This is a genomic window from Aurantiacibacter odishensis (assembly GCF_003605195.1).
In the GTDB taxonomy this organism is placed as follows: domain Bacteria; phylum Pseudomonadota; class Alphaproteobacteria; order Sphingomonadales; family Sphingomonadaceae; genus Alteraurantiacibacter; species Alteraurantiacibacter odishensis.
Genome location: NZ_QYOS01000025.1, coordinates 333,828 through 445,985, shown reverse-complemented (window position 1 = coordinate 445,985; position 112,158 = coordinate 333,828). Strand labels below are relative to the sequence as shown.

106 protein-coding genes and 3 tRNA genes (2 of these 109 running past the window's edge) are annotated in these 112,158 nt (G+C 63.5%); 47 read left to right on the top strand and 62 right to left on the bottom strand.

Annotated features, from left to right (window positions below; all coding sequences use genetic code 11):
• A protein-coding gene (locus D4Q51_RS14070) for an acyltransferase family protein (protein ID WP_162925343.1) crosses the window boundary here: on the top strand, positions 1-441 show its end. It extends 459 nt beyond the left edge of the window; only the last 441 of its 900 coding nucleotides appear in the window; its start codon lies beyond the left edge, outside the window; the stop codon is at positions 439-441.
• 50 nt (positions 442-491) lie between these two features.
• On the opposite strand, the gene D4Q51_RS14065 is transcribed toward D4Q51_RS14070, so the two are convergent.
• Positions 492-2,054, bottom strand: coding sequence for a DUF6504 family protein (locus tag D4Q51_RS14065; RefSeq protein ID WP_120078451.1), 1,563 nt, complete (start codon positions 2,052-2,054; stop codon positions 492-494).
• Complete coding sequence (locus D4Q51_RS15885; protein WP_205689507.1) at positions 2,005-2,742, bottom strand: recA-like protein; 738 nt, start codon at positions 2,740-2,742, stop codon at positions 2,005-2,007. The genes D4Q51_RS14065 and D4Q51_RS15885 overlap by 50 nt, the downstream gene beginning before the upstream one ends.
• A gap of 103 nt (positions 2,743-2,845) precedes the next feature.
• On the opposite strand from D4Q51_RS15885, the gene D4Q51_RS14055 reads away from it, so the two are divergent.
• Positions 2,846-3,316: a pyridoxamine 5'-phosphate oxidase family protein gene (locus D4Q51_RS14055; RefSeq protein WP_120078450.1), complete on the top strand. Its 471-nt coding sequence runs from the start codon at positions 2,846-2,848 to the stop codon at positions 3,314-3,316.
• 75 nt (positions 3,317-3,391) lie between these two features.
• On the opposite strand, the gene D4Q51_RS14050 is transcribed toward D4Q51_RS14055, so the two are convergent.
• Entirely contained in the window at positions 3,392-4,810 is a 1,419-nt protein-coding gene (locus tag D4Q51_RS14050) for a sodium-dependent transporter (protein WP_120078449.1), read from the bottom strand.
• Between the two features lie 166 nt (positions 4,811-4,976).
• Here D4Q51_RS14050 and panB point away from each other — a divergent pair, with 166 nt between their 5' ends.
• Positions 4,977-5,846 carry a 3-methyl-2-oxobutanoate hydroxymethyltransferase gene (gene panB / locus D4Q51_RS14045; RefSeq protein ID WP_120078448.1) on the top strand — a complete coding sequence of 290 codons (870 nt, stop codon included), beginning with the start codon at positions 4,977-4,979 and terminating at the stop codon, positions 5,844-5,846.
• A 67-nt stretch (positions 5,847-5,913) separates the two neighbouring features.
• Entirely contained in the window at positions 5,914-6,990 is a 1,077-nt protein-coding gene (locus D4Q51_RS14040) for a DUF475 domain-containing protein (RefSeq protein ID WP_205689506.1), read from the top strand.
• Here the strand turns inward: D4Q51_RS14040 and D4Q51_RS14035 are convergent.
• The 5 genes from D4Q51_RS14035 to D4Q51_RS14015 form a co-directional block, all read right to left on the bottom strand.
• The gene (locus D4Q51_RS14035; RefSeq protein WP_120078447.1) at positions 6,977-7,933 is read right to left on the bottom strand and encodes a bile acid:sodium symporter family protein; all 957 of its coding nucleotides are present in this window, start codon (positions 7,931-7,933) and stop codon (positions 6,977-6,979) included. The two genes, D4Q51_RS14040 and D4Q51_RS14035, sit on opposite strands and share 14 nt — an antisense overlap.
• 25 nt (positions 7,934-7,958) lie before the next feature.
• The gene (prsR, locus tag D4Q51_RS14030) at positions 7,959-9,323 is read right to left on the bottom strand and encodes a PEP-CTERM-box response regulator transcription factor (RefSeq protein WP_120078774.1); all 1,365 of its coding nucleotides are present in this window, start codon (positions 9,321-9,323) and stop codon (positions 7,959-7,961) included.
• Positions 9,323-11,458: an XrtA/PEP-CTERM system histidine kinase PrsK gene (prsK, locus tag D4Q51_RS14025; protein ID WP_120078446.1), complete on the bottom strand. Its 2,136-nt coding sequence runs from the start codon at positions 11,456-11,458 to the stop codon at positions 9,323-9,325. Before prsK ends, prsR begins: the two co-directional genes overlap by 1 nt.
• The gene (locus D4Q51_RS14020) at positions 11,437-12,822 is read right to left on the bottom strand and encodes a TIGR03013 family XrtA/PEP-CTERM system glycosyltransferase (protein WP_120078445.1); all 1,386 of its coding nucleotides are present in this window, start codon (positions 12,820-12,822) and stop codon (positions 11,437-11,439) included. The genes prsK and D4Q51_RS14020 overlap by 22 nt, the downstream gene beginning before the upstream one ends.
• Positions 12,823-12,930: 108 nt before the next feature.
• On the bottom strand, positions 12,931-13,233 hold the full coding sequence (locus tag D4Q51_RS14015) for a hypothetical protein (protein ID WP_120078444.1): 303 nt from the start codon (positions 13,231-13,233) through the stop codon (positions 12,931-12,933).
• Between the two features lie 135 nt (positions 13,234-13,368).
• On the opposite strand from D4Q51_RS14015, the gene D4Q51_RS14010 reads away from it, so the two are divergent.
• Entirely contained in the window at positions 13,369-13,875 is a 507-nt protein-coding gene (locus D4Q51_RS14010) for a hypothetical protein (protein ID WP_162925342.1), read from the top strand.
• A gap of 13 nt (positions 13,876-13,888) precedes the next feature.
• On the opposite strand, the gene D4Q51_RS14005 is transcribed toward D4Q51_RS14010, so the two are convergent.
• From D4Q51_RS14005 to efp, 4 genes are all read right to left on the bottom strand, one after another.
• A complete protein-coding gene (locus D4Q51_RS14005; protein ID WP_205689505.1) occupies positions 13,889-15,718 on the bottom strand; it encodes an SLC13 family permease in 1,830 nt (609 codons plus the stop codon).
• An 83-nt stretch (positions 15,719-15,801) separates the two neighbouring features.
• Positions 15,802-15,886: transfer RNA gene (locus D4Q51_RS14000), tRNA-Leu, on the bottom strand.
• A gap of 71 nt (positions 15,887-15,957) precedes the next feature.
• Positions 15,958-16,776: an inositol monophosphatase family protein gene (locus D4Q51_RS13995; RefSeq protein ID WP_120078442.1), complete on the bottom strand. Its 819-nt coding sequence runs from the start codon at positions 16,774-16,776 to the stop codon at positions 15,958-15,960.
• A 6-nt stretch (positions 16,777-16,782) separates the two neighbouring features.
• The gene (efp, locus tag D4Q51_RS13990; protein ID WP_120078441.1) at positions 16,783-17,346 is read right to left on the bottom strand and encodes an elongation factor P; all 564 of its coding nucleotides are present in this window, start codon (positions 17,344-17,346) and stop codon (positions 16,783-16,785) included.
• Between the two features lie 144 nt (positions 17,347-17,490).
• Here efp and D4Q51_RS13985 point away from each other — a divergent pair, with 144 nt between their 5' ends.
• On the top strand, positions 17,491-17,841 hold the full coding sequence (locus D4Q51_RS13985; RefSeq protein ID WP_120078440.1) for an elongation factor P: 351 nt from the start codon (positions 17,491-17,493) through the stop codon (positions 17,839-17,841).
• A 9-nt stretch (positions 17,842-17,850) separates the two neighbouring features.
• Here D4Q51_RS13985 and D4Q51_RS13980 read toward each other — a convergent pair whose 3' ends face one another.
• The 3 genes from D4Q51_RS13980 to thiE are packed head-to-tail and all read right to left on the bottom strand — an operon-like array spanning position 17,851 to position 19,791.
• Positions 17,851-18,528, bottom strand: a complete 678-nt coding sequence (locus D4Q51_RS13980) for a M23 family metallopeptidase (protein WP_120078439.1) — start codon at positions 18,526-18,528, stop codon at positions 17,851-17,853.
• 55 nt (positions 18,529-18,583) lie between these two features.
• Positions 18,584-19,156, bottom strand: a complete 573-nt coding sequence (locus D4Q51_RS13975) for a YdcF family protein (RefSeq protein ID WP_205689504.1) — start codon at positions 19,154-19,156, stop codon at positions 18,584-18,586.
• Between the two features lie 8 nt (positions 19,157-19,164).
• Positions 19,165-19,791: a thiamine phosphate synthase gene (thiE, locus tag D4Q51_RS13970; protein WP_120078437.1), complete on the bottom strand. Its 627-nt coding sequence runs from the start codon at positions 19,789-19,791 to the stop codon at positions 19,165-19,167.
• Positions 19,792-19,869: 78 nt separating this feature from the next.
• Here thiE and D4Q51_RS13965 point away from each other — a divergent pair, with 78 nt between their 5' ends.
• Complete coding sequence (locus tag D4Q51_RS13965; protein ID WP_120078436.1) at positions 19,870-20,283, top strand: hypothetical protein; 414 nt, start codon at positions 19,870-19,872, stop codon at positions 20,281-20,283.
• A 1-nt stretch (position 20,284) separates the two neighbouring features.
• Here the strand turns inward: D4Q51_RS13965 and D4Q51_RS13960 are convergent, their stop codons facing one another.
• Positions 20,285-21,172, bottom strand: a complete 888-nt coding sequence (locus tag D4Q51_RS13960; protein WP_120078435.1) for a fructose bisphosphate aldolase — start codon at positions 21,170-21,172, stop codon at positions 20,285-20,287.
• Between the two features lie 203 nt (positions 21,173-21,375).
• Between D4Q51_RS13960 and D4Q51_RS13955 the strand changes: the two genes are divergently transcribed.
• The gene (locus D4Q51_RS13955; RefSeq protein WP_120078434.1) at positions 21,376-22,134 is read left to right on the top strand and encodes a flavodoxin family protein; all 759 of its coding nucleotides are present in this window, start codon (positions 21,376-21,378) and stop codon (positions 22,132-22,134) included.
• A gap of 3 nt (positions 22,135-22,137) precedes the next feature.
• Here D4Q51_RS13955 and D4Q51_RS13950 read toward each other — a convergent pair whose 3' ends face one another.
• Genes D4Q51_RS13950 through tkt form a run of 3 tightly spaced genes read right to left on the bottom strand, consistent with a single transcriptional unit; the run spans position 22,138 to position 26,370 of the window.
• On the bottom strand, positions 22,138-23,340 hold the full coding sequence (locus tag D4Q51_RS13950) for a phosphoglycerate kinase (protein WP_120078433.1): 1,203 nt from the start codon (positions 23,338-23,340) through the stop codon (positions 22,138-22,140).
• A gap of 11 nt (positions 23,341-23,351) precedes the next feature.
• On the bottom strand, positions 23,352-24,359 hold the full coding sequence (gap, locus tag D4Q51_RS13945) for a type I glyceraldehyde-3-phosphate dehydrogenase (protein ID WP_120078432.1): 1,008 nt from the start codon (positions 24,357-24,359) through the stop codon (positions 23,352-23,354).
• 16 nt (positions 24,360-24,375) lie between these two features.
• Positions 24,376-26,370: a transketolase gene (gene tkt / locus D4Q51_RS13940; RefSeq protein WP_120078431.1), complete on the bottom strand. Its 1,995-nt coding sequence runs from the start codon at positions 26,368-26,370 to the stop codon at positions 24,376-24,378.
• Positions 26,371-26,566: 196 nt separating this feature from the next.
• Here tkt and D4Q51_RS13935 point away from each other — a divergent pair, with 196 nt between their 5' ends.
• From D4Q51_RS13935 to D4Q51_RS13915, 5 genes are all read left to right on the top strand, one after another.
• On the top strand, positions 26,567-26,752 hold the full coding sequence (locus D4Q51_RS13935; protein ID WP_120078430.1) for a hypothetical protein: 186 nt from the start codon (positions 26,567-26,569) through the stop codon (positions 26,750-26,752).
• Positions 26,749-27,066 carry a cell division protein ZapA gene (locus tag D4Q51_RS13930; RefSeq protein ID WP_120078429.1) on the top strand — a complete coding sequence of 106 codons (318 nt, stop codon included), beginning with the start codon at positions 26,749-26,751 and terminating at the stop codon, positions 27,064-27,066. Before D4Q51_RS13935 ends, D4Q51_RS13930 begins: the two co-directional genes overlap by 4 nt.
• 246 nt (positions 27,067-27,312) lie before the next feature.
• Positions 27,313-27,897, top strand: coding sequence for a 5-formyltetrahydrofolate cyclo-ligase (locus D4Q51_RS13925; protein WP_120078428.1), 585 nt, complete (start codon positions 27,313-27,315; stop codon positions 27,895-27,897).
• Entirely contained in the window at positions 27,897-28,157 is a 261-nt protein-coding gene (locus D4Q51_RS13920) for a DUF2842 domain-containing protein (RefSeq protein ID WP_120078427.1), read from the top strand. The genes D4Q51_RS13925 and D4Q51_RS13920 overlap by 1 nt, the downstream gene beginning before the upstream one ends.
• Positions 28,158-28,178: 21 nt before the next feature.
• The gene (locus D4Q51_RS13915) at positions 28,179-28,967 is read left to right on the top strand and encodes a DNA-formamidopyrimidine glycosylase family protein (RefSeq protein WP_120078426.1); all 789 of its coding nucleotides are present in this window, start codon (positions 28,179-28,181) and stop codon (positions 28,965-28,967) included.
• Positions 28,968-28,985: 18 nt separating this feature from the next.
• Here the strand turns inward: D4Q51_RS13915 and D4Q51_RS13910 are convergent.
• The 5 genes from D4Q51_RS13910 to thyA all read right to left on the bottom strand — a co-directional run bounded on the left by D4Q51_RS13910 (position 28,986) and on the right by thyA (position 33,888).
• Positions 28,986-29,062, bottom strand: a tRNA-Asp gene (locus D4Q51_RS13910).
• Positions 29,063-29,168: 106 nt separating this feature from the next.
• Positions 29,169-30,485: a dihydrolipoamide acetyltransferase family protein gene (locus tag D4Q51_RS13905; RefSeq protein WP_120078425.1), complete on the bottom strand. Its 1,317-nt coding sequence runs from the start codon at positions 30,483-30,485 to the stop codon at positions 29,169-29,171.
• 4 nt (positions 30,486-30,489) lie between these two features.
• A complete protein-coding gene (locus D4Q51_RS13900; protein WP_120078424.1) occupies positions 30,490-31,557 on the bottom strand; it encodes an alpha-ketoacid dehydrogenase subunit beta in 1,068 nt (355 codons plus the stop codon).
• Entirely contained in the window at positions 31,554-32,846 is a 1,293-nt protein-coding gene (locus D4Q51_RS13895) for a 3-methyl-2-oxobutanoate dehydrogenase (2-methylpropanoyl-transferring) subunit alpha (RefSeq protein ID WP_120078423.1), read from the bottom strand. Before D4Q51_RS13895 ends, D4Q51_RS13900 begins: the two co-directional genes overlap by 4 nt.
• A gap of 94 nt (positions 32,847-32,940) precedes the next feature.
• Positions 32,941-33,888, bottom strand: coding sequence for a thymidylate synthase (thyA, locus tag D4Q51_RS13890; RefSeq protein WP_120078422.1), 948 nt, complete (start codon positions 33,886-33,888; stop codon positions 32,941-32,943).
• A gap of 161 nt (positions 33,889-34,049) precedes the next feature.
• On the opposite strand from thyA, the gene D4Q51_RS13885 reads away from it, so the two are divergent.
• From D4Q51_RS13885 to D4Q51_RS13835, 10 genes are all read left to right on the top strand, one after another.
• Positions 34,050-34,126, top strand: a tRNA-Pro gene (locus D4Q51_RS13885).
• A gap of 112 nt (positions 34,127-34,238) precedes the next feature.
• Entirely contained in the window at positions 34,239-35,312 is a 1,074-nt protein-coding gene (locus tag D4Q51_RS13880; RefSeq protein WP_120078421.1) for a site-specific integrase, read from the top strand.
• 32 nt (positions 35,313-35,344) lie between these two features.
• A complete protein-coding gene (locus tag D4Q51_RS13875; RefSeq protein WP_162925341.1) occupies positions 35,345-35,719 on the top strand; it encodes a hypothetical protein in 375 nt (124 codons plus the stop codon).
• Positions 35,720-35,814: 95 nt separating this feature from the next.
• On the top strand, positions 35,815-37,527 hold the full coding sequence (locus D4Q51_RS13870; RefSeq protein ID WP_120078419.1) for a site-specific DNA-methyltransferase: 1,713 nt from the start codon (positions 35,815-35,817) through the stop codon (positions 37,525-37,527).
• Positions 37,527-40,172, top strand: coding sequence for a DEAD/DEAH box helicase (locus D4Q51_RS13865; RefSeq protein WP_120078418.1), 2,646 nt, complete (start codon positions 37,527-37,529; stop codon positions 40,170-40,172). Before D4Q51_RS13870 ends, D4Q51_RS13865 begins: the two co-directional genes overlap by 1 nt.
• A 667-nt stretch (positions 40,173-40,839) precedes the next feature.
• Complete coding sequence (locus D4Q51_RS13860) at positions 40,840-42,015, top strand: hypothetical protein (protein ID WP_205689503.1); 1,176 nt, start codon at positions 40,840-40,842, stop codon at positions 42,013-42,015.
• A gap of 452 nt (positions 42,016-42,467) precedes the next feature.
• Positions 42,468-43,943: an amidophosphoribosyltransferase gene (gene purF / locus D4Q51_RS13850; protein ID WP_120078416.1), complete on the top strand. Its 1,476-nt coding sequence runs from the start codon at positions 42,468-42,470 to the stop codon at positions 43,941-43,943.
• A 1-nt stretch (position 43,944) separates the two neighbouring features.
• Entirely contained in the window at positions 43,945-44,676 is a 732-nt protein-coding gene (locus D4Q51_RS13845; RefSeq protein WP_120078415.1) for an SDR family NAD(P)-dependent oxidoreductase, read from the top strand.
• A 105-nt stretch (positions 44,677-44,781) separates the two neighbouring features.
• Positions 44,782-45,129, top strand: a complete 348-nt coding sequence (locus tag D4Q51_RS13840) for a PilZ domain-containing protein (RefSeq protein ID WP_120078414.1) — start codon at positions 44,782-44,784, stop codon at positions 45,127-45,129.
• A 184-nt stretch (positions 45,130-45,313) separates the two neighbouring features.
• Positions 45,314-45,883 (top strand): J domain-containing protein, encoded by a 570-nt coding sequence (locus D4Q51_RS13835; protein WP_120078413.1) that lies wholly within the window; start codon positions 45,314-45,316, stop codon positions 45,881-45,883.
• A 43-nt stretch (positions 45,884-45,926) separates the two neighbouring features.
• Here D4Q51_RS13835 and D4Q51_RS13830 read toward each other — a convergent pair whose 3' ends face one another.
• The 5 genes from D4Q51_RS13830 to D4Q51_RS13810 form a co-directional block, all read right to left on the bottom strand.
• Entirely contained in the window at positions 45,927-46,685 is a 759-nt protein-coding gene (locus tag D4Q51_RS13830; protein ID WP_240624754.1) for a hypothetical protein, read from the bottom strand.
• 107 nt (positions 46,686-46,792) lie between these two features.
• Positions 46,793-48,037 carry a serine hydrolase domain-containing protein gene (locus D4Q51_RS13825; RefSeq protein ID WP_240624752.1) on the bottom strand — a complete coding sequence of 415 codons (1,245 nt, stop codon included), beginning with the start codon at positions 48,035-48,037 and terminating at the stop codon, positions 46,793-46,795.
• Complete coding sequence (locus D4Q51_RS13820; RefSeq protein WP_120078411.1) at positions 48,034-49,272, bottom strand: SAM-dependent methyltransferase; 1,239 nt, start codon at positions 49,270-49,272, stop codon at positions 48,034-48,036. Before D4Q51_RS13820 ends, D4Q51_RS13825 begins: the two co-directional genes overlap by 4 nt.
• A 56-nt stretch (positions 49,273-49,328) precedes the next feature.
• Positions 49,329-50,717 (bottom strand): cryptochrome/photolyase family protein, encoded by a 1,389-nt coding sequence (locus D4Q51_RS13815; RefSeq protein ID WP_120078771.1) that lies wholly within the window; start codon positions 50,715-50,717, stop codon positions 49,329-49,331.
• 31 nt (positions 50,718-50,748) lie between these two features.
• Positions 50,749-51,657, bottom strand: coding sequence for a metal-dependent hydrolase (locus tag D4Q51_RS13810; RefSeq protein ID WP_120078410.1), 909 nt, complete (start codon positions 51,655-51,657; stop codon positions 50,749-50,751).
• Positions 51,658-51,742: 85 nt separating this feature from the next.
• Between D4Q51_RS13810 and D4Q51_RS13805 the strand changes: the two genes are divergently transcribed.
• Positions 51,743-53,059 (top strand): GumC domain-containing protein, encoded by a 1,317-nt coding sequence (locus tag D4Q51_RS13805; RefSeq protein ID WP_120078409.1) that lies wholly within the window; start codon positions 51,743-51,745, stop codon positions 53,057-53,059.
• A gap of 4 nt (positions 53,060-53,063) precedes the next feature.
• Here the strand turns inward: D4Q51_RS13805 and D4Q51_RS13800 are convergent, their stop codons facing one another.
• From D4Q51_RS13800 to D4Q51_RS13790, 3 genes are all read right to left on the bottom strand, one after another.
• A complete protein-coding gene (locus tag D4Q51_RS13800) occupies positions 53,064-54,347 on the bottom strand; it encodes an exopolysaccharide biosynthesis polyprenyl glycosylphosphotransferase (RefSeq protein WP_162925339.1) in 1,284 nt (427 codons plus the stop codon).
• A 123-nt stretch (positions 54,348-54,470) separates the two neighbouring features.
• Complete coding sequence (locus tag D4Q51_RS13795) at positions 54,471-55,517, bottom strand: 2-oxoacid:ferredoxin oxidoreductase subunit beta (RefSeq protein ID WP_120078407.1); 1,047 nt, start codon at positions 55,515-55,517, stop codon at positions 54,471-54,473.
• A complete protein-coding gene (locus tag D4Q51_RS13790) occupies positions 55,514-57,439 on the bottom strand; it encodes a 2-oxoacid:acceptor oxidoreductase subunit alpha (protein WP_120078406.1) in 1,926 nt (641 codons plus the stop codon). The genes D4Q51_RS13795 and D4Q51_RS13790 overlap by 4 nt, the downstream gene beginning before the upstream one ends.
• Before the next feature lie 144 nt (positions 57,440-57,583).
• Here D4Q51_RS13790 and D4Q51_RS13785 point away from each other — a divergent pair, with 144 nt between their 5' ends.
• Positions 57,584-58,066: an RNA pyrophosphohydrolase gene (locus tag D4Q51_RS13785; protein ID WP_120078405.1), complete on the top strand. Its 483-nt coding sequence runs from the start codon at positions 57,584-57,586 to the stop codon at positions 58,064-58,066.
• Positions 58,067-58,081: 15 nt separating this feature from the next.
• Here the strand turns inward: D4Q51_RS13785 and D4Q51_RS13780 are convergent, their stop codons facing one another.
• The 5 genes from D4Q51_RS13780 to D4Q51_RS13760 all read right to left on the bottom strand — a co-directional run bounded on the left by D4Q51_RS13780 (position 58,082) and on the right by D4Q51_RS13760 (position 62,745).
• Positions 58,082-58,579 carry a tetratricopeptide repeat protein gene (locus tag D4Q51_RS13780; RefSeq protein WP_120078770.1) on the bottom strand — a complete coding sequence of 166 codons (498 nt, stop codon included), beginning with the start codon at positions 58,577-58,579 and terminating at the stop codon, positions 58,082-58,084.
• 61 nt (positions 58,580-58,640) lie between these two features.
• Positions 58,641-59,819: an RsmB/NOP family class I SAM-dependent RNA methyltransferase gene (locus D4Q51_RS13775; RefSeq protein WP_120078404.1), complete on the bottom strand. Its 1,179-nt coding sequence runs from the start codon at positions 59,817-59,819 to the stop codon at positions 58,641-58,643.
• A gap of 205 nt (positions 59,820-60,024) precedes the next feature.
• Positions 60,025-61,476, bottom strand: coding sequence for an IMP dehydrogenase (gene guaB / locus D4Q51_RS13770; RefSeq protein WP_120078403.1), 1,452 nt, complete (start codon positions 61,474-61,476; stop codon positions 60,025-60,027).
• 144 nt (positions 61,477-61,620) lie between these two features.
• Positions 61,621-61,905, bottom strand: a complete 285-nt coding sequence (locus tag D4Q51_RS13765; protein WP_120078402.1) for a GIY-YIG nuclease family protein — start codon at positions 61,903-61,905, stop codon at positions 61,621-61,623.
• Between the two features lie 84 nt (positions 61,906-61,989).
• On the bottom strand, positions 61,990-62,745 hold the full coding sequence (locus tag D4Q51_RS13760; protein ID WP_120078401.1) for a 3-hydroxybutyrate dehydrogenase: 756 nt from the start codon (positions 62,743-62,745) through the stop codon (positions 61,990-61,992).
• A gap of 95 nt (positions 62,746-62,840) precedes the next feature.
• Here D4Q51_RS13760 and ypfJ point away from each other — a divergent pair, with 95 nt between their 5' ends.
• Both ypfJ and D4Q51_RS13750 read left to right on the top strand, forming a co-directional pair.
• Positions 62,841-63,698, top strand: a complete 858-nt coding sequence (gene ypfJ / locus D4Q51_RS13755) for a KPN_02809 family neutral zinc metallopeptidase (RefSeq protein ID WP_120078400.1) — start codon at positions 62,841-62,843, stop codon at positions 63,696-63,698.
• Between the two features lies 1 nt (position 63,699).
• Positions 63,700-64,314, top strand: coding sequence for a hypothetical protein (locus D4Q51_RS13750; protein WP_205689502.1), 615 nt, complete (start codon positions 63,700-63,702; stop codon positions 64,312-64,314).
• A gap of 1 nt (position 64,315) precedes the next feature.
• On the opposite strand, the gene D4Q51_RS13745 is transcribed toward D4Q51_RS13750, so the two are convergent.
• Positions 64,316-66,109: a M56 family metallopeptidase gene (locus D4Q51_RS13745; protein ID WP_120078399.1), complete on the bottom strand. Its 1,794-nt coding sequence runs from the start codon at positions 66,107-66,109 to the stop codon at positions 64,316-64,318.
• Positions 66,106-66,510: a BlaI/MecI/CopY family transcriptional regulator gene (locus D4Q51_RS13740; RefSeq protein ID WP_120078398.1), complete on the bottom strand. Its 405-nt coding sequence runs from the start codon at positions 66,508-66,510 to the stop codon at positions 66,106-66,108. Before D4Q51_RS13740 ends, D4Q51_RS13745 begins: the two co-directional genes overlap by 4 nt.
• Before the next feature lie 160 nt (positions 66,511-66,670).
• On the opposite strand from D4Q51_RS13740, the gene D4Q51_RS13735 reads away from it, so the two are divergent.
• Both D4Q51_RS13735 and D4Q51_RS13730 read left to right on the top strand, forming a co-directional pair.
• The gene (locus D4Q51_RS13735; RefSeq protein WP_240624750.1) at positions 66,671-67,846 is read left to right on the top strand and encodes an alpha-hydroxy acid oxidase; all 1,176 of its coding nucleotides are present in this window, start codon (positions 66,671-66,673) and stop codon (positions 67,844-67,846) included.
• Between the two features lie 35 nt (positions 67,847-67,881).
• Entirely contained in the window at positions 67,882-68,445 is a 564-nt protein-coding gene (locus D4Q51_RS13730; RefSeq protein WP_120078769.1) for an ATP-dependent Clp protease proteolytic subunit, read from the top strand.
• 21 nt (positions 68,446-68,466) lie between these two features.
• Here the strand turns inward: D4Q51_RS13730 and creD are convergent, their stop codons facing one another.
• Positions 68,467-69,819, bottom strand: a complete 1,353-nt coding sequence (gene creD, locus D4Q51_RS13725; protein WP_120078768.1) for a cell envelope integrity protein CreD — start codon at positions 69,817-69,819, stop codon at positions 68,467-68,469.
• A 130-nt stretch (positions 69,820-69,949) separates the two neighbouring features.
• On the opposite strand from creD, the gene D4Q51_RS13720 reads away from it, so the two are divergent.
• Positions 69,950-70,603 carry a peptidylprolyl isomerase gene (locus D4Q51_RS13720; protein ID WP_120078396.1) on the top strand — a complete coding sequence of 218 codons (654 nt, stop codon included), beginning with the start codon at positions 69,950-69,952 and terminating at the stop codon, positions 70,601-70,603.
• Between the two features lie 6 nt (positions 70,604-70,609).
• Here the strand turns inward: D4Q51_RS13720 and D4Q51_RS13715 are convergent, their stop codons facing one another.
• From D4Q51_RS13715 to sdhC, 5 genes are read right to left on the bottom strand one after another with little or no spacing between them, the layout of a single operon-like run.
• Complete coding sequence (locus D4Q51_RS13715) at positions 70,610-71,920, bottom strand: M20/M25/M40 family metallo-hydrolase (RefSeq protein WP_120078395.1); 1,311 nt, start codon at positions 71,918-71,920, stop codon at positions 70,610-70,612.
• Between the two features lie 32 nt (positions 71,921-71,952).
• The gene (locus D4Q51_RS13710; RefSeq protein ID WP_120078394.1) at positions 71,953-72,483 is read right to left on the bottom strand and encodes a hypothetical protein; all 531 of its coding nucleotides are present in this window, start codon (positions 72,481-72,483) and stop codon (positions 71,953-71,955) included.
• 13 nt (positions 72,484-72,496) lie between these two features.
• On the bottom strand, positions 72,497-74,329 hold the full coding sequence (gene sdhA / locus D4Q51_RS13705; RefSeq protein WP_205689501.1) for a succinate dehydrogenase flavoprotein subunit: 1,833 nt from the start codon (positions 74,327-74,329) through the stop codon (positions 72,497-72,499).
• Between the two features lies 1 nt (position 74,330).
• Positions 74,331-74,720 carry a succinate dehydrogenase, hydrophobic membrane anchor protein gene (gene sdhD, locus D4Q51_RS13700; RefSeq protein WP_120078393.1) on the bottom strand — a complete coding sequence of 130 codons (390 nt, stop codon included), beginning with the start codon at positions 74,718-74,720 and terminating at the stop codon, positions 74,331-74,333.
• A gap of 16 nt (positions 74,721-74,736) precedes the next feature.
• Complete coding sequence (gene sdhC, locus D4Q51_RS13695; RefSeq protein ID WP_120078392.1) at positions 74,737-75,117, bottom strand: succinate dehydrogenase, cytochrome b556 subunit; 381 nt, start codon at positions 75,115-75,117, stop codon at positions 74,737-74,739.
• 170 nt (positions 75,118-75,287) lie between these two features.
• Here sdhC and D4Q51_RS13690 point away from each other — a divergent pair, with 170 nt between their 5' ends.
• From D4Q51_RS13690 to D4Q51_RS13665, 6 genes are all read left to right on the top strand, one after another.
• Positions 75,288-75,998, top strand: coding sequence for an SDR family NAD(P)-dependent oxidoreductase (locus tag D4Q51_RS13690; protein WP_120078391.1), 711 nt, complete (start codon positions 75,288-75,290; stop codon positions 75,996-75,998).
• Positions 75,988-76,917, top strand: a complete 930-nt coding sequence (bla, locus tag D4Q51_RS13685; RefSeq protein ID WP_120078390.1) for a subclass B3 metallo-beta-lactamase — start codon at positions 75,988-75,990, stop codon at positions 76,915-76,917. The genes D4Q51_RS13690 and bla overlap by 11 nt, the downstream gene beginning before the upstream one ends.
• Positions 76,914-77,819 (top strand): 50S ribosomal protein L11 methyltransferase, encoded by a 906-nt coding sequence (locus tag D4Q51_RS13680; RefSeq protein WP_120078389.1) that lies wholly within the window; start codon positions 76,914-76,916, stop codon positions 77,817-77,819. Before bla ends, D4Q51_RS13680 begins: the two co-directional genes overlap by 4 nt.
• Positions 77,792-78,532 (top strand): DUF2459 domain-containing protein, encoded by a 741-nt coding sequence (locus D4Q51_RS13675; RefSeq protein ID WP_120078388.1) that lies wholly within the window; start codon positions 77,792-77,794, stop codon positions 78,530-78,532. The genes D4Q51_RS13680 and D4Q51_RS13675 overlap by 28 nt, the downstream gene beginning before the upstream one ends.
• A gap of 106 nt (positions 78,533-78,638) precedes the next feature.
• The gene (locus D4Q51_RS13670; protein WP_120078387.1) at positions 78,639-78,965 is read left to right on the top strand and encodes a PilZ domain-containing protein; all 327 of its coding nucleotides are present in this window, start codon (positions 78,639-78,641) and stop codon (positions 78,963-78,965) included.
• A 79-nt stretch (positions 78,966-79,044) separates the two neighbouring features.
• Entirely contained in the window at positions 79,045-79,716 is a 672-nt protein-coding gene (locus tag D4Q51_RS13665) for an SDR family oxidoreductase (RefSeq protein ID WP_120078386.1), read from the top strand.
• A 1-nt stretch (position 79,717) separates the two neighbouring features.
• On the opposite strand, the gene ligA is transcribed toward D4Q51_RS13665, so the two are convergent.
• The 3 genes from ligA to recN are packed head-to-tail and all read right to left on the bottom strand — an operon-like array spanning position 79,718 to position 83,948.
• Positions 79,718-81,742 carry an NAD-dependent DNA ligase LigA gene (gene ligA, locus D4Q51_RS13660; protein WP_240624812.1) on the bottom strand — a complete coding sequence of 675 codons (2,025 nt, stop codon included), beginning with the start codon at positions 81,740-81,742 and terminating at the stop codon, positions 79,718-79,720.
• Positions 81,743-81,780: 38 nt separating this feature from the next.
• Positions 81,781-82,281, bottom strand: coding sequence for a hypothetical protein (locus tag D4Q51_RS13655; RefSeq protein ID WP_120078384.1), 501 nt, complete (start codon positions 82,279-82,281; stop codon positions 81,781-81,783).
• On the bottom strand, positions 82,281-83,948 hold the full coding sequence (gene recN / locus D4Q51_RS13650; protein ID WP_120078383.1) for a DNA repair protein RecN: 1,668 nt from the start codon (positions 83,946-83,948) through the stop codon (positions 82,281-82,283). The genes D4Q51_RS13655 and recN overlap by 1 nt, the downstream gene beginning before the upstream one ends.
• A gap of 145 nt (positions 83,949-84,093) precedes the next feature.
• Between recN and D4Q51_RS13645 the strand changes: the two genes are divergently transcribed.
• Positions 84,094-84,426 carry a PilZ domain-containing protein gene (locus tag D4Q51_RS13645; protein WP_120078382.1) on the top strand — a complete coding sequence of 111 codons (333 nt, stop codon included), beginning with the start codon at positions 84,094-84,096 and terminating at the stop codon, positions 84,424-84,426.
• Between the two features lie 14 nt (positions 84,427-84,440).
• On the opposite strand, the gene D4Q51_RS13640 is transcribed toward D4Q51_RS13645, so the two are convergent.
• Positions 84,441-85,235 (bottom strand): outer membrane protein assembly factor BamD, encoded by a 795-nt coding sequence (locus tag D4Q51_RS13640; protein WP_120078381.1) that lies wholly within the window; start codon positions 85,233-85,235, stop codon positions 84,441-84,443.
• Between the two features lie 327 nt (positions 85,236-85,562).
• Between D4Q51_RS13640 and D4Q51_RS13635 the strand changes: the two genes are divergently transcribed.
• Both D4Q51_RS13635 and D4Q51_RS13630 read left to right on the top strand, forming a co-directional pair.
• Positions 85,563-85,877, top strand: coding sequence for a UrcA family protein (locus tag D4Q51_RS13635; protein ID WP_162925336.1), 315 nt, complete (start codon positions 85,563-85,565; stop codon positions 85,875-85,877).
• A gap of 348 nt (positions 85,878-86,225) precedes the next feature.
• Positions 86,226-89,438 (top strand): TonB-dependent receptor domain-containing protein, encoded by a 3,213-nt coding sequence (locus D4Q51_RS13630; RefSeq protein WP_162925335.1) that lies wholly within the window; start codon positions 86,226-86,228, stop codon positions 89,436-89,438.
• A gap of 93 nt (positions 89,439-89,531) precedes the next feature.
• Here D4Q51_RS13630 and D4Q51_RS13625 read toward each other — a convergent pair whose 3' ends face one another.
• Positions 89,532-90,440 carry a CmcJ/NvfI family oxidoreductase gene (locus tag D4Q51_RS13625; RefSeq protein WP_120078378.1) on the bottom strand — a complete coding sequence of 303 codons (909 nt, stop codon included), beginning with the start codon at positions 90,438-90,440 and terminating at the stop codon, positions 89,532-89,534.
• A gap of 106 nt (positions 90,441-90,546) precedes the next feature.
• On the opposite strand from D4Q51_RS13625, the gene D4Q51_RS13620 reads away from it, so the two are divergent.
• Together D4Q51_RS13620 and D4Q51_RS13615 are read left to right on the top strand one after the other, a co-directional pair.
• Complete coding sequence (locus D4Q51_RS13620) at positions 90,547-91,572, top strand: methyltransferase (protein WP_162925334.1); 1,026 nt, start codon at positions 90,547-90,549, stop codon at positions 91,570-91,572.
• A gap of 141 nt (positions 91,573-91,713) precedes the next feature.
• Positions 91,714-91,884: a Flp family type IVb pilin gene (locus tag D4Q51_RS13615; protein ID WP_120078376.1), complete on the top strand. Its 171-nt coding sequence runs from the start codon at positions 91,714-91,716 to the stop codon at positions 91,882-91,884.
• A gap of 46 nt (positions 91,885-91,930) precedes the next feature.
• Here the strand turns inward: D4Q51_RS13615 and lepA are convergent, their stop codons facing one another.
• Genes lepA through D4Q51_RS13600 form a run of 3 tightly spaced genes read right to left on the bottom strand, consistent with a single transcriptional unit; the run spans position 91,931 to position 98,899 of the window.
• Positions 91,931-93,748: a translation elongation factor 4 gene (gene lepA, locus D4Q51_RS13610; RefSeq protein WP_120078375.1), complete on the bottom strand. Its 1,818-nt coding sequence runs from the start codon at positions 93,746-93,748 to the stop codon at positions 91,931-91,933.
• Between the two features lie 59 nt (positions 93,749-93,807).
• Positions 93,808-96,060 carry an EAL domain-containing protein gene (locus D4Q51_RS13605; RefSeq protein WP_240624748.1) on the bottom strand — a complete coding sequence of 751 codons (2,253 nt, stop codon included), beginning with the start codon at positions 96,058-96,060 and terminating at the stop codon, positions 93,808-93,810.
• A gap of 43 nt (positions 96,061-96,103) precedes the next feature.
• Positions 96,104-98,899 carry an EAL domain-containing protein gene (locus D4Q51_RS13600; RefSeq protein WP_240624746.1) on the bottom strand — a complete coding sequence of 932 codons (2,796 nt, stop codon included), beginning with the start codon at positions 98,897-98,899 and terminating at the stop codon, positions 96,104-96,106.
• Between the two features lie 156 nt (positions 98,900-99,055).
• Here D4Q51_RS13600 and D4Q51_RS13595 point away from each other — a divergent pair, with 156 nt between their 5' ends.
• Positions 99,056-100,372 (top strand): FAD-dependent oxidoreductase, encoded by a 1,317-nt coding sequence (locus tag D4Q51_RS13595; protein WP_120078372.1) that lies wholly within the window; start codon positions 99,056-99,058, stop codon positions 100,370-100,372.
• A 36-nt stretch (positions 100,373-100,408) separates the two neighbouring features.
• On the opposite strand, the gene dnaN is transcribed toward D4Q51_RS13595, so the two are convergent.
• The 4 genes from dnaN to D4Q51_RS13575 all read right to left on the bottom strand — a co-directional run bounded on the left by dnaN (position 100,409) and on the right by D4Q51_RS13575 (position 104,241).
• Positions 100,409-101,536, bottom strand: a complete 1,128-nt coding sequence (dnaN, locus tag D4Q51_RS13590; RefSeq protein ID WP_120078371.1) for a DNA polymerase III subunit beta — start codon at positions 101,534-101,536, stop codon at positions 100,409-100,411.
• A 149-nt stretch (positions 101,537-101,685) separates the two neighbouring features.
• Complete coding sequence (gene fabG, locus D4Q51_RS13585; RefSeq protein ID WP_120078370.1) at positions 101,686-102,450, bottom strand: 3-oxoacyl-[acyl-carrier-protein] reductase; 765 nt, start codon at positions 102,448-102,450, stop codon at positions 101,686-101,688.
• 2 nt (positions 102,451-102,452) lie between these two features.
• Entirely contained in the window at positions 102,453-103,385 is a 933-nt protein-coding gene (fabD, locus tag D4Q51_RS13580) for an ACP S-malonyltransferase (RefSeq protein WP_120078369.1), read from the bottom strand.
• A 25-nt stretch (positions 103,386-103,410) separates the two neighbouring features.
• Complete coding sequence (locus D4Q51_RS13575; protein ID WP_120078766.1) at positions 103,411-104,241, bottom strand: LD-carboxypeptidase; 831 nt, start codon at positions 104,239-104,241, stop codon at positions 103,411-103,413.
• A 123-nt stretch (positions 104,242-104,364) separates the two neighbouring features.
• Here D4Q51_RS13575 and D4Q51_RS13570 point away from each other — a divergent pair, with 123 nt between their 5' ends.
• Both D4Q51_RS13570 and D4Q51_RS13565 read left to right on the top strand, forming a co-directional pair.
• On the top strand, positions 104,365-105,774 hold the full coding sequence (locus D4Q51_RS13570; RefSeq protein WP_205689500.1) for a Mur ligase family protein: 1,410 nt from the start codon (positions 104,365-104,367) through the stop codon (positions 105,772-105,774).
• 376 nt (positions 105,775-106,150) lie between these two features.
• Positions 106,151-106,450, top strand: a complete 300-nt coding sequence (locus tag D4Q51_RS13565) for a hypothetical protein (protein WP_120078367.1) — start codon at positions 106,151-106,153, stop codon at positions 106,448-106,450.
• Between the two features lie 3 nt (positions 106,451-106,453).
• On the opposite strand, the gene D4Q51_RS13560 is transcribed toward D4Q51_RS13565, so the two are convergent.
• Positions 106,454-107,401, bottom strand: a complete 948-nt coding sequence (locus D4Q51_RS13560; protein ID WP_120078366.1) for a DUF808 domain-containing protein — start codon at positions 107,399-107,401, stop codon at positions 106,454-106,456.
• Positions 107,402-107,482: 81 nt separating this feature from the next.
• Positions 107,483-108,007, bottom strand: a complete 525-nt coding sequence (locus tag D4Q51_RS13555; RefSeq protein WP_120078365.1) for a DUF3237 domain-containing protein — start codon at positions 108,005-108,007, stop codon at positions 107,483-107,485.
• A 190-nt stretch (positions 108,008-108,197) separates the two neighbouring features.
• Between D4Q51_RS13555 and rpsF the strand changes: the two genes are divergently transcribed.
• The 3 genes from rpsF to rplI are packed head-to-tail and all read left to right on the top strand — an operon-like array spanning position 108,198 to position 109,458.
• Complete coding sequence (rpsF, locus tag D4Q51_RS13550; protein WP_120078364.1) at positions 108,198-108,563, top strand: 30S ribosomal protein S6; 366 nt, start codon at positions 108,198-108,200, stop codon at positions 108,561-108,563.
• Positions 108,563-108,787: a 30S ribosomal protein S18 gene (rpsR, locus tag D4Q51_RS13545; protein WP_119584342.1), complete on the top strand. Its 225-nt coding sequence runs from the start codon at positions 108,563-108,565 to the stop codon at positions 108,785-108,787. The genes rpsF and rpsR overlap by 1 nt, the downstream gene beginning before the upstream one ends.
• A 14-nt stretch (positions 108,788-108,801) precedes the next feature.
• Positions 108,802-109,458, top strand: a complete 657-nt coding sequence (rplI, locus tag D4Q51_RS13540) for a 50S ribosomal protein L9 (protein ID WP_120078363.1) — start codon at positions 108,802-108,804, stop codon at positions 109,456-109,458.
• 69 nt (positions 109,459-109,527) lie between these two features.
• On the opposite strand, the gene D4Q51_RS13535 is transcribed toward rplI, so the two are convergent.
• The 3 genes in view from D4Q51_RS13535 to D4Q51_RS13525 are tightly spaced (at most 50 nt apart) and all read right to left on the bottom strand, a layout consistent with a single transcriptional unit that may run on beyond the window.
• Complete coding sequence (locus D4Q51_RS13535; protein WP_205689499.1) at positions 109,528-110,487, bottom strand: NAD(P)H-binding protein; 960 nt, start codon at positions 110,485-110,487, stop codon at positions 109,528-109,530.
• Complete coding sequence (locus tag D4Q51_RS13530; RefSeq protein ID WP_120078362.1) at positions 110,484-111,485, bottom strand: YncE family protein; 1,002 nt, start codon at positions 111,483-111,485, stop codon at positions 110,484-110,486. The genes D4Q51_RS13535 and D4Q51_RS13530 overlap by 4 nt, the downstream gene beginning before the upstream one ends.
• A 50-nt stretch (positions 111,486-111,535) precedes the next feature.
• On the bottom strand, positions 111,536-112,158 hold the 3' portion of the coding sequence (locus tag D4Q51_RS13525; protein ID WP_120078361.1) for an alpha/beta fold hydrolase. Its footprint extends 133 nt past the window's final position; the window shows 623 of its 756 coding nt (coding positions 134-756); its start codon lies beyond the right edge, outside the window; the stop codon is at positions 111,536-111,538.

The window sequence follows — 112,158 nt, the reverse complement described above, 5'->3', positions numbered from 1 at the left end:
TTCAGCGGTGCTTTCGGCGTCGGCCTCGGGCGGACGGCCTTCGGGTTCAGTGCCGGAATCGTGATCTATTATCTCTGCCGCCGGCGCCATCCGGTCAGCACTTATCTTGCAGTCTGGTGTTGCCTTACGATCGTTGCGGTAACGTTCTTGCAGCCTGGCAGCCCGCTGCTCGAACTGCTGGTCGTGACGGTCGTGCTTCCCCTGGCGATCTTCGTTCTGGCGCACTTGCAGCCGGCATCAAATGGCCTGGCTGTCTGGCTCGGCAATCTTTCCTATCCGCTGTACGCAATTCACCACCCGGTGATAAAGCTGGCCGAAGGTTCGGTAGTCGCGGTCCTGTGCGCCAGCATCGCGCTCGTGCTTGCGTCGGCGGCAATCTACAGATGGTATGACGTGCCTGTGCGACGGTGGCTTGAGAAACGTCTGGCATTATCTGCCTAGTCTAGCCCCCTGTCTTGGATCGCCGGGTCAAGACCTACCCGTTTGAATGCTTACGCGAACAGTCCCTGCAAATACCAGTCCGGCATCCCTCCACGCCCGTCAGTCGGCAGGCCGTTGCGATAGATCCAGTAGCGGCGACCCGCCTCGTCCTCCACGCGGTAGTAATCGCGCAAGCGGGCCGTGCCGCGTTCGCGCCACCATTCGGGCGCGATGCGTTCCGGACCTTCCACGCGGGCCACTTCACACACCTCGCCGCGCCAGCTGAAACGGCGGGGATAACCCTCCGGCGCGGCGTAGAGGACAGATATTCGCTCTGGCCGCTCCAGCAGTTTCAGGGGCCGGGTATGGAAGGCGAGCTGGTGCTGTTCGGCAGGTTCGGGCTCCAGTGGCGGTTGCCAGCCCTGCGCGCGTTCGGGAATATGGCTGGCGCGCGGCACCGGACGCTGCACCGCTTGCGTGCCAAGGCGCGTGGTGAGGCGATCCATGCAGGCCGCCAGTGAAGTGCCGTGCTGCTCCGCCGCCGCTTCCAGGTCCGACTGGTCCAGCCCCAGCGGCTGCGACCACGAGGCGCGCAGGCGCAGCATCTCTATGCCGAACCCTGCGTCGATATCGTCCAGCCTGTCGGCAAACAGGCGGACCATGTGATCGGGATCGCGGGTGGCGGCGGCCATCTCCAGCTCGCGCACCAGCACTTCGCCGTCCACGCGCCACAGGCCCAGTTGCAGGCGGCGCGCGCCCTCCCCCTTGGCTTCCAGCGTGCGCGCCATGTCCTGCGCCAGATCGCTCACCACGGTGTCGAGCAACTGGCGGTGGCGGATCGGCTCCAGCAGGCGGCGCTGCACCATCGGCGCGGTGACGGGGACGACGGGCAGCAGCGGCTCCGGCACGCGGCCCAGCAGTTGGTCCATGCGGACGAGCGGGTTGGCAGCGGGCGACTTGCGGTTGCGGAAGCGGCGCTGGATGGCATCGCGCCCGCTTCCGGCACCATCGCGCCCTTCCTCGATGCTGGCAAGGTCGCCCAGCCGTTTCAAGCCAAGGCGCTTGAGGACGAGCAGCACATCGTTGTCGAGGCGCAGGGCCGCCACCGGCAGGTCGGCAAGGCGGGTTTGCAGGTCTTCCTCGGGACCAAGGATTGCGCCGGATGCCGCGAAATGCGCCAGCGCCCAGGCCGCCCCCGCGGTGGGCGCGATAGCTGCGCGGATGGTGAGGCCGCGGGCGTTGCAACGGGCCTCCACGTCAGCCAGCAGGCGCCGCTCCCCGCCAAACAGATGGGCAACGGCGGTCACGTCCACCAGCACGCCGTCGGGTGCGTCCATCGCGCTCCACGGACCCCAGCGCATGGCCCACAGGGCGAGGCGTTCGAGGAAAGCGAGGTCGCCCGCAGGATCGCTGGGGCGCACCTCTATCGACGGGCACAGGGTGCGGGCATCGGCCAGCATCATGGCCTTCGCCGCGCCCGCAGCGCGCGCAGCGGGGTTCACGGCATCGATACGCGGTCCGTGAGCGGTCTCGGTTATCAGCGCCAGCGGGGCGGAATCCGGCCCCTCTCCGCGCTGACAGTTTTCAGAGTGCCGCCAGCGATCGAGCGCCAGGTCCGCGCACCAGATCGCCATGATCCGGCGCGGTGGTCTCTGGGACTCGTTCTGCGGCGAGGCGTTCTGGCTCATCGCGCAGGATCCATTCTCCGGGAGGGTGGGCACGGGCGCGAAACAGTTCGCCGCGCCAGGCCGGGCGACCGGGCGCAGCCACGTTCCAGCGCGGCGGGGAAGACGGCGCGCTCGTCATGCGCCAGCGCATCCGGGCGGAACTGAGATCGGCCTCGGCATCGAGGCGGACGAGCAGCAGCGGGATGCCGTGCTTTTCCGCTGTCAGGGTCAGGCGGCGCGAGGCGGTGAAATCCAGCGCGCGCGGATTGCCCGCAACTTCCCCCACCACCACGGCAAGATCACGGCAGCGCAGCCCTTCCTCCATCGCAAACAGCGCGTCCTCCGGTGTCTTGGCGGCGACATGGATCAGGCGGTGGCGCAGGGCTTCGGGCAGGCCCGCGCGGTAGGGACGCCCGCCCAGCTTGATAGCCCGTGCATCCTGTACCCACAGCACGCTGCGCTCCTCCAGCGAGTCAGTTTCACCCGCACGCAAGGCCTGCTGCGCAAAGGCAAGCGCCGCCCCTGCCCCGGCGCCTTGCGTGGCGGGGGCGAATATCTCGCTGTGCAGAGGCAAGGCCGCGTCCGGCTGCCAGCGGGGATTGCGGGCAGCACGGGTGGCCAGCTCCGCCGCTTTCGGCAGTGTGCTGGTGTCCATGACGAATCGACTCCTGTGTTCCTATTATGTTCCACTATGGACCTTCGGGCAAGGTCGGAACCACACCCCCGCCCCTATCGTTGATTGGGCAAAGGAGACTCTCATGACCTCGACACACGACCTCAAACAGAAATTCTGGAAATCGCTGGCCGACAGCCCGTTCATCTTTCTCGAGCTGGATGCCGATCCGAAAACCGCCGTGCCGATGACGGCGCAGCTGGACAAGGATGCCAACGGCACTATCTGGTTCTTCACCACCAAGGACCACACCTTTGCCAATGGCGGCCCCGCCACAGCCACTTTCTCAAGCAAGGGACACGACATGTTCGCCCGCTTCGGCGGCACGCTGCGTGAAGAAACCAGCAAGGAACGTCTCGACAAGCAGTGGAGCAAGATCGTCGAGGCATGGTTCCCCGGCGGCAAGGATGATCCCAACCTGCTGATGCTGCGCATGGACCTTGGCGAAGCGGAAATCTGGAACAGCGACCTTGGCTTTGTCGACAATGCCAAGATGCTCTTCGGCTTCGACGTGCGCGAAGATGCGCGTGAGGAACATACCGAAACCGTTCTCTAAAAGCCCAGATGCACGAGAAAAGGGCCGCTGCTCACATGGAGCAGCGGCCCTTTTTCTATGTGTCGCTCCTGCGGGTTAGCCGAACAGGTCCGGGAAGATTCCCACCACCAGGATGCCGACCAGCGCGATGGGGCAAAGGAAGCGCACCAGGAACAGCCAGAACAGGTGCAGCGCACCGCCCAGGCCATTCTCCATGTCGATCAGCTTGCGATCGGCAATCCAGCCAACGAAAATGGCCGTGAGAATGGCACCGATGGGCATGAGGAACTTGGCTGTCAGACCGTCCAGCACGTCGAAGAAGCCCTGCCCTTCGAACACGGGGATGAAGTTCAGCGGATGCCAGTCCGACAGCACGTTGAACGACAGTGCTGCAAGTGCGCCCAGCACCATGGCACCGGCGGCAACAATGATCGCGCTCAGGGGGCGCACGATGCGGAACCGGTCGATAATCCACGCGGTCGGCACTTCCAGCAGCGCGACCGAACTGGTGAGCGCTGCAAAACCGACCATTACGAAGAACAACAGCCCGACGACGGAGCCGAACGGCATTTCCTGGAACGCGTGCGGCAGCGTCTGGAACATGAGGCCCGGCCCGGCACCCACGGCCAGACCGGCCGCGATAACGATCGGGAACAGGCACAGGCCGGCCAGAAGTGCCACCACGGTATCGGCACTGGCGATGATTGCTGACGTGCCCGCAAGGTTCACGTTACGACCGACATAGCCGCCGTAGGTAATCATGCCTGCCACGCCCAGCGATAGTGAGAAGAACGCCTGCCCCAGCGCTGCCAGCATGACGGGTCCGGTCAACTTCTCGGGCTCGAAGGTGAAAAGGTAGTCCAGCGTCTGCCCGAACGCTCCGCCAAACGCACCGTAGACGGTGATGGCAACCAGCAGGATGAAGAACGCGGGCATCATGTAATTGGCGACAATCTCGATCCCGCCGCTGACACCGCGGGCCACGAAATACAGAGTGACCACGAGAAACACGAAGTTCATGCCGACCATCATCGGGCCATTCGCGAACAGGTTCGGAAGCAGCGCCTCGATTGCCTCGGGCGACTGGTTCGCGAATGCTCCGCCAACTACGCCAGAGGTGAAGATATCGCCGATGAAAACGCCGATGTAGTAAAGAACCCAGCCCCCCACGACACAGTAGAAGCTGAGGATCATGAAGGCGGCGAGCACGCCAATGCCGGCGAGGATATCCCAGCGCGGACTTGCGCGCGACGCGCTGGCGACACGGCGCACGCTTTCAGGAGCGGCCGACTGCCCGTGTCGCCCGATGAGGGTTTCCGACAGCAGGATCGGGAGACCGATCAGCAGGACGCAGGCGATATAGAACAGTACGAAAGCGCCGCCGCCATTGGCCCCGGCCTCTGCCGGGAAGCGCCAGAGATTGCCAAGTCCTACGGCGGAGCCGACCGCCGCAAGGATAAACGCGCTTCGTGACGACCAGTGATCCCTGGTGGCGCCCGACTGCGAAAGTGCCATAAAATCTTGTCCTCTCGACCCGAATTGGTGGCGTCATGCAACTATTTTGCGCCCGCGTCGAGGGGTCACTCTCCTCGCCGCGCCCGGCGCAGTGCATTGCAATTGCTTGGCTGGGCGCGCTATCGCGCCTTCACGTCATACCCTTCGGCTCAGATTAGGCACGCCCATGTCCACGACTTTCCAACTCGACACATCCACCAGCCGCGCCAACCCGACGCCGCAGCCGATGCGCCGGCTCACGGTGCCGAAAATCCGCGATCGCAAGGCCGATGGCATTACCGCGGAACCGCTGGTAATGCTTACCGCCTACACGGCGCGGCAGGCGCAGCTGCTCGATCCGCATTGCGACCTGCTGCTGGTGGGCGATTCACTGGGACAGGTGATCTATGGCCTGCCCTCCACCATTCCCGTCACCATGGAGATGATGGCCAACCATGCCGCTGCCGTGGTTCGCGGCAGTTATCACTCGGTCGTCGTGGTCGATATGCCTTTCGGTTCCTACGAGGCATCGCCGGAGGACGCCTTTGACAGCGCGGCGCGCCTGCTGAAGGAAAGCGGCGCGGCCGCGGTGAAGCTGGAAGGCGGCGAAGCGATGGCCGAGACGGTCGAGTTCCTCGTCAATCGCGGAATCCCGGTGATGGGCCATGTCGGCCTTACCCCGCAGGCGGTGAACGTGCTGGGCGGTTACGCCGCGCGGGGGCGCAGCGATGCCGAGGCTGAAAAGATCGTCGGCGATGCCAAGGCGCTTGAGGCGGCGGGGGCCTTCGCCATTGTCGTGGAGGGCGTTGTCGAGCCCATTGCCATCGCGGTGACCGAAGCTGTTTCGTGCCCCACGATCGGCATCGGCGCCTCCGCCAAATGCGATGGTCAGGTGCTGGTGGTGGACGACATGCTGGGCATGTTCGAGCGGGTGCCGCGCTTCGTGAAGAAATACGAGAATCTGGCAGAGACCATTTCGGAAGCGGCTGCCAGGTACGCAGGCGAAGTGCGCGATCGAAGCTTCCCCGGCCCGGACCAGCTGTATCAGCCGAAATAGACTTCGGACCTTTCACGCCCTAGGGGCGTTGCCTGCCCAATCTCTCTAGCAACGGACCACCACTCGCATGGCGACCCTGCTGCGCTACTACAAGTTCTCGCTCGTCTTCACCGCGGCCTGCTTCGCGCTCGGCCTGTGGTACGGCATTTCCAGCACCGGAACGGTTTCGGGCGTGCTGGAGATCATGTGGATCATTTTCATCCTCTCGATCCTCGAAATCTCACTGAGTTTCGACAACGCGGTGGTGAATGCCTCCATTCTCAAGGAGATGGACGAGAAATGGCAGCAGCGCTTCCTCGTCTGGGGTATTGCGATTGCAGTGTTTGGCACCCGTATTGTTTTCCCCCTCGCGATTGTCGCGATTGCGGCAGGTATCGGGCCGATGCAGGCGATAGACCTCTCGCTGAATGATCCCGAGCGATACGAGGAGATCGTATCAGGGGCGCATATTGGCATCGCCGGGTTCGGCGGCGCTTTCCTCGCGATGGTTGGCCTCAAGTTCTTTTTCGACGCGGACAAGGAAGTCCATTGGATCGGCGTGGTCGAACGAAATCTGTCTAAGGTCGCCGTTTTGCCCGCTATCGAAATCGGCGCGCTGCTTCTCGTCCTATGGGTAATCTCGCTGCAATTGCCGGATGCGGAAGCGCTCACGTTCCTGACGGCAGGCGTTCTGGGCCTCGTCACCTACATCGCGGTCGATGCGCTGGGCGAATACCTCAACATGCGCGAGGAGACGCGCAAGAACGCTTCGGGCGAAGTGATGCGCTCCGGCCTTGGCGGTTTCCTCTACCTCGAAGTGCTCGACGCATCGTTCAGCTTCGACGGCGTCATCGGCGCCTTTGCGCTCTCCAACAACATGATCATCATCGCGCTGGGCCTTTCCATCGGGGCCATGTTCGTGCGCTCGATGACCATTCACCTGGTGCGAAAGGGCACCCTTTCGGAATACCGTTTCCTGGAACACGGCGCATTCTGGGCGATCATCGTGCTCGGCGCGATCATGCTGACCTCAGCCGTGCTGCACATTCCCGAGACGATCACCGGCCTGATCGGCGGTGCCTTGATCGGCCTCTCCTTCTGGTGGTCCCTGCGCCATAACCGGCGCGAGGCGGAAGAAGTGAAGGACGCGCTTACGCCCGGCTGAGCTTCGCTGCAATTGGAGCGGAAATGACCATCTGCACCAGATGGTAGGCCAGCACCGGCAGCAGCACGAGACCTGCGGTCGCCGGTGGAAAGAGGACGCTGGCAAGCGGCGCGCCCAGCGCGATGCTTTTCTGCGCGCCCGCAAACAGGAAGGCGATGCGGTCTCCCCTCGCCAGTCCAAGCGCCCCGCCAGTCAGCCAAGATCCGGCGAACCCCAGGAGCAGGAATGCCCCGATCAGGAGCGCCAGCCAACCCCAGGCGGACAGGCTGACCAGAGTCCACAGGCCCTGCTCCACCGCAGCCGAGAAAGCGACGTAGACGGCAATCGCGATGGCGCTGCGGTCCGCCCAGCTTAGCAGGGTCCTGTTCTCCGCCACGAAGTGCCCCAGCCGTTTTTGCAACACTTGTCCGATGGCGAACGGCAGCAGCAGGATCAGGCCGATGCGCTGAAGGCCCGCGAGGTCGATCCCGACATCGCCGCCCGCTGCCATCGACAGCAACGGCGCGGTCGCGAAAACGCCGAGAATGTTGATGACGCCCGCCGCAACGACCGAGGCGGCGACATTGCCACCTGCGATCGAACAGTATGCCGTCGCCGACTGTACCGTAGAAGGCAGGAGACCGAGGAACAGCAGGCCAAGGGCAACGGTCGGTGGCAAGCCCCCCTCGCCAAGCCGTGAGAGGCCCAGGCCTGCCAGTCCCATGACGCCGAACACCCAGACGATCAGCGGCAAGAGGAACCGCGCGTTACGCATGCCGTGCAGTACCTGCTCCCGCGGAAGGCGCAGGCCGTTGAGCAGGAACAGGAAGAAGATAGCCGCGTCCGACACCACGCGGGCCACGGCCCGGCCCTCACCGGTAACCGGAAATACGGTAGCCAGCGCGATGGCGAGCAGAAGCAGCCTCACCAGCGGGTCGAACAGGGTCTTCAGGCGCGCAATCATTGCCGCGCGCTGTGCCGCTGGCGTGTCAGGTCTGCAAGTCGTATTGCTTGATCAGGTCGTACAGCGTCGGCCTGCTGATGCCGAGAAGCTTGGCCGTGCTCGAGATATTGCCCTCGCTCCGCGCCAGCGCGTGCCGGATCATCTTGCGATCGGATTTCTCGCGCGCACTCTTGAGGTTCAGCACCTGCGCATCCTCCTCCTCCGCATCGCCAAGGTCGAGATCCTCTGCCGTCACGAGCTTGCCATCGGCCATGATGACCGCCCGCTTCACGCGGTTTTCCAGCTCGCGCACGTTGCCAGGCCAGTTCCACCCGTCGATCGCCGCCAGCGCATCGGGCGCGAAACCCGTGACCGATGGGTTCATTTCGTCCGCAAAGCGCTTGAGAAAGACCTTCGCCAGGAGCGTCGCATCGCCGGGACGCTCTGCCAGGGCGGGAATCTTCACGACCACTTCGGCCAGCCTGTAGAACAGGTCTTCCCGAAACCGGCCATCGGCGATCATGCTTTCCAGGTTCTGGTGCGTTGCGCAGACGATGCGTGTGTCCACCGCGATGGAGCTGCGCCCGCCGATGCGCTCGATCGTGCGTTCCTGCAGGAAGCGCAGCAGCTTGACCTGCAACGGCAGCGGGATATCGCCGACTTCATCGAGGAACAGCGTGCCGCCATCGGCCAGCTCGATCTTGCCTTCCGTGGTTTTCACAGCGCCGGTGAAGGCACCCTTCTCGTGCCCGAATAGCTCGCTCTCCAGAAGGTTTTCTGGAATGGCCGCACAATTTATGGCGACAAAGTTGCCCTCCCTGCGCTCGCTCGCCTCGTGAACGCCGCGAGCGAGCAATTCCTTGCCCGTGCCGCTGGCGCCCAGCAGCATGACGGAGACGTTCGTATTCGCCACGCGTTCGATCGTGCGCGCAACCTTGACCATTTCGGGTGCCGACGTGATCAGGCCGCCGAGCACCGTATTCCCTTCCCCGGACTTCGCGGCAAGGCGGCGGTTCTCTTCCTCGATACGGTGCAGGTTGAGGGCACGCCGGACGATCAGGCCGAGCTGGTCGATGTCGACAGGCTTCTGGTAGAAATCGTAAGCACCGCGCTCGATGGCGTTCAGCGCGCTCTCGCGGGCACCGTGGCCCGATGCGACGATGACCTTGGTGTCCGGCTTCAACGCCATGATGGCATCCAGCACGGCAAAGCCCTCGCTCGTACCATCAGGATCGGGCGGCAGGCCGAGGTCGAGCGTGACCACAGGCGGCGCTTCCGACCTCAGCGCCGCAATGGCACTCTCCCGGTCGCCCGCGATTATCACTTCGAAATCCTCGTAGGCCCATTTCAACTGGGCCTGAAGACCGGCATCGTCTTCGACGATGAGGAGCTTGGGAGTTTGATCAGCCATCATGCAACCTCGCTGGCTTCTTCCTTGGCGTTCATTGTTCGGATCAGGTCTGCCGTCTCGCTGAGCGGCAGGCGGATTATGAAGCGTGTGCCAAGCCCCTCGCGGGACTCCACGTCCAGTTGGCCACCCATGGCCCGCACCAGTTCGCGCGCTTCGAACGCTCCAATTCCAAAGCCGCCGGACTTGGATGAGTGGAAGGGTTTGAAAAGCTTGGTCCGGATGAAATCGGGGCTCATGCCGGCTCCCGAGTCCACCACCTCGACAATAGCGCTGCTCCCCTCGCTCCGTAGGTCGAGGAAAACGGGCGACTTTTCGCTGCTCGCCTCAATCGCATTCTGTACTAGGTGGACCAGTGCCTGTTCCAGGCTCTCGGCGTCGGCCTTAACTTTGCAGGGTGCGCTCCGCGGCAAAACGATCTCGTGCTTTCCCGCGTACTGCGCTGCGATGCGTTCCAGCAGGCGGTCGAGCGCCACCTCCTCGCGGTCCTTCGCGGGGTGACTACCGTAGCGTCCGAGCCTTGCGAGCAGCGCCTGCAACTTGTCCGTCGAATTGCGCAAGGTCAGGATCATGTCCGCCCGGAATTCGGGCTTGTCGGCGTGTTTCTCCGCATTGCCGGCGAGCAGGGAGAGCTGGCTCGCCAGGTTCTTGATGTCGTGCATGACGAAGGCGATGCGCCTGTTGAACTCATCGAACTGCTGCGCTTCTCCCAGCGCATTCTGGCTGTTGCGTTCGGCAAGATAGCTGGCCAGCTGCCGCCCGACGACGCGCAGAAGGTCGAAATCTTCCCAGTCCAGCCGACGGGCCACCGCCGGGCGGGCCAGCACAACGACACCGACAAGGCGCTCATAGTGAAGGAGGGGAACCAGCGCCCAGCCAAGCTCGTCTTCCAGGAGCCATTTTGGCGTGGCGACTTCGGGCACGGCCGCTTCCTCGCCCGCGCGCACGTCATCCAGATCGACGATGAACTGGTTTTCGGAGAGGAAACGCGCGCCCAGCGCATCGATGGCAAGTGCCGGCACCTCGATATCGCGCCATTGCCAGCGCGCCTCCAACGCCAGCCCGCCCTCTTCCCGCGGAGTAAGCAGCAAGCCTGCCGGGCTGTCGGTGATATCCGCCACGGCCTGCACGATGCGCTCCGGCAGCGGCGCAGCCTGCGGCCCTGCGCGGCCGATCGTATCGGTGAAGCGCAGCCACTCGGCCCGGTAATCGTAGCGGTGCTGAAAAAGGTTTTTCGAAACGGTTACCCGAAGCCAGCCGCGCAGTCTTTTCGAAGGCAGCACCGTCAGGGCGACGACGCTGGCCAGCAGCACGAACCCTGTTTGCAGGATCCGGTCATAATCGCTGCCGATATAGGTCAGACCCTGGGCGATCACGACCATCACCACCAGGTAGGCCCCGATCAGCAGCAGGGAGAAGGACTGGAACGTGAAGCTGCGCGAAGGGCGGAACAGCAGTTCCCCCTTGCTGCGAACGGTGCCCATCGCAAGGAGGGCCAACACAAAGGCCAGCGCAACGCTGCGCAGTTCCACCAGCATGACTGGCAGGCCATCGCCGAGGTAGGCGATGGTGTAGAAATTCAGATCGTAGAGCCAGATGACTGCGAGAGCCGAGGCCGGCCAGCGCAACCCCTGACGCGCCGGCGCGGAAGCACCGGCATAAAGGTTGTGAATGAGGACGAGCGCTCCGATGCAGAACAGCAACCGGAAAGTGATCCCGAATTCCAGCAGCAGCATTGATGCTTCCGGCATGGATGAGAAACGGGCACCGGCAAAAAGCAGGGCAACTTGCAACGATTCCACAAGGCCGAGCGAAAACACCACCGGCCTTACCGGGCCGAGGCGCTTGTCCCGGTCTCCATGTCCGAAAAGCCGATATAGCATCCAGAGCCACGCAAGGTTGCAAACGATCCCGAGAAAGCCGGTCGCCACATGCGCATCGCCCAGCCCAAAGACGCAGAACGCCCACAGCGCAGAGCTGAAAAGCGCAGCCGCGCAGGCGTTTATAGCCGGTCCGTGCGCTCGCTGGCTGGTGGCCAGCCACAGGGCCAGCGTCACCGCGCAGCAGGCAACGACCAGGAAAGCCAGATCGCTGACGAGATTCCAGAACGACGCCGTCACCGGGCACCGTCCGGCCACAGCACGACGCGCAGCGTCTGCAACATGATCAGCAGATCAAGAAATGGCGTGTAATTCTTCGCGTAGTAAAGATCGTATTCCAGCTTGTGGCGCGCATCCTCGATGCTAGCTCCGTAGGGATAGTTGATCTGCGCCCACCCTGTGATGCCGGGTTTCACCATGTGCCGTTCCGCATAATACGGCAGCTTGTCATCCAGATCGTCGACGAAGGTCGGGACTTCGGGACGAGGCCCGACGAAGCTCATCCGCCCGGTGAGAACGGTCCAGACCTGCGGCAATTCATCGATCCGCACCTTGCGGATGAATGCGCCGACGCGGGTAATGCGCGTATCGTTCTTTTCCGCCCATTTCGCACCATCCTTCTCTGCATCGATCCGCATGGAGCGAAGCTTCACGATCTCGAAGGTCTGGCCGTACAACCCCACACGCTTCTGCCGGAAGAACGCCGGCCCCTTGCTGTCGAGCTTCACAACCATCGCAAACAGCGTGATGACGGGGAACGTCAGCAGCAACAACAGAGCGCTGGCGAGAACGTCGAACAGCCGCTTGGCGACTGAAGAAATGGCACGTCCGGAGGAGAAACCGTCCGAGAAGATCAGCCAGCTCGGGTTGAGCGTATCGAGATCGACGCGCCCCGTCTCCCGCTCCAGAAAGCTGGAGAATTCGTTTACATGCACCCCGGTCGTTTTCACGCGCAAGAGGTCTTTAAGCGGCAGGGAATTGCGCCGCTCCTCCAGCGCCAGCACGACTTCATTCGCCCCCAACCCGGCAACATAGGCCGACAGATCCGAAATCGATGAACGCTGCACGGCTTCGGGTACCTGTTCGCTCGGCTGGGTCATGCTGATGAAGCCGACAATCCTGAAGCTGCTGCCTTCCTTTTCGGACAGCGCCTTCAGACGCTGTGCACGTGGGCCGGTACCCAGCACGAGAACACGGCGGCGGAAGGCCGAAGTGCCCAGCAGGTTGCCGAGGAGGGTGCGATTCAGGACCAGCAGGACAGTCGCCAGCACCATCGCGTAAAGCAGGGTGGAGCGCCAATAGGTATGGCCGGGCAGGATAAAGTCGAGCAACGCCAGGGCGAGTATCGCAAGGCTGATCGCCACCAGAAGGCGGGCGCAGGCGAAACGCATGGATCGAAGAGCTTCAGGCCCGTAAACGCCCACGGCGATCATGGCGGCAAGCGTCGTCGCCGCAAAGCCGCTGAGCGCGCCAATGCGGGTGACCAGCGTTCCGGCGTCGGTGCCGATCTGGCCCGCCCTGAATACCCACGCGAGGTCTGCTGCCAGCAATAACAGGATCAGGTCCACCACGCCGAGCAGCAGAACGGCGTGGGGAACGTAATGTTTGAACAGGCGAACCATCGCTGCACCAACCAATTACCGGAGGGATTTCCGGTTCATGGCTTGGGTTAACAGCGAGGTATGAAATGTCGGTAAACTTTACAGTCTCTCCCTGGCGGGACTGTAAAGTTATTCGGAAATGTTCTCCGCTGCATCCTGCGCCGCGTTGCCCACATCCTGCGCAGCATCGCCCACCTGGCCAGCGGCATCGCCAACGCTTGTCGCGGCATCTGCCACGGCGTTGTCCTTGGCGATCTCGGCGTCGCTCATCTGGGAGAAAACGACAAAGGCGACCACGGCCAGCACGAGAAGACCCAGGATGAGGCCGCACTTCGTGCCGCCTCCCGAAGTTTCCCCGTCCCGCACGACAGTGGTCGTCGTGTGCGTGTTACCCGAGGGCGTCTCGGTCGTGGTAATACGTTCTTCGGTCATGGCAGACTCCTGTGATTTTGCGGTAAAATCGACTGTCGCGAAAAGAGTTCCGTCTGGCCCGCTGTTTCACGGCTAACCGCAAATTAACCACGCCCTCGACGATAGGGTTAAAACATGGCGTTCTATGTGCGCGGCATGGCGAAAATTTCAAAGCCTCCCGTACCTGCCAAGCTGTACAAGCACTTCGCGGCCGCCACGATCGTGTTGACGGCCGCAATCGCCATGTTCGCCGACGAGGACCAGCGCGCAGCAGGCGAGCAGGCCGATCTCGAGGCGACGGCAGCCGAGGCGAAGTCCGGCGACGTACCAGCCTACGGTGAAAGTCGCCTGGCGCGAGCGGAACCCAGGGTCGAGGGAAGCTTTGGCAGCGAAGGAGGCGGCTTTGGCGCACCGATGATGAGCCCCGGCGGGGAAGGCGGAAACCGCTCCTCAATCGCCAAACGCGCCGTCAGCACACATCGGCAGCCCTTGCCCAACATGACACCGGAAGAGGTGGCAGCCCTATCCCAGAAGGAATACGAACGCCTGCGCGCGCTCTATGTCGCAGCCGGAGCGATCGAGGATGTCGATCGCAATGCGCAAAATAGCGAGATCGAGGCTGCATCAGCCCGGCGAATGGGGCACGGTGGAAGCGATAGCTGACCCGGCCTGATCGCTACATTCCGTAGGACAGAACCAGCAGGATACTGAGCGTCGTCACCATTATCAGCACCAGCGGTACCCCCGTTCGCAGGTAATCGGCAAACGAGTAGTTCCCCTCCGCCATGATCAGCATATTGGTCTGGTATGCAATGGGGGTCGCGTAACAGAGATTGCAGCCGAACAGGACGGCCAGGATCAGCGGCTCCTGCGGCAGACCAAGTTGCGTTGCGATGTTGAAAGCGATGGGCGTGCCCACCGTGGCCGCCGTCGCGTTCGATGCGAAATTGGTGAGCAGCGTCACGAACAGCATGATCGCCGCCAGCACGCCTGCGGGAGGCAAGTGCTGCAAGCCCAGCGCCATCAGTTCGCCGAGCCACGCCGCGGCCCCGCTGTCGAGGATAATGCGTCCGATGGCGATGGATGCGGCAACGAGAACAATCACCTTGCCGGAAAGCGCCCTTCCCACCCGGTCGAACTTCACGCATCCGGTCACGAACATCAGGATCGCACCTGCCAGCGCCGAAATGGCGATGGGCATCTTGAGCAGGTAGAAACCATCGCTGCCGATCCACGGAATGCCGACGGACGCGAGCGCCACGGCACCGAACATGATCACGGCAGCAAGCGTTGCCTTGGACCGGCGCGGCACGACCTTGGCACCCTCTAGTTGCAGCAGGCTGTCGCCCGAAGCAAACGCAGCCAGACCGTCAGGGAGCCCCGTCACCAGCAGGACATCGCCTTCTGCAAAGCGAATCTCGGCAGAGCCGGGCGACTGCATGCCGATCAGGCGCTCCGGGCGATGAATTCCCAGCACGGCCACGCCGTAATGATCAGCGATGCCGGAACTGCTGAGCGTGCGATTGAGAATGCGGCTGTCGGCGGTCACGACCATCTCGACAACCTGGATATCCTCTCCCTGCGTGCGCGAGCGGCGGGAAATACGATCCACCACCCAGTTCGGGGCCACTTCTCCGCGCAGCACGCGCATGGCATCTTCCAGGCCACGGTGGGTTCCGGAAATCAGCAGTCGCTGACCGACTTCGAAAGTGCCGTCTGGCCGCTCCTCGAAACGGAAATCCTCGGGCAGGCGATCGACGATCTCGTCGAAATGCTTGCCCGCCAGGTCGCTGGTCGGAGTGACGCGAAGGCGGGTATAGAATCGCCGCTCGAACTGTTGCTGATCCACGGAATTGTCGGGCAACAATCGCGGCATGACCAGCCACAGATAGGGAAACGCCACCAGCGCGGCCATCAGCACGATCGGCGTATAGTGGAACACCGACATCTGCGGCATCCCCAGGTCGCGTGCGATCCCGACGACCAGCAGATTCGTGGACGTGCCGATAGTGGTCGCCATCCCCCCGATCAGGACAGCGGCATTCAGGGGTATCAACGTCTTGGAAGCGGGCATGGCTCCGCGCTGGGCAAGCGCGACGAAGATCGGCAGCAACAGGACGAGCACCGGCGTGTCGTTGACGATCATCGAAAGGCAGAGCGCCAGCAGCAACGACACCAATAGGCCAAGCTGAAGGTTCACTTTCCAGACGCGTTCCAGCGCCCGCGCCGCAGGCTCGAGCGCGCCGGTGACTACCAGCCCCCGCCCCATGATCATCAGCGCGCAGATAGTGATGAGCGCGTAATGGCCGAACCCGCCGAAAGCCAGCACCAGGCCGTCGGTCGGCTGGGTGTGCGGGAGAGGGTAGAAATAGAGCCCCACGGCGATGATGGCGATCGTCAGTAGGCTGATGATCTCGGTCGACACGCGTCCCCGCGCGAAGGCGATGAATACGCCGACCGTAAGCACCATTGCGGCGATGGCATGAAAGGATGGGACTTCGATCACGGTCGCCAAGACAAATCCCAAAGCCCGGCGGCAAGATCAAGCGAAATCGCGGAAAACTGCGATTTCAATAGAAGATTCCTGCCTGGTACCTCTGGCCGGACTCGAACCGGCACTTCCGAAGAAACTCGATTTTGAGTCGAGCGCGTCTACCAATTCCGCCACAGAGGCGTACCGGACAGTTGGGGCCGCTTAGCCTTACTTGCGCGCGGCGGCAATTGCTTATGCGCGCTACCGCTTCGCTACTTTAGCGCGGCTGCGATCTGCTTGTGCAAGCGCGAATGCATCTGGTCGTTGCCGGCAATCACCTGCTTGTCGCAGATCGGCTGCGAGCGGCCGCGATAGTCGGAAACGAAGCCGCCCGCTTCGCGCACGAGCAGGCACCCGGCGGCGGTGTCCCAGGGCGAAAGGTCGCTTTCCCAGAAACCGTCGTAACGGCCAGCGGCGACCCATGCGAGATCAAGCGCGGCGGAGCCGAAGCGGCGGATACCGGCGACCTTCGGGCCGACAGCGCCGAAAATGCGTGCCCATTCGGCAAAATCGCCATGCGCCTGATAGGGCGTGCCCGTGGCGATCAGCGCTTCATCCAGGTGACGGCGGCCCGAAACGCGCAGGCGGCCATCATGCAGCCATGCGCCGCGCGTCTTCTCCGCCCAGAACGTCTCGTCGGTGATCGGCTGGTAGACTAACCCGGCAACCACATCGCCCCAGTCGTCGCTACCCAGCTTGCGTTCCTGAACCGCGATGCTGATCGCAAAATGGGGGATGCCGTGCAGGAAGTTGCTGGTGCCATCAAGCGGATCGATGATGAAGCGCGGCTGGCCTTCGTCGCCTTCGATTTCGCCGCCTTCTTCCAGCAGGAAGCCCCAACCGGGGCGAGCAGCCTTCAGTTCATCCCAAAGAATACGCTCTGCCGCCTGATCCGCCTTGGACACGAAGTCCGACGGACCCTTGCGGCTGACCTGCAAGTGCTCGACTTCACCGAAATCGCGACGAAGCCGGCCACCCGCCTTGCGGGCAGCCTTTTCCATCACGCGAATAAGACCTGAAATTGCAGCCATGGGACTTTAGCCAGCCTTCCCGACGTAGCTCTGCTCGTACACGTCCACGACGATGCGCGTGCCGCTTTCGATATGCGGCGGCACCATGATGCGAACGCCGTTGTCGAGCACGGCAGGCTTGTAGCTCGAAGATGCCGTCTGGCCCTTTACCACGGCGTCTGCCTCGACGATCTCGGCCTCGATCTGACTGGGGAGCTGGACGCTGATCGGGCGTTCTTCCCACAATTCCAGAGAGACCTGCATACCGTCCTGCAGGAACGGGCGCGCATCGCCCAGAAGGTCGCTCGGCAGGTTGATCTGCTCGTAGGTGTCGGTGTCCATGAACACAAGCATGTCGCCGTCTTCGTAGAGGAACTGGTAGTCCTTGGTATCGAGGCGAACCTTTTCCACCGTGTCGGCGCTGCGGAAGCGGACGTTGGTCTTGCGGCCATCGATCAGGTTCTTCATCTCGACCTGCATGTAGGCGCCGCCCTTGCCCGGCTGTGTGTGCTGAATCTTGGCAACTTTCCAGATGCCGCCTTCATATTCGATGATGTTGCCGGGACGAATGTCCACGCCGCTGATTTTCATGATCGCTAGCCTTGCGTTTTTCAGGAGTTGGCGCGCCCACTACCCGAGGGCGGGCGCGGCGGCAAGCGCAGACAGCAAGCGGGAACAGGGGGGCCGGGCAGATGTTCATGACGCGCTCAGCCGGCGGTGCTATGGGCAGCGACCATGAACAGGCTTTTCCTCGTCGCCGCCCTCCCCGCCCTCGCCGTCGCCATGCCTGCGGCTGGTCAGGGCCAGCCGGATACCATCGAGCGCGGTACCTACGTGTGTGAATTGCCGGGCGACGCAGCGGGCGCGGTCGGCATCGAGCAGCCGCAGGAAAGCTTTTCCATCCGCAGCGCCTCGCGCTACTCTTCCGCGCAGGGCGGCGGAACTTACCTGCGCCGCGGTGACCGTCTGACCATGACGAGCGGCCCGCGCAATGGCGACAGCTACCTGATCGTCTCGCGCGGTTTCCTGCGCAAGATCGTGGACGGACAGCCAAGCCGCCTTCGCTGCGTGCGCCAGGGAGAATAGCCGCGCGCCTCAGCGCTGTTGACGCACCAGAAGCGGGTACGGATTGACCGATGTCGCCGGTTCCCACCATTCGGCATTAGGCGTTGTGCGCATGACCTCGAAGTGCAGGTGTGGTGCGTCAGGCTCCGCATTGCCGGTGGAGCCCACAGTACCCAACCGCTGCCCCCTGCGCACTTGCTGCCCCTCGTTCAGGCCCGGCGCATATTCGGCAAGGTGTGCGTAATAGTAGATCGTCTCCCGATCTTCGGAGCGCACGTAGATCGTGTTACCTCCTGCATCGGAGCGGAACAGCCGCTCGATCGTGCCGGGGGCCGATGCCCGAACCGACGTCCCCGCGGGCGCGGGAATGTCGAGCGCCTCGTGCAAACGCGTCCCGCCGCTTCGCTCGTCGGTGAAAGTGTCCACGAGGTCCGTCGCGGAAACGTTGATCACCGGGATCATCAGCGTTGCCGTCTCCTCTTCGGGTGGCTTCGAAATCTCGTTGCGATCTTCCCGTGGAACGCTTTCGTCATTTTCGTCCGCAGCACTGGGCTGCGGCGTAGGAACCTGCTTGGCCGCGATTTCCCGCTCGATCTCCGCCGTTTCCGCCCGGTCCAGAACGAACGCGCCGGCAACGATCCACCCCGCCGAAACCAGAGTGGCAGTGACAGCGGCGACCTGCAGTTTCTCGACGAGCGGTGATGCCATGACGTGCCGACTATATCCTAAGCTGCTGCTGGTGCCAAAGTTGCTGTAATTCCGGCTATTCGCCGAAGATCCAGAAGTGATGCATGAAGTAAATCTCGCGCAGCAGGAAAGGTGCCTGCGTGGAGAGCGATTGATAGCGCGATGTCGGCGTTGCGCTCGCCCCGGCATCGATGCCGAGGGCCTCGGCCATTTCCATGGCGCGGCGCATGTGCAGCGGGTCGGACACGATCAGGGCGGTTTCGGCACCGGCATCGCGCATCACGAGTTGAGCCTCGACAAGATTGTGCATGGTGGTGACGGATTCGTTTTCCGTGAGGATGTCCTCCTCCGGCACCCCTTCGGCGAGCGCCATCCTGCGTGCCGCTTCGCTTTCGGCAATTCCCGCGCCCGCCCCTCGCGCACCGGTCAGCAACAGCTTCCCGGCGCGGCCTTGTTCATAGAGCGTTATGCCGTGAGCGATCCTCTCTCGGAAAACTGGTGACGGCTCCTCTCCGTCGACGGCAGCGCCGAGAACGATTGCCACGTCTGCTCGGGCAGCGGGCGCTTCATCGGGGCCAGAGGCGATCCAGTAACCGATTGCCCCCACCCAGCCGATCAGGGCCGGAACGATTGCACGCCAAAGGTTCACGCGCGGCTTCAAGCCATCGCCTTCCTGAATGCCTCGATCGCAGTCACCTCGTCGCCGCCCCAGACTGCGTGGGACACGGCGAGGAAATCGGCACCTGCCTTCACCAGGGGCGCGCAGTTGCCGGGCGCGATCCCGCCAATCGCCACACAGGGGATTTCAAACAGGTTGCTCCACCATTCCAGCAATTCCGGCTCGGGCCGATGATCACTCAACTTGGTCTCGCTGGGGAAGAATGCGCCGAAGGCGACGTAGTCCGCCCCGGCCTCTCCCGCTTCCATCGCGAAGTGGCGACTGGCATGACAGGTTACGCCAATCTGCATTTCCCGGCCCAGCTCCTCGCGCGCTTCGCGCACGTCCCCGTCTGCCTGGCCAAGGTGAACGCCATCGGCTTTCAGTCGCTTGGCCAGTGGAACGCTGTCGTTGACGATGAAGGCCACGTCGCGCGCCGCGCAGACTTCCTGCAAGGGCGCGGCAAGGCGCGCCGCCTCATGCTGGTCCACGTCCTTCACGCGGAACTGGAAGGCTGTCGCCAGTCCCTCACCTGCGGCCAGCGCGCGGTCGAGCCGGTCGGCGAAGTCGCCTCCCACATCCAGCGGGGAGATCAGGTAGAGCTGGCAGGATGACTGGTCAGTCATGGAAGTCTTGGTATCCTCAGAAAAGCCGTTCGTCGATATTCACATTCGCGTCATCGAGGACGGGATTAGTTGGCAGCGATGAAACTATTCTCGCACCTTCGATTCGCCGCTGCCTTGCTGCTCAGCTCGACAATCACGGCCTGCGCCACCGTGCCTGATGCCCCGATCGTTTCCAACGGACCCGCCGCCAGCGCGGGAACCGCTGTGCCACTCGGCAAGCCCGTCATGGCAGGCAATCTCGTGGCAACTCCGATGGAGATTCACGAGGATAGTCGCTGCCCCGCCAATGCCCGCTGCGTCTGGGCTGGGCGGGTCATCGTCCTGACCCGTATCGACGGAGCAGGCTGGCGGGAGACCGCTTACCTCACTCTGGGCGAACCCTACGCAACGCACGGCGCCCGCCTGACCCTGACCAGCGCGTCACCCACCGCGATGACGGGTGAAGTGATCGCGCCAGAGGACTACCGCTTCACCTACTCAGCCAGCGAATAGATCAGGCGACAGAGGCCGCACAGATCGAATCGATGGCCTTGCCCAATGTGGCGTCGAATTCCTCGTCGCTTTGCTGTGCGCGCAGGTCTTGCAGCATGGCGCGGCTGAAGCTGGCGATCATGCCGTCGTTCTTCTCCAGTTCGGCGCAGGCTTGCTCGGTCGAATAGCCGCCCGACAGCGCCACGACGGCCAGCACCTTGGGATGGTCCACCAGTTCCTTGTAGAGGTTGGCCGTCACCGGGATTGAAAGCTTCAGCATCACCTGGCGATCATCAGCCAGCGTCTGGAGGTTCTTAAGGATTTCAGCTTTCAGGATGTCTTCACCCTCGGCACGGTCCGGAGCCTTGATGTCGTATTCCGGTTCGAGGATCGGCATGAGCCCTGCATCGATCACCCGGTTGCCGACTTCGAACTGCTGCGCGACGATGGCGGCGATCCCGGCAGGGTTCGCGGACTTGATGACGGAGCGTTCCTTGGTGCCGAACATGCCCTTCGCCACCGACTTTTCCAGCAGCGCATCGAGCTTCGAGAGAGGCTTCATCAGTTGCACTCCGTTCTCTTCGTCGGCCAAGCCCTGGTCGATCTTGATGAAGGGCACGATGCCGCGATCCTTCAGTGCCTCGGCGGTCGGCTTGCCATCCACTTCGCCGTCCATCGTCTTCTCGAACAGGATCGCGCCGATCACCTTGCCGCTGGCGAAGCTGGGCGAGGTAATGACGCGGGCGCGCATTTCGTGGATCTTCGCGAACATCTCGTCCTCGCCGTCCCACTCGTCTTCGCTGACGCCGTAGCCTGCCAGCGCCTTGGGCGTAGAGCCGCCGGACTGGTCCAGCGCGGCGATAAAGCCCTGCCCGGCGGCGATCTTGTCGGTCATTTCCCTGGTGTTCATGCGGAAGCTCCTCAGTTCCGGATTGGATTTGAGGCGGCTCTATGCGGGCTGGAGAGGCATGGCAAGTTGATGAAATACATCCGTGCACGAGTAGCGTGGGGCATGGCCCCAAGCACGGCGGACATCTTGTAGGAAAGTGCTGTTTTGCGGAACGGGCGCCCTCGCCAGACTTTGCCTATCCATAGGCAAACGAAGGACACGGCATGGCATTGGATGAGAAGCAACAGCAGATCTGCGACACCTGCGAGACCGACTTCTCGGACCTCAAGGCGGTGATCTTCAATGCCACGCTGAAACCGCCCGAACAGGCATCGCATACAGACACCCTGCTAGACGTGGTGGCCGAAATCCTTGCCACCCAGTCGGTCGAAGTAAAACGCCATCGCCTGTCGCAATACAGGCTTGCCCCCGGAGTCTATCCCGACATGACCGAGCACGGCTGGGATCGCGACGACTGGCCCAAACTCTCCCCCGACGTGTTCGAGGCCGATATCGTCATCCTCGGCACACCCATCTGGCTGGGCGAGAAATCCTCGCTGGCGCAGGCCTTCATCGAAAAACTCTATGCCCATTCCGGCCAGACCAATGACGAGGGCCAATACGCCTTTTACGGCAAGGTCGGCGGCTGCGTGGTGACGGGCAACGAGGACGGCATCAAGCACGTCGCTGCAGGCGTGCTCTATTCCATGAGCCACGTGGGCCTGACCATCCCTCCGCAGGCCGATTGCGGCTGGATCGGCGAAGCAGGCCCCGGCCCTTCATACGGTGACGAAATGGACGATGGCAGCCGCGCCGGTTTCGCCAACGAGTTCACCCAGAAGAACACCACCTTCATGGCATTCAACCTGCTGCATGCTGCGCGCATGCTGAAAGACAATGGCGGCTACCCCGCTTGCGGAAACGTGGCCGATGACTGGGGCGACGGGAACAAGCCCGGCTGGCCCAATCCTGAATATCGCTGAATCTCAGGCAGACAGCGCGGCGACGCCGGGCAGTTCCTTGCCTTCCATCCATTCGAGGAAAGCGCCGCCCGCGGTCGAGACGTAGGTCACGTCGTCCGTCACCCCGGCATGGGCCAGCGCGGCGACGGTATCGCCCCCGCCCGCGACCGAGACGAGCGAGCCGTCCTGCGTGAGCGCGGCCGCGGTCTTGGCGAGTGCCACGGTCGCCTCGTCGAACGGCGGCGTCTCGAACGCGCCGAGCGGACCGTTCCACACCAGCGTGGCGCAAGTTTTCAAGACATCGCCCAGAGCTTCGGTTGCCTGTGGGCCGATATCGAGGATCATCTCTTCAGCGGCCACTTCGTGCACGTTGCAGGTACGCAGCGACGACGGATTGGCGGCAAATTCCTTCGCTACCACCACGTCGTACGGCAGGTGGATCGTGCAGCCTGCCTCGTCCGCTGCATCCATGATGGCGCGGGCAGTGTCGGTCAGGTCGTGCTCGCACAGGCTCTTTCCCACGTCCACACCGTTGGCGGCGAGGAACGTGTTGGCCATGCCGCCGCCGATGATCAGGTGCTGCACGCGGCGGGAAAGGTTTTCCAGCACCGCCAGCTTGGTGGAGACTTTCGCACCGCCCACAACGGCCGCGACTGGCGGCGTGGGGTTGCCCAGTGCTGCATCGAGCGCTTCGAGCTCCTTCTGCATCGCGCGGCCCGCGTAGGACGGCAGCAGGTGCGCCAGCCCCTCGGTGGTCGCATGGGCGCGGTGCGCGGCGGAAAAGGCATCGTTCACGTAGAAGTCGCCGTTCGCAGCTATGGCCTTGGCAAAGTCCGCATCGTTCGCTTCCTCGCCCGGCCAGAAGCGGGTATTTTCGAGGAGGCCGATGTCGCCTGCCGAAAGGATGCCAACCGACTGCTCGACCACCGGGCCTTCGACCTCGGGAATGAACATCACTTCCTTGTCGATCACCCGCTCCAACTCGCCGACGATCTCGCTCAGCGAAAGCGTGGAATGGCGTTCGCCCTTGGGGCGGCCATAGTGCGCCAGCAGCAGCACCTTGGCCCCGCGATCGCTCAGTTCGAGGATCGTGGGTGCCACGGCGCGGGCACGGGTGAGATCGGTTGCGCGGCCATCCTTCATCGGCAGGTTCAGGTCCACGCGCACCAGGGCGCGCTGGCCGGTGAGATCCTGCGGCAGATCGTCGAGCGTCTTGAAATCACCCATGCCCAATCCCCTCAGAGGAACTTCGCCATGACACCGGCGGTGTCGATCATGCGGTTGGAGAAGCCCCACTCGTTGTCATACCAGCTCACCACGCGGGCCAGCTTGCCTTCCATCACGGAAGTCTCGAGGCTGTCGATGGTCGAGCTTGCCGGGTAGTGGTTGAAGTCGCTGCTGACGAGCGGCTGGTCGGTGTAGTCGAGCACGCCCTTCATCTTGCCTTCGGCGGCAGCCTTCAGCGCTGCGTTCAGTTCCTCGGCACTGGTGTCGCGGCCCGGCGTGAACACCAGGTCCACCAGGCTGACGTTCGGCGTCGGCACGCGGACGGAAGAACCGTCGAGCTTGCCGGCGAGTTCCGGCAGCACCAGACCCACCGCGCGGGCAGCACCCGTAGTGGTGGGGATCATGTTCTGCGCGCCGCCACGAGCACGGCGCATGTCACTGTGCATCTGGTCCAGCATGCGCTGATCGTTGGTGTAGGAGTGGATCGTGGTCATGAAACCGCGCTCGATCCCCACGGTCTCGTGCAGCACCTTCGCCATCGGGGAGAGGCAGTTGGTGGTGCAGCTGGCGTTGGAGACGATTACGTCGTCCGCCGTCAGCACTTCGTGGTTCACGCCGTAGACGATGGTGGCCGACACGTTCTTGGCAGGCGCGGAGATCAGTACGCGCTTGGCACCTGCATCGAGGTGCGGCTTGGCAGCCTCGTGGCTCTGGAAGAAGCCCGTGCATTCCAGCACGATGTCCACGCCCATGTCCTTGTGTGGCAGGTTGCCCGGATCGCGTTCGCTGGTGACGGCGATGGTCTTGCCGTTCACCACCAGGTTGTTGCCGTCGACGCTCACACTGCCGGGAAAGCGGCCGTGGGTGCTGTCGAAACCGAACAGCAGGGCATTGGCGTTCGTATCCGCCAGGTCGTTGATCGCAACGAGTTCGAGATCGTGGTCGTCACGCTCCAGGATTGCGCGCGCGACAAGCCGCCCGATGCGTCCGAAACCGTTGATCGAAACCTTGGTCGCCATTGTCAAAAACTCCTGCTTAGTCGTTCAATTTGCTGATGATTTTCGGCACGATCTGATCGGCGGTGAGGCCGAACTTCTTGAACAGATCGCTCGCCGGTGCCGACGCGCCGAAACGGTCGATCCCGAAATTGAGGCCGTTAGCCATGGTATAGCGCTCCCAGCCGAAAGTGGTGCCCGCCTCGATGCTGACGCGCAGGATTTCTTCGGGGCCGACGTTGGGAAGCACATCCTCCTTGTAGGCCGCGTCCTGCTCGTCGAACAGTTCGGTGCAGACCATCGAGACGACGTCCGCGCCCACGCCCTGCTTCTCCAGCTGCTCGGCGCATTCCAGTGCCAGCGAAACTTCCGAGCCGGTCGCGATCAGGATGACGCGGCGCTTGTTGCCTGCACGCTTCAGGCGATAGCCGCCCTTTTCCGACAGCATGCCTTCATCGGGCGAATTGCGAACCTGCGGCAGGCCCTGGCGGCTGAGCGCGATGACCGAGGGACGGTCTTTCTGCGCAATTGCGATCTGCCAGCATTCGGCGGTTTCCACCCGGTCTGCCGGACGCATCACCAGCACATTGGGCATCGCGCGCAGGGATTGGAGGTGCTCGATCGGCTGGTGCGTCGGGCCGTCCTCGCCGAGGCCGATGGAATCGTGCGTCATCACGTAGACGACGCGCGCTTCCTGCAGGGCGGAGAGACGGATTGCGCCGCGGGCATAGTCGGTGAAGATCAGGAAGGTGCCGCCGTAGGGGATGATCCCGCCGTGCAGCGCCATGCCGTTCATCGCCGCCGACATGCCGAATTCGCGAATGCCGTAATAGACGTAGCGACCCGAATAGTCGTCCGCCGTGAATGCAGTGATACCGCCTGCCTTGGTGTTGTTCGAGCCGGTGAGGTCGGCGCTGCCGCCCACCATTTCCGGCACCAATGGGTTGAGAATTTCCAGCGCGTTCTCGCTGGCCTTGCGGGTGGCGACTTTCTCCGCGCTTTCCAACCACTTGGCAAAGGCTCTTGCCGCCTTGTCGCCGCTCGGCAGGTCGCCCGCCATGCGGCGCGTGAACTCGGCCTTCTGCTTGCTAGCGTCGAGCCGCTCCTGCCATTCGGCACGGGCCGTGGCACCGCGAGTGCCGGTAGCCAGCCAGTTGGCGCGAATGTCGTCGGGCACCTCGAACGGGCCGTGATCCCAGCCCAGTTCCTTGCGCGCGGCGGCGATCTCGTCCTCGCCCAGCGGTGCGCCGTGGGTGGCGCTGGTGCCCTGCTTGTTGGGCGCGCCCTTGCCGATGATGGTCGTGCAGCGAACCAGCGAAGGCTTGCCGGTCTCGGCCACGGCCTCGTCGATCGCCTTGCGGATCGAGGCGGGGTCGTGCCCGTCGCATTCCGCCACGTGCCAGCCGGTGGCACGGTAACGGGCGGGAATATCCTCGGAAGAGGACAGGGAGACCTTGCCGTCGATGGTGATGTCGTTGTCGTCCCACAGCACGATCAGGCGACCCAGCTTCAGGTGCCCGGCAATGCCGATGGCCTCGTGGTTGATGCCTTCCATCAGGCACCCGTCACCCGCGACAACCCAGGTGCGGTGATCGACCAGCTCGTCACCGAATTGCGAATTGAGGTGCCGCTCTGCCATGGCCATGCCCACGGCCATCGCCAGGCCCTGACCCAGCGGGCCGGTGGTGGCTTCCACGCCCGGCAGCAGGAAGTTCTCAGGGTGGCCTGCGCACGGGCTGCCCAGCTGGCGGAAGTTCCTGATATCTTCCAGCGTGGGCTGCTCATAACCCGAGAGGTGCAGCAGCGAGTATATCAGCATCGAGCCGTGGCCGGCGGAGAGCACGAAACGGTCGCGGTCGGCCCAGTCGGGCGCCTTCGGGTCGAACTTCAGGTAATCGTTCCACAGCACGGTGGCGACATCGGCCATGCCCATCGGCATGCCGGGGTGGCCGGAATTGGCTGCCTGCACCGCGTCCATCGAAAGGGCACGTATGGCATTGGCCATGTTGGTGAAACGGGCGGTGTCGTCGCTCATGCTCTGTAGCCTCCAGGAAGGGCTGTGCCGTTGATCCGGCAGCGATTCGTTTGAGGGCTGTGTGGTGGTGGCAGGCGCGCAGGTCAAGCAAGAGCCCCTTGTTATGACACAAGCGTCAATTCACCCGTCGAGAGTTATTCACAGCTTGCCGCTGCAAGCCTTTGCCGATGCGCGGTTTCGGAGTAGTTCGTGCTTCATGGAAGGCGATCGCATCGCTCGGGCGCTGGCCCGCATCGAGGCAGCCTCGGCACGGATCGAGGCGGCGGCTGGCGAGCGCGCGGTTTCCGACCCCCAATTGCAGGCCCGCTACGACCGGCTGCGGCGTGAGGCGGAAGGCGTTCTGGAAGACGTTGATGCGCTGATCGAGAGCCTGGCGCCATGAGCAGCAGCAACGTGACGCTCGAAATCGCCGGACGGCGGTTCACTACTGCCTGCGCACCGGGCGAAGAACGGCATATCGAGGGGCTTGGCCGCTCCATCAGCGAGAAGCTGGCCCAACTCGACAGCCTGCGCGGCCAGTCAACGGAACGCGTGCTGCTTTATGCCTCGCTGCTGCTGGCGGACGAACTGCACGAGGCGCAGAAAGCCGCCGCACCGCCAATTGACGACGGCGAACAGGCCGAAACGCTCGAAAAAATGGCCGATCGGCTTGAAGCCATCGCGCAGCGTCTTGAGAGTGGCAGAGCCAGCGCCTAGATAGGTCCTGGCGGGACTGCCCGGCACGAGCCGCTTGAGATATCCCTGAGGCTATAAGCAATCCAAGGGAGCTGTCCCTACCGGGGTCACGGGTTCGTCCTGGCGGCCCTGGATATACGGCGCCCACCTGACGTGAAGGCGTCAGAGGATTTCCCGGAAAACGACCCATGGTGGTTCCGCCACAGAATATGTGCCCTATCGCTTCGCTACTTGAGGGCGGTGGACTGTCGCACTAGCTAGACATCCGTGACCCATATATCCGAACAGAAAGCCGCCATCCGCAAGGCTCTGCGCAAGGCCCGGCGCGAACACGCCGCCAGCCTTCCGAAGGAGGTGAGCGCGCTGGTGTTCCGCGCCCCGCCCGCTCCCTTGCGCGAAATCGTACCTGAAGGTGCGACCATCGGCCTCTACCGTGCCGATACCGGAGAGGCACCCGCTGGCGGATACGCCCGGCACTTCTTGGAGGCCGGACACGACATCGCCCTGCCCCGCATCGGCAGGCTCGAAGACCCGATGCAGTTCCATATCCACACCGACCCTTACGGCGAGACAGACCTTGTCGAAGGCCGGATGGGGCTGATGCAGCCTGCCGCCGATGCGCCGGTGGTGGAGCCGGAAGTGCTGTTCATGCCGCTGGTCGGCTTTACGGAGCGCGGCGAACGGATCGGCCAGGGCGGCGGTTTCTACGACCGCTGGCTGGCCGACCATCCGGACACTCTTGCCATCGGCATGGCGTGGGACGTGCAGCGCGTGGACGAACTGCCGATAGAGGACCATGACATGCCGCTGACCGCCATCGTCACCCCCACCCGTATTTACGGACCCTTCTGATGCGCACCGAACCCACCTGGCGGATACCCGTCGGCATCCTTGGCCTGATCGCCGGACTGATCCTCTACGGCTTCATCATCGCCCGCTATGCCCCGGATATCATCGGCGACTGGCCGACATGGGCGCAGACGCTGGTATACCTGGTCCTCGGCATCATCTGGCTGAAGCCGCTGCGGAACTTCCTGATCTGGATGGAAACCGGCCACTGGGGCGTGCCCGAAGAGGACCAGGGCCCACAGCCCCCAGCGGAACCTCGGTGATGCACGGGCGGTTCTAGGTCCATGCCAGAACTGCCCGAAGCCGAAGCCAACCGTCGTCGCATCGAAGACCAGTGTTTGAACCGCACTATCGAGGACGCGGTCCTCGGCGATAACGTCACCTATATCGAGCTTCCCGGCGACAACGAGCGCGGTCGCCTCGTCGGCAGGCAATTCACCGAGACACGCCGCCACGGCAAACTGATCTTCGCCGGATCGCAAAGCGGACCATGGGTCTGCGTGCACCTTGGCATGACAGGCAAGCTGTTGCCGTTTGATACGCCGGACGACCCGCCCGATCACACGAAGTTCCTGATCCGCTTCGAAGGTGACCGGCGACTGGCCTTCCGTTGCCCGCGAAAGCTTGGCTGGGTGCGCGTGATCGATTCGCCGGACGAGGAGATCGAACGCATCGGTTTCGGGCCGGACGCACTGGAAATTTCCGAAGATCAGTTTGCGCAAGTCATCGGCGGCACGAACGGCACGATCAAGGGCGCGCTGATGGCGCAGAAGAAGCTGGCGGGTATCGGCAACCTGTGGTCCGACGAGATCCTGTTCCAGACAGGAGTGCACCCCGAAACAACGGCCAGCGACCTGACAGACGGCCAGCTATCGGACATGTTTGCCACGATGCGCGACGTGCTGACCGGCGTGTGCGAAACCGGAGCCGACTATTCGCAGCTTCCGCGAACGTGGCTGATTGCGGATCGCAAGGACGGGGCGGACTGCGCGCGCTGCGAGGGAAGCATTGTCAAAAGCAAGGTTGCCGGTCGCAGTGCATTTCACTGCGACAGCCATCAGGCCAAGGCATAGAAGGGAAAAGGTCCCAAGTGGCGCGAGTGACGGGACTTGAACCCGCGACCCTCGGCGTGACAGGCCGATACTCTAACCAACTGAGCTACACCCGCGCATTTAAGCGGCTAGCGCCTCTTGGGAGCCGCGCATCTAGTGGAGGGTCCGGGCCCTGTCAACACACCAGAAGCGGCTTTTTGAAACATATTTGAAAAGCTTCGATTACCCCGCCAGAATCCGTGCCGGTGCCTCGATCAGTTTCTTCAATTCCTGCACGAAAGCGGCCGCATCATAGCCGTCGACAACGCGGTGATCGCAGCTGATGGAAATGTTCATCAGCTTGCGTTTCTCGATCCGCTCCTGCCCGTCCGGACCGGTCACAAACATGGGCCGCTCGACAATGCGATTGGGGCCGATGATGGCGACTTCCGGGCGGTTGATGACGGGCGTCGTGGCGACGCCGCCGAGTGGCCCCAGCGATGTGACCGTGAGCGTGGAGCCGGACAATTCGTCCGACTTCGCGCTGCCATCGCGCGCAGCTTCCGCCAGTCGCACGATCTCGTTCGCCAGCTGGTACAGGTTCTTGCCCTGCGCGTCGCGAATCACGGGCACCATCAGGCCATTGTCGGTCATCGTGGCCATGCCCAGGTGCACCGCGCCGTGACGGGTGACGACCTTCGCCTCGTCATCGTAACGCGCATTGATCATGGGGAAATCGGGCAGCGTCTTGCAGATCGCCGTGATCAGCAGCGGCAGCATGGTGAGCTTGGGCCGATCTCCGCGATTCTCGTTCAACTGGGCACGCGTACGCTCCAGTTCGGTAACATCGCACTCTTCCACATAAGTGAAGTGCGGGATGCTGCGCTTGGCCGCAGCCATGTTTTCGGCAATCCGCTTGCGCAGGCCTATCACCCTGATCTGCTCGTCCGAACGGGCAGGCGCGGCACCGGAGAAACCGCCAGTGTAGGAGATGTAGGCGTCGAGATCGGCGTGGCGGATGCGGCCATCCTCGCGCGGCTTCACCTGCGACAGGTCGATGCCGAGGTCCTTGGCGCGCTTGCGCACCACCGGGCTGGCGAGCACTTTCGCCTCCGTTGATTCGGGTTCAGGCGCGGGCGTCGGCGTCGGGAGGGGCTTTTCCTCCCTGGCAGCTTCGGCGGCGTCTTCCTGGTCGGATGGATCGGGGTTTTCCACCTCGATCCGCTCCTCCACTTCGTCCGCCTTCGGGGCAGGCGCGGTATCCTCCGCAGCTTCGGCCGCCGCTTCGTTCTCTTCCAGCACGTCTTCGGGCACTTCGCCCTCGACCTCTATCACCACCAGCATTCCGCCGATGGCCACCGTGTCGCCGACTTCGCCCGCGACTTCGAGAACCTTGCCCGCAACGGGGCTTTCCATCTCGACCGTCGCCTTGTCGGTCATCATGTCGGCCAGCTGGCCGTCTTCCTCGATCGTATCACCAACCTTGACGTGCCAGGCGACGATCTCGGCCTCGGCAATGCCTTCGCCGATGTCGGGCAGGTTGAAGGTAAACTTGGCCATGGCCTCAGGCCTCCAGCAATTTGTCGATAGCCTCGCCGATGCGGACAGGGCCGGGGAAATAGGCCCATTCGAGGCTGTGGGGATAGGGTGTGTCGAAGCCGGTCACGCGCTCGATCGGGGCTTCGAGGTGGTAGAAGCAGCGTTCCTGCACCATCGCGGACAGTTCAGCGCCAAAGCCGCTGGTGCGGGTCGCCTCGTGCACGATCAGACACCGGCCGGTCTTCTCGACTGATGCCTCGATTGCCTCGATATCCAGCGGCACGAGGGTGCGCAGGTCGAGAATCTCGGCATCGACGCCTTTCTCGCGCGCGACGCTTTCGACCACGTGCACCATGGTGCCGTAGGCGAGGATCGTCAGCGCCTCGCCCTCGCACACGGTGCGCGCCTTGCCGAGCGGGATCTTGTAATAGTCCGTTGGTACCTGCGCCGCGTCGAAGCCTTTCCAGCTCTTGGCGGGCTTGTCGTAGAACCCGTCGAAGGGGCCGTTGTAGATGCGCTTGGGCTCGAAGAAGATGACGGGGTCGTTGTCCTCGATACAGCTGATGAGCAGGCCCTTCGCGTCGTAGGGCGTGGACGGGATCACCGTCTTCAACCCGCTGACGTGGGTGAAGATGCTTTCCGGGCTCTGCGAGTGCGTCTGCCCGCCGAAGATGCCGCCGCCGAACGGGCTGCGCACCGTCATCGGCGCGATGAACTCGGCAGCGGAGCGATAACGCAGGCGCGCGGCTTCGCTGATGAGCTGGTCGAGGCCGGGGTAGATATAGTCCGCAAACTGGATCTCCGGCACGGGGCGCAGGCCATAGGCCCCCATCCCCACGGCAACGCCGATGATGCCGCATTCGGAAATCGGCGTATCGAACACGCGGGTCTTGCCGTATTTCTCCTGCAAGCCCGCAGTGCAGCGGAACACGCCGCCAAAATAGCCGATGTCCTCGCCCAGCAGGGTGACGTTGTCGTCACGCTCCAGCATGATGTCGAGTGCGGAATTGATCGCCTCGATCATGTTCATTTCGCGCACTTCGCCGGCATCTTCGGTGGCGACGGCAGCCTTCTCGGTGGTCATGTCGTTCATTCCGCCGGGTCCCCCGGAAACTTGATCTTCCTCTCGCGGATCGCCTGCTCCGCCTGTTCTTCCAGGTGCCAGGGCAGTTCCTCGAAAACGTCCTCGAACATCGTGTGGAACGGGTGGTGCAGGCCGTGGCCGAGGATGCCGTTCTTCTCGGCCTCCTTCATCGCCGTGCGAACCTTTGTATCCAGTTCGGCGTCCATTTCTTCCTGCTGCTCGTCGCTCCACTCGCCCAGCTCGATCAGGTGGCGCGCCAGCCGCATGACCGGATCGCCCAGCGGCCACTCGTCGCGCTCCTCCGCGCTGCGGTAGGCGCTGGGATCGTCGGAAGTGGAATGCCCTTCGGCGCGGTAGGTGAAGTGTTCGATCAGCGTCGGCCCGCCGTTTGCGCGCGCGCGATCGGCCGCCCAGCGTTCGGCGGCGAACACGGCGAGCGGATCGTTGCCGTCCACGCGCAGACCCGCCATGCCGTAGCCGATGGCGCGCGCAGCGAAGGTGGCACGCTCCGATCCGGCGAAGCCCGAGAACGACGAAATCGCCCACTGGTTGTTGATGACGTTGAAGATGACCGGCGCGTTGTAGACCGTGGCAAACGTCAGCGCGGAGTGGAAGTCGCCTTCCGCCGTACTACCTTCGCCCACCCATGTCGCCGCGATGCGCGAATCGCCCTTGCTGGCGCTGGCCATCGCGAACCCCGTCGCCTGCGGCAGCTGCGTGGCAAGGTTGCCGGAGATCGAGAAGAAATTCAGCCGCTTCGAGCAATACATGATCGGCAGCTGGCGGCCCTTCAGTTTGTCCGCCTTGTTCGAGTAGATCTGGTTGATCATCTCGGTCAGTTCATAGCCGCGCGCGATCAGGCACCCCTGCTGGCGGTAGCTGGGGAAGATCATGTCATCGCTGGCAAGCGCGTGGGTGGCGCACACACTGGTCGCCTCCTCGCCCGTGCACTTCATGTAGAAGCTGGTCTTGCCCTGCCGCTGCGCTCGGTACATGCGGTTATCGAACGCGCGCACCAGCGCCATTTCGCGCAGCATCTGGCGCAGCGTATCGGCATCAAGGCGCGGGTCCCAAGGGCCGTGCGCCTTGTTGTCGTCGCCCAGCACGCGGATCAGGTCGTCGCAGAGCGGATAGGTTTCCTTCGCCGCGCAAGCCTCGTCGGGGCGCGGCTGTTTGCCAGGCTCGGGGATGTCGAGGTGGCTGTAATCTACCTTGTCGCCGGGGCGGTATTTCGGCTCCGGCACGTGCAGGGCGAGTTTCGGGCGGTTGGTGCCCTTCTCGTCGCGCTTATCGGCCATCGCCTGCTCTCCCAGTTCGCATCAGATTATTCCCGTACGGCGCAATTATATTAGTTACATGTGTAACGGTCAATCCGCCCTAGCACAGGAATTCTCAGACAGCCACAGGCGCGCGCAGGACTCCTTGCGGTTCGTAATCAACCACCTCGAAATCGTCGAAACGGTAGTCGAAAATTGTCGGCGGCACCCTTTTGAGAACAAGTTTCGGCGCGCCCGCCGGTTCCCGGTCGAGCTGGGCTTCCACCAGATCGGTGTGGTTGAGATAGAGGTGCGTATCGCCCCCGCTCCATACCAGCTCTCCCGCCAGCAGACCCGCCTGCGCCGCCATCATGCGCGTCAGCAGCGCGGCACCGAAGAGGTTGAACGGCAGCCCCAGCGCCACGTCGCAGCTGCGCTGGTACAACATGCAGTTGAGCCGCGCTTCGTTTCCCTCCCCCGCAACATGGAACTGATAGGTCTTGTGGCACGGCGGCAAAGCCATGCGGTCAAGCTCGGCAACGTTCCAGCCCTCGATGATGTGGCGGCGACTGCCGGGACTGGTCTTCAGGCTCTGCACCACCTGGGCCACCTGGTTGATGCCCGGTCCCTTCTGGTACTTTCCGTCAGGCCCGTATTCATAGGTGGGCCAGTCGACCCATTGCTTGCCATAAACCGGGCCAAGATCGCCCCAGTTCTTCGCGAAAGCCTCGTCCGCGACGATACGCGCCTCGAACTCGCCCTGGCTGATATCCTCGCCGCTCGCCTGCCGGTATTTCTTCAGCGGCCAGTCGCTCCAGATCGTCACGCCTTCCTGCAGCAGCGGCCGGATGTTGGTGCTGCCGGTAAGGAACCACAGCATCTCCTTCGCCGCGGCCTTCCAGTAGACGCGCTTGGTGGTGAGCAGCGGCACCCGGTCATCGGCCAAGTCGAACCGCAGCATCGTGCCGAAGACGGAGCGCGTTCCCACCCCTGTGCGGTCCATGCGCTTGTCGCCGTGCTCCCAGATATGGCGCATCAGCTCGAGATATTGCCATTCGGGATGGCGGGTGTCGGACTTGGTCATGAGGGCACCGCTACCACCGCGACTCCGCCCGCGCCAAGCGCATGTGGGCCGATATTCGCGATCCTTTCCCAACTTCGCTCACGGCAGGCTTGCCAGCGCGAAACTGTGTCCCTATAGGGCCGCCTCTGCCTCGCGGGGGTTCTCCTCCGCAACGCACCGGTCGGGGAGTAGCTCAGCCTGGTAGAGCACTGTCTTCGGGAGGCAGGGGCCGGAGGTTCGAATCCTCTCTCCCCGACCATTTGTTTCCTTAGGAAAATCATATTGTTAGCAGGACCTTCCGTGCAGGAAGTGTCGCCTAACTAACGCCCTTGCGCGGCTCCGATCACACTCTGATCACACGGAGCTAAAAAATGGCGTCAATTACCAAGCGAAAAGGCGGCTGGTGCGTCCAAGTCCGCCGCAAGGGCTATGCTGCCCGCAATGCGACTTTCCCCACAAAATCTGCCGCGCTCAAATGGGGGCGCGAGCAGGAAGCGCAAATGGACAAGGGGACCCTTCCCGCCACGGTTGCGCCGCTGAAGACGAAAAGGTTGGCGGACCTCATCGAACAATATCGCCAGACCGTCACGCCACATAAGCGCAGCTCTGAAACGGAGCGCCTAAGGCTCTGCCGGATGGCGAAGGACCCGATTGCAGCCAATGTCCTGATCGACCTATCTGCGGGCGATTTCGCTGCCTATCGGGACCGCAGACTGAAGCTGGTGAAACCGGGCACTGTGCGGCGCGAACTGTATCTGTTTGCCAACATGATCGACAAGGCGACGAAGGAATGGGGCTATCCTTTCTCGACAAACCCTGTGCGGCAGGTGTCCTTCCCTATCGCCAACGATGCGCGTGACAGACGCTTGGAAGAAGGTGAGGCGGCAATCCTGCGCGATGCTATCGCGTCCAGGCGCAATCCTTTCATTGGCCCCATTGTTGAACTCGCAATCCAGACAGGCCTGCGGAGGCGAGAAGTTCTGGAGCTGACATGGGTTAATATCGATCAGGTTCGCCGCATTGCCTTCATCCCGACAACCAAGACTGGCCAACCGCGCACAATCCCGCTGACAGAGCAGGCCGTCGCCATCATCGCTGCCCTCCCCTGCGAACGCGACACAGGGGGCCAGCCGGTGGATGAGAGGCTATTTCCCATCACACTTAACGCCTTCAAGCAGGCTTGGAAGCGGGTGCAGAAGCGGTCGGGCCTTGCGGACCTGCGGTTCCACGATCTGCGCCACGAGGCGTTGTCGCGCTTCTGCGAGCTTGGGCTGTCAGTTCCCGAGTTGTCGGTCATTTCGGGTCATAAGGACCCGAGAATGCTCTTTCGTTATACACACTTGCGGGCGGACGATCTCGCTCGCAAACTGTCCGGACTGCGTTGGGAGGAAAGGAAATCCGCGCCAGCACCACAAGCCAGTCAGACAGGGGATTTTCAGCTATGAGAACGCCGTTCTGGGTCCTTCCGTTGCTTTTGGTGCCAGTCTCAACGCACGCCCAGCAATCCGCCGAGTTCATCTGCCGCGAAGCAAGCGGCGGCTGGTGCGAAAGTGGCGGCGGTTGCGAAGCAAACTTCCTTCCGCCTGCCGAATACCGGCTGGTCGGGGTCATTCCCGACGAGCTTGGGTCGCAAGCGGCCATGCTTACCGAATGCCGCGAGAGCTGCGGTGCAGCTTGGCAGGCAGAGTTTGTGCGCGGCTTGGGCGACCAGCTTCGTGTCCTGCGCGATGGCGAGGAAATAGTCCTCGACCTGCAAACCGGCTTCTTCACTTATGCACGGATTGCTTCGGCCCAGTCGGCGGGCCGTATCACCTACGCTTTTGGCCATTGCGAACGCCCTAGCGCCTTCTGACGACGCAAGATTTCGGGGGGAGGCTCTTTTCCTCTCCCCGATTCTTTGGCTATCCCCTCGGCTCCCAATCGATGCTAGCCGACAGGATGCACTAAATGCCCGTTCTCAACTGGTTGACCCGCGGCGAGGACGTAAGAGAGGCTGACGCGGTTCCCTATAGGTTGTTGGAGCAAGTGCCGGAGTTAGGTGCAGGGAACACTGACACCAGTAATATGCTCATTCAGGGCGACAATCTGGAGGCCCTGAAAGCGCTCCTTCCCTTCTACGCGGGCCAAGTGAAGTGCATCTACATCGACCCACCCTATAACACCAAGTCCGCTTTCGAGCACTATGACGACAACCTAGAGCACTCGAAATGGCTGGCGATGATTTACCCGCGCCTTGTCCTGCTGCGGGAGTTGTTGGCAGAGGATGGAAGCATTTTCATTTCGATCGACGACAATGAAGCGCACTACCTCAAAGTTCTGTGCGACGAGGTTTTCGGGCGTGGAAACTTTCTCAATGATGTTTCGGCAAGGATGAAGCTCATCGCTGGTGCAAGCGGCGGTGGAGAGGAGAAAAAACTTCGGAAGAATATTGAGCACATTCTTGTCTATGCAAAGAATGCCTTTGGCTTGGGCGGCTTTGAACGGTTCAATGATGTCTACGAAAGCGTCCCATTGATGGATGAAATCGAGGCAATGGAGAGCGCAGGCAAGAGCTGGAAATACACAAGCGTTTTGGTCTCGAAGGGTGAACCAGTCGAGGAAAGAACTGTCCTAACAGGGGATGGGGAGAAAATTAGAGTTGTCCGCCGCGTTGGAATTGAGCGCACCACCGTCAATCAGCTATCCAAAGATGGAACTGAAATTAGCCGGATATACGACGAATATTTGCCTTCGATCTTTTCGGATACCAACGCACAAACGAGCATACGAACACGTATTAAGGACGAGTTTAGGGCGCTTGCCAACGGTGAGATACTTGAAGCAACTTATGTCCCGAGGTCAGGAAAAGATAAGGGTAAAGAAGTCACGCACTACTACATTGCGAAGTCCGTTCGCCGTGTGATCTGGTTGTCCGATATTGCGAGATTGGAAGCCGGAAAGGCAGTCAAACGAGAGAAGGTCGGTTCCTTTTGGGAAGGGTTCCCTCTGAACAACCTCACAAAAGAGGGTGGTGTCAGGTTTCCAAATGGGAAGAAACCCGAGGCGTTAGTCCAACGAATATTGCAACTTGCCACCAACGAGGGCGACCTTGTTCTTGATAGCTTTCTCGGCTCCGGAACGACCGCCGCTGTGGCGCACAAAATGGGCCGCAGATACATCGGTGTCGAACTGCGGGATAACGCCGTTACTCATGCGCAACCACGTCTTAAACGTGTGATTGAAGGAGAAATGGGAGGTATCTCCAAAACAATAGGCTGGAAGGGCGGTGGTGGCTTTCGCTTCTTTAGGCTCGGCCCCAGCGTTTTCGATGACCAAGGCCAAATCCGTGAGGATATCGAATTCGAGACGCTTGCCGCACACGTCTGGTTCTCGGAAAGAGCGAACCCTTGGAACCGAGAAGAACGGAGAGGCACCGTTCTAGGTGTCCAAGCTGATACTGCTCTCGCATTGCTCTACAACGGAGTTCTTCGTGACCGATCGGTCGACGGCGGCAATGTCCTGACGCGAGCCACTTTGAAGGTTATTCGACAAGACTTGCCCGAGGATTTTGCTGGAGAACTGCTAGTCTATGGAGAGCGTTGTGTTCTGTCGGAAGCCACACTGAAACGCGAGCGAATCACCTTCAAACAAACGCCTTATGACGTGAAAGCGAGGGTGTAATGGAACTGAAGAAATATCAGACGGCGACACTCGCTACCCTCGCCCGCTATCTCTCTGAAGCTCGGCTTGCAGGCCCTATCGATGCCTACACGGAACTAACGAGGGAGCCAGAGCTTGCGGAACGACTGAAGGGCCTGATTGAACCCTACGTTCCCTTGAAGGAACTTCAAGACACGCCCTACGTGTGTTTGCGCCTCCCCACTGGGGGAGGGAAAACCATTCTTGCTGCACATGCTGTCACGATTGCACGAGACAACTGGCTTGAGGATGAGTTTCCTTTAGCCCTTTGGCTTGTTCCCGGCAAAGTCATTCGCGCCCAGACAGTGGAGGCATTGAAGAACCCTCGCCACCCTTATCGTGCCGCATTGGATGAAGCCTTCGGCGGTCGTGTTCGAGTGTTTGACATTGGTGATTTTACCCAGATCACTCCGCAAGACCTTGCCGCGAATTGCTGCATTGTGGTCAGCACTATTCAGGCATTGCGCATTGCCGACACCGAAGGTCGCAAGGTCTACGCCCACAATGAGAACCTGGAGCCGCACTTCTCGGCAGTGCCGAAGAACCAGACCGGACTGGAAACCATTTCAGAAGGATACAACGCTGGAACCATAAAGTTCTCATTTGCCAACCTGCTACACCTGCATCGCCCGCTTATGATCGTGGACGAGGCGCACAAGGCCGTCACCGACTTGTCGCAAGAAATGCAGCGCCGCGTGAATCCCAGCGCCATCATCGAATTCTCCGCTACCCCGCATAAAAAATCGAACCTGCTCTATTCTGTCTCTGCACAGGAGTTGAAGGACGAGCAGATGATCAAGTTGCCCGTCATGCTGGCCGAGCATCCAAGCTGGCAACAGGCGGTAGACGGAGCAATCGCCAAGCGGGCCGAACTCGAAGACATTGCCGAGCTGGACAAAGACTACATTCGCCCGATTGTCTTGTTCCAAGCGCAAAACCGTGATCAGGAAGCCAACGTCGACACTCTGAAAGCCTACCTGATTGAGCAAGGCATTGTGGAAAATCGGATTGCCGTGGCGACAGGTGATCAACGGGAACTGGACAATATCGACCTATTCCGGCCCGACTGTCCAGTCGACTTCGTTATCACGGTCCAAGCTCTAAAAGAGGGCTGGGATTGCTCTTTCGCCTATGTCTTTTGCTCGCTCGCCAACATCGCCAGCGCAACCGATGCCGAGCAGCTCTTGGGCCGCGTTCTGCGTATGCCCTACGCCGAGCGCCGCAAGGCTCCGCAGTTGAACAACGCCTATGCGCACCTTGCTTCGCCAACCTTTTCCGCTGCGGCGATGGCGCTGAAGGACCGGCTGGTGAACATGGGGTTCCGCGATGACGAGGCCGTGGAGAATATCCAGCCGCAGCAGCAAACGCTGGATACCGGCCTATGGGGACAGCAGACCCGCCCCAAGCCTTCGGTAAATGTCAGCGTCGAACTGGACGATGACACGGCCAGCGCCATCCGCAAGGTTGCGCCCGACAAGATTGAAGTTGTCGCGTCTGACGGAGGCACGTCGATTAAAGTAACTGGCTTCCTCACGCCACAGCAGCGACAGGAACTTGAGGCCGCTCTGCCAGCCGCCAACGTGGACGCGGTGCGCAAGTCAATTGCCACCTACGAGACCGAGAATGCCGAGCGCGTTTCGCCTGCCGAGAAGGGAGCGCAGTTCGTGGTCCCTGCCCTCATGACGAGAATTCAGGGCGAGCTGGAGCTGGCAGAAACCGACCTGCTGATGGAGCACAACGATTGGTCGCTACTAGACCATTCGGCAAAGCTAGACGCCGATGAATTCGACCTTCGGCAAACGGCCAACACCTTTGAGATCGACTTGGATGGGCGTAGCCTGTCTGTAGTCAGCCGTGATGCCAGCAGGCAACTTTCCTTTGATGTCGAAGTCGAAGGTTGGACCGAGCAGGGGTTGGTCCTGTTTCTTGCCAAACAGGTGCGCCAGCCGGACCTTAGCCCTGCGCAACTTATCGAATGGCTCACGCGAACTGTTTCGCACCTAACAGGCGCTCGCGGCCTTCCTCTGACCGGCTTGATGCAATGCAAGTATATCCTCGCCCGTAAGCTACAAGACCGCATTGCTGCCATCCGCACGAAGGTTCGCGAGAACGTTTATCAGGCTTGCCTGTTTGGGCCAGAAGCCCAGCCGGAAATCAGCTTCGATCACGGCTTCGTGTTCAAGGACGGTATCTTCGCTTCTGCCCGAAAGTATCAAGGCGATTATCGCTTTAGCAAGCACTTCACGGGACCGGACAACGTGCCAGCCTTTGATGGCAAGCCGGGTGGCGATGAGGAACTTTGCGCAAGGGCGCTGGACAGCTTACCGCCCGAGCATCTGAAGCATTGGGTCCGCAACGTATCACAGCATCCAGACGCTTTTCGGCTGGGGCTGGCGAAGGACAATTTCTATCCCGATTTCGTAGCAGAGCTAACTGACGGGCGCTTGTTGGTTGCGGAATACAAGGGGGCGCACCTCGTCAGCAGCGACGAGACTAAAGCCAAGGCAGCAATCGGCCAGCGTTGGGAGCAGACCAGCAATGGAAAGTGTCTGTTCCTGATGGTTGAGAAAACGGTCGAAGGCAGACAGCCACGTGACCAGTTTCTGGAGAAGATTGAGGGGAAGTGAAATGAGAGCGCACCTTGAATAAGCGAAACGAAGTCCTTTTGACCCAGCCGGACAACGATGGCGACCGAACTCTGCTACAAAGATTAGCCTTCACCCCCGGCCTTTGTGAGAGAATTTCCCAGCAATTAATTAGCTCCGGTTCCGAGTCTATGACGCCCCTCGAAGTTGCAGTGGCGCTTGGAGCTGGGGAACGCCTAAATGTTCGGACTGATACCGTTGTGACATACCTCTTGCTTGACGGCCCTCTCCGTGAAGCCTTGGAGCCGCTCGGGAGCAAGACAAGCGACGAAGAACGGACAACAACAACGACCTCTGACCTTTAGCGGAAATTTTGAATGACCCTTGCCAAGCTGTCAGGGGGAACCCAATATTTCCGAAAAGGGGACCCATGAAAAAGGGACCCAATTCCTACACTTGCGGCTGCACCGCGTCCTTCTAGCTCGCCTAGCGGAGCGCGAAGGAAATGGTCTGTCCGCTCTAATTCCTGATTGCGTTCGCCTCGCTACGGAAACGCGTAAGACCGGAAATGACTGCACCAATTTATACCGCCACCGAAATGAGGGCCGCACAATACGCCGCGCTCACAGCACGACCGCAATCAGCGAAGGCAGTTGAGTTGTGTAGCCTGCTACTGCGCAAGCTCCTTCATCAAGCCCAACGCAGGCCCATGGCGAAACAGCAAACGGCATTCAACGCCCTGATAGCGGACCTGCTGGAGAGGGACCCACAGGACAATGGCGGCTGGCTTTACCGCTCGTTGAGCGCGAACCGCTTTTCCGGCGAGGCAATCGGCTATCGCCCTTTCATGGCCGTCTTACGCCCAATGATGGGACTAATGATCGACTTCGTGGGCGGCACCCGTCAATACACACAGAACGACCTTACAGGAGGAAGCCGCGAGAGGACTTGGGACCGCGCCGCTCGGTTCCGTGCAACCGACTGGCTGCGTGACTGGTTCGCTGCTGAAGGCGTGTCGCGCGACAATTGGAGCGAACACTTCCGGAGGGAACTGGTTGCAGCTTCCCCTCGTCAAGCGTCAGTCGAACTGCGTTACGCCAATCGTGCTGGGCAACGCTCTTGGAAGACTGTTCGGAATATGCCCTTCGACCGCAAAGACCCCAAGGCCGTTGCGATCATTGAGCGCATGGACCGCTTGAACGCCTTTCTGGCCGCGCAGACAGTCGAACCCTTCGGCCCAATATTCTTGCGCAGGATATTCTCAAATGGAGACCAGCCGGGATTCGACTGGGATTTGGGGGGCCGTCTCTATGCCCTCGGACATGACAACTTCCAGACGGCCAAGCGGAAGGACCGGGCGTCCATCCTCATTAATGGGAAAGCCACAAAGGAAATCGACCTTCGTGCCAGCCACCTCACTCTATTGGTTGGCCTCGGTCACGTCCCTATCACTGCGCTGGAAGGAGACCCGTATCAGGTTGAGGGCTTGCCTCGTGAAGTTGTAAAGCAATGGGTCACGATGACCATGAGCCACGACAAGCGCCACAAGCGTTGGCCTCCACTCGCGAAACGGGAGATGATGGAAAAGCACGGCTGGGACCTGACCAAAGACTTTCCGCTCATCCCCACCGGAGACGCTATCCTCGCAAAGTTGCCAATACTAGGACCGAAAGCGGAGGCTCTGACTGTGAGTTGGGGTCAACTGCAATTCATTGAAAGTGAGATCGTGCTCGCAACAATGGAGGAATTGGCCTTCAGCCATGGTATCGCCTCCCTTCCGGTTCACGATAGCCTTATAGTGCCGGAAGGCGATGTAGAACTTGCATCCTCTCTGCTGAAGGATGCCTTCAAGGCTTCTGTTGGCGTGAAGCCTGTAGTCACTTGAAGGGAGATATACAGGTATATCCTCCTTGTCCCTCTCTCGGCCAACCTTGGAGGGACTGGGGGAATAGCGAAGGGTATACTCATAACGTTTTTGCAGCATCGCGCATTGGCTGGTCCGAAGGTTCCCAGTCACGCTCTTGTTGCAAATGACAGGCCGTTCCGATCACACTTCGATCACACCGACATTGTGATTGCGTAGGTCACGGGATGGTCGTATGGTCTTGTCGGAGCTGCAAAGCGGCGGTTTTCCAAGGGTTTCAAGTCCCGCGAGCATTGGTCCCAACTTCAGGGGCACTGTCTTCGGGAGGCAGGGGCCGGAGGTTCGAATCCTCTCTCCCCGACCATTTTGCAAAAATTTCTCATGCGGAGTCTGGGCATCGTCCCTCGCCGCCCCTTGTAATCGAACCGCAACATCGCCATTGGGGCAGCGCTGCTGGTTACAAACGGAAATCGATGAATTTCACCCATCCCTTTTTGGACGGAGACGGTGACGACAAGTTGCACGAAGAGTGCGGCGTGTTCGGCATCATTGGCGCGCCCGACGCGGCTGCGGCCTGTGCGCTGGGTCTGCACGCCCTGCAACACCGGGGGCAGGAAGCCGTGGGCATCACCAGTTTCGACGGGACGGAGTTCTTCACCCGTCGTGGCCTAGGCCACGTGGCGGACAACTTCTCCAGCGCCGAATCGATTGCCGAACTGCCCGGCCAGATGGCGGGCGGCCATGTTCGCTATTCCACCACCGGCGGCTCCGGCATGCGCAACGTGCAGCCGCTTTATGCCGATCTTGCCAGCGGCGGCTTTGCCGTCGCGCACAACGGCAACATCTCCAACGCGATGCAGCTGAAGCAGGAACTGGTCAGCAAGGGCGCGATCTTCCAGTCGACGAGCGATACGGAGGTGATCATCCACCTCGTCGCGACCAGCCGCTATCCCACCATGCTCGACAAGCTGACCGACGCGCTGCGCCTGGTCGAAGGCGCCTATGCGCTGGTGGTGATGACACCCCGCGGCATGGCCGCTTGCCGCGATCCGATGGGCATTCGCCCGCTGGTGATGGGCAAGCTGGGCGATGCAGTGGTGTTCGCCAGCGAAACCGTGGCGCTCGACGTGGTCGGCGCGGAATTTACCCGGCAGGTGGAGCCCGGCGAATTCATCGAGGTGGATTTCGACGGCTCCATCCGCTCGCACCGCCCCTTCGGCAATACGCCGGCGCGACCGTGCATTTTCGAACACGTCTATTTCAGCCGTCCTGATTCGATCTTCAACAAGCGCAGCGTTTACGAGAGCCGCAAGAACATCGGCATGGAACTGGCGCGCGAAATGCCATGCGATGCCGACCTGGTCGTGCCGGTGCCCGACAGCGGCACACCCGCCGCCATCGGCTATGCGCAGGAAAGCGGCATTCCGTTCGAGCTGGGCATCATCCGCTCGCACTATGTCGGGCGCACCTTCATCCAGCCCAGCGACGGCGCGCGCCACGCGGGTGTGAAGCGCAAGCACAACGCCAACCGCAAGATCGTGGAAGGCAAGCGCATCGTCCTCATCGACGATTCCATCGTGCGCGGCACCACCAGCCTCAAGATCGTGCAGATGATGCGCGATGCAGGTGCGAAGGAAGTGCATTTCCGCGTCGCCAGCCCGCCCACCGGTCACGGCTGCTACTACGGCGTGGATACGCCCGAACGCTCAAAGCTGCTGGCGGGGCGCATGGACCTGGAAGCGATGCGCGAGTTCATCCAGGCCGACAGCCTCGCCTTCGTCTCGATCGACGGGCTTTACCGCGCCGTGGGCCTGGAAGGCCGCGACAAGGCCTGCCCGCAGTATTGCGACGCGTGCTTCACCGGTGAATACCCCACTCCGCTGACCGACCTTGCAGGCCGCAAGGAGAAGGAGGCGCAGCTATCCCTACCCGTCAACAAGGTCGCCTGACATGACTGACACCGCCGCAGACCAACCCCTCGCGGGCAAGATTGCGCTTGTGACCGGTGCCAGCCGCGGGATCGGCGCGGCCACGGCCAAGGCGCTGGCGGCCAAGGGCGCCCATGTCGTGCTGGTGGCCCGCAAGGTGAAAGACCTTGAGGGCGTGGAAGACGCGATCCACGATGCCGGAGGCACGTCCACCATCGCCCCGCTTGACCTGACCGACGGCGAAAGCATCGGTCGCCTGGCGCAGGCCATTGCCGAGCGTTACGAGAAGCTCGATATTCTCGTGATTGCCGCAGCGCAGCTTCCTACGCTCACGCCCGTAACGCAGATCGACGCCAAGCAGTTCAATCAGGCGCTGACGCTGAACGTGCTTGCCACGCAGGCGCTGCTCGCCGCGTTCGATCCGCTCCTGAAGCGCGCCGAGGCGGGCCGCGTGATCGGGCTTACCAGTTCGGTTGGCGCAGAGCCGCGCCCCTTCTGGGGTGCATATGGCGCGACGAAGGCCGCTTTCGACAACCTGCTGGAAAGCCACGCGAAAGAGGTCGAGCGCATCTCCGAGACGCGCCTCGCCATCATTGATCCGGGTGCGACTCGGACCGACATGCGCGCTCGCGCTTATCCAGGCGAAGATCCCGATTCGGTGAAGCCGCCTGAGGTTGTCGGCGAGCGTATTGCCGAATTGCTGATCGCGGATTTCCCCAATCTGCACCGCGAACGAGTGGAAACGCAGCGTTAACCCTCCCCGTTAGTTCGCTGGTAAGCGTGCTGGGACATTCTGCGTGAAGCAAGGCCCCCGGAAGGGGCGTCCTCGGTACCACGCGAATTACGGGAACTCGCCGCCATGAGCATGCAGAACACCATGGGCCGCTACGATGTAGCCGCACAGGAAGACCGCAGCGCGCCGCGCACAAAGATCATGATCCCCGCCCAGCTGCGCGGATCGGGCATGCGCGCATTCCAGACGGTAGTGAACGATCTTTCCCTGTCGGGCTTTTCGGCGACGGCGCTCAACCGGATGCATCCCGGCTCTGTGTGCTGGCTGACGCTGCCGGGCCTCGAATCGCTCCAGGCCGAAGTGGTGTGGTGGGAAAACGGCATGGCCGGCTGTGCTTTCACCAACCTGCTTTCCCCTATCGTTCACGACAATATCCTCGCCCGCTACCGTGGCGACGGGAGCTATCGCGGCTGAATCTTCGCCAGCGCTTTTCGCAAACAGGGGTCGTGTCAAAGGGGTGCTTCGGCGCCCCTTTTTCCTGCAGATGATGCAATCCTACTGATTTTTGCCGCAATTGGGCTGACGCGCCCCCTGTTCTTGGTCTATTGTGCATCTGCACAGTCACCACTCGCGCAGTATTGCCAGACAGGGGGTCCGCGTGGCGAATACAGAAGACTTCGTCGACTATTACGATCTGTTGCAGGTCAATCCTGGATGCGACCAGCGCATTTTGGAAGTCGCGTTTCACTACTTTGCCAAGATGTACCACCCGGACAATGCCGAAACGGCGGACATGTCCAGGTTTCATCAGGTCAGCGAGGCGTACAATGTCCTGCGCAATCCGGCAAAGCGCGCCGAATACGATCTGCTTCACGCCGAAGTCACCGACCGCGCCCATCCGCCCCAGACCGGCATTCACGGCATCGACGAGGCAACCGCCCAGGCAGATGCCGAAATCCACAGCCAGATCCTCAACATGCTGTACCAGCGGCGCCGGGAGTTTCCCATGGATGCCGGAATCGTCGGATGGCTGATCCAGGAGCAACTGGGCTGTTCCGATGATACGTTTGAGTTCCACGGGTGGTATCTCAAGTCGAAAGGCTTCGTGAAGATCAACGAACAGGGCAAGTATGCCATCACCGTGGAGGGTGTCGATCAGGTCATGGCGACAAGCCGCACGAGGTCGGTCGAGCAGCGGCTGATTCCCCGGACACCGACTGACGGGTAAAGGCAGGTCCGGATTGCTTGCACGCAGGCTGTCGGCGACTGCTCTAGCCTAACCAGTGACGGCGATTGCCGACGTCGCGCAGCCTGAACAGGGTAGTCGCGATCACGAGCACACCTGAGACAACGGTTGCATAAGCCACCGGCGGGGCGACCTGTCCGCCCGCGGCATAGATTGCCGTCAGGGCCCAGAGGAACACGGCGGCATAGACCGGGTTTCCCCGCCCGCGCCCAACGGCAAGCGCGGCAATAATTCCTCCCACCAGCACTACTGCCGCCGCCAGCACCATATTCGCCTGCTCGAAAGCGACCCCGTGATATTTCAGCGAGGCGGAAATATTGACGATAGTCGCCGCCGTCAGCCATGCTGCAAGGGCGCTGAGAGGAAGCATCACAAGCCAGCGTTCCACCGTCACGAATTCGCGCCGCAGGGCGACCAAACGGCGATAGACGGTCAGCAGACAAACCAGTGTGAAGACGATGATGACGACCGATAGTGCCGTCAGCGCGTGAAGCTGGGTATAGATTGCCCACAGGCCGTTGCCGAGAAACGCACCGGCAGCGGGCCAGGCAATGGCGTTCAAGAGGTCGTCCCTTCGCTGTCCCGGCAGCGCCTGGTAAATCGCAAAGGCGACGGTTCCCGCGAACAGCGGTCCCCATATCGCGAAGGCCCAGCCAGCCGGTGTCACGAGCGTACGTGTAGCATCGGACCTGCTGCCGATCTCCTCACCGATGCCGAGAGCGGGAAGGAAGGTTGCGCCGATCTGGATGATGACGGCGATCACCACCGCCGCGCGCTGGATCATGCTTCGTTCGAAGGCACTGGATTTTCGTGACGGTTTGCTGGCCATGGTCTGCGAACGCTGGCTATCCCCGCTCGGTTCCTCTTTCGCGCTCCTTACGGACCTCGGCGCTATCGCACCATCGGCTCGGCCGGTTCGCCCACGCGCGCGCCTTCCACGCCGCGCCGGGCATCGACGGCGGCCTGCACGGCTTCGTAGAAGCGGTTGCGCTCCTCCCCTGCCCCGTCGTTGCCGGTGGACTGACGCCAGTTGGAATTGGTGGCGATGACAAGGTCGCGCGCCGGGTCCACGAAGATGCCCTGCCCGAACAGGCCGCTGGCAGCATAGGCACCGCCCGGATAGGTCCACCACTGGTAGGCATAGCCGCGCCCGAAGCGCCCGGTCTCGAATGTAGGCGTGGTGGCTTCCTCGAACCATCCCTCCGGCACTACACGCTCCCCGCCAGCCATGCCGCCGCCCATCGCGAAAAGGCCAAAGCGCGCCATGTCGCGGGTGCTGGCCTGGATGCAGCAGCCGGAAATCTCGCTGCCGGAGTTCGACAGCAGCCAGGTCGCGTCCTGTTCCATGCCGAAAGGGGCCCAGACCTTTTCCGAAAGGTAATCGGCAAGGTTCTTGCCCGTGGCCTCGCGCACCAGCACGCCGATCAGATTGGTTTCCCCGGTGTTATACTGCCAGCGCGTACCCGGCTCCGCTTCCCGTGGAAGCTGGCGCATGTAATCTACCAGCGAATCGACGTCTTCCTCGGTGCTCTCATGCTCGGCAAAGACGGCAACGTCACTGGCTGGGTCGGAGTAGTCCTCGCTCCATTTGACGCCGCTGCTCATGGTGAGGAGCTGGCGAATCGTCACATCGTCGTAGGCGGAGCCGCGCATGTCGGGCAGGTACTTGCTGACAGGATCGTCGAGGCTGTCGATATAGCCATCGGCCAGCGCAGCGCCGACCAGCGTGGAGGTGAGGCTCTTGGCGACCGAAAAGCTGGTCCACTTGCCGTCGGCATCGAAATCGAGGCCATAGCGCTCCAGCACCACCTTGCCTTCATGCACCACGACGACGGCGGCCGCGTTCTGGCTCTGCATGAAGGCATCGAGATCGAAACCGGCGAGGTCTAGCGGTTCGCCATCGGGCAGCGGATAGGTCGCCTCGCCCGCCTCGATCACCCGCGCCTCTGCCAGCGCGGGAAAGGCATCGAGCGCGCGGAAGGCGGCGTTGCGCGTGTCTTCGGGCCAGAACAGCACGTCGCGATCGGTCGGCATATTTGCGAGGACACCGCGTTGCTCCTCGTTAAGCGAGAGCCAGAAGGCCCCTCCTGCCATCACGAGCAGCGTGAGAATGCCGAGAATCCACTTCTTCATCATGCGTCCTTCACAAGCGTGACCTGGTGCACGTCGATCCCGCCACCGCGGAATCCGCCTTCGCAATACATCAGGTAATAGCGCCACAAGTCCGTGAAGCGCTTGTCGAAATCGGCAGGCAGACGCCCTTCGGCACAGGCCGCATCGAACCGTTCGCGCCAGCATTTCAGCGTTTCGGCGTAGTCTTGGCCGAAATCGCGCTGGTCGCTCCACCGCAGGCCGCGCTCCAGCGCCAGGCGGCGGAATTCGCTGGTGCGAATCAGGCAGCCGCCGGGGAACACATAGGCCTGAATGAAATCGGCGCTGGCGGCGTAGGAATCGAAGATCGGCTCGGCAATGGAGATATACTGGATCGCCGCGCGCCCGCCGGGCTTCAGGTTGCGCGCCACGCAGTCCATGAAGGCGGGCCAGTATTCGCGGCCAAGCGCCTCGACCATTTCCACGCTGACGATGGCATCGTATTTGCCGTCCATGTCGCGATAGTCGCACTTGCGATAGTGCGGGCCGGGATTGTGCGCCCTCGCCCATTCGAGCTGACTGTCGGAAATCGAGATCGCGGTGACATCGCGTCCCTCGCCCGCCAGATGCGCGGCCAGAGAACCCCAGCCGCAGCCGATCTCGAGCACCCTATCCGCCCTGCCGATCCGCTTCGAAAGCGCCTGCCACTTGCGCCGCTGGGCGGCTTCGAGCGAGCCTTCCTCGTCAAACCACTTCCCGCTGGAATAGGTCATCGTGGGGTCGAGCCAGCTGGCGTAGAAATCGTTGCCGAGATCGTAATGCGCGTGGATATTTTTGGCAGCGCCCGCCCGCGTGTTTCGCTTCAGCGCATGCATCGCGCGGGCCGCCAGTCGCCACGGACCCTTCGCCCGCGCAGCATCTCCCAACGACACGGCATTGGCCATGAACAGCGCGAACAGCGGCACCGGATCGGGGCTGGACCATTCGCCTGCTTCCCAGGCCTGATACCAGCCGACCGAGCCACCCGTGGCCAGCCGCAAAAGCCCGCGCCAGTCGTGCAGTGCCACCTCGCACTCGAAGCCGGGTGCGGTGCCGCCCAGCGTGCGCTTCGTTCCATCCGGCAAGGTCGCGTGGATGGCCCCGCTGGAAAGGCCGGCATCGATCCTGGCGAGAATGCGGGAGACGGCAGGAGCGAACAGCCGGGCAGCCGTGCCGGGCCTCAGCCCGAACCGCTTGCCGCTCTCCAGCAGTCCCTCTCCGCGTGCGTGACCCGCTCTCATGGCCGCGCCTTATGACGAGGGTCCGCCCGCTTCTCAAGGCGTGTTTACGGCAATTGTCAGTCCTTGCTGGCGCGGTAGGTTTCCAGTGCCCTTTCGCGCGCTTCCTTGTGGCCGATCAGCTTCTTGGGATAGTCCTTCGGACGACACTTTTCGGACGGATCGTGAATGTCCTTGTCAGGCAAGTCGGCCAGTTCGGGCACCCATTCGCGAATGTAGTCGCCTGCATCGAATTTCTCGCTCTGGCTGAGCGGGGCCATGATGCGCACGAACATGTTGCTGTCCACGCCCGTGCCGCTCACCCACTGCCAGTTCGTGCCGTTGGAGCCGTAATCGGCATCCACCAGCGTATCCCAGAACCATTTCTCGCCGTGCCGCCAGTCGATCAGCAGGTGTTTGACGAGAAAGCTGGCGGCGATCATCCGTACGCGGTTGTGCATCCACCCTGTCGCCCAGAGCTGGCGCATCCCGGCATCCACGATGGGGTATCCGGTGCGGCCCATCTGCCATGCTTCCAGTTCCTCTTGGATCAGATGCCCACGGTTCGGATTGCGCCAGAAGTTGTCGTCGTAGCCGTCTCGGTAGGGCTCCATCGCGTATTTCGGAAACTGGCAGATCAGGTTCTGCGCATAGTCGCGCCAGATGAGTTCCGCGCGGAACATGCGCGCGCCGTCGCTGGTGTAGTTGCCCATTGCATCCCACAACATGCGCGGCGAGACTTCGCCGTGGTGCAGGTGCGGGGACAGGCGGCTGGTGGCATCCTCGCTCGGCAGGTTGCGATCGTCAGTATAGTTCTTGCTGACTTCCAGGAAAGCGTCGAACCGCTCCATCGCCGCCGCGGTGCCATGCTGCCCGTCCCAGAACTCGCGCATGCCCCCGGCCCAGTCCGGCTTAGTCGGCAGCAGGTCCAGGTCTTCCAGCGTGTCGCTGTCCGGCCAGCTATCGGGGCCGGAAAGGCTGGGCTCGGGCAGGATGTCGAAGCCGTGAATGGCATCGAACATCGAATCCTTGAACGGCGTGAATATCTTGTAGGGACTGCCCGAGCCGGTCGTCACGCTACCCGGCGGGAGCAGATAATTGCCGTCGTGCAGTTGCAGGTCCAGCTCGTCCTTCAGCTTGCCTTGCGCCTTGCGCCACCACGGCTCGTAATGGCGAATGGCGTGGACGGTCTTCGCGCCCGTCTCCTCGGCCAGTTTGGGCAGCACGTCGCACACGCTGCCGCGCCTGAGGACCAGCTTCGAGGAATGGCGTCCGAGGTCCTTTTCCAGCGCTTCGAGCGCGTGGTGCAGCCACCACCGGCTCGCCCCGCCCAGCTTTCGCTCTCCCGGTGTCTCGTCGTCGAGAATATAGACCGGGATTACAGGCCCGGCCTGCGCGGCGGCGGTGAATGCGGTATGGTCGGTGAGGCGCAGGTCGCGGCGCAGCCAGACTATCTGTGGTTCGGACAAGTTCGGTTTCCCCTTCAGCAGGGCAACGGTATCAACTTCCCGCAGGTTCCGAACACAGACCATCGGGCAGGGTCACGCTGAAGCGCCCTTCCTCGATGCCGTAATAGCGCGCGTCTCCCAGCAGGTAGGAGCCGTCTTCCAGCCGGGTGATGACGGGCGCACGGCTCCAGAACAGGAACGCGGCGACCTGCTCGCTCTGTACCTTTGCCGTTTCCAGGTCGCAGGTCGAAAGCGCCACGTTGCCCACCTTCTCCCCATCGATGAAATAGCTGCCGCTACCGCTCACCCCGATGCTCTCCCGCTCCCAGAAGGCCAGCGGCGGCGGCGAGGAAATGGTTTCCACGAACGAGGTGCTGGCCATGCGATCCGCCTGAGAGATGGCGAAATTGCCGAGCAGGTAAACGAGGCAGAAGCCCAGCGCCACGCGCGCCGCCTTTCGCCAGTCCCCGCCGCGCTTTTCCGCACGGCGCGAAATCCAGGTGCCCGCAATCAGCATGGCCCACAGCCACACATCGATGATGAACAGCACGTCGCCGTAGAACCAGCGGCTGGAGAACGGCTCCAGCAAGCGGATGCCATAGACGTTCAGCCAGTCGAGCGCCGGATGCGTGAGGCAACCGATCAGCGAAACGCCGTAAAGCCAGCCGAAGTGGACCGGCAGGCGCGCCTCGGGCCTTTTCCCTTGTTTCGTCTGCCACCTGTCCCATCCCCAGAGCAGTGTCGCAAGCACGAGGGGCAAAAGCAAAAGCGCAATAGGCCCGTGGGTAATCCCCCGGCGAAACGCGAGATGCTCCACCCCCTCCAGCCAGAAGAAGCACGCGGCATCCACATCGGGCAGGTTCGCGCCGATGATGAGAGCCGGCATGGCAAGGCCCGTCTTTTTCTTGAGGCCCGCCTGCCCGATCAGCGCGCCGGTGAGCGAATGCGTGAGATTGTCCATCGCCCGCAATCTTAAGCCGCGCCTTACAAAGCACTAGCCCCAACAAGCGCTTTATCGCCAGCCGCCTTGCGGCTAGGCAATCGCCATGACGGGGACCTATGACGAGGCGGATTACCTTTCTACGGCGCCGCGCCGTGCGCGCACGCGTCCCGCGTGGTTGGGCCTGGGCTTGCCGGTCGTCGCTATCTTCCTTGTGGCGGGCGGGATCGCCGCCGTCGTCGGCCTGACCACGCAAGAGCTTTACGAGGCGGAAGCCGAGGTCGAACTGATCACGCCCGCAAGCCTCGCCGACATCGAGGATATCCCGCTGCCGGACGAACGCATTGCCGCTGCGAAATCCAGCGCGGTCGCCACCAGGGCGGTGACGGAGCTTGGCCTGCTGGAGGACTCGCGCTTCCTCACCATCCATCCTGCCCTCGATACCAGCGACGTCGATCTGGCCGAGCGGCGCGTCCGCGCAGCTTCGCTGGTGTTGCAGAACACGCGAACCGAGATCGACGACGGCGGCTCAATCGCCGGCATCGTCCACAGGTCGCCCGACGCTGCGCTGGCAGCGGACATTGCGAATGCGCTGGCAGCAGCCTTCGTCCCTGCCGATGCAGAACGGCTTGCAGGCGTCGACGGCAATTCGCGCGCTGAGCTGGAGGCCCTCGTCGCGCAGGTACGCACGGAACTGGAGGAGGCCGAACGTAATCTGGCCGAGGGGATGTCCGAGGCTGATATCGTCGCCCTCCCCGCCGACGAGGCCGGGCTTGTCGCGGTGGACGGCGACGACGCATTGACGGCCGAAGCGCGCGACGCGCTGCAATCGCAGCTGGCATTCGTGCGATCGCGGCTGGACAATCTGGAAGCAGCCATAGCCAGCGGCGCGGTGGATTCGAGCGACCCGGTGATCGCGCAGCTTCGTGAAAGCCGCGAGGAACTGGAGCAGGAGTACGACCGCATCACGCAGCAGTTCCGCGAGGACTATCCGGCGGCGCTGGACCTCCAAGAACGGATCGACGTGATCGACGCGACCCTTTCGCGCGAAGCCGTGCGGATCACCGAGGAGCGCGCGGCCGAGGCGCGGCGACTGCGGATACAGGAAAGCGACCTGAGAGCGCAGATCGAGGCGCTGGGCTACGAGGTGGCGGAGCGCGGAACGGCTGGCCTTGCCCTCACCGATGTGCAGAAGGACGTCGTCGAGAAGAGGGAGCTCTACAGCCTGCTGCTCGCACGCCTCGCCGCGTCAGAGAGCGGGGACATGCCGACGACGGCGCGCGTTATCGCGGACGCCGTGCCGCCAACACGACCGGTCGTTCCGGACTGGCGACTGATCATCGCCATCGCCGCGGGCTTGGCGCTGCTGCTTTCCGGCCTGCTGATAGCGCGCGACGTACGGCGCCAGCGCCAGTTCTACTGATCGTCTAACGAGCGCCGTGCCCGGTGAAGACGACCTGCACGGTTCGCATCAGGATCAGGAAATCCAGCCAGTACGAGAAATTCTTGATATAATAGAAATCGTACTGGAGCTTGTGGTCGATATCCTCCAGCTCCGTGACGTGGCCCTGGTTGACCTGCGCCCAGCCCGTGATGCCCGGCCGCACGATGTGGCGGTAATCATAGAAGGGAATTTCCTTCTGGTACCAGATGCCGAGGGCCAGGGCCTCCGGTCGGGGACCGATCCAGCTCATGTGACCAAGCAGGATGTTAAACATCTGCGGCAATTCGTCGATGCGCGTACGCCGCAGGAATGCGCCGAGCTTGGTGATGCGCGGATCGTTCTCGCCCGTCATCGCCTGGGCACGCTGTTCCTCCACGTCCATTGACAGTTCCTCGCAGCGCATCGTGCGGAACTTGCAGACGTCGAACGGCCGTCCGCGGAAACCGACCCGCTCCTGCCTGAAGAGCACCGGGCCGGGCGAATCCAGTCGCACCAGCAAGGCCACGATCAGAAGCGGAACGACGAGGAGGGGCAGCAGGACAAGCACCAGCGCAATGTCGAAAAGGCGCTTCAACTTCATGAAGCTCATGTTCGGCAGCAGCGAACCGAAGCTGTTTTCCGAAAGGTGTTCCACCCAGACCTTGCCGGTAGCAGCCTCGTAGACCTGCTTGAAGTGGAAGACCGGAACGCCCTCCAGCGCAGCGGTGGCAAGCAGTCGCTCCCAGTCGTCGTCCAGTTCCGCATGAAGATCAGCCACGATAATGGCCCCGTCGTGCATGGGCAGCGTAGGCACTGCAAGATCGCGAACGATCAGGCCAACGTTCTTCAGGCGCCGGATACGTCCGCCGGGCACGGTATAGAAGATGGACCGGTCCGCCTTGGTCGCCATGCTCATCACGCCGATGTAGACGAGCACGGAGACGGCGAAATTGAGCAACAGGACCTGGTTCGAGTATTCGAAGCGGAAGGCAAGGATGCACAGCGCCACCGCGCCGAAGCTGGCGATGAATGTGGGCAGCACAGCGCCAAGTTGCTTCACGCCGGGATAGATGTTTACCCGCCGGGCAAAGAAGATGCCGGCTACCAGCGCAATGATCGAGGCGACCACACTGTTCTGGAAGGTCGGGTTGTCGAGAATGGAGAGTTTGGCGCCGAAATAGATGAACGGCGGCAGGATCGTACCGAGAACGACGCAGGTAACGACCTGTACCAGGAACGAGCGGTAAATGCTCCGGCCCCCGTGGACCAGCTCTGAAGGAGCTGCCATCAGCATGACCCAGTTAACCCCACACTCAATTTGAAACAAAGACATACCGCAACGCACGGCGAGGCCGATGTTTCCGGAACAGCGGGTTCTTAAGCCGCTGCCCGTCTTTGTGCAAGTGCGAGACTACACCGGGTCGGAGGCTGTCCCGCTCACTGTCCATGTCTGGCCCTTTGCCAGAAGACGCGCGATACTCGTATCCTTGCCAGCGCTGGCGCGCTCCTTCTCGGCAATGACGGCTGCCTCGTAAGTGGGTGCAGGATCGTCGTAGATGACGCCCAGCGGCATGGGGAATTCGCCGAACGGCAGTTCCACCAGCATATGGGCGAGCATCCGGTTGGTGGCATCGTGCACCTGCACACCGGCAGCCTGCCAGTCGCCATCGGCCACGTCGACAACCTCGAAGGCAAAAGCCTGCGTGTTGAGCTTCAGACCCTTCACACCGCCGGTCTTTTCGCTGCCGAACAACATCGGCTCGCCATGGGACAGCCACAACTGCTGCTGCTCAGCGCCTTTCGGCTTGGCGAAATCGTCAAAAACGTCCTTGTTGTAGACGATGCAGTTCTGGAAAATCTCGATAAAGGCCGCACCCTGGTGGGCGTGGGCGGCCGTCAGCACATCGGGCAGGTTCTTGGACACGTCGATCCCGCGGCCCACGAAGCGCGCACCGCTGCCCAGGGCGAAGGCGCAGGGGTTGGCCGGGTGGTCGACGGAGCCGAGCGGGGTCGAAGGCGTGCGCGTATGCTCGCGGCTGGTGGGCGAATACTGGCCCTTGGTCAGGCCGTAGATCTCGTTGTTGAACAGCATGATCTGCATGTTCACATTGCGGCGCAGCACGTGCATCATGTGGTTGCCGCCGATCGACAGGCCATCGCCGTCGCCCGTCACCAGCCACACGTCGAGATCGGGATTGGCGAGCTTGATGCCCGTGGCAAAAGCCGGGGCGCGCCCGTGGATCGTGTGGAAGCCGTAGCTTTCCATGTAGTAGGGGAAGCGGCTGGAGCAGCCGATGCCCGATACGAACACGGTGTTCTTGGGGTCTGCGCCAAGCTGCGGCAGCGTGCGCTGCACGGCCTTCAGAATGGCATAGTCCCCGCAACCGGGGCACCAGCGCACTTCCTGGTCGGTTTCCCAGTCCTTCAGCGTGGTTTCGATCTTGCTCATCTCGTTCATTTCTCGACTCCCACCGGATTGGGAAGCTGGTCGTCATTGGTGCCGATCTTGCCGCCGCACTTCTCGTTCAGGCAGCGCCCGATGGCTTCCTCCAGTTCGGCGATCTGAAACGGCTGGCCGCTGGTCTTGGTCAGGCTTTCGGCATCGATCAGGAACTGGTCGCGCAGCAGCGTCTTGAACTGGCCGGTGTTCATTTCCGGCATCAGCACGTGCTTGAAGCCGGAGAGCAGCTTTCCGAGGTTCTGCGGCAGCGGCCAGATGTGGCGCACGTGAACGTGGGACACCTTCGCGCCTTTCTCGATCCAGCGGTTCACCGCCTGTTTGATCGGGCCGTAGGTGCTGCCCCAGCCCACCACGACGAGATCGCCGGTATCCTCACCCCAGGACACTTCCTGGTCGGGCACGACGATGTTCGCCACCTTGTCGCGGCGAAGCTCGGTCATGCGCTGGTGGTTGGCGGGCGAATAGTCGATGTTGCCGGTGGTCTCGTGCTTCTCGATGCCGCCGACGCGATGCATCAGGCCGGGCGTGCCGGGCTTCACCCAGGGACGCGCGCCCTTCTCGTCGCGCTTGTAGGGGAGGAACTCCTCGCCTTCGGGCAGCTCCTCGAGGAAGGTCGCCGGAAACGGCTCGTATGCGGAAGGATCGGGGACTTTCCACGGCTCCGCGGCGTTGGCGATGTAGCCGTCTGTCAGCAGCATGACAGGCGTCATGTACTGCGTGGCGATGCGGCAGGCCTCGATAGCGACGTCGAAGGCGTCGGCAGGGCTGCGCGCGGCGATAACCGGCATGGGCGCATCGCCGTTGCGACCGTAGACGGCCTGGTAGAGATCGCTCTGCTCGGTCTTCGTCGGCAGGCCGGTGGACGGGCCGCCGCGCTGCGAGTTCACGATCACCAGCGGCAATTCCACCATGATGCCAAGGCCCATCGCCTCGGTCTTCAGCGCAATGCCGGGGCCGGATGAACTGGTGACGCCCAGCTGGCCGGCATAGCTCGCACCGATCGCGGCGCAGATCGCGGCGATCTCGTCCTCCGCCTGGAAGGTGGTGACGTCGAACTCCTTCAGCCGTGCGAGGTGGTGGAGGATTGCTGATGCGGGCGTGATGGGATAGCCGCCGAAGAACATCGGCAGTTCCGCCAGCTGCGCGCCCGCCACGAGGCCGAGCGACACGCTCTCCGCGCCGGTGATGGTGCGGTAGAGGCCCGGTTCCACCGGGCGCGGCGGCATGTGCACCTGCTTCAGCGGGCCGGAAAGCTCCGCCGTCTCGCCATAGGCATGGCCCGCGTCGAGCGCGGCGATGTTCGCCTCGGCAATCTCGGGCTTGCTCTTGAACTTGGCCTTCAGCCAGTCGTGCAGCGGTTCGCGCGGACGATCGAACATCCACAGCGCCAGGCCCAGCGTCCACATGTTCTTGGACCGCAGCGCATCCTTGTTGCCGAGGCCGAAGGGCTTCACCGCCTCGATCGTGCGTTCGGAAATGTCGAAGGCCAGCAGGTCGAACTTGGCAAGGCTGCCGTCTTCCAGCGGGTTTTCCTCGTAATGCGCCTTTTCCAGGTTACGCTTGGTGAAAGCGCCGCTGTCGGCGATGATCAGGCCGCCGGGCTTCAGCGAAGCGAGGTTCACCTTAAGCGCCGCCGGGTTCATCGCCACCAGTACATCGGGCGCGTCGCCCGCGGTGTTGATCTGGCGGCTGCCGAAGTTGATCTGGAACGCCGAAACGCCGAACAGCGTGCCCTGCGGCGCGCGGATTTCGGCGGGGAAATCGGGGAAAGTGGCAAGATCGTTGCCCGCCAGCGCGGTGGACAGGGTGAACTGTCCGCCCGTCAGCTGCATTCCGTCGCCGCTGTCGCCAGCGAAACGGACCACCATCGAGTCCTGAACCTGAGTGTCGGGCTGTGCTTCAGCCGTCTGTGTAGCCATTGTAAATTCTTCCTGCCGCGTCGGGGCTTGTGGCCCCAGCGTATGCGGGCGACCTAGGTTCCTCTCCGCCCCAAGACAATCAAGTTTTTCTGTTTCGGCGGCAATAGCTGGCTTTCACCTCTCCACCATCCTAGATGCAGCACCATGACCAGACCGGACAAGCTGCAATACCGCCCGTGCGTTGGCACGATGATGATCAATTCCGCCGGGGAAGCCTTTGTCGGCAAGCGGATCGACAACAAGGAAGGCGACTGGTGGCAGATGCCGCAGGGCGGCGTCGACGATGGCGAGGACCTGGACGAGGCCATGTTCCGAGAACTGGGGGAGGAGACGGGCGTCACCACCCGCCACCTGCAGATCGTTCACCGGATGGAGGAAGAGCTCTATTACGACCTGCCCAAGGAACTGCACGGCAAGCTGTGGGGCGGCAAGTACAAGGGCCAGCGGCAGGCATGGTACCTGGTGCGCTTTACCGGCGAGGACAGCGATATCGACCTTGATGCTTTCAAGCACCCCGAATTCTGCGAATGGAAATGGGTCGATCCGGACCTGCTTCCCGAGCTGATCGTGCCGTTCAAGCGCGAGGTTTACGAGACGGTGGTCTCAGCCTTCAAACCGCACCTGTAGGCAAGCGAATTTCCCTCAGTTCTGGACCACGTCCTCGTCAACGGGGATGGCTTCGGCCGTCATCACCGGCGGGCCGCGATCGATGGCGGCGGCGAGTTGCACGGTTTCGGTGCAGGTTTCGCCGCACAGGGTCTGCAACCGCGTCAGGTTCTCCCGCGCGGCGCTGAGCGCGCCCTTCTCCACCAGCGCCTCGCCCTCGCCCGTGATGGCGGCGAGGTTTTCGGGATCGCGTTCCTGCGCCTCGCGGTAGAAGTGGATCGCCTTACCCTGCAGCCCTTCGACGCGGGCAGCGTTCGCAAGGTCCAGGTAGACATCGGTGTAGCCCGGATCGATGGCGAGCGCAGCCTCGAACGCGTCGATCGCGGCCTGCGTTTCGCCCATCTCCAGCGCGGCATTGCCTTCGGCCACCAGCGCCACGGCCCGCGGATCGGCTTCGTAGTCGCTCGCTTGCCCGATGCTGGCCGTGGTGGCGAATGCAAGGGACAGGGCGGCGGCTACGGGTGCGAAGCGCATGGCGTACTCCTTCAACTTGGACGCAAGAGAGAGATTGATTTCGTCCATCTGGAGGGTGTTATCACGCCTTACATAGACGTGCGATGAAAAATCCGTCCGTGGCATCGCGGGACGGCGAGAGGCGTATTCCCGCGCCGCGCGGGGCGCCGAGTCGAAGGTCGGGCATATCCGCACTCCAGCCGGGGTTCTGCCTGAGGAAGGCATCGACCTGCCCGGCCCCTTCCTCGTCCAGCAGCGAGCAGGTGACATAGGTCAGCGTGCCGCCCGGTTTCACCAGGTCTGCGGCGATCCGCAGCAGCCGCGCCTGCAAGGCAGTGAGCTTCTGCAACTCACCCTCCGACAGGCGCCAGCGCGCTTCGGGATTGCGTCGCCACGTGCCTGTGCCGGAACACGGTGCGTCGACGAGAACGCGGTCGGCCTCGCCCAGCCATTCCTCCAGCGCCTCGGCCTCCTTGCCGGGATCGAGCAGTACCTCGCGCGCGATCAGCACCCCTGCCCGCTCGGCGCGCGGGCCAAGCTGAGAGAGGCGGCGCTTGTCGGTATCGGCGGCGACCAGCGCGCCCTCGTTCGCCATGGCTGCGGCCAGTGCGAGGGTCTTGCCCCCGGCCCCGGCGCACAGGTCCACCACGGTTTCTCCCGGCTGCGCGCCCACGGCCATGCAAGCGGCCTGACTGCCCAGGTCCTGCACCTCGATCAGTCCGTGCCCGAACGCGTCCCATGTGGAGACTTGCGTGCCGGACGGGAAGCGCAGCGCACCGGGCAGCGCCAGCGGCTCGCCTTCTTCTGGCAAGCCTTCCAGCGCGCCGGACACTTTCAGCCGGTTGATCCGCACGTCCAGCGGCGCGCGGCCCAGCAGCGCCAAGGCCTCGTCCTCCCCGACGCCGCTGGCGATCAGGCGATCCTCAAGCCACTCGGGCGCGATGCCGCCCTCGGCCGGGCGTTCGCCCTCGCCAATCGCGGCGGGGCCGTATTGCGAACCGTCGAACAGGTCGCGAAGCTCGGGCTGCTCTTCGGCCAGCCCCAGCATGGCAGCGCGACCATTGGCGGGCACCGGGCCGCAGGCACGGATCGCGTCGTAGACGTGCTCGCGGATGGCGCGCTTGTCCTTCGAGCCGGCGAAGCGGTGGTTCTTGAACCACTCGGCCACCAGCCTGTCTGCCGGGGCACCGCCGGAACGGGCGGCTTCGATCACGGCATCGAGTATCTCGATAGCGGCCTGGACGCGGGCGGAAGGGGTCATTCTGTCACCATTGTGGAACGCCTAAGGCCCCTCTTTGAAATAGTTGCCCCGCCCGAATTTCCGTTTCCTCGCAGCGACTTGCGCGAAGAACCGGCTGTTGGACCTGTAACCTTTGCGTGAAACGCGGCGGTCGGGACGAGAACGTGTGTCATGCCGGGCAAGCTAGGCCCCCCGGCAACGGTAGGAAACCGGCCCGCCGGGCACCTTACCGCGTCGGGTAGTTCGGTGCCTCGCGGGTGATGCTCACGTCGTGGACGTGGCTCTCGCTCAGCCCCGCATTGGTGATCTGCACGAACTCGGCGTTCTTCTTCAGGTCCGCGATGGTGGCGCTGCCGGTGTAGCCCATGGCTGCCTTGATGCCGCCCACCAGCTGGTGGATGATGTCGCGCGCCGGGCCCTTGTAGGGCACCTGACCTTCGATGCCTTCGGGTACCAGCTTCATCTGGTCCTTGATGTCCTGCTGGAAATAGCGGTCGGCAGAGCCGCGCGCCATGGCAGAGACGCTGCCCATGCCGCGATAGGCCTTGTAGGCGCGGCCCTGGTAAAGGAAGGTTTCGCCCGGCGCTTCCTCGGTACCTGCCAGCAGGCTGCCGATCATCACTGTGCTGGCCCCGGCGGCAAGCGCCTTGGCCGCATCGCCCGAAGTGCGCAGGCCGCCATCGGCAATCACCGGCACGTCGCCCGCGACGCTTGCGGCATCCATGATCGCGGTCAGCTGCGGCACGCCCACGCCCGCCACGATGCGCGTGGTGCAGATGGAGCCGGGGCCGATGCCCACCTTCACCGCGTCCGCACCAGCGTCGATCAGCGATTTCGCGGCAGCGGCGGTTGCGATGTTGCCCGCGATCACCTGCACCGAGTTGGAAAGGCGCTTCACCCGGTCCACCGCCTCGCCAACGGCCTTGTTGTGGCCGTGGGCGGTGTCGATGATGATGACGTCGCACTCGGCGTCCACCAGTGCCTCGGTCCGCTCGAAACCCTTGTCGCCTACCGTGGTGGCAGCGGCCACGCGCAGGCGACCGCCCTTGTCCTTCGTGGCATCGGGGTTAAGCACGGCCTTCTCGATATCCTTCACCGTGATCAGGCCGACGCAATGATAGTCCTTGTCCACCACCAGCAGCTTCTCAATGCGGCGCTGGTGCAGGATCTTGCGCGCTTCCTGCTGCGTCACCTGCTCGCTGACAGTGGCGAGGTTTTCGCTCGTCATCAATTCCTTCACCGGCTGGCCGGGATTGTCAGCAAAGCGCACGTCGCGGTTGGTGAGGATGCCCACCAGCTTGCCGGAGGGGTCCGTCACCGGAATGCCGCTGATGTTGTGGCGGGTCATCAGTTCCTGCGCGTCACCCAGCGTGGCGTCTGGCGTGATGGTAATGGGGTTCACCACCATTCCGCTCTCGAAGCGCTTCACCCGGCGAACGGCAGCGCACTGTTCCTCGATCGTCAGGTTACGGTGGAGCACGCCCATCCCGCCCAGCTGCGCCAGCACGATGGCCATCTCGGCTTCCGTCACCGTATCCATCGCAGAGGAGATGATCGGGATGTTGAGCCCGATATCCTTCGTCAGCTGCGTCTTGGTGCTGGCCTGCGAGGGGAGGATGTTGCTTTCGGCGGGCTGCAGCAGCACGTCGTCGAAAGTAAGGCCGGTGCGGATTTCCATTGGGGGCGCCACTTCTGTGTCTCGGGTGATTCGTGGCGGCCCATGTAAACGCACTGTGTGGCATTTGGTAGGGGGTGGGGGTGGTTTATCGTGGCGGCCAGCCCTTAACACCGTCATCCCAGCGAAAGCTGGGATCTCTCTCGTTCAAGCCAGATGCTCGAAATAGTCGTCCCAGTCAGGATTGACCTTCTCGATCAGTTCGATCTTCCACGCCCGCTTCCATGCCTTCATGGCTTTCTCTCTTGCTATCGCATCGGTTATTGTCTCGTGACGTTCGGCATAGACGAGCACGTCCAGGCCATAGCGGCGACAGAAAGCCGAGCCAGTGCCTGATCTGTGCTGCATGGTCCGGGAGGAAATATCGGAAGTCACGCCGATATACAGAACGCCGTGACGCTTGTTCGTCATGATGTAGACCCAGCCGCCCATTTCAGATGACGTGGGGCGTGATGGGAGAGATCCCAGCTTTCGCTGGGATGACGAGGGTGAGATTGGACAATCGAAGGCGCCCCCCTACTGCGCCGTCCACCCACCGTCGATTTCGTAATTCGCGCCGGTAATATTCTGCGCCACATCGCGGCACAGGAAGACAGCCAGCGCGCCCACGTCTTCGGGCTGGGCGAACTTTTTCGACGGTTGGCGTTCCAGCAGCACGTCGTTGATTACCTGCTCGCGCGTCATGCCGCGGCTTTTCATCGTGTCGGGAATCTGGCTTTCCACCAGCGGCGTCCAGACATAGCCGGGGCTGATGCAGTTGGCGGTGATGTTCTGCTCGGCCAGTTCCAGCGCGATGGTCTTGGTGAGGCCGGCAATGCCGTGCTTCGCCGAGACGTAGGCGGCCTTGTAGGGGCTGGCCGTGGTCGAGTGCGCGCTGGCGGTGTTGATGATGCGCCCCCAGCCCGCCTGCTTCATATGCGGCACGGCGAGGCGGCAGGTGTGGAAGGCGGCGGACAGGTTCAGAGCGATGATCTTGTTCCACTTGTCGACCGGGAAGTCCTCCACCGGGGCGACGTGCTGCATCCCTGCGTTGTTGACGAGAATGTCAATCCCTCCGGCATCGCCCATCATCGTCTCGATCGCGGCAACGTCCGTCAGGTCCGCGCCCGAGTGCATCGCGTCCAGCTCTTCGCACAGTTTCGCGATCTCGGACTCCTCGCCAAAGCCGTTCAGCACGATCTCGGCCCCCTCGGCCCGCAACGCACGGGCGATGGCGAGGCCGATGCCCGAGGTCGAACCGGTGACGAGGGCACGCTTTCCTTCGAGGAACATTGAAGTCTCCAGATGATTTGAATTGCGGCTAGGGTGGTAGCCGGATGGCGGCTATGGTCCAGCCAAAATTATGAAAATCGGGGAGTAACCGAAGCATGAGACTCAATCCCTTCGACACCGGCAAGATCAAGGTCGGCACCACCGGCGGTGGCGGCATGGGCAAGGCCGGAGGGCTTGGCTGCGGCACCATCATCATCGCCGCCATCGGCTATTTCGCTTTCGGGCTGGACCCGATGCAGACCGCCGCGACTGTCGAGGGGATGCAGCAGGGCCAGCAGCAGCAATCCGCGCCGCAAGGAGAGGACGAGCAGGCGATCTGCACGTCCAACCAGTATGCGCAGGAAAGCTGTGCCGCCCTCACCTCGCTGAACGAGACATGGCAGCAGCGGTTCGAGGAAGCCGGCTTCGGCAACGAGTTCCGCCAGCCGACGCTGCGGTTCGCCACGGCGCAGCAGTTCCGCACCGGATGCGGCACCGGCTCTGTCGGCATGGGGCCGTTCTACTGCCCGGCGGACGAAACGATGTACATCGACGTCGCCTTCTACGACCAGCTCGCGCAAATGGCGGGCGACGGCGGCGATTTCGCGCGGCTCTATGTCGTGGCGCACGAATATGCCCACCACGTGCAGACCGTCACCGGCATTTCCAACCAGATCCGCAGCGCACAGGCGCAGAACCCACGCGCGCAGAACCAGCTATCGGTGATGATGGAGCTTCATGCGGACTGTTACGCGGGCGTATGGGCAGGACGGAACCGTAACCTGATCGAGCGCGGCGATTTCGAGGAAGGCATGAACGCTGCCGCCGCAATCGGCGACGATACGCTGACGCAGGGGCGCGTCGGCCCGGAAAGCTTCACTCACGGCACCAGCCAGCAGCGCATGGAAGCCCTGCGCCTCGGCATGGAAAGCGCCGATGACAACCGCTGCGATGCAGCTTATTTGCGAGCGTGATATGAACCGGGTCGCAACTCTCCTCGCCCTGCCCCTCCTCGCTTTCGCCACGCCGGCGATGGGGCAGGAGGACGTGACGGACCGCAATCCCGATGCGCTGGATGTCGCCATGACGCCGCTGTCGGACCTGAACCTGGCGCGCGATCCGATCCCGCCGATCCTGCTGTGGGCGCGCGAAAACGCCTATGCGAACGAGGGACTGGACGACTGCGACAACATCCGCAGCGGCATTGCCGATCTCGATGCGGTGCTGGGCGACGATTTCGATACGCGGGACGAGGAAGGCAACCGCCTGACCGTGACCGGCGTGGCGCAGCGCGCGGTGGGCATGTTCATCCCCTTCCGCGGCATCATCCGCGAGATCTCAGGCGCGAACGAGCACGAGTACAAGTTCCGCCAGGCGATAGCCGCCGGGCTGATGCGCCGCGCCTACCTGAAGGGCCTGGGCGAAGCGCGCGACTGCCCCTACCCGGCACGCCCGATGCCGCCCGAAATGCTGGCGGCCATGCAGGATGGCGAATCCACCGTGCCCGCAGAGCCGGACTGGCAGATTACGACAGTGGGCGACGACGGGACGCAGTTCGTCTCGCGTCCCGTCGTACAGCAGGTCGACTAGATCAGGCGCGAACGACGCGCTGATCGTCGCACTCTTCTTCCGACGCGGGAGCGGGCGCGAATGCAGGCGCAAAGACAGGCTCCGGCACTTGCACGCGCACAGGCGCGGAGACCTGGATGGGCGACACCATCCGCCCCTGCCAGCGCATCGCCACGGCCGATGCACGCGATACCGGTGCCGCAACGCGTGCCTGGGCCTTGGCCCGCACGCGGGCAGCGGTCACGCCCTCACGCTGCATTTCCTCGACGGCTTCCTCCAGGCTGCGAATGATTTCCTCGCGCAGGTCCGCAGGCATCTCGTCGTTCCGGCGCATCTCGCGGATCGCCTCCCGAAGTCCGGTCACAGCGCCCTGCAATCCGGCGCGCGCGCTTTCGTGGATCATGCGCTCGCAGATCACGATGGCGCGGCGTCCGTCGGAAAGCTCGCGCTCCACGATGCCGCTTTCGTCCACCCCGTCGCAGTCCATTTCGACCTGGGGAGCGCGGGCGGCGATTTCGCGGGCGCGTTCGCCCATTTCCTGCGCCCGTTCGGCCTCGGCCATGGCGCGTTCGACGATCACTTCGATCTCGGCCTCGCGGCCTTCCATCTCGCGCTCGATACGCGCCATGTGCGCTTCGAGCTCGGCTTCGGACATCGGCTGGCCGCTGCGCGTGATGCGATGGCGGATGACGCGGCGTTCCCCGTTGTCCTCGTCGACGTGGACATAGACGTGCTCGTCCGGGTCCACGCTTTCGATGGAGGGCGCCTCGGGCGCCTGCGGAGGCAGCGGCGCATCGGGCGCCAGCGGCGCTTCGGGCGGCTGCGGCGCGGCAGGCGGCTCGGGCGGCAAGGGCGCGTCGCTGGCGGCGTAGCTGATCGAGGCTGTCAGCGGCAGGGCAAGCGCGGTGGTGGTGATCGCGGCGATACCAAGGCGGCGACGGCCGGATGAAACTTCGGACATGGTGAGGCTCCTCAAACGGTGAATGATGGACTTCTCTCCAAGCACCGGACAAGCCATGGGAGCAGCCAGGGCCAGATGGTGGTCTCCGGTCGCGAAACCGGCGATCACCTGCGCGTAGGCTGCTTTCTCTCCCTGCGCCCGGCCAGCGACCACGCGCGCATCGCACGCCGCCTCCTGATCCCTGCGCATTGCTCGCCAGCCCCACCAGGCGAGCGGATTGAACCAGTGCAAGGCCAACAGCGGCTGCGCCGCGATGTTGGCAACGAGGTCGTAGCCGCGATGGTGCGCAAGTTCGTGCGCAATGGCCATATCGCGTGCTGTAATGTCGTAATGCGCCATGAATTCAGGCGGCAGGGCCACCACCTTGTCGGCAATGCCGAAAGCAACGGGTCCGGTGACGGCGGGCGTTTCCACCAGCCGCACCTTGCCCGCCTCGCCCACGGGGCGCGCGTCTTCCAGAAGGCTCTGCCGCATCTGGAAGTATTCGCGCACGCGCCAGCCAAGGAACACCAGCGCGCCACCGATCCATAGCGGCAGCAGCAGGTCCGACACGGCCAGGCCGACCACCGGAGCCGCGGCGGCGTGCGTGGCGGCGGCAGTCTCGACAGGGTCGGAGATAATGACCATCAATGGCTCGGCAGCCGTTGCCGCCACCGCCTCTGGCTCTGCCGGAGCCATCCACGCCGGCAGCACGATGGGCGGCATGACGAAGCGCAGGAACGGCAGCGCCCACAGCGCATAGGCCACCTGCGGCCCGCACCAGCGCGACACCGGACGGCGCAGCAGCAGGACAAGGGCAATCAGCAGCCCTGTGTAAATGAAGGTGTCGACCATCCAGTCAGAGAAGCCGGTCATTTCTTCATCTCCCTCAGGAGGCGTTCGATTTCCGCGATGTCATCCTCGCTCAGCGCCTCGGCTTGCGCCAAATGCGCGAACAGCGGCGCGGCGCGCCCGCCGAACAGGCGTTCTACCAGCCGCTTGCTTTCCGTGCCGACATAGGCGGAGCGGGCAATGAGCGGAGTGTACAGATAGCGGCGGCCATCGGGCTGCGTCGCCAGAGCGCCCTTCTGCACGAGGCGCGAAAGCAGGGTCTTCACCGTGGGGATGGACCAGCCGCGTTCCTTGCAGACGCTTTCGCACACTTCGGCGGCGGTCTGCGGGCTGCGCTTCCACAGCGCCTCCATCACCGCGTGCTCGGCATCGCTGATGCGCTCGGCACCCGTTTCCGCGTGGTCGTTGTCGGTCCTTGTCGTCACATCGTCCTCCCCGAACGATTACGTTTGTAGGCAGTACGATTACGCCTGTAATCTGAATGCCCTCTGAATGCAAGTTTCCCCTGGAACTTTCTCGCCACTTGCCTGCGTCCACGAAGGCTGGCAGGCACGCCACCTCTGGCGCAGGAAGGGGAACAACCGCGTGAAAGACCGGAACGACTATTCCGTGCGGCGCCTGTCCGACTGCCACAAGATCGCCGATTTCCGCGAGCTTGCGCGGAGACGCCTGCCCTTCCCCGTGTTCAACTATATCGACGGCGCCGCCGACGACGAGGCCACGCGCGAGCGCAACACCGCCGCCTTTGCCGACGTGGACCTCGTGCCCGACGTGCTGGTGGGCGCGGACAGGCTGGACCTTTCCACGACGATCATGGGCCGCGAAACCGCGCTGCCGCTGATGCTCAGCCCCACGGCATTGCAACGCATCTTCCACTGGCAGGGCGAACGCGCCGTCGCCGCAGTGGCGGAGCGTTACGGCCTGTGGTTCGGCATCTCCAGCCTTTCCACCGTAAGCATCGAGGAAGTTGGCGAGCGGTGGAGCGGCCCCAAGATGCTGCAATACTACTATCACAAGGATCGCGGCCTGAATGCCGCTCTGGTGGAGCGAGCGAAGGCGGCAAAGTTCGATGCCATCACGCTGACTGTGGACACCATCGTTTCCGGCAACCGCGAACGCTGCAAGCGCACCGGCTTCACCACCCCGCCCCGCTTCACGCCCGCCAACGTGCTGAGCTACGCCGCGCACCCGAAGTGGGCATTGAACTTCCTCTTTCGCGAGAAGTTCGACCTGCCCAACCTTTCCACCCACGTGGACGCGGGCAGCGGAAAGGCGATTTCCATTCAGGACTATTTCGATTCCATGCTCGATCCCGGCCTCAACTGGCAGGCGGCGGAGCAGTTGCGCGACGACTGGGGCGGCCCGTTCTGCCTCAAGGGCATCATGTCCGTGGGCGATGCGCGGCGCGCGGCGGACATGGGCGTGGATGCGATCATGATATCGAACCACGGCGGGCGACAACTCGACGGCGGGCGCGCCCCGCTCGACCAGTTGGCCGAGATCGTCGATGCCGTGGGGGACCGGGTTGAAGTGATCCTCGACGGCGGCGTGACGCGCGGCAGCCACGTGGTGAAGGCACTGTCCATGGGCGCGAAGGCGGCGAGCGGCGGGCGGCTCTATCTCTATGCGCTGGCGGCAGCGGGGGAGGACGGCGTGGAGCGTGCCGTCAGTATCCTCTCGCAGGAAATCGCCCGCACAATGAAGCTGATGGGCAAGGCCAGCCCCGCAGAATTATCGCGCGACAACATTCGCCTGCGCTGAACGGAACGTCCACCATCCCCGCCTGTTGGATGGGCATGAACGAACAAAGCAAGCGCCAGACCGTCCTCACCAGCCCCCAGCTCCGCCTGATCGGCAGCGTCGACGAGGCGATGTATGCCGAATTCCGCGACCAGCTGGCCAATGCCCCGACCGAAGGCCCGCTGGTGGTGGCGATCACCACGCTGGGCGGGAATCCCGAAGTCGCCCGCACCATGGCCGACGACATTCGCCTCCTGCGCGAACCGGGACGGGAGATCTACTTCCTCGGCAAGTCCGCCGTCTATTCCGCCGGGGCCACCTTCATGGCGGGCTTCCCTGTCAGCCACCGCTTCATGACGAAGGATTCCAGCCTGCTGATCCACGAGCGGCAGATCGCCAAGACGATCAACCTGTCCGGCCCGCTGAAAAGCTGCATCGACCAGCTGAAGGGTGCCCTCAACGAGATCGAGCATTCCATCGAGATCGAGGAAGCGGGCTTTCGCGATATCGTGGAAGGCAGCAATGTCTCGTTCGAGGACGTGCGCGACCGGGCGCCGGAGAACTGGTACATCGGCTGCGAGAAAGCGAAGGAGCTGGGCCTGATCGCCGAAGTGATCTGACCCAGCTCTTCCCCTGCGCGATTAGGCTGCGGCCTCGTCGCCGTTACGGCCCACGGCGGACCAGTCCACGTTGCGGGTGGCGTACATCACGCCCGCGAGCGCCGCGAACAGCAGCAGCGAACCGATGACGAGCGAGTAGGTCTCCTCGTTCAGCAGCACGTAGAGCACGGCGTAAAGACCCGCCAGCATCGCGCCGATGAACCCGGCTCGCTTCCAGGTGCCGAGAACGGCGGCGCTGTAGGCCGTCAGCAGTCCGATAATCGCTGCCGCCGCCAGGAGATAGGCAAGGCCGAAGCCGATCACCTCGGCAAAAGCGAGCAGCATCACGAAGAACAGGATCAGGCCCGCGCCATTCAGCAGATATTCCGCCGAGGCGACCCGCGCGCCGCCCACGATGTCGAACATCAGCAGCGCCGCGAAGGTGAAGCCGATGAACAGGAAGCCGTATTTCACCGCCCGGTCCACCTGGCTGTAGAGATCGACCGGCTCAATGAGGCCGATGGTGGCAGGCTGCGTGGCCTCGCCTTCAGCCGCCGGTTGGTCGTTAACGGACAGCAGGCTTTGCCCCAGCGCGAGGTTGGTGATGCCGGGATAGACGGCCGTGAAGCCGCCCTCGCCGGTTTCGGTCTGCGAGGGTTCGGGCAGGTAGCCGCCGCTGAAGCTGGGGTGCGGCCACGGCGAGGTGATGCGCCACTGCGTTTCTCCTCCGCGCGGGACCAGCGAGAGCGAACGCGTGCCGCGCAGGCCATAGCTCCAGCGAACGTCGAGCGGTTGCTCGCCAGTCCAGCCCGTTACGGCTGCGGAGAAGCCCGATCCGCCGGTTGCCAGAGGACCATTGCCGGGGCTGAGTTCCAGCACGTTACCGTCGGCGGAAACGCTCGCTCCGTCGGAGAGGCCGCGGGTATCGGAAATGCCGAAGCGCAGTTCGGCCTCGTCGAACCTGAGGTCCGCCCGACCTAAGTCGAGGCGCTCGAGCTCGCTCGTCAGGGCATAACGCGCCGTGCCCTCCAGCGCGCCGGAATAGACCACGCTTTCGTAAATGGCGTAGCCCTTGCGGTCGGGATCGAGCGTTGTCGCGATGTCCTGCTGCTGCGGGGAGACGAACAGTTCGCGCTGCACCTGCCGCCGCCGCTGCGTCGTGACGCCATCGACCGTCTCGGCTTCCAGAACCTCGTCCGTGAACGGGATGACCAGCACCGGGCCGGTGATCGTCTGCGCCCCGCCCCAGCCGCGGGTGATCTGCTCCTGCGCGCGCTGGGATTCCTCCTGCCGGTCGTAGACCAGCGCATAGACCATCAGCAGCGGCACGATCAGCACGGCTGCGACCAGCCCCGCCAGTATCAGTTTCACGCCGGGTGTTCGTTCTCGTCTCATCGCGCTCTCTCCTTCGATAGTTGCGATGAACCGTGCAATGAGAGCGACGAACTGAATGCCGAGTGAACTCCCGCGCCCCGTCATCATCCGTTCATTGCCGTGCCAAGAACGGCGGTGCAGGATGGCGCACATGCTGAAACGATTCGTCCTGCCGCTCTCCCTGCTCGCCACTCCACTTGCCGCTCAGGAGACCGCCGAGGCGCCGCCGGAAACCGATTACGAAACGACCGACATCGTGTTGCAGACCACCATGGGCGACATCGTGATCGCGCTGGAAATGGAGCGCGCGCCGATCACGGCGGCCAATTTCCTGCGCTACGTGGAGGAGGATCGCTTCGACGGCACCGTGTTCTACCGCGCCATGCCGCTCGACTGGGGCGAGCAACCCAACGGCCTGATCCAGGGCGGCACCCAGTGGGATCCGGAACGCGTGCTGCCCGGCATCGAACACGAACCGACCAGCGAAACCGGCCTCACCCATTCGCGCGGCGCGCTGTCGATGGCCATGGGCGAACCCGGCACGGCGAACGGCGATTTCTCGATCATGCTGGGCGACCAGAGCGGGCTGGATGCCGACCCCGCGTCGGACGATCCCGCGCGGCAGGCGGGCTATGCCGTGTTCGGCTATGTCACCGACGGCATGGACGTGGTCGAGGCGATCCATGCCCTGCCGACAGACCCGGACAAGGGCGAAGGCTGGATGAAAGGCCAGATGCTGACCGAGCCTGTCGAGATCGACGAGGCGCGAGTGGTGGAGCCTGCCGGAACAGCAGAGGCCGACTAAGCCCGCCTACTCTTCCCGTGCGCCGGGATTTTCCGCCAGCCTGCTCATCAGGATCGCGGCGCGCTGCGCCTGCCGGATGAAACTGCGCAGGTCCACGCTTTCCCCCTCGGCATGACTGCCCGCACCATCCGGCCCCATCCCGGCTAGGCCATCGGCGTAAGGCGCGACGAAGCTGATGTCGGCCGCACCGCGCCGGGCGGGCGGGAAGACGCCCATCGGCTCCAGCCCTAGGTCGGCATTGATGGCGTTCAGCGCTTCGAACAGCGCCGTGTTGCCCTCGCTGGGCGCCATTGGCGGATAGCGGAAAGCGAATTCGATCTGCGCATCCGTGCCCGGCAGGTTGGCATCGACGATGGCCTGCATCGCCGCCACCGCCCGGTCGGTCTGCTCCTGCGTCAGCGTGCGCAGGTCGCCGCGCGCCACGGCGCTGTCGGGGATGATGTTGGTCTTGCCCACGGCAGTCGCGGAGAGGTTGTCCGCGCCCATTTCGGCAGGCGTGCCGCCCGCCATGAAGCCCACGTTGTAGGTGAGGTTCTCCTCCGGCAGTTGCACTCGGAAGGCATCGAGGATGCGCGCCATCTCGTAGATCGCGCCGTATCCCGCGCCTTCGCTGAACACGCCAGAGGAATGGCCGGTGCGCCCGCTCGTCGTCAGCGTCCAGCTGTTGGAGGATCGCCGGGCAACCACGCCCATGTCGCGCCCTTCGACCACCGACAGCCCCTCGAACCCCAGCGCCACGTCGGCCCACTGGCCCGCTTCGATCAGGTGCTGGCGCGATTGTTCGATGGGATCGCCGGCGTCCTCCTCGTCCCCCGTGAGCGCGACCACGATGTTCGCGCCGTCGAGCGTGCCTGCGGCTTCCATCGCGCGCAGGGCGGCGAGGATCACGACGATCCCGCCCTTGTCGTCCACCACGCCGGGGCCGGTTGCCCTGTCGCCATCGCGCTCGAAGTGCTGAAACGGGGACGACGGCTCGAACACCGTGTCGATATGGCCGATCATCAGGATGCGCGGGGCGTCGTTATCGCCTTCGCGGCGCGCGAAGAGGTGCCCTGCCCGGTCCACGTGCGACTGGTCGATCCATTCGACGTCGAAGCCCAGCGCCTCGAACTCGGGCACAAGCATCTGCCCCACCGCGCGCACACCCTCGTGGTTATGCGTGCCGGAATTGACGTTGGTGATGCGTTCGAGGAGCGTCACGTCCTCCTCGAAATGCGCCTCCACCGTGCGGACCATGGTCTCTTCGGCGGGAGAAAGCTGGGCGGCGGCGGGGGTGGCCGTGGACAGCAGGGCAAGCGAAGCGAGAGCGGTGCGCATGGACGTGTTCTCGCGCCTGCGCGACGCAAATGTCAATCGCCACGCCATGCAGCAAGGTCGACGGCCATCTTCGCGGGCCGCATCCCGCGCCCGGTCAGCAAGCGTTTGAAATCCGCCGCGTTGTCGAAGTGCTGCAACTGGCGGTGGTAGTAATTCACGTACTCCAGCAGGGCCAGTATGCCGGAGCCACCCGCTGCCCAGCGATCGGTGCCGGTTACACCCGGCAGGCCGAACAGCAGGTCCGCGAGGACGAGTGCGACTGACAGTAGCGACAAGACAAGGGAGGGCCATTGCGCCTTGTCGGCCAGCCGCAACGCAGCATCGAGAGCCCGCTCCGAACCTTCCAGCGCGCGCAGCTTGCCGCGCCAGTAGAGGCCGCCGACCAGCAGCAGGCCCGCCGTCGGAAACAGCGCCAGCCACGTAAGCCAGCCAGCGCCCTCGCCATAGATGTGGCACATGGCCACCACGAAAGCGGGGATCAGCGCCGCGTTGGCGACTTCGAGCTTCCAGTATCCATCGAGGCGCTTCCTGACCGGAGACTTCGATGGAGGCTTTCCCGTCACTGGAAGCGCGGCCTCAGTAAACGCGCTTCTTCGGCTCGATGTAGGTCGCGTCGTCGGTCAGCGTGTATTCGTGGACCGGGCGGTAGTCGATCCGCACCTCGCCGCCGCTGCCGCCCCAGCCTTCGAACCAGGCCGCGGTGTGCTTCATCCAGTTGGCATCGTCGCGCTCCGGGAAGTCCTCGTGCGCGTGGGCGCCGCGGCTTTCCTTGCGGTTTTCGGCGCTGGACATGGTAACGACGGCCTGCGCCATCAGGTTGTCCAGTTCCAGCGTCTCGATCAGGTCGGAGTTCCAGATCAGCGAACGGTCGTGAACCTTGATGTCCTGCATCCGCTTGTTGGTCTCGGCCAGCGACTTGACGCCCGCTGCCATCAGCTCGCTGTCACGGAACACGGCGGCATGCTTCTGCATCGTCTTCTGCATGTCCGCGCGCACCGCAGCCGTCGGCGAATCGCCGTTGGCATGGCGGAAATGGTCGAGGCGGGTCAGCGCGAAATCAGCGCTGTCCGGCGCCAGTTCGTCGTGGCTCTGGCCCGGCGTGATCAGTTCCTTCAGGCGGAAGCCCGTCGCGCGGCCGAACACCACGAGATCGATCAGCGAGTTGGAACCGAGGCGGTTCGCCCCGTGCACCGAAACGCAGGCGGCCTCGCCCACGGCGAACAGGCCGGGCACCACGGTATCGGGGTTGCCGTCCGCACCGATGGTGACGACTTCGCCGTGATAGTTACACGGAATGCCGCCCATGTTGTAGTGCACCGTCGGGGTGACGGGCAGCGGCTGGCGCGTCAGGTCGACGCCGGCAAAAATCTTGCCGCTCTCGGTGATGCCCGGCAGACGCTCTGCAAGCACCTTGGGATCGATGTGATCGAGGTGCAGGTAGATGTGATCCTTGTCCGGACCCACGCCGCGCCCTTCGCGCATTTCCAGCGCCATCGAGCGGGAGACGACGTCGCGGCTGGCGAGGTCCTTGGCCGACGGGGCATAGCGTTCCATGAACCGCTCGCCTTCGGAATTGGTGAGATAGCCACCCTCGCCACGAGCGCCTTCGGTGATCAGCACGCCCGCGCCGTAGATGCCGGTGGGGTGGAACTGCACGAATTCCATATCCTGCAAAGGCAGGCCAGCGCGCAGCACCATGCCGCCGCCATCACCCGTGCAGGTGTGGGCGGAGGTTGCGGTGTAATAGCAGCGGCCATAGCCGCCCGTCGCCAGCACCACGCCGTGGCTGCGGAAGCGGTGTATGGAGCCATCGTCCAGGCACATGGCGATCACGCCGACGCAGGCGCCGTCCTTCATGATGAGGTCGATGGCGAAGTATTCGATGTAGAAATCGGCGCTGTACTTCAGGCTCTGCTGGTAGAGCGCGTGCAGCATGGCGTGGCCGGTACGGTCCGCCGCGGCGCAGGTGCGCTGCACCGGCGGGCCTTCGCCCATGTTCTGCATGTGCCCGCCGAAGGGGCGCTGGTAGATCGTGCCGTCCTCGTTGCGGCTGAAGGGCACACCGGCGTGCTCCAGTTCATACACCGCCTGCGGGGCTTCGCGCGCCAGGTATTCGATGGCGTCCTGGTCGCCCAGCCAGTCGGCACCTTTCACGGTGTCGTACATGTGCCACTGCCAGTGGTCGGGCGTGTTGTTGCCCAACGAGGCGGCAATGCCGCCCTGCGCCGCCACGGTGTGCGAACGGGTCGGGAAGACCTTGGAGATGTTGGCGGTTTTGAGGCCCGCTTCTGCCGCGCCCATCGTGGCGCGCAGGCCCGAACCGCCCGCGCCGACGACGACCACGTCATAGGTGTGGTCGATGATCGGGTAGGCTTTGCCGTTGATTTCGAAAGTGGCCTTGTGTGCCATGTCAGGCGGCTCCTGCGGAGAATGCGAGGCGAGCGATGCAGAACAGGCCGAAAGCGGCGCCTGCAAAGGTCGCGATGTTCAAAAGGAGGATGGCGGCAAACTTGGTGCCGGCTTCGTGCAGGTAATCCTCAATCAGCACCTGCAGGCCCAGCTTGGCATGCCAGAAGGTGGAGATCACCAGCAGCGCCACCATGAAGGCGGGCAGCGGGGAGGACAGCCAGCCCGAAACGCTGGCGTAGGAATAGTCGCCCAGCAGCGCCAGCGACAGGCCGAGAAACAGCACCGTCACGAGGTTGCCGACGGCGGTGAAGCGCTGCACCAGCCAGTGGTGCGGGCCCTGGTGGGCGGCGCCGAGGCCGCGCACGCGGCCGATGGAAGTTCCGTTACCCATGGTTTCTATCCCTTCCTCAAGCCAGCAGGATGAAGGCCCAGAAGGCCACGGTCAGCACAACGCCGCCAGCCATCGAGATGACCGACCAGTTGCGATTGGTGTCGAGCTCGTATCCCGCGCCAAGGTCCAGCACGAAGTGACGCAGGCCGGAGCACATGTGGGTGAAGAAAGCCCAGGTCAGGCCGATCAGCACCAACGTACCATACCAGCTGCCAGCGTGCCCGGCGAAGCTTTCGTAGGCTTCCGGCCCCGCTGCCAGCGATCCCAGCCACCACAGCAGCACGCCCAGCCCGACGATGGCCATGCCGTCGCCGGAGACGCGGTGCAGGATGGATACCGCCATGTGCGGCCCCCATTTCCAGATTTGCAGGTGCGGTGAAAGCGGGCGATTTGCCATGTAACGTCCCATTGCGTGTATGTGAGCCCCAAGGTTCGTGCCCTCCCTCTAGCGATTGTGACGCGCGTTACAAGCGGCCCTTCGGGCAGGTCGTGCATAAATCGGCGGGCATTTCCTGCCGCATTTCCTGCACTTTCCCCGCGGCTTGCCCCCCGCTATGACAGTCGGCCATGACCAATATTCTCGTAACCGGCAGCAGCAGGGGCATCGGCCAGGCGATAGCGGACCAGCTGGCAGAACGCGGCTGCAACGTGATGGGCCACGCCACGCGGGCCATCGATTCGCGCACCATCGCCGCCGACTTCGCCGATCCGCCGGCCCCGCAGATGCTCTGGCAGGAAGCGCTGGACCGGCTGGACGGCCGGATCGACGTGCTGGTGAACAATGCCGGACTGTTCGAGCAGATACCCCTCGTCGCCAGCGACATCGAATGGCTGGACAGGTGGGAGGACACCCTGCGCATCAATCTCACCGCCGCAGCCCAGCTCAGCCGGTTCGCCGTGCGCCACTGGCAGGAGCGCGGCAGCGGCGGCCGCATCGTGCACATTGCCAGCCGCGCGGCCTATCGCGGAGACAGTCCGGCGCACTGGCACTACGCCGCAGCCAAGGGCGGCATGGTGGCGATGCACAAGACCATCGCGCGTGGATATGCTGCGGAAGGGATCCTCTCCTTCGCTATCACTCCGGGCTTCACCGACACATCCATGGCGGGCGACTACCTGGAGAGCCGCGGCGGCCCCGGCCTGCTGGCCGATATCCCGCTGGGCCGCGTGGCGGAGCCGGAGGAGATCGCCGATATCGCCGTGTTCTGCTCTCTCGACGCACCGCCCAGCATGACCGGCGCGGTGATCGACGCCAATGGTGCCAGCTATGTCCGCTAGACTTGTCGCCCTCTTCGCCAGCTTGTCGCTGGCTGCCTGCGTCGCCCCGCAGCCGCCGGTGCCGCGCACCAGCGCCGCCACGCTGGACTCCGCGCGCGCCAATGCAGGCGACGGCTCCGCATGGGCACAGGAATGCACCGATTGGGACGAATGGGACAAGCGCGCCCAGCCCTTCCGCGTGTACGGCGACACCTATCACGTGGGCACTTGTGGCATTTCCGCCGTGCTCGTCGCCGGGCCCGAGGGCCACGTGCTGATCGACAGCGGCACCCGCAACGGCGCGCGGGTGGTGCTGAGCAATATCCGCACGCTGGGTTTCCAGCCGCAGAACCTGCGCGGCGTGCTGACCAGCCACGAGCATTTCGACCATGTCGGCGGGCTGTGGTGGGTTCACCAGAACACCGGCGCGCCCGTTTACACATCGCCCGAAGCGCTGGAAGTGATCGAAAGCGGCGAGGAGCATCCCGAAGACCCGCAATTCGGCATGCACGATCCCATGCATCCCGTGCCGCGCGCCGTCGTGTCCGCCGTTACGCCCGGCAGGCCTGTCGAAATCGCCGGGCTTACCTTCAAGCCCATTGCCACGCCCGGCCATACGCCCGGTGCGCTGACGTGGCAGTGGGAAAGCTGCGAGGCAGGCGATTGCAAGAACATCGTCTATGCCGACAGCCTCTCCGCAATCAGCGCCGACGGCTATCGCTTCACCGATCATCCGGACTACGTGCAGGCATTCCGGGATGGCCTTGCCCGGCTCGCCGCGCTCGACTGCGACGTGCTCCTCACCCCGCACCCCTCCGCCAGCGGCATGCGCGACAAGTTGCTGGCAAGTGACTGGCAAAGCGGTATGACCTGCGCCGCCTACGCCGCAGACAGGCTGCGTGTGCTGGAGGAACGCCTCGCAATGGAATCCGCGCAATGAGCTGGAAATTGTCCGCCCTCGCCTCGAAGGCGCAGGTCGATGCGGCGCTGGACCGGTGCGACCAAAGCATCGGCTGGGACGAGAACATCGTCCTCACCGCATACGAGGTCGATCCCAACGAGCCCGACGTCTGGCGGCTGGAAGCCTATACGCAGGGCAAGCCCAGCGAAGCAGAGCGCAAGGCCCTGCACGAATTGTTCGACGAGCCGGTGCCGGCGATCCTCGCGGAGAAGCTGCCCGACACCGACTGGGTCAGCGAGAGCCAGAAGGGCGTGGAGCCCATCCGCGCAGGCCGCTTCCGCGTGCGCACGCCCGATCACGCCGCGCTGGGTGATCCTTCGCTGACCGAATTCGTCATTCCCGCAGCGCAGGCATTCGGCACCGGACAACACGAGACGACCGCCGGTTGCCTCGAAATGCTGCATATCATGAAAGCGCAGGGGCTTCTGCCGGGCAAGGTGGCCGATATCGGCACCGGCACCGGGCTCCTCGCCTTTGCCGCGATGGACCTGTGGCCGCTGGCCTTTGCCACGGCGAGCGATATCGATCCGGTGTGCGGCCCCGCCGTCGTGACCAATTGCGAGTTGAACCACATCCCCCTCGGCACCGATCGCGGCCAGCTGGCCATGGTGATCGCGGACGGGATGGACGACCCTGCCTTGCAGGCGCGCGCACCTTATGACCTGCTGATCGCCAACATTCTCGCCGGGCCGCTGATTGACATGGCGAACGATTTTGCCGGGGCCGTGGCGCCGCGCGGCAGCATCCTGCTGGCGGGTCTGCTGGAAAAGCAGGAAGAGAGCGTGCGCGCCGCCTATCGCCGGGCGGGCTTCCGTCTGCACCGGCGCATCGTGAACGGGGACTGGAGCATCCTGTGGCTGCGGCATCGGTTCCAGGGATAGGGCGCCGCCTGCTGCGCATTGCGCTGATCGTGCTCGCAGCACTTCTGGCGCTCGTCGTGGGCTATCCGCTTGCCGCATGGGTCGGCAGTTCGATCCCCGGCCACGAGACGGTAAAGAGCGAGGCCGCAGCGGCGCAAACCGTCACCATCATGGTGGAAACCAACGGCACGCATACGGGCATCATCGTACCCGTCGTGTCCGCCAGCAAGGACTGGCGCGAGACCTTTCCCAGCGCTTCCCAGCCGGACGAACACGGACGGATGCCCACGCACCTATCGATCGGCTGGGGCGAGCGCGAGGTCTTCCTGAACGTGCCCACCTGGGGCGACCTGAAAGCCAGCACCGCGCTGCGCATCGCCACGGTGGGCGGCGATCCGCTGATGCGGGTGAGCCATTACGTGCGCCCCGGCGCGGGCCCGAACCATCGCCCTGTCGAGATTTCGCTGGTCCAGTATCAACGACTCGTCGCGGCCATAGAAGATGCGCTCCCTTCCATCCCTTCCGGTAAGACGCGCCAGGTTCTTTCCGGCACCTATGTCAATGATGCCTATTACGAAGCCGAGGGCAGCTACACCCTCGCCAACACCTGCAACACCTGGGTCGGCAATACCCTGGCCGAAGCGGGGATAGAGATGGGCCTGTGGACGCCGTTCGCCGGCGGGGTGATGAAGTGGATACCCGAGCCCGGCACGGCAGGAAACCGCGAGACCTAAGGGTTAATACCGGTATTACCCTGGCATGTTTCGCCATTGCCGCACGGTAGTGTCATCTGTAAGCCCCGCCGCAGGGGTCAGCAACCATTGACGGGGCAAGATTGCAATGACGGAACGCGACGCGCAGCGGCACGGCATTTCCGTTATCGGCAAGATGCGCACCGGCACGGGCAAGCGCGACGTGACGATCGTGGATCTGTCGGAGCGCGGCTGCCGCATCTTCGACCGGATGGGATTGCTGACTCCGGGCAAGACCGTCACTATTAAGATCGGCCCGGTTGGTCCTATCGATGCGACCATCCGCTGGCAGGAAAGACCCTACGCCGGGCTGCTCTTCGATAACCCGCTCTACCCCGCCGTGCTGGATCACATCCGCGCACATTTCGACTTGCGCGAACTCGGTAGGGGCGAAATCGACAGGCCCGGTGGTTGAACCCTTTTCCGGCGCGGAACCTGCGAGCCTCGCCAGCGATTACCCTTGCATACCCTCCCCAATGCAAGAGTGACCTATCATGACGAAGACCCTGCTCATCACCGGAGCCTCCACCGGCATCGGCGCGGCCACCGCGCGCGCCGCTTCCACGGCCGGATGGAACGTGGCGCTGCTCGCCCGGTCCGAGGACAAGCTGGAAACGCTGGCCGGCGAAATCGGCGACGCCGCCCTCGCCCTGCCCTGCGACGTGACGGACCGTGACGCCGTGAACGAGGCGGTGGCGAAAACCGTCGATCACTTCGGCGGTCTCGACGGCGTGTTCGCCAATGCCGGAAAGGGCGTGGACAATCCGGGCGTGGAGAACGGCGATCCCGCCGAGTGGCATGACATGATCCACCTCAACATCCTGGCCGTGCTCTACACCGCCCACGCCACCCTGCCGCACCTGCGAAAGACCAAGGGCATGTTCGTGGTCACCGGCTCCAAGGCAGGACGCGATCACATGAAAGGCTCGATCTACGGCGCGACCAAGTGGTTCGTGCATGGCTTTGCCGGAAATCTGGCCGAGGAAATGCGCGAATGGGGTGGCCGCTGCACCGTCATCTCGCCGGGCATGGTGGACACGCCCTTCTTCGACGAGGGCAAGCCCACCAAGCTGCAGCCGGAGGATATCGCCGACGCCGTGGTGTTCGCGCTGGGCCAGCGGGACACGTCCTGCGTGCGCGAAATACACCTTATGCCGAACGACTAGGTCAGCCAGCTGCGGCGACGATGGCGGCCCAGCCCGCCTCGTCGATCACCTCGATTCCCAGTTCCTCGGCCTTCTTCAGCTTGGACCCTGCGCCCGGTCCTGCCACCAGCAGATCCGTCTTCGCGCTGACCGATCCGCTGGCCTTCGCGCCCAGCCGTTCGGCCTGCGCCTTGGCCTCGTCGCGGCTCATGGTCTCCAGCTTGCCGGTAAACACCACCGTCTTGCCCGCAACGGGGGAGTCCATCGTCTCCACCTCATAACGCGGCGGAGAGACTTCGGAGAGCAGGTCTTCCCAGACGGTGCGGTTGTGCTCCTCGTGGAAAAAATCGCCCAGCGCCTCTACCACGGCGCTGCCGATGCCATCAATGCTGGTGAGCGCGGCGGCGGCATCCTCGTCGCCCGCGCGCGCCTGCTGCGCCGTTTCGCGCAGGGTCGGCAGATCGTGGAAGTTCTTCATCAGGTCGCGCGCCGTAACCGCGCCGACGTGCCGGATGCCGAGGCCGAACAGGAGCCGCGCGGCATCGGGCTCGCGCTTCGCCTCCACGCTCGCGAGCAGGTTGTCGACCGACTTTTCCTTCCAGCCTTCCAGCCCGAGCAAGTCATCGCGGCGTTTGTGCAGGCGGAAGATCGCGGCAGGTCCTTCGTCAAGCCAGCCGTGGTCCATGAACTCGGCGATGGTCTTCTCGCCCATCCCCTCAATATCCAGCGCGGCGCGGCTGACGAAGTGCTTCAACCGCTCGAACTGCTGCGCCTTGCAGATGAGGCCGCCGGTGCAGCGCACGTCGACTTCGCTCTCCTCGCTCACGGCTTCGCTGCCACAGACGGGGCATTCGGCGGGGAAGTCGAACGCTGGCCGGTCTTCGTCGCGGGTCAGGTTCTCCACCACCTGCGGGATGACGTCGCCGGCGCGCTGGATCACCACGCGGTCGCCGGGGCGCACGCCCAGCCGCGCGATCTCGTCGCGGTTGTGCAGCGTGACATTGGTGACGGTAACGCCGCCCACCAGCACCGGGGCCAGCCGCCCGACAGGCGTCAGTTTGCCCGTGCGGCCTACCTGAATATCGATGTTTTCCAGCGTCGTCTCTGCGCGCTCTGCGGGAAACTTGTGCGCCATCGCCCAGCGCGGCGCTTTCGCCACGAAGCCGAGGCGCTTCTGCCAGTCGAGGCGGTTGACCTTGTAGACCACTCCGTCGATCTCGTAGGGCAGGTCCGCCCGGCCTTCGGAAATGCTGCGATAATGCTGCAGCATATCGTTCACATTGCTGCACAATTTGAGATCGGGCGAGATGGGCAGGCCCCATGCCTCGATCCGCCGCATCACGTCCAGTTGCGTATCGCCCGGCACTTCGCTTGCCGCGCCCCAGCCATGCGCCCAGAAGCGCAAGGGACGCTTGGCGGTGACGCTGGCGTCCTTCTGCCTGAGCGACCCTGCCGCTGCGTTGCGCGGGTTGGCGAACAGCTTGTCGCCCGCTTCCTCCTGCGCAGCATTGAGCGCAGCAAAGTCTTCTTTTGCCATGTAAACTTCGCCGCGCACCTCGAAGACCTCGGGCACATCGTCACCGCTAAGCTGCTGCGGAATATCGGCGATATGCGCGACGTTCGGCGTGACGTTCTCGCCCACCTGCCCGTCCCCGCGCGTGGCGGCGAGCACCAGCTTGCCGTTCTCGTATCGCAGCGAGCAGGAAAGCCCGTCGATCTTGTCTTCTGCCGTGAAAGCCACCGGCTCGTCCTCTGCCAGTGACAGGAAGCGGCGCACGCGGGCGACGAATTCCTCCACCTCCTCGTCCGAGAAGGCGTTGTCGAGGCTCATCATGCGAACCTCGTGAGTCACCTTGGAGAGCGGCGAGGCGCTGACGTCGTGCCCCACATCCCTGCTAGGCGAATCCTCGCGCACAAGATGCGGGAATTGCTCTTCCAGTTCGGCGTTGCGCCTCACCAGCGCATCGTATTCCGCGTCGGAGATCTCGGGATCGTCCTCCGCGTGGTAGAGCCGGTTGTGCTTCGCGATCTGCCTTGCCAACCGCATCAGTTCGTTGGCAGCCTCGGCTTCCGTAATGGTCTCGCTCACTCCGCGATGATCCTCATGTCGCGGGTGAACTGCCATGCCCTTCCGCCCCAGTCGCCGCGATAGAGATAGCTCATCGAATTTGCCTCGCTGGAGCGATACCCGGCCCATGCGCTGCACGACGTTTCGCTGGCGCAGGTAAAGTTGTGCACCGTGAACACGAGCGCGGGCTGCTCCGTTTCCGCATCGCGCCAGCCGTTGTCTGTGCGGACGCAGCGCGTCATCGGGGCGAGTTGCGGGAAGCGGGCGATCAGCGCCACCTCCTCGCCTGGTGGCAGCGCTTCTTCCTCACGCCCGTCGTGCCAGCTGGCGCAGACGGTGGGCGGGTTGGTGATGTCGGACGAGAAATATCCGCCCAGCACATGCTCCAGCATGGCGAGGCGGGGCGCGTCCTTCTGCGCGGCCAGCGGCGGCAGCGGATCGGTAGAGGCCTCGCCATCCTGTGCAGGAGTCATGCACCCTGCCAGCAACAGCACCGCGATCGGCAGAAATCCTCTCATCATACTCCCTCCAGCAAGCGATCCGCCTGTGCGCGTGCCTCGTCGGTGATTTCCGCACCCGAGAGCATTCGCGCGATCTCTTCCTGCCGCCCGCCTTCGTCGAGCAGCGCGACCGAGGTCTTCGTTACCGTTCCCGACGATGCCTTGGCGATCATGTAGTGCGTGCGGCCACGCGCGGCGACCTGCGGGCTGTGCGTCACGGCCAGCAGTTGCCCACCGTCCCCGGCCAGCCGCGCCAGCCGCTCGCCGATCGCAGAAGCGACCGCGCCGCCCACGCCGCGGTCGATCTCGTCGAAGATGACAGTCGCCGCCCCGCCCTGCTCCGCCAGCGCCACTTTCAGCGCCAGAATGAAGCGGGACAATTCACCGCCCGATGCGATCTTGGTGAGCGGAGCGAAGTCGGCACCGGGGTTGGTGGCGATCAGGAATTCGACCGAGTCCATCCCTTGCGGACCCCATTTCTCTTCCGGCTGCTCCGCCACGGCCGTCCTGAATCGGGCTGCATCCAGTTTCAGCGGCGCGAGTTCTGCCGCAACCGCCTCGTCCAGTTGCATGGCGGCAGACACGCGGGTTCCATGCAGCGCTTCGGCCCGCGCGTGGTAAATCTCGTGCGCAGTCCGCTCTGCCCTTTCAAGGTCGGCCAGATCTGCATCGCCCTGCTCGATGGCATCGAGCTTTGCGCGAAGAGAGCGCATCACTTCGGGCAGGTCGTCCACCTGGCAGCTGTGCTTGCGCGCCAAGGCACGCAGCTCGAACAGGCGCTGCTCGATACGGTCCAGTTCCAGCGGATCATGTTGCAAGGCCTCGCCCGCGGCCTGCAACTTGTCCTCCGCCTCGCCCGCCTCGATCACCGCGCGGTCCAGCGCCGCCAGTGCCTCGGCCAGCAGGGGGTGCTCGGGCGCGATGCGGTCCAGCTTGCGGGCGGCCACGCGCAGGGAGGCGAGCGGCGATTCCGATCCGTCCCATACGGTGCGAAGGTCTTCGAGGTCTCCCGCCAGCTTCTCGCCCTTCTGCATGTCGGTGCGCGCATGGGCGAGGCTTTCCTCCTCGCCTTCATGCGGCTCGATGTTCGTGAGTTCGGAAAGGTGCGCCAGCAGCAGGTCCTGATCGGCTTTCGCCTGTTCTATCGCCTCGCGTGCATCTGCCAGCTTCTCGCGCGCCTTGCGCCAGTCTTCCCACGCGGCAGAAACGCCTGCCACATCTGCATTGGCATAGCGATCGAGCAGGGCGCGGTGGCCGCGCGGATTAACCAGGCCGCGATCATCGTGCTGGCCGTGCAGCTCCACCAGCGCGGCAGAAAGCGCGCGCAACAGAGCAACGCCGACGGGCTGATCGTTGACGAAAGCCTTCGATCCGCCGTCGGCTTTCAGGCGGCGACGGATGATGAGCGGTTCGCCCGGCTCCACGTCCACCTCCGCCTCGTCCAGCGCCTCTTTCACCGGGACGGGCAGCGCGCCGAATTCGAATGTCGCGGTAACACTCGCCTGTTCTTCACCTGCGCGCACCAGCGCGGAATCGGCGCGGTTGCCAAGCACCAGACCCAGCGCGTCGAGCAGGATGGACTTGCCCGCCCCGGTTTCCCCGGTCAGCACGCCAAGCCCCGGCCCGAACGCCAGGTCGAGCGCCTCGATCAGCACGATGTTCCGGATAGAAAGAGCGGTGAGCATAGCTGCCACCGGCTTTACGTCGCCGCCCCAGCCAGCGCAACGATTGCCGCGCGGCAAAAAGTGGATGGCGACGGTTTCTTAACCATTTCCGCTCACACTGCCTTGGTAATTTAAGGTTTGGGCAATTCAGGAGGGCTAGGCCGCGATGTCGGTGCTCACCATCAGGGCATACAAGCGTTATGCGACCCGGTTGCCGGTCCAGCTGCGCCGGGATGGCCGCAAGGCTGCAAGAGGGCTGCTGATCGAGCTTTCCCAGCAGGGGGCCCGCATCAGCAACCTGGGGCGCTCCAAGTACGAGGCGGGCGACAAGGTCGTAATCGTTGCTTCCGATACCCAGATCGAGGGCACCATCCGTTGGGCGCACGATGGTCTCGCCGGAGTGCGGCTCGACCGTTCGCTGCACCTGCCGGAGATGCGCGACCTGCTGGAACTGAATCGCCGCGAGCAATCAATCGCGGACAGGCGCTACGGCACCTAGTCCGTTCATCAGGCTCACCCCCCGATGCGATCGGGCGCGTGATCCCGCATGAGTTCAAAGGCCTTCTGGTACCACTCGTTGCCGGGATAGTTGGCACCCAGCACCGCGGAATAACGCTGCGCTTCTTCCGGGATACCGAGCGCCAGGCTGGTTTCGGTGAGGCGATAGAGCGCTTCGGCGGTGTGGCTGGTGGTCTGGTAATCCTCGACCACGTTCTGGAAGCGCAGCTGCGCCGCAAGCCACTGCCCGGTGCGTTCGTAGAAGCGGCCGATCTCCATCTCCTTGCCCGCAAGGTGATCGTTGAGCAGGTCGATCTTCAGCCGGGCATCGTCGGCATAGGGGCTTTCGGGATAGCGGCGCACGATCTCGTTCATCGCCTGCAAGGCGCGCTCGGTGATCGCCTGGTCGCGCTCAATATCGCTTATCTGCTCGTAATAGCTCATCGCGATCAGGTAATAGGCATAGGGCGCGTCGCGGTTGCCGGGGTGGATCGAGAGGAAACGCGAAGCCGACTGGATGGCGGAGGGGTAATCGCGCGCGGCGTAATAGGAAAACGCGCTCATCAACTGCGCGCGGCGGGCCCACGGCGAATAAGGGTGCTGGCGCTCCACCTCGTCGAACAGACCGGCGGCCAGTTGCAGATCACCGCGGTCGAGCCGGTACTTCGCGGCAGAATAAAGCGATTCGACATCGCGCGCGACGTAGGCAAGGTCGCTCGCGCCTGTATCAGGGCCACCGCCGCAGCCGGCAAGGAGCGTTGCACCAGCCGCGCCCAGCAGCGCGTTACGGATCGAAAGCTTCACAGTCATGGCTCGCCTATAACTAGCCTTCCGCTGAACGCCAAGTGAAGTGCGATGCGCTTTGCCGCTTTGTGTTCGCGCCGTCTTCTCAAGGCGCCTGGCATTCAGAATGTTACGCGGAGTCGCCACCGGGTGTAGCATTGTTGCAACAGAAGGCGTCTCGACGTTTGTCGAATGCGATGGGCCGGTCATCGGTGTTGGCGCGAACTCGTCGAATCCTGCCGTGACCTCGTCGAGAGTCGGGTGAGCGGCCCCTCACCCTCCCCTTACTCGAATGCGTTGCCCTGGCCCGCTAGCCGTTTGCGGGCTCGGGGCACCGAAAGAGGAGGAAGACCGATGAAGACCATTTCCATCAAGGCATCCCTGGCCGCCGCACTGGTCGCAGGGGCAACGGTCGGTGCCCCCGCATTTGCCGAAGAGGGCGAGTTGGTAACTGTCAGCTACAACGACCTCAACCTGGCTACTCCCGGCGGGATCGCCGCGCTTGACCGCCGGATCGATCGCGCCGCGATGCGCGTCTGCGGCATCAAGCGCCACATGGCGCACCGCCAGTTGCCGACATCGCAGCAACGCACCTGCTACCGTGAAACACTCGACAAGCTCGAGCGGGAGGTGGCGCTCATCGTGGATCGGCGGCGCGGCGCCGGTTGACCGGGGGCGGGGTTGATCCGTCGCGCCTTCGGGAGCGGGTCGCAGGGTAAGCTGCGGCCCGCTCCACCCTCTCCAAGGCAGTTGCACCGGCTGTCCCGGGTCGATGATACAGTTCACAATGCAGGGCGACTTACCCGATGCTGCATTTGCGCCGCACCTGCCCCCGTGCATCTGTCACAAATATGCAACGCCTTTAAGTGGAAGTTGGCTTTGAAACCTTTTCGTCTGTTACTTGCAGGTTCAGGCGGGCATTAGGCTCTCTTTCCAAGGCGATCTCTCGGTCTTCTGGCCAGAAATTGCTTTTGAAAAGTGGATCCCCCACCCAACTTCACGAAAGGGACATTTATCGTGAAATTCTCAACCGCCAAAAGGCTCACCACGGCGAACCTGGCAATCGCGACCGCTCTTATCAGCGCGCCGGTTTTTGCTCAGGACGCTGGTGATGATCAGGACGAAGCACCGGTTGCGGTCTCGACTCCCGAATCTGCTGCCTCAGAAAACGCAATCGTTGTTACCGGCTCGCGTATCCGCAGCCCGGAACTGACTTCGACTGTTCCCGTCATCAACTTCGGTGGCGATGACATTTACAAGCAGTCGGAAAACAACGTCGGCGAACTGCTGAACGATCTTCCTGCCCTGCGCAGCACCTTTTCGCAGTCGAACCCCGGCCTCGGCATTGGCGTTGCAGGTCTCAACCTGCTCGACCTTCGCGGCCTCGGCATCGAGCGTACGCTCGTCCTGGTAAACGGCCGCCGCCACGTCGCTGCTGACGTCCAAGTCACGGCTTCGGCTGTCGACATCAACTCGATCCCGTCCGCGCTGATCGACCGTATCGATATCATAACGGGCGGTAGCTCGGCCGTTTACGGTTCGGACGCTATTGCCGGTGTGGTCAACTTCATCCTCAAGGATGATTTCGAAGGCATCGACCTGCGTGCAAGCGCCGGCGTTCCCGAATTCATGGAAGGTGAGAATTACCTGATCTCCGGCGTTGCCGGCATGAACTTCGGCGATGGCCGCGGTAACGTGACGATCGCTGGTGAATACACCCGTCAGGAGCGTATCTTCGCCTCCGACATTCCCGAATATCGCTTTCCGGGCGGCTTCATCCGCACGAACGTCGACCCTGCCGGTCAGCGTTCCGACGGCATTCCCGATTCGGTATTCAGCCCCACGACGACGCGTTCGGGCACCATCCACCGGTACGGCCTGATCGGCTTCCCGCAGCGCGTGGCAGACGGATCCTGCGGCGGTACGGTTCTGGGTGCTTCGACGCCCTACAACTGTAACTTCATCTTCGACGCCGCCGGAAACCTCGTTCCGCAGACCTTCGACAGCCGTTCGAGCACGTCGCAGTTCGGTGGTTTCATCGGCGGCAACGGACAGACGGGTAACGAAGACGAACTGGTCTCGGTCTATCCGGAACTGGAGCGTTACAGCGGCAACCTGCTGGCTTCTTATGAATTCTCGCCCGCCTTCGAAGTGTTCTTCGAAGGCAAGTACGTCCGTGCCGATTCGCTCGGTTCGAACTCCGGTCCGTCGTTTCTTCAATCCGTCTTCACCGGTGGTTTCAACGACCCGCGCGTTCGCGTACGTCTCGACAACCCATTCCTGAACGACGAAGCTCGCGGCATCATCCGTGAGCAGGTCCTCAAGGGCGGCTATGCGAACAACGACCTGATCGGCTCCGGCACGATCACGCCTGCGACAATCGCTGCGCTCAACGACGGAAGCTACCGTTTCGCACTGAACAAGAGCTTCCTCGATCTGGGCATTCGTGATCAGGATACCACTCGCGAAACCTATCGGGCAGTCTTGGGTGCGCGCGGCGATATCTCGTCGAACCTGAACTACGAAGTCGCATTCAACTACGGCCGTACGGACGAAGACATCGAGAACCTGGGTAACATCTTCACCCAGCGCCTCGTGCTTGCTCTGGATGCCGGCATCGATCCCGCAGACGGCCAGATCAAGTGTCGTTCGCAGTTCGATCCCGATGCAGCCTTCCCGCTTGGTGCCTTCGGCCCCAATCCGCAGCTGGCTGGCGACATCGCGGCTTGTGTGCCCTACAACCCGTTCGGCGCTCCCGATAACGCAGCTGCCCGCGATTACATCACGGCCGACGCTGGCACGAGCGGCACGCTCGAACAGTACAACGCCGTGGCGTTCATCTCGGGCGACACCAGCGGTTTCTTCGAACTTCCGGGCGGGCCGATCGGCTTCGCTGTGGGTGCCGAGTATCGTCGTGAAGAAGCCTTCTTCCGCGCTGACGAGATCATCGAGCAGAACCTGACGTTCACCAACCCGCTGCCCATCTTCGATCCGAGTGCGCTCGAAGTGAAGGAAGCCTTCGGTGAAATCAGCGTTCCGATCCTCGCCGATCGTCCGTTCTTCGAGGAATTCACCATCTCGGCTGCAGGCCGTGTGTCGGATTACAACACTGCTGTTGGCACGGTGTTCGCCTACAATGTTGGCGGCCGCTGGGCTCCGATCCGCGATCTGGCTTTCCGTGCGAACTGGGCACGTGCTGTGCGCGCGCCTAACTACACGGAAACTTCGGGTAACCTGACGCAGACCTTTGTGAACGGCTTCCGCGATCCCTGCGGTTCCAACCAGATCAACCAGGGTTCGGCCAACCGTGCAGCAAACTGCCGCGCGGAACTGGGCGCCATCCTCGACGATCCGGCCTACCAGCAGTTCGCCAACGCCAGCGCTTCAATCGAAGCGCGTTCGGGCCCGAACGCCAACCTGTTCGAGGAAACCTCGGACTCGCTGACGATCGGTGCGGTGTACCAGCCCAGCTTCCTGCCGGGCTTCTCGATCACTGCGGACTACTACGACATCACGGTGAACGACGTTATCGCTGCCGTTGGCGGTCAGACGATCGTTAACAACTGCTACGACTTGCCCGATCTGGACAACCAGTTCTGCGCAAACTTCGAGCGTAACGGTCCGACAACTGGCCCCAACGGCGAGCAACCCGGAGCGCTGCTGCAGGGATCGCTGCTGATCTCGCCGCTGAACTTCGCACAGCGTAAGCGTGAAGGTATCGACGTCGATGTCTCTTACCGTAATGCGATCAGCGAGAACGTGGTCATCAACTCGCGTCTGATCTACACGCACGTGTTCACGTCGAGCAACTTCGAAGATCCGACGAACCCGCTGTTCGAGAACCGTCTCCTCAGCGAGCTCGGCGATCCGAAGGACTCGTTCGTTTACGATCTCGACGTGACGTTCGGTGCTATCACCATCGGCTACGGTGCCCGTTACATCGGCCCGCAGCTGACCACGACGTACGAAGCGCAGTTCCCGCTGAATGACGATCCGGCTCAGAACCCCGACCAGTTCGACATCCTCGAATATCCGGAAGTTCTGTACCACGACATTCGTTTCGGCTGGGACGTCACCGACATTTCGGCCGCAGATGTCGAAGTGTACTTCGGTATCGACAACGTGTTCGACAAGCACCCGCCGCTTGGTGTCTTCGGCACCGGCAGCGGCAGCGCGATCTTCGATCCGCTGGGTCGTCGCTACTACGGCGGTATCCGCGCACAGTTCTAAGCCTACGGCTTGAACCAAAAAGGAAGGGGGGCTTCACCGCCCCCCTTTTTTTGCGCCTGCAACCGGCGCAGAATTGACTGGTCTGACTGCAGGCTATTCCCAGAAGGCCACGCTGCGGCACTCGATGCTTTCGCGCGGGTTCGGATTTGTTGCAGAGCCATCGAAGAAGGCCGAATGCGGGCAGCGCCACGTCACGTCGTGATTGCTGTCATGGAACTTGAACAGCAGCACGTCGTGCCGCTCCATCCCGGCGAAATACCACCAGCGGTGAGAAGGGTGATACGAGAAGATCGTGGCCGCCAGCAGGTTCTCTTCTCCCTCGACAGGAGCCGTCAGCGCGTCGCCTTCGGGAAACTCGTCCACCACCATCAGCGTGTTGGTCTTTTCCTCCCCACCAAAGCTCGTGCGACCGTCGCACAGCGCCAGCGGCATGTCCTGCGGCGGCAGCGAGAACGTGCGCCAGTGGCTGGTGATGAGGAAGCGGCTGAACCCCGGCCCGTCCGGAAAGGCCTGCGCATAGGTCGCCTCCGCCATGCGCTGCGCGGTCGCGGTGCTCACATCGACGTGCGCCTCCCCCGCGGGCGGTTGCAGGCCGCCCTGGTGGGTGTAGCCCTTCACTTTCTTGCTGGCGTGCTCGGACAGGTCGCCGCTGGTGCGCAGCAGCCACCCCCGCGCCACGCACTTATCAGCGTCCGTCAGGCGCAGCACGTCGGCCTCCACCTCGCGCTCGTAGATCCGCTCGACCTCTGCCTTGTCACGGAAATCGCTGACCGCGCTGGTGCTGCGGGCAATTGTGAAGCCGTGGGTATCGAGCGAAAAATGATCGCGGATCGGCATTCCATCGCGGATTATTACTTCGTGATCGGAGTAGGTGCCGGTGTTGATCTCGCGCCCCTGGCTAACATAGCGGCGGGTGACGAAATCCCCCTCGTCGACGTAGCGCATCATCGCGCGCACCGCCCTCGCCTCGTCCTCGATCGTGCCTGCTGCAACAGTGGCCATGGCTTTCCTCTTCCCGTCGTCTGTAACGCTCGTTAGGATCATGCCACGATGCCTCGCCTGCGGACAAGGGCCTAGCGCAGGGCATCGCATGGGAGAGGGAGGAACTATGGGACCGCTACCGCCGGGCGCCGACGACCGTGCCATCTGGGATATCTGGCAATCTCAGTTCACCCTGCCCGCTGTGACCGTGGCCGACGAACTGGAGCTTTTCCGCCATCTGGGCGACGCAGCAATGACGACGCCCGAGCTTGCAAAGGCCCTCGCGGTGGACGAGCGGGCCCTGGGCGTGCTGCTGGGCGGCCTCGCGGCGCTTGACCTCGTGGAGAAGCGCGACGGGCGCTGGTCCGCCACGCCACCTGCGCGCATGTGGTTGCACCCCGATGCCGAGGGCTACTGGGGCGGTTTCCTCTACCGCTTCCGCGAGAGTATCCCCATCGATGCAGACCTGATCGCCATGGTCCGCACCGGCGTTCGCCCCGATAACAAGGTGGCCGGCGGCCCCGAATGGGAACGCGGCACGATGAGCGCGGAAGTAGCCAGGCGCATATCCGACTTCATGCACGCCCATTCGATGGGGCCGGCACGCGGCGTAGCCATGCAGCCGGTGTTTTCCGAAGTGCGCTCGCTGCTGGACGTGGGCTGCGGCTCGGGCGTCTACGGCGTCGAATTCGCGCGCGCCAATCCGCGCATGGCGGTGACGCTGCTGGATCTGAAGGAAATGGTGGCCGAAGCGCAGCACCACGTCGATGCCGCAGGCCTTGCCGGTCGCGTCTCGACGTGCGGGCTGAACATGTTCGAAGAGGATTGGCCAACCGGGCACGACGCGCACTTTTTCGCCAACATCTTTCATGACTGGTCGGAGGAGACGAACGCGCTGCTTTCCCGCAAGAGCTTCGATGCTCTAGAGCCGGGCGGGCGCATCTTCCTGCACGAAATCCTGATGGACGACGACGGCACCGGCCCTTGGCAGGCCGCCAGTTTCAGCATCATGATGCTGCTGGGCACGCTGGGCAAGCAGTATACCCTCCCCGAATTTCGCGCCCTGCTGGAAGCCGCCGGGTTCCAGGACGTGCGCGCGCACCGCAGCGGTGGAGGCTACTATTCGCTCGTTTCCGCCCGCAAGCCGGGCTGAGCCGACGGCTGCCGCCCGGCGCACGCCGCCATCACGGTAAAAATCTCCTTAACGACGCTGCGAAAGCAGGTGGCAACCCACCGCATCCATCTTGCATGAGCGGCAGTGGGGACCGCCGCGTTAGTACAGGAGACTTGAACCATGGCCCATATCCAGGCCCTTCTTGCCGACGAGACCGGCGCCACGGGCATCGAATACGGCCTTCTCGCCAGCTTCATCGCCGTTGCCCTGGTGGGCAGCTTCAACGAAGTCCGCGCCGAGGTTTCGGAGATGTTCGGCCACGTCGAGGACGAATACGCCAGCGTGCAGTAGGACCGAAGCGCCGCTGCCATTTGGCGACACGGAAGGCTGAGCCGCCCTACTCTTCGCCCATCCGCAGCGCGGCAATGAAAGCCTCCTGCGGGATGCTCACGTTGCCATACTCGCGCATCCTTGCCTTCCCCTTCTTCTGCTTCTCCAGCAGCTTCTTCTTGCGCGTAATGTCGCCGCCGTAGCATTTGGCGGTCACGTCCTTGCGCAGGGCGGCGATGGTTTCGCGGGCGATGATCTTGCCGCCGATCGCGGCCTGGATCGGGATCTTGAACAGGTGGCGCGGGATCAGGTCTTTCAGACGCTCGCACATGCCGCGGCCGCGCTCCTCGGCAACGGAGCGGTGGACGATCAGGGACAGCGCGTCCACCGGCTCCCCGTTCACCATGATGTTCATCTTCACGAGGTCGCCTTCGCGCAGGCCGATCTGCTCGTAATCGAAGCTGGCATAGCCGCGGCTGATCGATTTCAGACGGTCGTAGAAGTCGAACACCACTTCGTTCAGCGGCAATTCGTAGCTCACCTGCGCGCGGCCACCGACGTAGGTCAGGTCGGTCTGGATGCCGCGCCGGTCCTGGCACAGCTTCAGGATCGCGCCGAGGTATTCGTCGGGGGTGTAGATCACCGCCTTGATCCACGGCTCCTCGATCATGTCGATGCGGTTCACGTCCGGCCAGTCGGCGGGGTTGTGGATGTCGATGACCTTGGCGTCCTCGTTCTTCGTGTGGCCAAGGTGCACGCGGTAGACCACCGATGGCGCGGTGGTGATGAGGTCGAGATCGTATTCGCGGCTGAGGCGTTCCTGGATGATTTCCAGGTGCAGCAGGCCGAGGAAACCGGCGCGGAAGCCGAAGCCCAGCGCGGCGCTCGATTCCATCTCGTAGGAGAAGGAGGCATCGTTGAGGCGCAACTTGCCGATTGATTCGCGCAGCTTCTCGAAATCAGCGGCGTCCACCGGGAACAGGCCGCAGAACACCACGGGCTGCACTTCCTTATAGCCCTTCAGCGGGGCCGTGGCGCCGTTCTTCACCGTGGTGATGGTGTCACCCACGCGGGCCTGTTCGACTTCCTTGATCTGCGCGGTGATGAAGCCGATCTCGCCCGGCCCGATCTCCGGCAGGTCGGTGCGCTTGGGCTTGAAGCAGCCGACCCGGTCGATCAGGTGCTGCGTACCGCCCTGCATGAACTTGACCTCGAGGCCCTTCCTGATGACGCCGTCCATCACGCGCACCAGGATGACGACGCCGAGGTAGGGGTCGTACCAGCTATCGACCAGCATGGCCTTGAGCGGTGCGTCACGGTCTCCAGTGGGGGCCGGAATGCGTTTCACCAGCGCTTCCAGCACGTCCTCGATGCCGATGCCGGACTTGGCGCTGGTGAGCACCGCGTCACTCGCGTCGAGGCCGATGATGTCCTCGATCTCGGCCTTCACCTTTTCCGGTTCGGCGGCGGGCAGGTCGATCTTGTTGATGACGGGCACGATCTCGTGGTCGTGCTCGATCGACTGGTAAACGTTGGCGAGCGTCTGCGCCTCCACGCCCTGCGCCGCGTCCACCACCAGCAGCGCGCCTTCGCAGGCCGCCAGCGAGCGCGACACTTCGTAGGCGAAGTCGACGTGGCCCGGCGTGTCCATCAGGTTGAGCTCGTAGGTCTCGCCGTCCTTCGCGGTGTAGTTCAGGCGCACGGTTTGCGCCTTGATGGTGATGCCGCGTTCGCGCTCGATATCCATGTTGTCGAGCACCTGCTCGCTCATCTCGCGCTCCGTCAGGCCGCCGCAGTGCTGGATCATGCGATCCGCCAGCGTGGACTTGCCGTGGTCGATATGGGCGATGATGGAGAAATTGCGGATACGGGCGAGGTCGGTCATGCCGCGCCTTTAGCCGCGTGGCGAGGGACTGTCAGCCGGAATATGCAGGCTGGACCTGCCTAACCCGCGCGAGCTGCGCCCCCGCCCACGTCCACCTGCATGAAGCGCGGCCTGCCGGATGGCGAGCCAGCGCTCCCCGCAGCTGCCGCCGCCAGGTGATGGCCGCTGCCGAGCGCACGCAAGGGCATGCCGATGGCGGCGAGCATGTAGGGCGAGACGCGGTGCCGGGTGCACAGTCCGCCCGCCCCGTCCGACACCAGCGGCACTTCGAATTCGATGCCCTGCGTCGCATCCTGCGACCGGCGCACCCGGCCCACCACGATCTGCCCCTCGCCAAGGTCCAGCACCAGTTCGGTACCGATGGGCACATCGAGCAGCCCTTCGATGCGCGCGCCGGTGCGCGAGAGGTCGCGCAGCATGGCCACGTAATGATGATCCTCGTGCACCACGCCCACGCGGCGGAAAAGCGTGCGCCGCCCCGACCTGTGCCGGGCAGGACCGACGGGCTCGTAACGCAGTTCGCCGGAGCAAAGCTTTTCCAGCACCTCCTCGTGCGAAACAGCGCGCGAGAAGATGAAGCCCTGGACGAGGTCAATATCGAGGCTGCTCACGCTAGCCAGTTCGTCCATGGCCTCCACCCCCTCGGCGGTGGTGGTCATGTTCATGGCACCGGCAAGGCTGGCGATCGCCTGGATGATGGCGGTGCCCGTCCCGCCGTCCTGCGCACACCCGCGCACGAAGCTCTGGTCGATCTTGATCTTGTCGAACGGAGCCTTGCGCAAATAGGAGAGCGACGAATAGCCGGTACCGAAATCATCGAGCGCCAGCTTCACGCCCAGTTTTCGCAATTGCGCGAACATGGCCTGCGTGCTGCCGACATCGCCCATGAAGACGGATTCGGTGATCTCCAGTTCCAGGCGCGATGGCGGCAGGCCGGACTTCGACAGCGCGGTTTTCACGACAGCGGGCAGGTCCTCGTTCAGGAATTGCCGGGCCGAGACGTTGACCGAGACCGGCAGGTCTCCGGGCCAGTGGGCGGCATCGATGCATGCCTGCTGCAAGGCCCACGATCCCAGCCCGTCGATCAGGTTGCTCTGTTCGGCAATCGGAATGAACGTGGCCGGCGAAATGGGGCCGTGCTCCGGGTGATCCCAGCGCATCAGGGCCTCGAAACCACGCACCACGTGATCCCGCGCGCCCACCTGCGGCTGGTAATGCATCTCCAGTTGCCCCGCAGCGATGGCATCGCGCAGGTCTTCCTCGATCTCCCGGCGATCTTCCGCCGTTTCTTTCAGGTCATTGGAATAAAACCGGAACTGGCCCCGACCACCACCCTTGGCGGCATAAAGCGCAAGGTCTGCCGCCTTGACGAGTTCGTCCGGCTCGATGCCGTCATAGGGCGCGATCGCAATGCCGACCGAAGTGCCGATGATCGCCCTGCTGCCGTCGATCGAATAGGGCTGCGATAGCATCTGGATCATCCGGTTCGCGCAATCGCCCAGCTTGCCGCGATCATCCATGTCGGGAACGATCAACTGGAATTCGTCACCGCCGATGCGCCCGATTTCAGAGCCTGCGGGCGCGATACGCTGCAAGCGCTGCGAAACCTGTTTCAGCAACTCGTCGCCGGCCGGATGGCCCAGCGTGTCGTTCACCTGCTTGAAACGGTCGAGGTCCAGCATCAACAACGCACAGCTGCGTTTCTCGACCTTGCTGGCATTCAGGGCCGCGGCCAGCCGCTGCGACATGCGATGGCGGTTGGCAAGCCCCGTCAGGGCATCGAAAGTGGCCAAGCGGCTCTTCCTGCGCTCCTCTTTGTAGGTCGCGGTAATATCCTGCACGATGCCGCGATAGCCGGAGAACTCGCGCTTCCTGTCGAACTGCGGACGGCCCGTCAGCAGCCACCAACTGTTTGCGCCTGTTCTCTTGCCAGCGTCTTCGCCCTCGTCCTTTAGGCCGACAACCATTTCCGTGAAGCTGGATCGCGCGCTGAGCATGAAGGAAATAGGCTTTCCCTCCCCCGGATCGTCGGGGTCCTGGATGGTCTGCACGAGGTCGGCGAGCGGTTTCCCGAATATCGCGCGATCTGGCTGGAATTGCGCCCGCGCGCGCGGCGACAGGTAGGTCAGGCGGCCACCGCTATCCGTCGCCCAGAACCAGGTGAGGTCGCTGCTTTCCAAGCTGCCGAGCAGGTCCAGCCGCTCCGCATCGCTGACAGCGGGGACGAGGGATGCGGCTTCTTCTGCATCGGGCACGCGGACAGGTTCGGCGTGCTCGCCGCCAAATCCTTTCCAGATGCCTCGTACTCCCACGTCCTGTCACCTCAAACTGCATTGCCACGTCGAAACCGGTCAATCAGCCGGCCTTGTGCATCTCGCCTGTCCTGATCGGTGCCGGCGCGGCTGCCTCGATGGCCGCGATGCGTCCCGAAGCGTCTCGCGCAAGGGCGTTCGCGAACTCCACTCCCATCCGGTCGTCCTCGCTCCATCGCGTGGTGCAGAGGACGGTGTAGGTCTGCGACAGTTGCAGCTTGAAGAGCGTGCCGACCGGCACGTGCCACAGGCCCTCGATCAGCGCACCGGTCGTGGAAATGTTGCGGATCGTACCGTTGTAGAGATGGCCGGAGTGATCGAGCACGACCTTGCGCAGCATCTTCTGGCGCGGTGCACGGCTGCACCTGGGGCCGTGAGCGATGGCTTCGAGGCCGGATGCCAGGCGCTGGCTCGCCCGCTCCGCATCCAGTGGCCGCTCGTAGATGAAGCCCTGAACGTGACTGCAACCGTGCATCCGCACCAAGTCCAGTTCGTCCATGGTCTCCACCCCCTCCGCCGTGGTCTCCATACCGAGCGAGTGTGCGAGGCTGGTGATCGATGAGATGATGGCGGCATTGCGGCTGTCTTCCTCGGTGATACCGCGCACGAAGCTCTTGTCGATCTTGATCTTGTCGAACGGCGCCTTCTTCAGGTAGCCGAGCGAGGAATAGCCCGTGCCAAAATCATCGAGCGCCAGGCGGACGCCGATGTTCTTCAGCGCCCTGAACATGGCATCGGTGTCCGCACTATCCTGTAGGAACACGGATTCGGTTATCTCCAGCTCCAGCTGCGAAGGGTGGATGCCGGTGGCGGCGATGGCGTTCGCGACGATGCCGGGCAGTTGCGGATTGGCGAACTGCAATGGCGAGACGTTCACCGCGACGCGGATTTCCTCCGGCCAGCTTGCCAGTTGCTCGCACGCCTGCCGCAGCGCCCAATCGCCAAGCTGCTGAATCATGCCCGTGTCTTCCGCGGATTCGATGAATCGCTGGGGCGAAATCCATCCCTTCACCGGATGTTGCCAGCGCATCAGCGCCTCGAAACCGGTAATGGTCTCGGTCGTGGTGGAAACCACGGGCTGGTAGAACATCTGCAATTGCCCCTTGGCCAGGGCATCGCGCAGGTCCTCCTCCATCTGCGAACGCGCTTCCGCATCGGCATGCAATTCCTGCGAATAGAAATGCGAGCGGCCGCGCCCGCCATCTTTCGCGGCATAAAGCGCAAGGTCGGCATTGCGGATGATCTCATCGCTGGTAGCGCCGTCGTCGGGCGCAATTGCGATGCCGACAGAAGCACCGATGACCACCCGCTGACCCTCGATCGTATAGGGCTGCGACAGCGAGTTGATGATTTCGCGCGCCAGATCGCCAAGCGTATCGCGTTCCACGCGGCCGGGAATGATGACCTTGAACTCGTCCCCGCCGAGGCGGCCCACCTGTCCCATCTTGCCCACGGCGCGCTGAAGCCGGGTTGCCACCTGCTTCAGCAGTGCGTCGCCCGCGGGGTGTCCCATAGTATCGTTAACCTGCTTGAACCGGTCGAGATCGAGCAGGAATACCGTGCAACTTCGATTGGTGATCTGCGGCGCGGAGAGGATCTTCTCCAGCGACTGGCTCATGGTGAAGCGGTTGGCGAGGCCGGTGAGCGAATCGTAGCGGGCCAGCCTGGTGGCATGCTCCTGGCTACGCTTGCGCTCGGTAAGGTCCGTGCCGGAGCCGCGAAAGCCGATGAAGTTGTCGAAATGGTCGTACAGCGGGCGGCCCGATACCGACCACCAGCGTTCCTCGTCCACGATCGCCGCGCGCACCGAAAGTTCGCTGAACGCAGAGCGGGCGGAGAGGTGGAACATCAGTGTCCGCTCGCTCTCCTCGCCGGTGTCGGCGAGGTCGAACAGGCGGGTCAGCGGCTGGCCGACGAGCTTGTGCGGCTTCAGCCTCAGCGCCTCGGCCACAGGCGGTGAAACGTATGTCAGGAGCGAGCGGCGGTCGGTCTCCCAGAACCAGCCCTGCCCGGTCTGCTCGTAGTCCCACAGGATGTCCTGTGCGCGGGTGTTGATGCGCTCCTGCGCGGCGCGCGTTTCTTCCAGACGCGCCTGCTCCTCCATCTCGCGGCGACTGAGGATCATGGCCAGCGTCAGCGCCATGAGGAAGCCGAGCAGCCCACCGGCGACATTGTTGTTGAAGAACATGGGCGCGTAGAGGCCGATCTGCGCGGCAACGATGCCCAGCGCGTGGCGGCGCAGGTAGATCGCCGCGATCGCAAAGGTCGCGGACGCTGCTGCGCCAAGATAGACAGGCGACAGCGTTCCTTCAGAGCCCCATGTCGTGAGACCGTAGCCTACCAGGCTCAACGGCAGCACCACGGCAACGACAAGGCCGAAGACCTGCACGGGGTAAGCGCGGGTGATAACAAGGTCGTAGACGTAGCGGCTCAGGATAAGCAGCACGATGGCGGAGGCGAAAGAGATGCTGGAAGCGAGGCCTGGCGGACCGCTGGCGACATTCGCGCAGCCGAGCACAGCGAGGAAAACCGTCAGCGGCAGGAACGGCCAGGTGCGCGGGAACAGTTGTCGCGCGGCCAGAACGTGTTCCGGCGGCAGGTTGTTCTGGCCGCGCGCGCGCTTGCGGCGCTCCTCGCTGCGCCGGTCGGCCTTTGCGCCCGACCTTTTCGGGGATGCAGCAGACGCCGCGGGGTTCGCTTCAGGCGCGCTATCCGACGAATCATCTTCGGAGTTTCGAGTATGGTCAGAGGTTTGAACGGACGCACCCGCCGCGGACTGCATCTCGACAGCCGCGGCGCGCTTTATCCGGTCAACGGCTCTGCCTGCAGTACGCTCCATGACAGCGCCATGCCAGATATCCCTTTGAGGAACGGTTAATTGCACCGCAGGACTTCGTCGTAATTTTGCCGGGTATTCAACAGGCGGGCACATTGCCGGACACGGTTAATTCGCTAGAATTTGCCTCACGCCCCGTTCGATCAGGAAAGGCGCTGGATGCGGCACATTGCAATCATCGGCTCGGGACCGGCGGGATACTACACCGCAGAGGCAGCGCAGAAGCACTTCGGCGATGATGTGCGCGTCGATATTTTCGACAGGTTGCCAGTGCCTTACGGTCTCATTCGCACCGGTGTCGCGCCCGATCACCAGTCAATCAAGGGCGTCTCGCGGCGCTACGAGAAAACCGCGCTTTCCCAGAACGTGCGCTTCGTCGGCAACGTCGCCGTCGGCACCGACGTTTCCATCGCGCAGTTGCAGGACCTTTACGACGCCGTCGTTCTGGCAACCGGCGCGCCGCAGGACCGGGATCTGGGCATTCCCGGCGAGGACCTGGCGAACTGTTTCGGCAGCGCGGCCTTTGTCGGCTGGTACAACGGCCATCCGCAGTTCGCGGGGCTGGCACCTGACCTGTCGGGCAATACCGCAGTGGTGATCGGCATGGGCAACGTGGCACTGGATGTCGCGCGGATGCTGGCCAAGAAGGGCAGCGAATTCGACGGGTCGGACATCGTGGGCCACGCGCTGGATGCACTATCCGCCAGCAAGATCGAGCGGATCGTGCTGCTGGGTCGGCGCGGCCCGCACCAGATCATGATGACGCCCAAGGAACTGGGCGAACTGGGGCAGCTCGATCATGCCGCGCCACACGTCGACAAGGGGGACCTGCCGGACGAGGCGGAAGACGCCATCCTCGAGCCGGGCCTGCGCAAGTCCGTCGCCCTGCTGCGCGAATTCGCGGCCACGCCCGAACACATCCGCGCCGAGAAGCGCATCGCCATCGAATTCGCTTTCTTCGTGCAGCCGCGCGCCTTGATGGGCGATGGCAAGGTGGAGGCGGTGGAGGTGGAACACACCCGGCTGGAACGTGGCCGCGCGGTCGGCACCGGCGAGGTGGAGCGCCTGCCCGCCGACCTGGTGATCAGTTGCATCGGCTATCGCACCGCGCCCATTCCCGGCGTCCCGTTCGACGAGCGGCAGGGCCGCTTCGCCAATGACGACGGGCGTATCCTGCCCGGCCTTTACTGCGTGGGCTGGGCCAAGCGCGGCCCGTCCGGAACCATCGGCACCAACAAGCCCGATGGCTTCGGCATCGTGGAGAAGATCGCCGCCGACATCGCCAGCGGTTCGCTGGGACGCGGCGACAAGACAGGGCGCGACGGTTTCGACGCGCTCGCTGCCGAGAAGGGGCTGGACGTCGTCACTTTCCGCGACTGGAAGAAGATCGAGGAAGCTGAAGCGGCCGCCGCACGCGAAGGATCACCGCGCGAGAAGTTCATCGATATCGAGGCGATGATCCGCGCGGCGGACTAGGCGGGCGCCGAAGCGCCCCGCCCTGAACTTACTGTCCTAAACCCGCATCGGCATCAGCACGTAGAGCGCGGGGCTGCCTTCATCCTTGCGGATCAGCGTGGGGGCACCGGCATCGGCGAAGTGCATTTCCACCGTGTCGCTGTCGATCTGGTGGAGGATGTCCTTCAGGTATCCGGCGTTGAAGCCGATTTCCATGCCGTCCGCGCCATACTGGCCGGGCACTTCCTCGGTCGCGTTGCCGTTGTCGGGGCTGGTGACGGTCAGAGTCACCTTGTCACCCTCCAGGCCCATCTTCACCGCGCGGGTCTTTTCCGTGGCAATGGTCGCCACACGGTCCACGCCGGAGAACAGCGACTTCGGATCGACTTTCAGAAGCTTGTCGTTACCCGTTGGAATCACGCGCGAATAATCGGGGAAGGTACCGTCGATCAGCTTGCTGGTGAGGACGACACCGCCCTCCCCGCCCAGCGTGAAACGGATCTTGGACGGGCTGAGATCGATCTGGACATTGCCCTCCATCGCCTCTTCCAGCAGCTTGCGCAGTTCGCCCACGGCCTTTCGCGGCACGATCACGTCGGGCATACCCTCGGCCCCGGCGGGGCGCGACAGGGTGTAGCGCGCCAGCCGGTGGCCGTCGGTGGCCGCCGCCTTCAGCACGCCGCCATCCTCGTCCGACACGTGGAAGAAGATGCCGTTCAGGTAGTAGCGCGTTTCCTCGGTGGAGATGGCGAAGCGCGTGCGATCGATCAGTTCGGCCAGCGTGGCGGCGGGCAGTTCGAAGCTGGTCGGCAGGTCGCCTTCCACGATCACCGGGAAATCGTCGCGCGGCAGGGTGGGCAGCGAGAAGCGGCTGCGCCCGGCCTTGATCGTCATGCGGTTTTCCGCGGTTTCCAGCGAAACCTCGCTGCCGTCGGGCAGCTTGCGGGCGATGTCGAACAGCAGGTGCGCCGAGACGGTGATCGCGCCGCCGCTTTCCACGCTGTTGGCTTCCAGGCTCTCGACAACCTGCAGGTCGAGGTCGGTCGCCATGACTTTCACATGGCCGCCCTCGTCCGCCTCGATCAGCACGTTGGAGAGAATGGGGATGGTGTTCCGCCGCTCCACCACCGACTGGACGTGAGAGAGACAACGCAGCAGCTTCGCGCGTTCGATGGTGGCCTTCATCGCAAATCGTTCCTCAAACTCTGACGCTGCGGTGCCGGGGAGAGCCCGGATTCGCATGGCTGCGCCGGTAAAATTGCTCGTTCATCCTTAGCGCAGGCATAGGCTCGGGCAAGGATTCGGACGCAGAGCGACGGATTCCTTGGGGAAAACTACCCCAGCATCGCCATGCCGCCGTTCACGTGCAGCACCTGCCCCGTCACGTAGCCCGCTTCCTTCGAGGCGAGATAGGCGACAGCCGCGCCGATATCGTCGCCCTCGCCCATACGGCCCATCGGGATGCGGCCGTTGATCGCGTCCTTCTGCTTGTCGTCCAGCGCATCCGTCATGGCGGAGCGGATGAAGCCGGGCGCCACGCAGTTCACGGTGATGCCGCGCGCGGCCAGTTCCTGCGCCATCGAACGGCTCATGCCAACCACGCCTGCCTTGGCGGCGCAGTAGTTCATCTGGCCGGGGTTGCCCGTTGCGCCCACGACGCTGGTGATGTTGATGATGCGGCCAAAGCGCGCTTTCATCATCGGGCGGGCGCTGGCGCGCATCAGGCGGAAGGTGCTCTCGAGGTTGATCTTGATCACCTCGTCCCATTCCTCGTCCTTCATGCGCATGGCGAGATTATCGCGCGTGATGCCAGCATTGTTCACCAGGATATCGACCTTGCCCAGCGTATCGAGCGCGGCGGGCATCAGTTCCTCGACCTGCGTCGTGTCCGACAGGTTGCAGGTGATCTCCACGTGCCCGTCGTTATCGTGATGCGGCACGTCCTCGTTCAGCTGTTCGCGAAAGGCGCGCAGCTTGCTGCCGTTGGAGCCGGAAAGCGCCAGCCGCGCCCCTTGCCGCGCCAGGGCATAGGCGATGGACGAGCCGATGCCGCCGCTGGCACCGGTAACGAGGGCGGTCATGCCTTTAAGGTCGAACATCGTCAGATTTCCTTTGCCAGAGCCTCAATGTCTTCCATGCTCACCACGCTGGTTACCGTGGCGTCGGGCGCGATTTTGCGGATCATCGGGCCCAGCACCTTGCCGCCCAGTTCGATGAAGTGCGTAACGCCGGCCGCTTCCATCGCCAGCACGCTCTCGCGCCAGCGCACGCGCCCGGTGATCTGCTGCACCAGGAGGTCTTTCTCGGTGGCGGCATCGGTCACTTCGGCAGCCGTCACGTTGGCATAGAGCGGCAGGCGGAATGCGTTCGGCGGCGTGTCGTTGAGCGCGAACTGCATGCGCTGGGCTGCGGGCTGCATCAGCGAGCAGTGGAACGGCGCGGAGACCGGCAGCTTCACGGCGCGCTTGATGCCGTGTTCCTTGGCGAGCTCCACCGCGCGGTCGATCGCTTGCATATGGCCCGACAGCACGACCTGCGTCGGATCGTTGTCGTTCGCCACTTCGCACACCTGCCCCTCGGCAGCGGCCTCTGCCAGCGCCTGCGCCTTCTCGAGGTCCGCGCCCAGCAGCGCGCACATCGCGCCAAGGCCGATGGGCACGGCATCCTGCATCGCGATGCCGCGCGTGCGCAGCAGCTTGGCGGTGTCCGACAGAGTGAAGGCGCCAACCGAAGCAAGCGCCGAATATTCGCCCAGCGAGTGACCGGCAACGCAATCGCCCTTCTCCGCCAGCGAAAGGCCGCCGTCTTCCAGCACGCGCGCCACGGCAATGGCGTTGGCCATGATCGCGGGCTGAGCGTTGGCGGTCATGGTGAGTTCGGATTCGGGCCCCTCGGCCATCAGCTGCGCCAGCTTCTGGTTCAGCGCGTCGTCCACTTCCTGGAACACCTCGCGCGCCACGTTGCTGGCTTCGGCAAGCTCCACGCCCATGCCGACCTTCTGGCTTCCCTGGCCGGGAAATACGAATGCAATCATGTGAATTCCTTTCTTGCGCGCGGGCCTATGCCCCGGCGGCGCTTCGTGCAACACCGAAGGGCACGATTGCGTTGGCCGCATCGTGGCCGATGTCTGCCCGCCCGAGGTAGGGGATGCCGCTGCGCTCGCACCAGTACATCGCGATTTCCTCTTCGCTCATGCCGAAAGGCCGGTCGTTCTCCGGCACGTCGCCGATGCGGCCAAGGCGTAGGCCAGCCACGCCGCGAAGGTGCTGCGTCACGTGGAAGAACAGGCGGTCCACGGCATAAAGGTGCTCTGCCACCTCCTCCACCAGTACGACGTGGCCGGTGAGGTCCGGCATCAGTTCGGTGCCGCACAGCATGGCCAGCGTCATCAGGTTGAACGCTGCCACGGGCCGTTCGTCGAGGCCCGCTTCCAGCGGCACCTCCTCGCCGGAGAGGTATCGGAGCACGCGGCGCACCGCGTCGTCGCCCCCCTCGCGCTTGATGTCGCCCGCCAGCGGTCCGTGCACCGGTTTGCCGATCCCGGCGCGGTAGAGCGCGGCCAGCATGGTGCCCGCATCGGAGTATCCGAGGAAGGTTTTCCCACGCGCCGCTTGCGTCAGCCCGGCGATCGCGGGCGCAGCAATACGCATCGCGCCGTAGCCCCCCATGGCGAACCACACGGCGTCCACTTCCGGATCGTTGGCGGCGGCGAGAAAAGCATTCAGCCGCTGCGAATCATCGCCGGCGAAATGGCCATGTTCTTCAAAGCACTGGTCGGCGAAGTTCAGCTCGATGCGAGGGAACTCAGCTGCGGCCAGAGCCAGCACCGCATCGGCGCGCTCGCGCCGGATCGGCTTGCCGGGGCAGACACAGGTAATGCGCGTCGTCATGTTCATCGCCTAGCCTGCCCGCACCTTTCCGTCACCCCTTGAGCGATGCCGTTTCGGGACGAGCCCGAAAGTTGCAGAGAACGCACCTTCACGACCCCCGCCAAGATGGCTAGGGACCAGAAGATGAACGAGCAAAAGTCCTCCCTATCGTATTTCTTCTGCGGCATCGGCGGTTCGGGCATGTTGCCCCTCGCCCAGATCGTCAAGGGCCTCGGCGCGGAGGTCGGCGGATCGGATCGCAGCTTCGACCAGGGACGCACGCCGGAAAAGTTCGCCTGGCTGGAACAGCGCGGATTCAAGCTGTTCCCTCAGGATGGCAGCGGCTTGACCAGCGGTAACCAGGTACTGGTGGCGAGCGCCGCAATCGAGGACACCGTGCCCGAGGTTATCCGCGCGCGAACGCTAGGCTGCCCGCGCCTCACCCGCGCCGAACTGCTGTCGAAACTCTTCAACGCCGCGCCCGTCTCGCTGGCGGTGGGCGGCACCAGCGGCAAGTCCACCACCACCGCCATGCTCGGCTGGATCATGGAATATACCGGCCGTTCGCCCACCATCATGAACGGCGCGGTGATGAAGAACTTCGCTTCGCCCGACAATCCCTTCGCCAGCGCCGTTGTCGGCCGCAGCGACGTGTTCGTGAGCGAAGTGGACGAGAGCGACGGCTCGATCGCTCTCTACGATCCCACCGTGGCCGTGCTGCTGAACATCAGCCTGGATCACAAGAGCATGGAAGAACTGCGCCACCTGTTCGGCGATTTCCTGCTGCGCGCGGACATTGCCGTGGTGAATTTCGACGATGAGGACGCGGAGTTTCTCGCGCGCAGGTGCAAGAACGTTATCTCTTTCGGGATCGACAACCACAAGGCGACTTTCGGCATCGAGCCGGGCACCATTCTCGAAAGCGAGACCGAGACGGACGCGATCCTTGTCGACCGGCGCAAGGACGTGGGCCACTCGCTTCGGCTGCCGATGCCGGGGCGGCACAATCTCGAGAATGCGCTGGCGGCCATTTCCGCTGCCGTGGCGGCAGGGATCCCGGTGCACGACGCGGCGATCGCGCTCTCCACCTTCAAAGGCCTCGCCCGGCGCTTCGACGTTATCGGCACCAGCGAGAGCGGCGTAACCGTGATCGACGATTTCGGCCACAACCCGGAGAAAGCCCGCGCCACGTTGCGCACGCTTAAATCGCAGGAAGGCCGCGTGATCGCCTTCTTCCAGCCGCACGGCTACGGCCCGCTCAAGCAGATGGGCACCGAACTGGCGCACACCTTTGCCGAGGAACTGGGGCCGGACGATATCACGATCATGTGCGAACCGGTGTACTTCGGCGGCACTGTGGATCGCAGTGAGGGCAGCGAGCGGATCATCAAATTGATCCGCGAAGCCGGTGGGAACGCCGAATACATCGAAACGCGCGAGGGCTGCGGCGATCGCATCGTCGAACTCACGAAGCCCGGAGACCGCGTGGCAGTGATGGGCGCGCGCGACGATACGTTGACGACTTTTGCGCAAGGCCTGCTGAAACGTCTGTGAGCACTTACGCCAAGGCCTGAATATTCAACGGCGTATGGACGGGCTTCCTGCTAGCCTTCATCCTGCCGTTTGCGATTGCCGAATTCGGCGGAGAAGAGCACGAGGCTCTCCTGGTCATAGGCCTCGTCGGATATCTGGTATGCGCCTATACGTCCTTCAGCTTTCCGGAATGCCCGAACTGTCACGAACCCGTGAATGAAGCGCTATCCACGAAACATGGTTCTCGCGTACAAGCATTTTTCGCAATTCGTCCCGACCGTCCGCCGCGCTCGTGCGGCTATTGCGGCCACGATCTTACCTGAAAGCCTTTTGCAACGATTGTGAGCCATAATGCGCTCTCGTATCGCAGTCGAACGAGAGGCAAGGGCCTGTAATCATGCAGAAGAGTTACCGCCAGAGCGGTGTGGGGATGCTGGATGCGGCGCCCGGCACCTACATGGTCCACGCCTATTTCGACGATAACCAGGTGGACCTGGTGAAATGCAACGTGATCGGCTGGCAGATCGCGCAGGACCGCCGCCTCACCCCGCTCGTGCTCGATCCGCGCGCGGTCGACGAGGATGGCTGGGTCATCATCCACCCCGATGGCCGTGTGGAGGCCGAGGACGGTCGCAACTGGCCGACCGAAGACGCGTGGCTGCAGGCCGAGCGCCGCCAGCGGCGCAGCGCAGCTTAGCGCCTAGTGCCCTGCCCCGGTCTCGTGACCGAGGCCCAGCACCTTGTGCAGGATGAACACGATCACCCCGCCCAGCGCGAGGCCGGTCAGCGCGGATAGCCCGGCGAAGGTGAGCCAGCCGAACAGGCCGCCCGCGATGGCGGAGACGCCGTGCTCTATGCCCTCCACCCAGTGCTCCGGCCCGGAAATGCCGATTTCCGCGAGGCCATGGAGGATGATGCCCCCACCGACCCAGAGCATGGCAATGGTGCCGATAAAGGATAGCGCCACTAACAGCTTGGGCATGGCTTTCAGCAGGAAACGACCGAACCGCTTTCCGGCATCGGTCAGCCCTTCCTTGCAAAGATGCAGGCCCACATCGTCCATCTTCACGATCAGCGCTACCGCGCCGTAGACAGCAACGGTCACCGCGACACCGACGATGGCCAGCACGCCCGCGCGGGTGAGGAGGTCTTCCGCTGCCACTTCGTTCAGCGTGATCGCCATGATTTCGGCAGACAGGATCAGATCGGTGCGGATCGCGCCCGATGTGCGCTGCTTCTCGAAAGCGACGGGATCGTCGATCTCATCGTCCACGGTCTTGCCGTGCTTCTCGCCGCCCAGTTTCTCGATCACCTTTTCCGCCCCCTCATAGGAGAGGTAGGCGCCGCCCAGCATCAGGATGAAAACGATGGCCTGCGGCAGGAACTCGCTTAGCAACAATGCGCCCGGCAGCAGGATCAGCAGCTTGTTCTTCAGGCTGCCCTTGGTGATGTTCCAGATGATCGGCAATTCGCGGGCGGGCGAAAGGCCAGTGACGTAGCTCGGCGTCACCGCCGCATCGTCGATCACCACGCCTGCCGTCTTGGACCCGGCGCGCCCGGCGGCTGCGGCGATATCGTCGACGCTGGCGGAAGCCGTGCGGGCGATGATGGATACGTCGTCGAGCAGGGCTACGAGGCCACCGGGCATGGAATTTCCTTTACAGTTCGGATGGGCATCTACGTTCGGGAGCGCATTTCTATCCGCCCCCCAGAACGCCCTAATGAATTCTCAATTGGCCCGATAGACGGTGATGACGACGTGCGGCTCGCTCACCGCAGGGTCGAAGCCGAGTGTCCCCACGAAAGCCCCGCGGGTCAGCCACTGGTACTCACCCAGCGGCGCCTCGAACGCAGGACTGGTCCGCACAGGTGGCGGCGGCGCTTCTCCGGGCACGGGCATGCACAGCGTTCCGGTGTTCACCACGTTGATGATGACACCGTCGTCCGTGCGCAGGAAATAGTCCGCCACGATGTCGCTGCACCCGTCGGAGCGGTCGAGCTGCCAGTCCCAGCCCATCGGCAGGATCTCGCCGCGCATGTCCGGCCCTTCGAAAGTGCCGCCGGTGATAGGAATGATCCGGCGCATGCCGCGCGGCGTCTCGCCCACCGGGATCACTTCGCCCAGCGTGACGACGGAGCGGTAGAGCAGTTCCAGCCCCGGTTCCGGCGGCGCAGGGGCTTCCTGCGCGGCGGCCGTTATGGCAATAGCAGGTGTGGCAATGGCGGCTGCAACGGCGGCCAGTATCAAACGCATTGGACGAATCCCTCCTCTTGCCAAGGACCGTAACCGCCCTTGCAATATCCGCCAATCCCGCTATGTGCGCGCCTTCCGCTGAATCGGGGCATAAATGGCCCACATGCGGAAAACCAAGAAAGCCGGAGGGACGCGCGCGGAATTCGCCGTGCCAATGTCAGCGATCGGCAGGAAGTGAAAGGAAGCGCGCATGGCTCGTTACGAGCATGTTTTCCTCGCGCGTCAGGATCTGAGCCAGGCTCAGGTAGACGCGCTTGCCGCTGGTGCCACCGAAATCGTGGAAGCCAACGACGGCAAGGTCGTGAAGACCGAGACCTGGGGCCTCAAGTCCCTCGCCTACAAGATTGACCGCAACCGCAAGGCGCATTTCGTCATGCTCAACATCGAGGGCCCCGGCTCTCTGGTGGCCGAGCTGGAGCGCCAGAACCGCATCAACGAAGACATCATCCGCTGGCTGACGATCGCCGTGGAAGATCACGAAGACGGCCCGTCCGTCATGATGCGCAAGAACGACCGCGACAAGAAGAAGCGGTCCGACCGTGAGGAGCGCAACTGATGGCCCGTCCGTTCTACCGTCGTCGCAAGTCCTGCCCGTTCGCGGCCAAGGACGCCCCCGCAATCGATTACAAGGACGTGCGCCTCCTTCAGGGCTTCATGTCCGAGCGTGGCAAGATCGTGCCCAGCCGCATCACCGCCGTTTCTGCCAAGAAGCAGCGTGAACTGGCCAAGGCCATCAAGCGCGCCCGCCACCTGGGCCTGCTGCCCTACATCGTGAAGTAAGAGGAGCAAGACACATGGATATCATCCTCCTCGAACGCGTTGGCGGCCTGGGCCAGATCGGTGACATCGTCACCGTGAAGGACGGCTACGCCCGCAACTTCCTGCTGCCGCAGAAGAAGGCCCTTCGCGCCAACGAGGCGAACAAGAAGGTCTTCGAAGCCAACCGCGAGAAGCTGGAAGCCGAGAACGCCGAACGTCGTACCGACGCCGAAAAGCAGGGCACCAAGGTCGAAGGCACCGAGATCGTCCTGATCCGTGCCGCTTCCAACGCCGGCCAGCTCTATGGCTCGGTCAACGTGCGTGACGTGGCTGCCGGCCTTGCCGACAAGGGCCACGACATCGACAAGAAGCAGGTCATCATGGGCGCGCCCATCAAGACCATCGGCATGTTTGACGTGACCATCCGCCTGCACCCCGAAGTCGAGGTGACGATCAAGGCCAACGTGGCACGTTCGGAAGACGAAGCCGAGCTGCAGAGCCAGGGCGTCGACATCCTCAAGCAGGCTGCCGAAGAAGAAGCCGCCGCCATCGCGGGTGAAGGCTTCCAGGAAGAGCTCGACCCCGATCGTGAACTGGGCGACCTGCCCAGCGCCGAAGAAGGTGCCGAAGTTCTCGCCGAAGACGCTGCTGCCGAAGAAGGCGACAGCGAAGAAGGCGAAGAGAACGCCTGAGCCTTTCGCGGCTGACGAAATCAGGGGCGTTGCCAGCGATGGCAGCGCCCCTTTTTAGTGCGGGCCGTATCAGTCGGCGCCGGCGATCAATTCGCGGTAATGCGATTCCAGCGTGTCCTCGCCGAATTCCGGTGTGGCATCGGCATCGTATTTCCCGGTCAGCGGGTTGAGGACCACCATGGACTCGCTCGCATAATATCGCCCGATCCGGGCATATTCGGCCTTCTCGGCAGCGCGCCTAGAAAAACGCGCGGCGGAATCGAGCATGGCAACGATGCCGTCCATCGCCTTCAGCGGCACGTGCCGGAAGCGCGGAGGCTCCCCCAGCAGGCGGAACAGCATCTCCCCCTGCTCGCGCGGGGTGATCGCCGGTCCCGGTCCGCCGATGGGCAGGATGCGGCCCTGCAGCGCCGGATCGGTGAGGCAAGCGCTGATGAAGCGGGCGCAGTCCCTGTCCGAAATCGGCTTGCCCCGCGTCAGCTCGCCGTCGCCGAAGAGCATGAACGGCTTTCCCGCCCTCACCCGCTCCACCTGCCCGGACAGCGACTTGAAGAAGGCCGTGGGGCGCACGATGGACCATGCCAGGCCCGATGCCCGCAATTCGGCCTCGAAGGCCAGCTTGGCGTGCTGGAAGGCAAGGCGCGGCTTCTGCACGCAAATGGCCGAGAGCAGCACCATCTGCGGCACCACGTTCGCCCTTGCCGCTTGCAGGATGTCAGAATTGGCCTGGTAGTCGATGGCTCTCGCATCGGCGGGCACACCGTTGCGCGAGGCGAGGCAGGAGACGACCGCGTCGAACGGCTCCCCGGCAAAGGCATCGCGCATGATGGAGGCGGGATCGGTAACGTCGCCGAACCTGCACACGGCGCCTGCCCGCCCCAGGCCCCCGGTCTGCGCGTCGGCCGTGCGCTCGGGGCGCAGGAAACAGGTGACCGCGTGCCCGTCGTCAAGCAGCGCAAGGGCAACGGCATGGCCGATGGTGCCGCTGGCGCCGAACAGCAGGACGCGCTTGCCTGCCGCTGCCGTCAATCGATCACCGCCAGCCCGTCGCCGCCTGGCCCGGTGGGCAGGCGGCGCAACACCTCGCCACTGGCGAAGTCGATCTCGGCAATGGTGTCCGTCGCGGTTTCGGCGGCGTAGAGCCGCTCACCGTCCTCGCTGAACACCAGCGTCACCTGCACCGCATCACTGCTGCCGGATACGGGAATGGTGCGCACGGCCTCGCCCGTCGCGGTGTCGATCACAGTCAGGTCGCCGCTGCCGAAGTTGCTGCTGACCACGAAATCGCCGGAAGGGTGCATGGCAAGGCGAATGGGTACTTCGCCCGTCGGCACTTCGGCGCGGATTTCAAGCGTGTCGGGATCGAGACGGTAGGCGACATTGTCCTCGTTGGAGGAGACCCACAGGTCCGCGCCATCCGGCGAAAGCGCGATGGCCTCTATGGCATTGCCGACCGCCCGCCGCCCGGTTTCCTCCATGCTGGTGAGGTCGTACTTTACGACAGCGCCTTCGGGGATGATCGTGCCCCATGCCGTTTCGCCAGCCGCGTCCACCACAACGAGGTGCGCGCCCGGCCCGCCGCCGCCGATTTCCGTCACGACCGGCTTGCCCGTAGCGGCGCCCTCAATCACGAACAGCGACCCGCGCCCTTCCCCGCCTGCCACCACGCGTCCGTCGTCCAGCCAGATCGCGGCATGGACGCGGGCGTTCTCGTCCAGTTCTATCTCGCTGACGGCGGCGAGTTCGCGCGTCGCATAGACCTCTACCGAAGTGCCAGAATAGCAGGCGACCATTACGTGCGCCTCGTCGGGCGACACGGTCAATTCGTGCGGGTTCTCGCATGTCTGCGTCCGGTGCGTTTCCTCGCCACTGGCAAGGTCGATGCGCGAAAGACTGGCCCCGCGCTTGTTGGCGACGAACAGCGTGCCGGTGCTGGTATCGGAAGGCGCGGCAGGGGCCTGTGCCCCGGTCGTGGCGCTACAGGCGCACAGCGCGAATGCTGCGGTAATGGCGATTGGCAGGCGCATGGTGCTGGATCCCCGGTGTCGTGTCCCGGCCCCAAGCCTAGCAGGGCGTGCTACGAAAGGAAGTCGAGGATGGCGCGGCCCATTTCCTTCTTCGTCACGCTACCCATGTGATTACCCGGCACGACCGCCATGGTCGCATCGGGCAAGGCATCGCACAGCTTCTCGGGCGAACCGTTGTCGCGGTCCTCGTCCCCAATCAGCACCAGCGTGGGCATGGTGATCCTGGCGAGGTCCTCCCTCGCGATATCCTCCACGCCCTTGGTCAGCAGGAGGCGCGCGGCGACGGGATCGATGCCCTGCCCTTTCATAAAGCTTTTCGCCATGAACGCCGGATCGCCACGCTCGATGGTGTCGAAGCGGTCGATCATGTCGACGAAGAAGGCGCTGCGGGCCTGCCAGTTGGATAGCCCCTCGATCCCCATGCCGCCCAGCACCAGCCTGCGCGGTTTCAGCCCCGCGATCACCGCGCTGGTGGCCGTGCGCGCGCCAAGAGAGAAGCCCACGAGGTCGTAGTCTTCCAGCCCCAGCGTCTCCACGATATGCAGCGCGTCGCGCACCAGCACGCCGGGCGAATACAGCGCGGCGTCGGTCGGGCCGTCGCTCTCGCCGTGCACGCGCCAGTCTGGCATGATGCATTCGAAGCCGTTGTCGGCCAGCAGTGCGGCATGGCCGA

Bases quoted from the DNA above. Each gene is read 5' to 3' on its own strand.
- D4Q51_RS14065 (WP_120078451.1), bottom strand. From the start codon at position 2,054: ATGGCGATCTGGTGCGCGGACCTGGCGCTCGATCGCTGGCGGCACTCT.
- D4Q51_RS15885 (WP_205689507.1), bottom strand. From the start codon at position 2,742: ATGGACACCAGCACACTGCCGAAAGCGGCGGAGCTGGCCACCCGTGCT.
- D4Q51_RS14055 (WP_120078450.1), top strand. From the start codon at position 2,846: ATGACCTCGACACACGACCTCAAACAGAAATTCTGGAAATCGCTGGCC.
- D4Q51_RS14050 (WP_120078449.1), bottom strand. From the start codon at position 4,810: ATGGCACTTTCGCAGTCGGGCGCCACCAGGGATCACTGGTCGTCACGA.
- panB (WP_120078448.1), top strand. From the start codon at position 4,977: ATGTCCACGACTTTCCAACTCGACACATCCACCAGCCGCGCCAACCCG.
- D4Q51_RS14040 (WP_205689506.1), top strand. From the start codon at position 5,914: ATGGCGACCCTGCTGCGCTACTACAAGTTCTCGCTCGTCTTCACCGCG.
- D4Q51_RS14035 (WP_120078447.1), bottom strand. From the start codon at position 7,933: ATGATTGCGCGCCTGAAGACCCTGTTCGACCCGCTGGTGAGGCTGCTT.
- prsR (WP_120078774.1), bottom strand. From the start codon at position 9,323: ATGGCTGATCAAACTCCCAAGCTCCTCATCGTCGAAGACGATGCCGGT.
- D4Q51_RS14020 (WP_120078445.1), bottom strand. From the start codon at position 12,822: ATGGTTCGCCTGTTCAAACATTACGTTCCCCACGCCGTTCTGCTGCTC.
- D4Q51_RS14015 (WP_120078444.1), bottom strand. From the start codon at position 13,233: ATGACCGAAGAACGTATTACCACGACCGAGACGCCCTCGGGTAACACG.
- D4Q51_RS14010 (WP_162925342.1), top strand. From the start codon at position 13,369: ATGGCGAAAATTTCAAAGCCTCCCGTACCTGCCAAGCTGTACAAGCAC.
- D4Q51_RS13995 (WP_120078442.1), bottom strand. From the start codon at position 16,776: ATGGCTGCAATTTCAGGTCTTATTCGCGTGATGGAAAAGGCTGCCCGC.
- efp (WP_120078441.1), bottom strand. From the start codon at position 17,346: ATGAAAATCAGCGGCGTGGACATTCGTCCCGGCAACATCATCGAATAT.
- D4Q51_RS13985 (WP_120078440.1), top strand. From the start codon at position 17,491: ATGAACAGGCTTTTCCTCGTCGCCGCCCTCCCCGCCCTCGCCGTCGCC.
- D4Q51_RS13980 (WP_120078439.1), bottom strand. From the start codon at position 18,528: ATGGCATCACCGCTCGTCGAGAAACTGCAGGTCGCCGCTGTCACTGCC.
- thiE (WP_120078437.1), bottom strand. From the start codon at position 19,791: ATGACTGACCAGTCATCCTGCCAGCTCTACCTGATCTCCCCGCTGGAT.
- D4Q51_RS13965 (WP_120078436.1), top strand. From the start codon at position 19,870: ATGAAACTATTCTCGCACCTTCGATTCGCCGCTGCCTTGCTGCTCAGC.
- D4Q51_RS13960 (WP_120078435.1), bottom strand. From the start codon at position 21,172: ATGAACACCAGGGAAATGACCGACAAGATCGCCGCCGGGCAGGGCTTT.
- D4Q51_RS13955 (WP_120078434.1), top strand. From the start codon at position 21,376: ATGGCATTGGATGAGAAGCAACAGCAGATCTGCGACACCTGCGAGACC.
- D4Q51_RS13950 (WP_120078433.1), bottom strand. From the start codon at position 23,340: ATGGGTGATTTCAAGACGCTCGACGATCTGCCGCAGGATCTCACCGGC.
- gap (WP_120078432.1), bottom strand. From the start codon at position 24,359: ATGGCGACCAAGGTTTCGATCAACGGTTTCGGACGCATCGGGCGGCTT.
- tkt (WP_120078431.1), bottom strand. From the start codon at position 26,370: ATGAGCGACGACACCGCCCGTTTCACCAACATGGCCAATGCCATACGT.
- D4Q51_RS13935 (WP_120078430.1), top strand. From the start codon at position 26,567: ATGGAAGGCGATCGCATCGCTCGGGCGCTGGCCCGCATCGAGGCAGCC.
- D4Q51_RS13930 (WP_120078429.1), top strand. From the start codon at position 26,749: ATGAGCAGCAGCAACGTGACGCTCGAAATCGCCGGACGGCGGTTCACT.
- D4Q51_RS13920 (WP_120078427.1), top strand. From the start codon at position 27,897: ATGCGCACCGAACCCACCTGGCGGATACCCGTCGGCATCCTTGGCCTG.
- D4Q51_RS13915 (WP_120078426.1), top strand. From the start codon at position 28,179: ATGCCAGAACTGCCCGAAGCCGAAGCCAACCGTCGTCGCATCGAAGAC.
- D4Q51_RS13905 (WP_120078425.1), bottom strand. From the start codon at position 30,485: ATGGCCAAGTTTACCTTCAACCTGCCCGACATCGGCGAAGGCATTGCC.
- D4Q51_RS13900 (WP_120078424.1), bottom strand. From the start codon at position 31,557: ATGAACGACATGACCACCGAGAAGGCTGCCGTCGCCACCGAAGATGCC.
- D4Q51_RS13895 (WP_120078423.1), bottom strand. From the start codon at position 32,846: ATGGCCGATAAGCGCGACGAGAAGGGCACCAACCGCCCGAAACTCGCC.
- thyA (WP_120078422.1), bottom strand. From the start codon at position 33,888: ATGACCAAGTCCGACACCCGCCATCCCGAATGGCAATATCTCGAGCTG.
- D4Q51_RS13880 (WP_120078421.1), top strand. From the start codon at position 34,239: ATGGCGTCAATTACCAAGCGAAAAGGCGGCTGGTGCGTCCAAGTCCGC.
- D4Q51_RS13870 (WP_120078419.1), top strand. From the start codon at position 35,815: ATGCCCGTTCTCAACTGGTTGACCCGCGGCGAGGACGTAAGAGAGGCT.
- D4Q51_RS13865 (WP_120078418.1), top strand. From the start codon at position 37,527: ATGGAACTGAAGAAATATCAGACGGCGACACTCGCTACCCTCGCCCGC.
- D4Q51_RS13860 (WP_205689503.1), top strand. From the start codon at position 40,840: ATGGCGAAACAGCAAACGGCATTCAACGCCCTGATAGCGGACCTGCTG.
- purF (WP_120078416.1), top strand. From the start codon at position 42,468: ATGAATTTCACCCATCCCTTTTTGGACGGAGACGGTGACGACAAGTTG.
- D4Q51_RS13845 (WP_120078415.1), top strand. From the start codon at position 43,945: ATGACTGACACCGCCGCAGACCAACCCCTCGCGGGCAAGATTGCGCTT.
- D4Q51_RS13840 (WP_120078414.1), top strand. From the start codon at position 44,782: ATGAGCATGCAGAACACCATGGGCCGCTACGATGTAGCCGCACAGGAA.
- D4Q51_RS13830 (WP_240624754.1), bottom strand. From the start codon at position 46,685: ATGATCCAGCGCGCGGCGGTGGTGATCGCCGTCATCATCCAGATCGGC.
- D4Q51_RS13825 (WP_240624752.1), bottom strand. From the start codon at position 48,037: ATGATGAAGAAGTGGATTCTCGGCATTCTCACGCTGCTCGTGATGGCA.
- D4Q51_RS13820 (WP_120078411.1), bottom strand. From the start codon at position 49,272: ATGAGAGCGGGTCACGCACGCGGAGAGGGACTGCTGGAGAGCGGCAAG.
- D4Q51_RS13810 (WP_120078410.1), bottom strand. From the start codon at position 51,657: ATGGACAATCTCACGCATTCGCTCACCGGCGCGCTGATCGGGCAGGCG.
- D4Q51_RS13805 (WP_120078409.1), top strand. From the start codon at position 51,743: ATGACGGGGACCTATGACGAGGCGGATTACCTTTCTACGGCGCCGCGC.
- D4Q51_RS13800 (WP_162925339.1), bottom strand. From the start codon at position 54,347: ATGGCAGCTCCTTCAGAGCTGGTCCACGGGGGCCGGAGCATTTACCGC.
- D4Q51_RS13795 (WP_120078407.1), bottom strand. From the start codon at position 55,517: ATGAACGAGATGAGCAAGATCGAAACCACGCTGAAGGACTGGGAAACC.
- D4Q51_RS13790 (WP_120078406.1), bottom strand. From the start codon at position 57,439: ATGGCTACACAGACGGCTGAAGCACAGCCCGACACTCAGGTTCAGGAC.
- D4Q51_RS13785 (WP_120078405.1), top strand. From the start codon at position 57,584: ATGACCAGACCGGACAAGCTGCAATACCGCCCGTGCGTTGGCACGATG.
- D4Q51_RS13780 (WP_120078770.1), bottom strand. From the start codon at position 58,579: ATGCGCTTCGCACCCGTAGCCGCCGCCCTGTCCCTTGCATTCGCCACC.
- D4Q51_RS13775 (WP_120078404.1), bottom strand. From the start codon at position 59,819: ATGACCCCTTCCGCCCGCGTCCAGGCCGCTATCGAGATACTCGATGCC.
- guaB (WP_120078403.1), bottom strand. From the start codon at position 61,476: ATGGAAATCCGCACCGGCCTTACTTTCGACGACGTGCTGCTGCAGCCC.
- D4Q51_RS13765 (WP_120078402.1), bottom strand. From the start codon at position 61,905: ATGGGCGGCTGGGTCTACATCATGACGAACAAGCGTCACGGCGTTCTG.
- D4Q51_RS13760 (WP_120078401.1), bottom strand. From the start codon at position 62,745: ATGTTCCTCGAAGGAAAGCGTGCCCTCGTCACCGGTTCGACCTCGGGC.
- ypfJ (WP_120078400.1), top strand. From the start codon at position 62,841: ATGAGACTCAATCCCTTCGACACCGGCAAGATCAAGGTCGGCACCACC.
- D4Q51_RS13750 (WP_205689502.1), top strand. From the start codon at position 63,700: ATGAACCGGGTCGCAACTCTCCTCGCCCTGCCCCTCCTCGCTTTCGCC.
- D4Q51_RS13745 (WP_120078399.1), bottom strand. From the start codon at position 66,109: ATGACCGGCTTCTCTGACTGGATGGTCGACACCTTCATTTACACAGGG.
- D4Q51_RS13730 (WP_120078769.1), top strand. From the start codon at position 67,882: ATGAACGAACAAAGCAAGCGCCAGACCGTCCTCACCAGCCCCCAGCTC.
- creD (WP_120078768.1), bottom strand. From the start codon at position 69,819: ATGAGACGAGAACGAACACCCGGCGTGAAACTGATACTGGCGGGGCTG.
- D4Q51_RS13720 (WP_120078396.1), top strand. From the start codon at position 69,950: ATGCTGAAACGATTCGTCCTGCCGCTCTCCCTGCTCGCCACTCCACTT.
- D4Q51_RS13715 (WP_120078395.1), bottom strand. From the start codon at position 71,920: ATGCGCACCGCTCTCGCTTCGCTTGCCCTGCTGTCCACGGCCACCCCC.
- sdhA (WP_205689501.1), bottom strand. From the start codon at position 74,329: ATGGCACACAAGGCCACTTTCGAAATCAACGGCAAAGCCTACCCGATC.
- sdhD (WP_120078393.1), bottom strand. From the start codon at position 74,720: ATGGGTAACGGAACTTCCATCGGCCGCGTGCGCGGCCTCGGCGCCGCC.
- sdhC (WP_120078392.1), bottom strand. From the start codon at position 75,117: ATGGCAAATCGCCCGCTTTCACCGCACCTGCAAATCTGGAAATGGGGG.
- D4Q51_RS13690 (WP_120078391.1), top strand. From the start codon at position 75,288: ATGACCAATATTCTCGTAACCGGCAGCAGCAGGGGCATCGGCCAGGCG.
- bla (WP_120078390.1), top strand. From the start codon at position 75,988: ATGTCCGCTAGACTTGTCGCCCTCTTCGCCAGCTTGTCGCTGGCTGCC.
- D4Q51_RS13680 (WP_120078389.1), top strand. From the start codon at position 76,914: ATGAGCTGGAAATTGTCCGCCCTCGCCTCGAAGGCGCAGGTCGATGCG.
- D4Q51_RS13670 (WP_120078387.1), top strand. From the start codon at position 78,639: ATGACGGAACGCGACGCGCAGCGGCACGGCATTTCCGTTATCGGCAAG.
- D4Q51_RS13665 (WP_120078386.1), top strand. From the start codon at position 79,045: ATGACGAAGACCCTGCTCATCACCGGAGCCTCCACCGGCATCGGCGCG.
- ligA (WP_240624812.1), bottom strand. From the start codon at position 81,742: ATGCGGTTGGCAAGGCAGATCGCGAAGCACAACCGGCTCTACCACGCG.
- D4Q51_RS13655 (WP_120078384.1), bottom strand. From the start codon at position 82,281: ATGAGAGGATTTCTGCCGATCGCGGTGCTGTTGCTGGCAGGGTGCATG.
- recN (WP_120078383.1), bottom strand. From the start codon at position 83,948: ATGCTCACCGCTCTTTCTATCCGGAACATCGTGCTGATCGAGGCGCTC.
- D4Q51_RS13645 (WP_120078382.1), top strand. From the start codon at position 84,094: ATGTCGGTGCTCACCATCAGGGCATACAAGCGTTATGCGACCCGGTTG.
- D4Q51_RS13640 (WP_120078381.1), bottom strand. From the start codon at position 85,235: ATGACTGTGAAGCTTTCGATCCGTAACGCGCTGCTGGGCGCGGCTGGT.
- D4Q51_RS13635 (WP_162925336.1), top strand. From the start codon at position 85,563: ATGAAGACCATTTCCATCAAGGCATCCCTGGCCGCCGCACTGGTCGCA.
- D4Q51_RS13625 (WP_120078378.1), bottom strand. From the start codon at position 90,440: ATGGCCACTGTTGCAGCAGGCACGATCGAGGACGAGGCGAGGGCGGTG.
- D4Q51_RS13620 (WP_162925334.1), top strand. From the start codon at position 90,547: ATGGGACCGCTACCGCCGGGCGCCGACGACCGTGCCATCTGGGATATC.
- D4Q51_RS13615 (WP_120078376.1), top strand. From the start codon at position 91,714: ATGGCCCATATCCAGGCCCTTCTTGCCGACGAGACCGGCGCCACGGGC.
- lepA (WP_120078375.1), bottom strand. From the start codon at position 93,748: ATGACCGACCTCGCCCGTATCCGCAATTTCTCCATCATCGCCCATATC.
- D4Q51_RS13600 (WP_240624746.1), bottom strand. From the start codon at position 98,899: ATGGAGCGTACTGCAGGCAGAGCCGTTGACCGGATAAAGCGCGCCGCG.
- D4Q51_RS13595 (WP_120078372.1), top strand. From the start codon at position 99,056: ATGCGGCACATTGCAATCATCGGCTCGGGACCGGCGGGATACTACACC.
- dnaN (WP_120078371.1), bottom strand. From the start codon at position 101,536: ATGAAGGCCACCATCGAACGCGCGAAGCTGCTGCGTTGTCTCTCTCAC.
- fabG (WP_120078370.1), bottom strand. From the start codon at position 102,450: ATGTTCGACCTTAAAGGCATGACCGCCCTCGTTACCGGTGCCAGCGGC.
- fabD (WP_120078369.1), bottom strand. From the start codon at position 103,385: ATGATTGCATTCGTATTTCCCGGCCAGGGAAGCCAGAAGGTCGGCATG.
- D4Q51_RS13575 (WP_120078766.1), bottom strand. From the start codon at position 104,241: ATGACGACGCGCATTACCTGTGTCTGCCCCGGCAAGCCGATCCGGCGC.
- D4Q51_RS13570 (WP_205689500.1), top strand. From the start codon at position 104,365: ATGAACGAGCAAAAGTCCTCCCTATCGTATTTCTTCTGCGGCATCGGC.
- D4Q51_RS13565 (WP_120078367.1), top strand. From the start codon at position 106,151: ATGCAGAAGAGTTACCGCCAGAGCGGTGTGGGGATGCTGGATGCGGCG.
- D4Q51_RS13560 (WP_120078366.1), bottom strand. From the start codon at position 107,401: ATGCCCGGTGGCCTCGTAGCCCTGCTCGACGACGTATCCATCATCGCC.
- D4Q51_RS13555 (WP_120078365.1), bottom strand. From the start codon at position 108,007: ATGCGTTTGATACTGGCCGCCGTTGCAGCCGCCATTGCCACACCTGCT.
- rpsF (WP_120078364.1), top strand. From the start codon at position 108,198: ATGGCTCGTTACGAGCATGTTTTCCTCGCGCGTCAGGATCTGAGCCAG.
- rpsR (WP_119584342.1), top strand. From the start codon at position 108,563: ATGGCCCGTCCGTTCTACCGTCGTCGCAAGTCCTGCCCGTTCGCGGCC.
- rplI (WP_120078363.1), top strand. From the start codon at position 108,802: ATGGATATCATCCTCCTCGAACGCGTTGGCGGCCTGGGCCAGATCGGT.
- D4Q51_RS13530 (WP_120078362.1), bottom strand. From the start codon at position 111,485: ATGCGCCTGCCAATCGCCATTACCGCAGCATTCGCGCTGTGCGCCTGT.